Source organism: Rhizobium esperanzae, assembly GCF_002204185.1.
GTDB lineage: Bacteria > Pseudomonadota > Alphaproteobacteria > Rhizobiales > Rhizobiaceae > Rhizobium > Rhizobium esperanzae.
In genome coordinates, this window is record NZ_MXPU01000006.1 from 225,610 (window position 1) to 338,638 (window position 113,029).

General features: G+C 61.8%; 106 protein-coding genes, 3 pseudogenes and 1 riboswitch (2 of these 110 running past the window's edge). Of the genes and pseudogenes, 34 read left to right on the forward strand and 75 right to left on the reverse strand.

The window, feature by feature from the left end; genetic code table 11:
- The 13 genes from B5E41_RS11290 to thiC form a co-directional block, all read right to left on the reverse strand.
- Positions 1-129, reverse strand: the beginning of a protein-coding gene (locus B5E41_RS11290) for a cytochrome c oxidase assembly protein (RefSeq protein WP_088393573.1). The gene continues 765 nt to the left of window position 1, outside the view; 129 of the gene's 894 nt are visible here — the first part of the coding sequence; its start codon is at positions 127-129; its stop codon lies off the left edge, out of view.
- On the reverse strand, positions 126-728 hold the full coding sequence (locus B5E41_RS11295) for a cytochrome c oxidase subunit 3 (RefSeq protein WP_088393575.1): 603 nt from the start codon (positions 726-728) through the stop codon (positions 126-128). The genes B5E41_RS11290 and B5E41_RS11295 overlap by 4 nt, the downstream gene beginning before the upstream one ends.
- Positions 725-2,638 carry a cytochrome c oxidase subunit I gene (ctaD, locus tag B5E41_RS11300; RefSeq protein WP_088393577.1) on the reverse strand — a complete coding sequence of 638 codons (1,914 nt, stop codon included), beginning with the start codon at positions 2,636-2,638 and terminating at the stop codon, positions 725-727. Before ctaD ends, B5E41_RS11295 begins: the two co-directional genes overlap by 4 nt.
- Positions 2,635-3,615, reverse strand: coding sequence for a cytochrome c oxidase subunit II (coxB, locus tag B5E41_RS11305; RefSeq protein WP_088393579.1), 981 nt, complete (start codon positions 3,613-3,615; stop codon positions 2,635-2,637). The genes ctaD and coxB overlap by 4 nt, the downstream gene beginning before the upstream one ends.
- Positions 3,612-4,169 carry a c-type cytochrome gene (locus B5E41_RS11310; protein ID WP_088393796.1) on the reverse strand — a complete coding sequence of 186 codons (558 nt, stop codon included), beginning with the start codon at positions 4,167-4,169 and terminating at the stop codon, positions 3,612-3,614. Before B5E41_RS11310 ends, coxB begins: the two co-directional genes overlap by 4 nt.
- 206 nt (positions 4,170-4,375) lie before the next feature.
- Positions 4,376-6,763, reverse strand: a complete 2,388-nt coding sequence (locus B5E41_RS11315; RefSeq protein WP_088393581.1) for an FdhF/YdeP family oxidoreductase — start codon at positions 6,761-6,763, stop codon at positions 4,376-4,378.
- 173 nt (positions 6,764-6,936) lie between these two features.
- Complete coding sequence (locus B5E41_RS11320; RefSeq protein WP_088393583.1) at positions 6,937-7,188, reverse strand: hypothetical protein; 252 nt, start codon at positions 7,186-7,188, stop codon at positions 6,937-6,939.
- 664 nt (positions 7,189-7,852) lie between these two features.
- Positions 7,853-10,876, reverse strand: coding sequence for a D-2-hydroxyglutarate dehydrogenase YdiJ (ydiJ, locus tag B5E41_RS11330; protein ID WP_088393798.1), 3,024 nt, complete (start codon positions 10,874-10,876; stop codon positions 7,853-7,855).
- Positions 10,877-11,194: 318 nt separating this feature from the next.
- Positions 11,195-11,815 (reverse strand): thiamine phosphate synthase, encoded by a 621-nt coding sequence (locus B5E41_RS11335; RefSeq protein WP_088393585.1) that lies wholly within the window; start codon positions 11,813-11,815, stop codon positions 11,195-11,197.
- Positions 11,812-12,585, reverse strand: a complete 774-nt coding sequence (locus tag B5E41_RS11340; RefSeq protein WP_088393587.1) for a thiazole synthase — start codon at positions 12,583-12,585, stop codon at positions 11,812-11,814. Before B5E41_RS11340 ends, B5E41_RS11335 begins: the two co-directional genes overlap by 4 nt.
- 1 nt (position 12,586) lies before the next feature.
- A complete protein-coding gene (gene thiS / locus B5E41_RS11345) occupies positions 12,587-12,784 on the reverse strand; it encodes a sulfur carrier protein ThiS (RefSeq protein WP_088393589.1) in 198 nt (65 codons plus the stop codon).
- Positions 12,781-13,767 carry a glycine oxidase ThiO gene (gene thiO / locus B5E41_RS11350; RefSeq protein ID WP_176439376.1) on the reverse strand — a complete coding sequence of 329 codons (987 nt, stop codon included), beginning with the start codon at positions 13,765-13,767 and terminating at the stop codon, positions 12,781-12,783. Before thiO ends, thiS begins: the two co-directional genes overlap by 4 nt.
- A gap of 2 nt (positions 13,768-13,769) precedes the next feature.
- Positions 13,770-15,602 (reverse strand): phosphomethylpyrimidine synthase ThiC, encoded by a 1,833-nt coding sequence (thiC, locus tag B5E41_RS11355; RefSeq protein ID WP_088393594.1) that lies wholly within the window; start codon positions 15,600-15,602, stop codon positions 13,770-13,772.
- Positions 15,603-15,697: 95 nt separating this feature from the next.
- Positions 15,698-15,829, reverse strand: a riboswitch (TPP riboswitch).
- A 292-nt stretch (positions 15,830-16,121) separates the two neighbouring features.
- Here thiC and B5E41_RS11360 point away from each other — a divergent pair.
- Both B5E41_RS11360 and B5E41_RS11365 read left to right on the forward strand, forming a co-directional pair.
- Positions 16,122-17,390, forward strand: a complete 1,269-nt coding sequence (locus B5E41_RS11360) for a metallophosphoesterase family protein (protein ID WP_088393596.1) — start codon at positions 16,122-16,124, stop codon at positions 17,388-17,390.
- Positions 17,390-20,863 (forward strand): AAA family ATPase, encoded by a 3,474-nt coding sequence (locus tag B5E41_RS11365; protein ID WP_088393598.1) that lies wholly within the window; start codon positions 17,390-17,392, stop codon positions 20,861-20,863. The genes B5E41_RS11360 and B5E41_RS11365 overlap by 1 nt, the downstream gene beginning before the upstream one ends.
- A 46-nt stretch (positions 20,864-20,909) precedes the next feature.
- On the opposite strand, the gene B5E41_RS11370 is transcribed toward B5E41_RS11365, so the two are convergent.
- Both B5E41_RS11370 and B5E41_RS11375 read right to left on the reverse strand, forming a co-directional pair.
- Positions 20,910-21,332, reverse strand: a complete 423-nt coding sequence (locus B5E41_RS11370; RefSeq protein ID WP_088393600.1) for a type II toxin-antitoxin system VapC family toxin — start codon at positions 21,330-21,332, stop codon at positions 20,910-20,912.
- Positions 21,329-21,583: a type II toxin-antitoxin system Phd/YefM family antitoxin gene (locus tag B5E41_RS11375; protein ID WP_088393602.1), complete on the reverse strand. Its 255-nt coding sequence runs from the start codon at positions 21,581-21,583 to the stop codon at positions 21,329-21,331. The genes B5E41_RS11370 and B5E41_RS11375 overlap by 4 nt, the downstream gene beginning before the upstream one ends.
- Before the next feature lie 260 nt (positions 21,584-21,843).
- Between B5E41_RS11375 and B5E41_RS11380 the strand changes: the two genes are divergently transcribed.
- Positions 21,844-22,758, forward strand: coding sequence for an acetamidase/formamidase family protein (locus B5E41_RS11380; RefSeq protein WP_088393604.1), 915 nt, complete (start codon positions 21,844-21,846; stop codon positions 22,756-22,758).
- A gap of 16 nt (positions 22,759-22,774) precedes the next feature.
- Here B5E41_RS11380 and B5E41_RS11385 read toward each other — a convergent pair whose 3' ends face one another.
- Both B5E41_RS11385 and B5E41_RS11390 read right to left on the reverse strand, forming a co-directional pair.
- Positions 22,775-23,677 (reverse strand): proline iminopeptidase-family hydrolase, encoded by a 903-nt coding sequence (locus tag B5E41_RS11385; protein ID WP_088393606.1) that lies wholly within the window; start codon positions 23,675-23,677, stop codon positions 22,775-22,777.
- 69 nt (positions 23,678-23,746) lie between these two features.
- Positions 23,747-24,535 carry a helix-turn-helix transcriptional regulator gene (locus tag B5E41_RS11390; protein ID WP_088393608.1) on the reverse strand — a complete coding sequence of 263 codons (789 nt, stop codon included), beginning with the start codon at positions 24,533-24,535 and terminating at the stop codon, positions 23,747-23,749.
- Positions 24,536-24,661: 126 nt separating this feature from the next.
- Between B5E41_RS11390 and B5E41_RS11395 the strand changes: the two genes are divergently transcribed.
- From B5E41_RS11395 to B5E41_RS11415, 5 genes are read left to right on the forward strand one after another with little or no spacing between them, the layout of a single operon-like run.
- Entirely contained in the window at positions 24,662-25,552 is an 891-nt protein-coding gene (locus B5E41_RS11395) for a proline iminopeptidase-family hydrolase (RefSeq protein WP_088393610.1), read from the forward strand.
- A 51-nt stretch (positions 25,553-25,603) separates the two neighbouring features.
- Positions 25,604-26,542, forward strand: coding sequence for an ABC transporter permease (locus tag B5E41_RS11400; RefSeq protein WP_088393612.1), 939 nt, complete (start codon positions 25,604-25,606; stop codon positions 26,540-26,542).
- On the forward strand, positions 26,539-27,390 hold the full coding sequence (locus B5E41_RS11405) for an ABC transporter permease (RefSeq protein WP_088393614.1): 852 nt from the start codon (positions 26,539-26,541) through the stop codon (positions 27,388-27,390). The genes B5E41_RS11400 and B5E41_RS11405 overlap by 4 nt, the downstream gene beginning before the upstream one ends.
- The gene (locus B5E41_RS11410; RefSeq protein ID WP_088393616.1) at positions 27,387-29,096 is read left to right on the forward strand and encodes a dipeptide ABC transporter ATP-binding protein; all 1,710 of its coding nucleotides are present in this window, start codon (positions 27,387-27,389) and stop codon (positions 29,094-29,096) included. Before B5E41_RS11405 ends, B5E41_RS11410 begins: the two co-directional genes overlap by 4 nt.
- 19 nt (positions 29,097-29,115) lie before the next feature.
- Positions 29,116-30,630 carry an ABC transporter substrate-binding protein gene (locus tag B5E41_RS11415; RefSeq protein WP_088393618.1) on the forward strand — a complete coding sequence of 505 codons (1,515 nt, stop codon included), beginning with the start codon at positions 29,116-29,118 and terminating at the stop codon, positions 30,628-30,630.
- An 84-nt stretch (positions 30,631-30,714) separates the two neighbouring features.
- Here B5E41_RS11415 and yghU read toward each other — a convergent pair whose 3' ends face one another.
- Together yghU and B5E41_RS11425 are read right to left on the reverse strand one after the other, a co-directional pair.
- Positions 30,715-31,590 (reverse strand): glutathione-dependent disulfide-bond oxidoreductase, encoded by an 876-nt coding sequence (yghU, locus tag B5E41_RS11420; protein WP_088393620.1) that lies wholly within the window; start codon positions 31,588-31,590, stop codon positions 30,715-30,717.
- A gap of 155 nt (positions 31,591-31,745) precedes the next feature.
- On the reverse strand, positions 31,746-31,922 hold the full coding sequence (locus B5E41_RS11425) for a hypothetical protein (protein WP_245303082.1): 177 nt from the start codon (positions 31,920-31,922) through the stop codon (positions 31,746-31,748).
- On the opposite strand from B5E41_RS11425, the pseudogene B5E41_RS11430 reads away from it, so the two are divergent.
- A pseudogene (locus B5E41_RS11430) lies at positions 31,894-32,080 on the forward strand (phosphoenolpyruvate hydrolase family protein); the annotation flags it as partial. The gene B5E41_RS11425 and the pseudogene B5E41_RS11430 overlap by 29 nt on opposite strands.
- A gap of 66 nt (positions 32,081-32,146) precedes the next feature.
- On the opposite strand, the gene B5E41_RS11435 reads toward B5E41_RS11430, so the two are convergent.
- The gene (locus tag B5E41_RS11435) at positions 32,147-33,007 is read right to left on the reverse strand and encodes an NAD(P)-dependent oxidoreductase (protein ID WP_088393622.1); all 861 of its coding nucleotides are present in this window, start codon (positions 33,005-33,007) and stop codon (positions 32,147-32,149) included.
- 207 nt (positions 33,008-33,214) lie between these two features.
- Here B5E41_RS11435 and B5E41_RS11440 point away from each other — a divergent pair, with 207 nt between their 5' ends.
- From B5E41_RS11440 to B5E41_RS11450, 3 genes are all read left to right on the forward strand, one after another.
- Entirely contained in the window at positions 33,215-33,682 is a 468-nt protein-coding gene (locus B5E41_RS11440; protein ID WP_088393624.1) for a universal stress protein, read from the forward strand.
- Positions 33,683-33,812: 130 nt separating this feature from the next.
- Entirely contained in the window at positions 33,813-34,727 is a 915-nt protein-coding gene (locus B5E41_RS11445; protein WP_088393626.1) for a DnaJ C-terminal domain-containing protein, read from the forward strand.
- Positions 34,728-34,729: 2 nt separating this feature from the next.
- Positions 34,730-35,053: a chaperone modulator CbpM gene (locus B5E41_RS11450; RefSeq protein WP_088393628.1), complete on the forward strand. Its 324-nt coding sequence runs from the start codon at positions 34,730-34,732 to the stop codon at positions 35,051-35,053.
- A gap of 18 nt (positions 35,054-35,071) precedes the next feature.
- On the opposite strand, the gene B5E41_RS11455 is transcribed toward B5E41_RS11450, so the two are convergent.
- Genes B5E41_RS11455 through B5E41_RS11465 form a run of 3 tightly spaced genes read right to left on the reverse strand, consistent with a single transcriptional unit; the run spans position 35,072 to position 37,244 of the window.
- Positions 35,072-36,001 carry a phosphatidate cytidylyltransferase gene (locus B5E41_RS11455; RefSeq protein WP_088393630.1) on the reverse strand — a complete coding sequence of 310 codons (930 nt, stop codon included), beginning with the start codon at positions 35,999-36,001 and terminating at the stop codon, positions 35,072-35,074.
- Positions 35,998-36,618, reverse strand: a complete 621-nt coding sequence (locus tag B5E41_RS11460) for a lysophospholipid acyltransferase family protein (RefSeq protein WP_088393632.1) — start codon at positions 36,616-36,618, stop codon at positions 35,998-36,000. Before B5E41_RS11460 ends, B5E41_RS11455 begins: the two co-directional genes overlap by 4 nt.
- Complete coding sequence (locus B5E41_RS11465; protein WP_088393634.1) at positions 36,615-37,244, reverse strand: CDP-alcohol phosphatidyltransferase family protein; 630 nt, start codon at positions 37,242-37,244, stop codon at positions 36,615-36,617. Before B5E41_RS11465 ends, B5E41_RS11460 begins: the two co-directional genes overlap by 4 nt.
- 179 nt (positions 37,245-37,423) lie before the next feature.
- On the opposite strand from B5E41_RS11465, the gene B5E41_RS11470 reads away from it, so the two are divergent.
- Genes B5E41_RS11470 through B5E41_RS11495 form a run of 6 tightly spaced genes read left to right on the forward strand, consistent with a single transcriptional unit; the run spans position 37,424 to position 44,655 of the window.
- Positions 37,424-38,410: a BMP family protein gene (locus tag B5E41_RS11470; RefSeq protein WP_088393636.1), complete on the forward strand. Its 987-nt coding sequence runs from the start codon at positions 37,424-37,426 to the stop codon at positions 38,408-38,410.
- Positions 38,411-38,418: 8 nt separating this feature from the next.
- Positions 38,419-39,831, forward strand: a complete 1,413-nt coding sequence (locus B5E41_RS11475) for an amidase (RefSeq protein WP_088393639.1) — start codon at positions 38,419-38,421, stop codon at positions 39,829-39,831.
- The gene (locus B5E41_RS11480) at positions 39,828-41,360 is read left to right on the forward strand and encodes an ABC transporter ATP-binding protein (protein WP_088393800.1); all 1,533 of its coding nucleotides are present in this window, start codon (positions 39,828-39,830) and stop codon (positions 41,358-41,360) included. Before B5E41_RS11475 ends, B5E41_RS11480 begins: the two co-directional genes overlap by 4 nt.
- Positions 41,350-42,399, forward strand: a complete 1,050-nt coding sequence (locus tag B5E41_RS11485; protein WP_088393641.1) for an ABC transporter permease — start codon at positions 41,350-41,352, stop codon at positions 42,397-42,399. The genes B5E41_RS11480 and B5E41_RS11485 overlap by 11 nt, the downstream gene beginning before the upstream one ends.
- Positions 42,396-43,340, forward strand: a complete 945-nt coding sequence (locus tag B5E41_RS11490; RefSeq protein ID WP_088393643.1) for an ABC transporter permease — start codon at positions 42,396-42,398, stop codon at positions 43,338-43,340. The genes B5E41_RS11485 and B5E41_RS11490 overlap by 4 nt, the downstream gene beginning before the upstream one ends.
- A 25-nt stretch (positions 43,341-43,365) precedes the next feature.
- Positions 43,366-44,655, forward strand: coding sequence for an amidohydrolase family protein (locus B5E41_RS11495; RefSeq protein WP_088393645.1), 1,290 nt, complete (start codon positions 43,366-43,368; stop codon positions 44,653-44,655).
- Here the strand turns inward: B5E41_RS11495 and B5E41_RS11500 are convergent.
- From B5E41_RS11500 to B5E41_RS11540, 9 genes and pseudogenes are all read right to left on the reverse strand, one after another.
- On the reverse strand, positions 44,649-45,440 hold the full coding sequence (locus B5E41_RS11500; protein WP_088393647.1) for a class I SAM-dependent methyltransferase: 792 nt from the start codon (positions 45,438-45,440) through the stop codon (positions 44,649-44,651). The two genes, B5E41_RS11495 and B5E41_RS11500, sit on opposite strands and share 7 nt — an antisense overlap.
- A gap of 81 nt (positions 45,441-45,521) precedes the next feature.
- Positions 45,522-46,031, reverse strand: a complete 510-nt coding sequence (gene msrA, locus B5E41_RS11505; RefSeq protein WP_088393649.1) for a peptide-methionine (S)-S-oxide reductase MsrA — start codon at positions 46,029-46,031, stop codon at positions 45,522-45,524.
- 81 nt (positions 46,032-46,112) lie between these two features.
- Entirely contained in the window at positions 46,113-46,946 is an 834-nt protein-coding gene (locus B5E41_RS11510; RefSeq protein ID WP_088393651.1) for an inositol monophosphatase family protein, read from the reverse strand.
- 104 nt (positions 46,947-47,050) lie between these two features.
- A complete protein-coding gene (locus B5E41_RS11515) occupies positions 47,051-48,127 on the reverse strand; it encodes an ABC transporter ATP-binding protein (RefSeq protein WP_088393653.1) in 1,077 nt (358 codons plus the stop codon).
- A 61-nt stretch (positions 48,128-48,188) separates the two neighbouring features.
- Positions 48,189-49,075, reverse strand: a pseudogene (locus B5E41_RS11520) (carbohydrate ABC transporter permease).
- A gap of 3 nt (positions 49,076-49,078) precedes the next feature.
- Positions 49,079-49,987 carry a carbohydrate ABC transporter permease gene (locus B5E41_RS11525; RefSeq protein WP_064806570.1) on the reverse strand — a complete coding sequence of 303 codons (909 nt, stop codon included), beginning with the start codon at positions 49,985-49,987 and terminating at the stop codon, positions 49,079-49,081.
- Between the two features lie 66 nt (positions 49,988-50,053).
- Complete coding sequence (locus tag B5E41_RS11530; protein ID WP_088393655.1) at positions 50,054-51,316, reverse strand: ABC transporter substrate-binding protein; 1,263 nt, start codon at positions 51,314-51,316, stop codon at positions 50,054-50,056.
- 104 nt (positions 51,317-51,420) lie between these two features.
- Positions 51,421-52,320: a sugar phosphate isomerase/epimerase family protein gene (locus B5E41_RS11535; protein WP_064806574.1), complete on the reverse strand. Its 900-nt coding sequence runs from the start codon at positions 52,318-52,320 to the stop codon at positions 51,421-51,423.
- Between the two features lie 11 nt (positions 52,321-52,331).
- Entirely contained in the window at positions 52,332-53,366 is a 1,035-nt protein-coding gene (locus tag B5E41_RS11540) for a Gfo/Idh/MocA family protein (RefSeq protein ID WP_088393657.1), read from the reverse strand.
- Positions 53,367-53,501: 135 nt separating this feature from the next.
- Between B5E41_RS11540 and B5E41_RS11545 the strand changes: the two genes are divergently transcribed.
- Positions 53,502-54,545, forward strand: coding sequence for a substrate-binding domain-containing protein (locus B5E41_RS11545; RefSeq protein ID WP_088393659.1), 1,044 nt, complete (start codon positions 53,502-53,504; stop codon positions 54,543-54,545).
- A 179-nt stretch (positions 54,546-54,724) separates the two neighbouring features.
- Positions 54,725-55,594 carry a glycerophosphodiester phosphodiesterase gene (locus B5E41_RS11550; RefSeq protein WP_088393661.1) on the forward strand — a complete coding sequence of 290 codons (870 nt, stop codon included), beginning with the start codon at positions 54,725-54,727 and terminating at the stop codon, positions 55,592-55,594.
- A gap of 23 nt (positions 55,595-55,617) precedes the next feature.
- Here the strand turns inward: B5E41_RS11550 and B5E41_RS11555 are convergent, their stop codons facing one another.
- The 7 genes from B5E41_RS11555 to B5E41_RS11585 all read right to left on the reverse strand — a co-directional run bounded on the left by B5E41_RS11555 (position 55,618) and on the right by B5E41_RS11585 (position 62,808).
- The gene (locus B5E41_RS11555) at positions 55,618-56,427 is read right to left on the reverse strand and encodes an inositol monophosphatase family protein (RefSeq protein ID WP_088393663.1); all 810 of its coding nucleotides are present in this window, start codon (positions 56,425-56,427) and stop codon (positions 55,618-55,620) included.
- Positions 56,427-57,431, reverse strand: a complete 1,005-nt coding sequence (locus tag B5E41_RS11560) for a LacI family DNA-binding transcriptional regulator (protein ID WP_085861109.1) — start codon at positions 57,429-57,431, stop codon at positions 56,427-56,429. The genes B5E41_RS11555 and B5E41_RS11560 overlap by 1 nt, the downstream gene beginning before the upstream one ends.
- Positions 57,424-58,194 carry a glycerophosphodiester phosphodiesterase gene (locus B5E41_RS11565; RefSeq protein ID WP_088393665.1) on the reverse strand — a complete coding sequence of 257 codons (771 nt, stop codon included), beginning with the start codon at positions 58,192-58,194 and terminating at the stop codon, positions 57,424-57,426. The genes B5E41_RS11560 and B5E41_RS11565 overlap by 8 nt, the downstream gene beginning before the upstream one ends.
- A complete protein-coding gene (locus B5E41_RS11570) occupies positions 58,194-59,249 on the reverse strand; it encodes an ABC transporter ATP-binding protein (protein ID WP_088393667.1) in 1,056 nt (351 codons plus the stop codon). The genes B5E41_RS11565 and B5E41_RS11570 overlap by 1 nt, the downstream gene beginning before the upstream one ends.
- The gene (locus B5E41_RS11575) at positions 59,249-60,091 is read right to left on the reverse strand and encodes a carbohydrate ABC transporter permease (protein WP_088393669.1); all 843 of its coding nucleotides are present in this window, start codon (positions 60,089-60,091) and stop codon (positions 59,249-59,251) included. Before B5E41_RS11575 ends, B5E41_RS11570 begins: the two co-directional genes overlap by 1 nt.
- Positions 60,092-60,093: 2 nt before the next feature.
- Positions 60,094-61,395, reverse strand: a complete 1,302-nt coding sequence (locus B5E41_RS11580) for a carbohydrate ABC transporter permease (protein WP_088393671.1) — start codon at positions 61,393-61,395, stop codon at positions 60,094-60,096.
- A 66-nt stretch (positions 61,396-61,461) separates the two neighbouring features.
- A complete protein-coding gene (locus tag B5E41_RS11585; protein WP_088393672.1) occupies positions 61,462-62,808 on the reverse strand; it encodes an extracellular solute-binding protein in 1,347 nt (448 codons plus the stop codon).
- A 249-nt stretch (positions 62,809-63,057) separates the two neighbouring features.
- On the opposite strand from B5E41_RS11585, the gene B5E41_RS11590 reads away from it, so the two are divergent.
- Both B5E41_RS11590 and B5E41_RS11595 read left to right on the forward strand, forming a co-directional pair.
- Entirely contained in the window at positions 63,058-63,516 is a 459-nt protein-coding gene (locus B5E41_RS11590) for a YbaK/EbsC family protein (RefSeq protein ID WP_088393674.1), read from the forward strand.
- A gap of 84 nt (positions 63,517-63,600) precedes the next feature.
- Positions 63,601-64,614, forward strand: a complete 1,014-nt coding sequence (locus B5E41_RS11595; RefSeq protein WP_088393676.1) for a Tim44 domain-containing protein — start codon at positions 63,601-63,603, stop codon at positions 64,612-64,614.
- Between the two features lie 55 nt (positions 64,615-64,669).
- Here B5E41_RS11595 and B5E41_RS11600 read toward each other — a convergent pair whose 3' ends face one another.
- Entirely contained in the window at positions 64,670-65,701 is a 1,032-nt protein-coding gene (locus tag B5E41_RS11600; protein WP_088393678.1) for a hydroxyacid dehydrogenase, read from the reverse strand.
- Between the two features lie 298 nt (positions 65,702-65,999).
- Between B5E41_RS11600 and B5E41_RS11605 the strand changes: the two genes are divergently transcribed.
- Entirely contained in the window at positions 66,000-66,599 is a 600-nt protein-coding gene (locus B5E41_RS11605; RefSeq protein ID WP_088393680.1) for a HupE/UreJ family protein, read from the forward strand.
- A 146-nt stretch (positions 66,600-66,745) separates the two neighbouring features.
- On the opposite strand, the gene B5E41_RS11610 is transcribed toward B5E41_RS11605, so the two are convergent.
- The 5 genes from B5E41_RS11610 to B5E41_RS11630 all read right to left on the reverse strand — a co-directional run bounded on the left by B5E41_RS11610 (position 66,746) and on the right by B5E41_RS11630 (position 72,932).
- A complete protein-coding gene (locus B5E41_RS11610; RefSeq protein WP_088393682.1) occupies positions 66,746-68,749 on the reverse strand; it encodes an aldo/keto reductase in 2,004 nt (667 codons plus the stop codon).
- A 35-nt stretch (positions 68,750-68,784) separates the two neighbouring features.
- Positions 68,785-69,867, reverse strand: coding sequence for an ABC transporter ATP-binding protein (locus B5E41_RS11615; protein ID WP_088393684.1), 1,083 nt, complete (start codon positions 69,865-69,867; stop codon positions 68,785-68,787).
- A gap of 13 nt (positions 69,868-69,880) precedes the next feature.
- The gene (locus B5E41_RS11620) at positions 69,881-70,717 is read right to left on the reverse strand and encodes a carbohydrate ABC transporter permease (protein WP_088393686.1); all 837 of its coding nucleotides are present in this window, start codon (positions 70,715-70,717) and stop codon (positions 69,881-69,883) included.
- Positions 70,714-71,574 carry a carbohydrate ABC transporter permease gene (locus B5E41_RS11625; RefSeq protein ID WP_088393688.1) on the reverse strand — a complete coding sequence of 287 codons (861 nt, stop codon included), beginning with the start codon at positions 71,572-71,574 and terminating at the stop codon, positions 70,714-70,716. The genes B5E41_RS11620 and B5E41_RS11625 overlap by 4 nt, the downstream gene beginning before the upstream one ends.
- 83 nt (positions 71,575-71,657) lie before the next feature.
- Positions 71,658-72,932 (reverse strand): extracellular solute-binding protein, encoded by a 1,275-nt coding sequence (locus B5E41_RS11630; protein ID WP_088393690.1) that lies wholly within the window; start codon positions 72,930-72,932, stop codon positions 71,658-71,660.
- 86 nt (positions 72,933-73,018) lie between these two features.
- Here B5E41_RS11630 and B5E41_RS11635 point away from each other — a divergent pair, with 86 nt between their 5' ends.
- Positions 73,019-73,939, forward strand: coding sequence for a helix-turn-helix domain-containing protein (locus tag B5E41_RS11635; RefSeq protein WP_088393692.1), 921 nt, complete (start codon positions 73,019-73,021; stop codon positions 73,937-73,939).
- 41 nt (positions 73,940-73,980) lie between these two features.
- On the opposite strand, the gene B5E41_RS11640 is transcribed toward B5E41_RS11635, so the two are convergent.
- A complete protein-coding gene (locus tag B5E41_RS11640; protein WP_088393694.1) occupies positions 73,981-74,376 on the reverse strand; it encodes a VOC family protein in 396 nt (131 codons plus the stop codon).
- 133 nt (positions 74,377-74,509) lie between these two features.
- On the opposite strand from B5E41_RS11640, the gene B5E41_RS11645 reads away from it, so the two are divergent.
- Positions 74,510-75,019: a GNAT family N-acetyltransferase gene (locus B5E41_RS11645; RefSeq protein ID WP_088393696.1), complete on the forward strand. Its 510-nt coding sequence runs from the start codon at positions 74,510-74,512 to the stop codon at positions 75,017-75,019.
- A 20-nt stretch (positions 75,020-75,039) separates the two neighbouring features.
- Here the strand turns inward: B5E41_RS11645 and B5E41_RS11650 are convergent, their stop codons facing one another.
- On the reverse strand, positions 75,040-76,134 hold the full coding sequence (locus B5E41_RS11650) for a Gfo/Idh/MocA family protein (RefSeq protein WP_088393698.1): 1,095 nt from the start codon (positions 76,132-76,134) through the stop codon (positions 75,040-75,042).
- Between the two features lie 10 nt (positions 76,135-76,144).
- Complete coding sequence (locus B5E41_RS11655; RefSeq protein ID WP_088393700.1) at positions 76,145-77,155, reverse strand: Gfo/Idh/MocA family protein; 1,011 nt, start codon at positions 77,153-77,155, stop codon at positions 76,145-76,147.
- A gap of 368 nt (positions 77,156-77,523) precedes the next feature.
- Between B5E41_RS11655 and B5E41_RS11660 the strand changes: the two genes are divergently transcribed.
- Entirely contained in the window at positions 77,524-78,684 is a 1,161-nt protein-coding gene (locus B5E41_RS11660; protein WP_088393702.1) for a fumarylacetoacetate hydrolase family protein, read from the forward strand.
- Positions 78,685-78,725: 41 nt separating this feature from the next.
- Here the strand turns inward: B5E41_RS11660 and scpA are convergent, their stop codons facing one another.
- From scpA to B5E41_RS31255, 6 genes are all read right to left on the reverse strand, one after another.
- Positions 78,726-80,864 carry a methylmalonyl-CoA mutase gene (gene scpA / locus B5E41_RS11665; RefSeq protein ID WP_088393802.1) on the reverse strand — a complete coding sequence of 713 codons (2,139 nt, stop codon included), beginning with the start codon at positions 80,862-80,864 and terminating at the stop codon, positions 78,726-78,728.
- Between the two features lie 116 nt (positions 80,865-80,980).
- On the reverse strand, positions 80,981-81,634 hold the full coding sequence (locus B5E41_RS11670) for a methionine ABC transporter permease (RefSeq protein WP_088393704.1): 654 nt from the start codon (positions 81,632-81,634) through the stop codon (positions 80,981-80,983).
- Positions 81,615-82,700 (reverse strand): methionine ABC transporter ATP-binding protein, encoded by a 1,086-nt coding sequence (locus B5E41_RS11675; protein WP_088393706.1) that lies wholly within the window; start codon positions 82,698-82,700, stop codon positions 81,615-81,617. The genes B5E41_RS11670 and B5E41_RS11675 overlap by 20 nt, the downstream gene beginning before the upstream one ends.
- 88 nt (positions 82,701-82,788) lie before the next feature.
- Complete coding sequence (locus B5E41_RS11680) at positions 82,789-83,628, reverse strand: MetQ/NlpA family lipoprotein (protein ID WP_088393708.1); 840 nt, start codon at positions 83,626-83,628, stop codon at positions 82,789-82,791.
- 309 nt (positions 83,629-83,937) lie between these two features.
- Complete coding sequence (locus B5E41_RS11685; protein WP_088393710.1) at positions 83,938-85,140, reverse strand: MFS transporter; 1,203 nt, start codon at positions 85,138-85,140, stop codon at positions 83,938-83,940.
- Positions 85,140-85,361 carry a hypothetical protein gene (locus B5E41_RS31255; RefSeq protein WP_141098763.1) on the reverse strand — a complete coding sequence of 74 codons (222 nt, stop codon included), beginning with the start codon at positions 85,359-85,361 and terminating at the stop codon, positions 85,140-85,142. The genes B5E41_RS11685 and B5E41_RS31255 overlap by 1 nt, the downstream gene beginning before the upstream one ends.
- A 120-nt stretch (positions 85,362-85,481) precedes the next feature.
- Between B5E41_RS31255 and B5E41_RS11690 the strand changes: the two genes are divergently transcribed.
- The gene (locus tag B5E41_RS11690; RefSeq protein ID WP_088393712.1) at positions 85,482-85,934 is read left to right on the forward strand and encodes a helix-turn-helix domain-containing protein; all 453 of its coding nucleotides are present in this window, start codon (positions 85,482-85,484) and stop codon (positions 85,932-85,934) included.
- Positions 85,935-86,146: 212 nt separating this feature from the next.
- Positions 86,147-86,272: pseudogene (locus B5E41_RS32665) on the forward strand (plasmid partitioning protein RepB); the annotation flags it as partial.
- Positions 86,273-86,709: 437 nt separating this feature from the next.
- Here B5E41_RS32665 and B5E41_RS11695 read toward each other — a convergent pair.
- From B5E41_RS11695 to B5E41_RS11740, 10 genes are all read right to left on the reverse strand, one after another.
- Positions 86,710-87,465: an amino acid ABC transporter ATP-binding protein gene (locus tag B5E41_RS11695; protein ID WP_064812520.1), complete on the reverse strand. Its 756-nt coding sequence runs from the start codon at positions 87,463-87,465 to the stop codon at positions 86,710-86,712.
- Positions 87,443-88,102 carry an amino acid ABC transporter permease gene (locus tag B5E41_RS11700; RefSeq protein ID WP_088393714.1) on the reverse strand — a complete coding sequence of 220 codons (660 nt, stop codon included), beginning with the start codon at positions 88,100-88,102 and terminating at the stop codon, positions 87,443-87,445. The genes B5E41_RS11695 and B5E41_RS11700 overlap by 23 nt, the downstream gene beginning before the upstream one ends.
- The gene (locus B5E41_RS11705; protein ID WP_088393716.1) at positions 88,099-88,770 is read right to left on the reverse strand and encodes an amino acid ABC transporter permease; all 672 of its coding nucleotides are present in this window, start codon (positions 88,768-88,770) and stop codon (positions 88,099-88,101) included. Before B5E41_RS11705 ends, B5E41_RS11700 begins: the two co-directional genes overlap by 4 nt.
- A gap of 75 nt (positions 88,771-88,845) precedes the next feature.
- Positions 88,846-89,631: a transporter substrate-binding domain-containing protein gene (locus tag B5E41_RS11710; protein ID WP_088393718.1), complete on the reverse strand. Its 786-nt coding sequence runs from the start codon at positions 89,629-89,631 to the stop codon at positions 88,846-88,848.
- Between the two features lie 4 nt (positions 89,632-89,635).
- Positions 89,636-90,385, reverse strand: a complete 750-nt coding sequence (locus tag B5E41_RS11715; RefSeq protein ID WP_088393720.1) for a GntR family transcriptional regulator — start codon at positions 90,383-90,385, stop codon at positions 89,636-89,638.
- 226 nt (positions 90,386-90,611) lie between these two features.
- A complete protein-coding gene (locus B5E41_RS11720) occupies positions 90,612-91,382 on the reverse strand; it encodes an amino acid ABC transporter ATP-binding protein (protein ID WP_064812525.1) in 771 nt (256 codons plus the stop codon).
- Positions 91,383-91,393: 11 nt separating this feature from the next.
- Positions 91,394-92,053, reverse strand: coding sequence for an amino acid ABC transporter permease (locus B5E41_RS11725; RefSeq protein ID WP_088393722.1), 660 nt, complete (start codon positions 92,051-92,053; stop codon positions 91,394-91,396).
- Between the two features lie 4 nt (positions 92,054-92,057).
- Positions 92,058-92,720 carry an amino acid ABC transporter permease gene (locus tag B5E41_RS11730; protein ID WP_088393724.1) on the reverse strand — a complete coding sequence of 221 codons (663 nt, stop codon included), beginning with the start codon at positions 92,718-92,720 and terminating at the stop codon, positions 92,058-92,060.
- A 166-nt stretch (positions 92,721-92,886) separates the two neighbouring features.
- The gene (locus B5E41_RS11735; RefSeq protein WP_064812528.1) at positions 92,887-93,726 is read right to left on the reverse strand and encodes a transporter substrate-binding protein; all 840 of its coding nucleotides are present in this window, start codon (positions 93,724-93,726) and stop codon (positions 92,887-92,889) included.
- 731 nt (positions 93,727-94,457) lie between these two features.
- Positions 94,458-95,105 carry a TetR/AcrR family transcriptional regulator gene (locus B5E41_RS11740; RefSeq protein ID WP_064813181.1) on the reverse strand — a complete coding sequence of 216 codons (648 nt, stop codon included), beginning with the start codon at positions 95,103-95,105 and terminating at the stop codon, positions 94,458-94,460.
- 599 nt (positions 95,106-95,704) lie between these two features.
- On the opposite strand from B5E41_RS11740, the gene B5E41_RS11745 reads away from it, so the two are divergent.
- Positions 95,705-97,522: a methyl-accepting chemotaxis protein gene (locus tag B5E41_RS11745; RefSeq protein WP_088393726.1), complete on the forward strand. Its 1,818-nt coding sequence runs from the start codon at positions 95,705-95,707 to the stop codon at positions 97,520-97,522.
- Positions 97,523-97,562: 40 nt separating this feature from the next.
- Here B5E41_RS11745 and doeB read toward each other — a convergent pair whose 3' ends face one another.
- From doeB to ehuR, 10 genes are all read right to left on the reverse strand, one after another.
- A complete protein-coding gene (doeB, locus tag B5E41_RS11750) occupies positions 97,563-98,570 on the reverse strand; it encodes a N(2)-acetyl-L-2,4-diaminobutanoate deacetylase DoeB (protein ID WP_088393728.1) in 1,008 nt (335 codons plus the stop codon).
- Positions 98,571-98,577: 7 nt separating this feature from the next.
- Positions 98,578-99,759 (reverse strand): ectoine hydrolase DoeA, encoded by a 1,182-nt coding sequence (doeA, locus tag B5E41_RS11755; RefSeq protein ID WP_088393730.1) that lies wholly within the window; start codon positions 99,757-99,759, stop codon positions 98,578-98,580.
- A 32-nt stretch (positions 99,760-99,791) separates the two neighbouring features.
- Positions 99,792-100,784, reverse strand: coding sequence for an ectoine utilization protein EutC (gene eutC / locus B5E41_RS11760; protein WP_088393732.1), 993 nt, complete (start codon positions 100,782-100,784; stop codon positions 99,792-99,794).
- The gene (eutB, locus tag B5E41_RS11765) at positions 100,781-101,782 is read right to left on the reverse strand and encodes a hydroxyectoine utilization dehydratase EutB (RefSeq protein WP_088393734.1); all 1,002 of its coding nucleotides are present in this window, start codon (positions 101,780-101,782) and stop codon (positions 100,781-100,783) included. The genes eutC and eutB overlap by 4 nt, the downstream gene beginning before the upstream one ends.
- Positions 101,783-101,786: 4 nt before the next feature.
- On the reverse strand, positions 101,787-102,566 hold the full coding sequence (eutA, locus tag B5E41_RS11770) for an ectoine utilization protein EutA (RefSeq protein ID WP_088393736.1): 780 nt from the start codon (positions 102,564-102,566) through the stop codon (positions 101,787-101,789).
- Between the two features lies 1 nt (position 102,567).
- On the reverse strand, positions 102,568-103,227 hold the full coding sequence (gene ehuD, locus B5E41_RS11775) for an ectoine/hydroxyectoine ABC transporter permease subunit EhuD (RefSeq protein WP_064807445.1): 660 nt from the start codon (positions 103,225-103,227) through the stop codon (positions 102,568-102,570).
- A 4-nt stretch (positions 103,228-103,231) separates the two neighbouring features.
- The gene (gene ehuC / locus B5E41_RS11780; protein ID WP_088393804.1) at positions 103,232-103,891 is read right to left on the reverse strand and encodes an ectoine/hydroxyectoine ABC transporter permease subunit EhuC; all 660 of its coding nucleotides are present in this window, start codon (positions 103,889-103,891) and stop codon (positions 103,232-103,234) included.
- A gap of 74 nt (positions 103,892-103,965) precedes the next feature.
- Positions 103,966-104,814 (reverse strand): ectoine/hydroxyectoine ABC transporter substrate-binding protein EhuB, encoded by an 849-nt coding sequence (gene ehuB / locus B5E41_RS11785; protein ID WP_020919733.1) that lies wholly within the window; start codon positions 104,812-104,814, stop codon positions 103,966-103,968.
- Positions 104,815-104,872: 58 nt separating this feature from the next.
- Complete coding sequence (gene ehuA, locus B5E41_RS11790) at positions 104,873-105,658, reverse strand: ectoine/hydroxyectoine ABC transporter ATP-binding protein EhuA (RefSeq protein WP_088393738.1); 786 nt, start codon at positions 105,656-105,658, stop codon at positions 104,873-104,875.
- A gap of 122 nt (positions 105,659-105,780) precedes the next feature.
- On the reverse strand, positions 105,781-107,166 hold the full coding sequence (gene ehuR, locus B5E41_RS11795; protein WP_088393806.1) for a MocR-like ectoine utilization transcription factor EhuR: 1,386 nt from the start codon (positions 107,164-107,166) through the stop codon (positions 105,781-105,783).
- Between the two features lie 101 nt (positions 107,167-107,267).
- Between ehuR and B5E41_RS11800 the strand changes: the two genes are divergently transcribed.
- The 5 genes from B5E41_RS11800 to B5E41_RS11820 all read left to right on the forward strand — a co-directional run bounded on the left by B5E41_RS11800 (position 107,268) and on the right by B5E41_RS11820 (position 112,331).
- Entirely contained in the window at positions 107,268-107,768 is a 501-nt protein-coding gene (locus B5E41_RS11800; protein ID WP_088393740.1) for an Lrp/AsnC family transcriptional regulator, read from the forward strand.
- Positions 107,769-107,888: 120 nt separating this feature from the next.
- Complete coding sequence (locus B5E41_RS11805) at positions 107,889-109,385, forward strand: NAD-dependent succinate-semialdehyde dehydrogenase (RefSeq protein ID WP_088393808.1); 1,497 nt, start codon at positions 107,889-107,891, stop codon at positions 109,383-109,385.
- 28 nt (positions 109,386-109,413) lie between these two features.
- A complete protein-coding gene (locus B5E41_RS11810; RefSeq protein WP_088393742.1) occupies positions 109,414-110,793 on the forward strand; it encodes an aspartate aminotransferase family protein in 1,380 nt (459 codons plus the stop codon).
- A 13-nt stretch (positions 110,794-110,806) separates the two neighbouring features.
- Positions 110,807-111,880, forward strand: a complete 1,074-nt coding sequence (locus B5E41_RS11815) for an alcohol dehydrogenase family protein (RefSeq protein WP_088393744.1) — start codon at positions 110,807-110,809, stop codon at positions 111,878-111,880.
- Positions 111,881-111,938: 58 nt separating this feature from the next.
- The gene (locus tag B5E41_RS11820; protein WP_088393746.1) at positions 111,939-112,331 is read left to right on the forward strand and encodes a DUF4112 domain-containing protein; all 393 of its coding nucleotides are present in this window, start codon (positions 111,939-111,941) and stop codon (positions 112,329-112,331) included.
- Positions 112,332-112,378: 47 nt separating this feature from the next.
- Here B5E41_RS11820 and B5E41_RS11825 read toward each other — a convergent pair whose 3' ends face one another.
- Positions 112,379-113,029: the 3' portion of a Gfo/Idh/MocA family protein gene (locus B5E41_RS11825; protein ID WP_011428513.1), read on the reverse strand. The gene runs 387 nt beyond the window's last position; only the last 651 of its 1,038 coding nucleotides appear in the window; the start codon falls outside the window, past its right edge; its stop codon occupies positions 112,379-112,381.

Consider the following 113,029-nt stretch of genomic DNA (forward strand, 5'->3'; position numbering starts at 1 on the left):
GCAGACTGCGAGCGGCGCAATTATCCAGGGATCGGCCGTCCAAGGCAGGGAATTCGGATGGGCATGATCTTCATGTGCCAATCCCGGTGTCGCCATGAGAAGAAAGGCGATTGTCGTTGCTGTTCTCATAGCCGCGGCACCCAATAGATGCATCCGTAGAGGGGAAGCCAGGCGAGAACGACAAAGTTCCAGTAGAGCGCGTTGTCTTCAACATCGCCGTAGCGCCGCGCATTGTCGCCATGCTTCGAAAACATCAAACAGGCGAGAACGACGGTATCGACGAGGTCGGTGATGATGTGGGTCGCGTGCAGGCCGAGCATCGTCCAGACGATCGATCCGTAGGCATCGTCGTCCCAGCCTATGTGAAGGGCAGGAAATTCATAGGCGCGGGGTATGAGGGGCGCCGCTCCGAGAAGCGCCATGACGATCAGTCCCGCGCGCAACTTGCGGAGATCCCTCTGCTTCGCCCACCGCGCGACGAGCATATTCGGCACGATGCTGAGGAGAAGCAGCAAAGTCAGGATCGTGCCGGGAAGGAGATCCGGGGCAGGGGCTTCGATCGGCCAACGCGGCGCCAGGCTCATGAGATAGAAGTAGACGACGATCGCCAGCGCGAATCCCATGCCTTCGATCAGCATGAAGGCGCTGGTTCCCCAGAACGTCAGGCTCGCGCTGCCCAGGCCGTGCAGGGGAAGCTTCGACAGATCGGTGACCACGCGCTCCTTCATGACTCGTCCTCCGGCGTTTGCTTGGGCCAGAACCATCCTGTCAGGGTGATGGCCACCGGAACGGCTCCCCAGACGACCGCCCACGGGCTGAAGATCGAGCCGATCAGCATGATGCTGGTGGCAATGGCCGCCAGAAATGGCCAGATGGAATCGGCTGGCGAGGCCTCCCGCGCCTCCGGCTCGCCTGATGTGACGCTGCTGACGATCAGTTCCCGCCGATCGAGCCGAAGTCCCGTCGCCACCGGCAACGTCTCGCCCGACATCCAGAGCGGCTCGCGCGTTTCGACCACGGGAATATGCCGAAAATTATAAGGGGGAGGGGGCGAGGGTATGGCCCACTCCAGTGTTGACGCATTCCAGGGATTGGGGCTGGCGGGTGGGCCATGGCGGAAGCTGCGCAGGGCATCGATGAAGAAGACCAGGAAGCCGGCGGCGAGAATGAAGGCGCTGAGGCTGACGAACAGGTTCAGACCGGCCCAGGGCAGCTCGGGCGGATAGGTGTAGATGCGCCGCGGCATGCCTTGGAGGCCCAGGATGTGCATCGGAAAGAAAGTCAGGTGGAAGCCCGTGAAGATCAGGCCGAAGGCCCACCGGCCGAACCTTTCGCTCATCATCCGGCCGGTCATCTTCGGGAACCAGTAATAGATCGCGCCGATCAGTGGGAAGACGGAGCCGCCGATCAGCACATAGTGAAAATGGGCGACGACGAAATAGGTGTCGTGGACCTGGGTATCGAGCGGCACCGACGCCACCATGACGCCGGTCAGGCCGCCGATGACGAAGGTGATGAGAAAGCCGATGACGAAAAGCAGCGGTGTCTTGAACACCGGACGGCCATCCCACAGCGTTGCCAGCCAGCAAAAGATCTGGGTTCCGGCGGGAATGGCGATTGCCATGCTCGAGGCGGTGAAAAAGCTGCTTCCCAGCCGCGGCAGGCCGGCCACGAACATGTGGTGCACCCACAGGCCGAAGGAGAGAATTCCGGTGGCGATCATCGCCAGCACCAGCGGCATATAGCCGAAGACAGGACGCCGCGTGAAGGTGGAGATTATGGCGGAGACGATGCCGACCGCCGGCAGGAAGATGATGTAGACCTCGGGATGACCGAAGAACCAGAACAGGTGCTGCCAGAGAAGGACATCGCCCCCTTCTGCTGGATTATAGAACTGGGTGCCGACCAGCCGGTCGAGAATGAGCGACGAGCTGGCGAACATGATCGCCGGCATGGCCAGGATGACGAGAAAGGCGGTGACCAGCATCGACCAGACGAAGACGGGGATCCGGTCGAGCGACATGCCGGGCGCCCGCAGTTTGAAGACCGTCACGACAATTTCGGCGGCAACGGCAAGGGCGGAGACCTCGGTGAAGGTGATCATCTGCGCCCAGAGGTCTGCCCGTTTCCCCGCGCCATATTGCGGGCCGGCGAGAGGCACGTAGGAAAACCAGCCGACATCGGGGGCGGTATCGAGGGCGAGAGAGATCCAGAGCAGCAGCCCGCCCGCGAGGTAGATCCAATAGGAGAAGGCATTCAGCCTGGGAAAGGCGATATTGCGGGTTCCGACCATCATAGGAACGAGATAGACCGCCATCGCCTCCATGACCGGCACCGCAAACAGGAACATCATGTTGCTTCCGTGCACGGTGAAGATCTGATTGTACCGGTCGGCGCTGATGAAGCGGGCCTCGGGGAAGGCGAGCTGGATGCGCATCACCAGCGCCAGCACGCCGCCGAGGATGAGAAAGACAAAGGCTGTCGCGATATAGCGCCGACCGATGATCTTGTGATCGACCGTGGAGAGCGCTGCCAGCAATCCGGAAGGCGTCGACCATGTGCGCCTGAGGAAAGCTTCCGCTTCTTCACTGCCGGCAGCCAGATCGGCGGGGGAAGGGGTTCTGCCGCCGCCGGTCATCGCAGACCACTCATGTAGGCGCTCACTTGCCGCAGCTCTTCGCCGGTGAGGGGGACCAACGGCATGTTGTTGCCGGGCTTCAGTGTTTGCGGGTCGGCAATCCATGCCGCAACCGATCCCCGCGTATTCTCCAGCCGCCCCGCGGCAATCATGCTGCGGCTGCCGACATGGGTGAGGTCAGGTCCGGAGGTGCCCGATGCCTCGGTGCCGCGGATGGCGTGACAGGCGGCACAAGGTTTGCTCATGAAGACCAGCTTTCCCGACGCGGCAACACCATCGGCCGGCGCGGCTGCCGTCTTTCTCTGAGACTCCAGCCATCTGGCATAGTCCTCCGGCTCCTCGGCGATCACCAACAGCGCCATGTGGCTGTGCTGCAGGCCGCAGAATTCGGCGCATTGGCCACGATAGATGCCGGCTTTGCTGGCATGCAGCGTCAGCCGGTTGTCGCGGCCGGGGACCAGATCCTGCTTTCCCGTCAGGTTGGGCACCCAGAAGGAATGAATGACATCAGTCGCTTCCAGTCGCAGCCGGACATCGGTTCCCACCGGGATATGCAGCTCGTTGGCGGTCTGGAATGTCCTGGCGGGATCCGCATCGAGATAGGTAAACTGCCACCACCACTGCTGCCCGCGAACGGCGATGGTCGGCGGATTGTCCCGGCCGCGGTCGACGCCATTGGTTGCGTAAAAGCTGGTGATCGTCAGGAAGCTTACGACCAGGAAGGTCATAACGATCGCGCCGCTAACGACCCTGCCCATGGACCGCTCGGTCTGTGGTTCGCCGGGGGCCTGGGTTTTCCTGCGAACCAGCGCCCATGCCATGACGCTTATGACAAGCACGAAGACGACGCCGCAGACGGCGACGAACAGGAGTATCAGGCTCTTGAGTTCCGAAGCGGCAGGTCCGTCCGCATTCAGCGCCGATTGCGTCCCAGCGCAGCCTGACAGAAATAGGGTGCATGCCGCGGCGATCTTCAAGGCCGGACACCTCGATCGGCGCGGACGCCCACCGGCCCTTCCTCGAAAAGAGTTGCGGCGGGCGCGCGGTTCTCGGCCGGTCTCGTATGCTTGTCGTCGTTGCGGCTCGGCGCGGTATAGGGGGCGGAATAGGCGCCGATCGTCCTGACATAACCGGCGAGCTGCCAGATCTGGTCGCTCGTCATTTTGTTCGCGAAGGCAGGCATGCCGTGAGGCCGTCCGTCGCGTATGGATGCCACGACCGATACCATTTCCGAGCCATAAAACCACCAGCCGTCAAGAAACGAAGGGCCGGTCCCGCCTCGTCCGTCTCCATGGCAAGTAGGGCAGCCGAACCAGGAATAAAGGCGCTTGCCCTGGCTCAGATCATAAGCGGTCGTCTCATAGGGCTTGCCAAGCACGAAATAGACGTCGGGTGGTGTGCCGCCGATCCTGTCCGGCATCAGCCGGAACTGATCGAGAGATGATGTGAGCGGCGGATCGGTGCGATACTGCCTTGGATGTCTTGCCCAGGCGATCGCGGCTCCGATCACGAACATACAGAGCAGCACCATCGAGACCAACCAGATACTGTTCTTCTTGACGGCGCTGTCGGCAAGCAAAGGGAACCGATCGGGACCAGACGCGACGGCGGGATGGGCGCGACGCAAGCGTAGACGGTTTGCCCAGGCGATGGCGGCCCAGACGACTGCCATCGTGAGAAGCGATACTGCCGCCGACCAAGGGACGTGCTTGCTTTCGCGCATTGCCGGGACCTAGATCAGGACCGCGACGACAGGGCCGAGAGACTGAGCCGCACCGGCAACATCTTGTAAGAGGGGGTCTTGGCCTTGGCGTCGTGATGCGACAGCGGAAAGAGCGGGTTCGCCTCAGGGTAATAGGCCGCACAGCACCCGGCCGGAATTGGGTGCCGAGCAACCTTGAAGCCGGTGACGCGGCGCGTTGTGGCAACGTCGATGGCAGTCGTCAGATCGACGAAATCGCCTTCTTTGAAGCCCAGTCTGCCAATATCCTTTTCGTTCATGAAGACCACCTTTCGCGTTCCCTTCACACCGCGATAGCGATCGCTGTAACCGTAGATAGTCGTGTTGAACTGGTCGTTGGATCGGAGCGTGGCGAGGTTGAGAACCTCAGTGGCGCCCGGACCGATGTCGAGTTCGGGGAAGAGGCGCGGCGGCGTGATGAAATTGGCTTTCTGGTTGGGCGTCGTCCATTTGCGTTCCCTGGCCGGCACCGGTCTCGGAATGCCGCCCGGCTGAAACATGCGTTTGTTGAAATCCCTGAATGTCTCGGGATAGGTCGCTTCGATCGCATCGCGGATCTTCGAATAATCGCCGACCCATTCGTCCCAGGGGACTCGGCCATTCGCCAGCGTCGCCTTGGCAATGCCGGCGATGATGGCGGGCTCCGACAGAAGCTCCTCGCTCGCGGGCTTCGCCTTCCCACGCGAGCCATGGAAATGAGCCACAGAACTTTCGATGGAAACTGCTTGCGGACCGCTTGCCTGTTCATCGATCTCGATACGGCCGAGACAGGGAAGGAGATAGGCGATTTCGCCATGGATGACGTGGCTGCGATTGAGCTTCGTCGCGATCTGTACGGTCAGGCGGAGTTTGCGCCAGGCGGCCTCCATCGCTTCCGTTTCCGGGACGGCGCGCAAGAAATTGCCACCGAGGCTGACGAAGGCCTTGGCTTCGCCCTCCATGATCGCCTTGCAGGTGTCGACGGTCGAGCGTCCTTCCCATTGTGGCGGTTCGAACCGGTAGAGTTCCTTCAGCTTATCGAGCGGCACGAGGTCCGGCTTTTCCGTTATCCCGACCGTGCGCTGGCCCTGCACGTTCGAGTGGCCACGCACGGCGCAGATATTGGCGCCGGGCTTGCCGATATTGCCGCGCAACAGCGCGAGGTTGGCGACCATATGAACGTTCTGGACACCCATCACATGCTGGGTGAGACCCATGCCGTAGATCATCAGCACCGCCTCCGAATGGGCGTAGGTGCGGGCTGCCTGAATCATCTGTTCGCGGGTCAAGCCGGAAACACGTTCCAGCTCGGCCCAGTCATATCGGCGGGCGGCTTCGGCGAATTCCTCGAAACCCGACGTATGCGTGTTGATGAAATCGTGGTCGAGAACATGCTTTTTGTCGGCGGCGGCAATGGAAGCGGCGAACGCCACCGCCGCGGCATTATCCGGTTTATGGGGCACGGCATCGGAGCCTGAAACCTTGCTCATGCCCATTGCCTTCATGGCATCGTCGGCTTCGATCAAGGCTTTGCAGACCCCGAAGAGGGCCGCGATGTCGCCTCCGTTCTTCACCTGGTAATATTCCGACGAAATCGGCGTCGACCGACCGGTCAGCATCTGGCTCGGCATTTGCGGGTTGATGAAACGTTCAAGGCCCGGTTCGCGCAACAAGTTGAAGGTGACGATTTTCACGCCACGGTCGACGGCGTCCTGAAGGTCATGCAGCATTCGTGGGGAGGAGGTGGCGACGTTCTGCGCCATATAGAAAATGCAATCGCAGTTCTGGAAATCGGACAGGATTGCCGTGCCGACGGAGGCTCCGATGCTTTCCGGCAGACCGACCGAGGAGCTTTCGTGACACATGTTGGAAGAATCGGGCAAGTTGTTGCTGCCGAAGATGCGGGCAAAAAGCTGATACATGTAGGAGGTCTCGAGGGAGGCGCGCCCGGAGGTGTAGAAATCGACCTCACGCGGAGGAATTGACCGCAGCGCCTCGCCGATTTCTGCGAATGCATTGTTCCAGTCTACCGGCTCGTATTTGTCGGTCGAGCGGTTCCACCGCATCGGGTGGGTCAGGCGACCTTGTTCTTCGAGATCGTGATCGCTCCACTGCTCCAGCTCATGCAATGTATGGGCGGCGAAGAAGGCGCGGTCGGCGCGGCGGGAAGTGACCTCCCAGGCGGTCGCCTTTGCGCCGCTTTCGCAAAATTCCATCGCATGCGGTTTTGCAGGCTTGGCCCAGGCACAACTGACGCACATGTAACCGTCTGGTTTGTTGTGATGGGAAAGCAGCGACGGCCCCGATCGGGGGACGTGTTCGCGGAGAAGAATTTCTCCAAGAGATCTCGCCGCCGCCCAGCCGCCAGCCGCAGGCGTGCTCGGATGTTTCGATCGCGCTGACATTTTTGCCTCCCGATATTGTCGTCGGGGGATCCCCGGCAGATATTTTGCGATCCGAACTCTTCGAGAAACAAACTGTTCCAGGCGAGTCGGCAAAGTGACGAGCGGGGCTGTCGACAGCCGGTGACGGGAGACGATTGGCAATAAACTGAGCTTCTCAGCCGCGTCGCATATGCTCAGAGCGGCGTCGGAGCGTCGGCCGCCACCTCGGCATAGAGCTGACCGCACATCGTCAGCGATCGCCGCATCGCAGCGACGCGATCTTCGGCGTCATTGGATGAATAGGCCCAGATGTCGGTCGCCCAGCTCTTGCCATCCATCTCGTACTGCAGGGCAAATCTATAGAGCCGTCGCTCATCTGCATCGGTGCTGACGAAAGCGCGATCGGGATCATCGTGACGCTGGCGCGGAAAACTTACAACATTCACAACCTGCTCCTCGGGTTCACCTCATCGCCAGGCTCGAAAGCCCGCTTCTCCTTTGGACTAACCTGATCGCCCGGATTTCGTTCCCTGAGCTCTGAGCGACGAATAATGTGTGGGATTTTTTCAGTTCCGAGAGCTTGCGTGCCGAAAACTGGCTGCTCGCGTGAGCGCCAAAGGGCGGCCCGGCGCGTCGCAATTGGAAACGGAATGTACCCCGGCTACAGGCGAATCTGGCGTAAACTGAATTATGGAACTTGCTTCTGTGGTGGGCTGTTCGCAATAGCAGCTGTGGCCGCGCGCGAAAGGAACCATCGCCGCATGCTCCTTGTTGATCCTCTTCAGATATCCCTCATAGGCGCGTAACGACTGACGGTGCTTGAGCACCAGTTCGAAGTTGATGCTCTCCATCACGCTTCCAGAAAACTCGGGAAATGCGGGTTGCGCCTCGGGCGCGCGCCGGGTTGCGGCGAGCGCTGCGACCTGAATTTCGACACCCGCAGTTCGAGGATCTGCATGGCGGAACGGATGTCTTCGACCCGGCTGATCTCGAAATTCAGGGTCCTGGCATTCTTTTCGCTGACGAAAACGCCGGCCCCTGGCGGGACGTCACCCTGCCGCCGACCTTCAGCGACGTCAGCGTCTCGCCACCCGCCTTGCGCCCGGGTTTTCAGCTTAACAGATCCCGGATGACTTCCAGAGGATGGGGGATCGTCCTGCGGTCTATTTCCTTGACCTGCGACCGGCAGGAATAGCCGGTCGCCATGACGACGGTCCCGTCCTCGCCGGCGGCGATCTGTTCTGCCCAGCTCATCGCATAGAGCGTTTCGGAAATCGCTCTGTTGCGGGCTTCGTGGCCAAACGTTCCCGCCATGCCGCAGCAACCCGCATCAGCCACCTGCAGGTCAATGCCGAGGGTGCCGAAGACCGCTTTCCACTGCGCAACCGCTGAGGGCATATTGGTGCGTTCGGTACAGTGCGGCAGAAGCCGGACCGTCGCCACGGCCTGCCGCCTGACCGCCTCCGCCAGGTCCTTGCCGTTTGCAGCCAGCCATTCCTGCGGCAGCAGCACGGTTGCGTGGGATAGTCCTTTCGGCAAGGTCATGTACTCGCTCCGATAGGCGAGGGTCATGGATGGGTCCAGGCCGACAAGCGGCACGCCGATTGTCGCCAAACGATTCAGGGAGCGCGAGGTCGCGACGGCCGCCTTTTCGAAACGGTCGAGGTAGCCGTGGACATGCAGCGCTTTTCCGTTGGTGAGCGGCGGCGCGATGAACGGCGACAGGCCGAGCTTGCGGGCGACCTCGACGGCGGCGACGACCACTTTGGGATCGAAATGCGCAGTGAAGGCGTCGGGAATGAAGACGACGGTGCGGCCGCGCGCCTCGGGAGACATCTTCATGATCTGCTCCGCGTCGGCGGTCGGAACCCCGAGGCCGGCCAGCGGCGACGCCGGCGGCATCTTCGGCAGCGCGGTCAAGCCGACGAGCTTCATCGCCGCGCGGCCGGCAGCCGTTCCGGCAAGGAGATTGTAGAGAGGACGCATCCGCGCCATCAGCGGCAGAGTGGCCTCAATGCCGGCCACCAGCGGATCTTTCAGCGGCCTGAGGTAGCGGCCGTAATAGAGGTTCAGGAACTTCGAGCGGAACGCGGGGACGCTGACCTTGACAGGGCATTGACCGGCGCAGGCCTTGCAGGCGAGGCACGTATCCATAGCTGCCCGCACTTCGTGCGAAAAATCGGTCCGATTGGCCGGGTTCAGCGAGTTGAACGCCCGCCTGACAAGCCCGATCACCTTGTTCGAATTGCGGAGCCGAACCGCTTCCTCACGGGGATCGACACCCTGCTCGACGAGCAGCCGCAGCCATTCCCGCATCAGGGCGGCGCGCCCCTTCGGCGAGTACACACGGTTGCGGGTTGCCTTGTAGGACGGGCACATCGGGCTGGTCTCGTCGAAATCGAAACAGGCGCCGTTCCCGTTGCAATAGGCCGCATTGTCGAAGGCTGCGCGGATCTCGTTGCCGATGATGCGGTCGACGCTTCCCCGCAAGGGAACCTCGTCGATCTTCATCAGCGCGCCATCGTCGGGCGCGGCGATCTTGCCCGGATTGAGGCGGTTCTCTGGATCGAACGCCTTCTTGATCTGCTGAAGGCAGGGATAGAGATCGCCGAAGAATTCCGGCACATATTCTGATCGCACACCCTTGCCGTGCTCTCCCCAGAGAACGCCGCCATGCTTGCGGGTAAGCGCCACCACCGCGTCGGTGATTTCCCGGATGAGCGGCACATGGTCGTCCCGCGTCAGGTCGAGGGCCGGCCGCACATGAAGCACGCCCGCATCCACATGCCCGAACATGCCGTAGGAGACGCCGGCAGCATCGAGAAGAGCGCGGAATTCTCCGATATAGGCGGCGAGATTGTCAGGAGGGACGGCGGTGTCCTCGACGAAAGCCACCGGGCGCACCGGGCCTTCGACATTGCCGAGAAGCCCGACGGCGCGCTTGCGCATCGCCCATATCGCCTCGACGTCCGCTTTCTCCCGGGCGATCGTAAGGCCGATATTGCGGACGACATCGGCGCCGGCCAGCGCCGACGTCACCGCCATGAGCTTCTGTTCCAACTCGACCGGGTCGTCGGCCAGCACCTCGGCGATATTGATGCCGTTGGCGGGACCGCGCTGGTCATCCGGGAAAAACCGCGCGATGCCGCTCCACACGATGTCGCCCTTGGCAAGGCCAAGCACCTTCTCGTCGATCGTTTCCACCGAGGCGACGTTCAGCGCGGTCAGCGACCTTGCGTCTTCGAGAGCGGTGTTGAAGTCGTCGTAGCGGATATTGACCAGCGCTGCATATTTGGGGATCGGCAGAAGGTTGAGCTCGATCTCGGCGATCATCGCCAGCGTGCCTTCCGAGCCGCAGATGATCGCATTGAGATCGAAGCGTCCGTCGTCACGACGGATATGCGCAAGGTCGTAGCCGGTCATGTAGCGGTTGAGGCGCGGAAAGATTTCCTCGATGCGCGCGCGCTCGTCGCGCGCGATCCTGTCGACCGTCCGATGGATCTCCCCGACGCGATCATCGCGAGACTTGACCTTGGCAAGAGACACGTCGTCGAGGGGACGCGACCACCAGTCCGTCGCATCGGTCAGGACCATCCTGAGGCCGAGCACATGGTTGCTCGTCTTGCCGTAGAGGCAGGAGCCCTGGCCGCAGGCATCGGTCGAGACCATGCCGCCGATCGTCGCCCGATTGGAGGTCGAAAGTTCCGGAGCGAAGAACAGGCCATGATCCTCAAGGGCGCGGTTGAGCTGGTCCTTGACGACGCCGGCTTCGACGCGGGCGACCCGCCGCACCGGATCGATCTCCAGGATCCGGTTCATGTGCCGTGAGCAGTCGACGACGAGGCCGTCCGTCAGCGACTGGCCATTGGTGCCGGTGCCGCCGCCGCGCGCGACGACGCGCAGGCCGCGGAACGGATCTTCGGAGAGGACCCGCATCAAGGCCTTCATGTCCTCGATATCCTGGGGAAAGAGGATCCCTGCCGGCTCGACTTGGTAGATCGAGTTGTCCGTCGAAAGCACGGTGCGCGAGGCGGCGCTGGTCTCGATGTCGCCGGCAAAGCCTGCCTCGAGCAGTCGCTCGAAGAAGCCGGCTCCGAGAAGTGAAGATTCTCTGGTCTTGATACGGGGGATCATTTTATCGCTGCTGAAAACGCCCGAGCTTATAAAACTTTTGAAGCAACTGAAATAGAGGTGCGCAGGTACCGCAGCCATTTTCGCCATGGCTGAATGCTGAACCGACAGGCTGGCAAGATTGAAAATTGCTCTTCTCTTGGAGGGAGTAGAACCTGAGACTCGCCATTCGACGTCTGGCTGTTGAACAGATCCGAACCGGCGTTCCTCTCACAAGTGAACTACGCAATCGAAAAGTCGAATTTCCGGTGTAGTTGATCATGTAACAATACCCTGCCCGGCAGCATCAAAGGTTTCCGCGCTGTCGGCAAGATCAACCCTTCATACCTTATTCGTGGGCCGCCACGGCGCGGTCGCGGCAAGCCACTGTCGCGTGCGGGCCTCGGGATCCGCGTTGCGGGTGATATCGGTGACCACGGCAGCACTATCGGCGCCTTTTTCCAGCACCAGCTGCGCGCGTTCGGCGGTGATCCCGCCAATGGCGACGAGCGGTATCGCGCCGACGCGCCGCCGCCAGTCCGAAAGACGTTCAATACCTTGCGGCGCCCATTTCATCTGTTTGAGAATCGTCGGCCAGACCGGTCCGAGTGCAACGTAATCCGGCTCGGCCGCCAGCGCCGTCTCCAGCTCCGATATGTCGTGCGTCGAAAGGCCGAGCTTCAGACCAGCACGACGAATGGCATTCATGTCGGCGGCCATCAGGTCTTCCTGCCCGAGATGAATGAAATCGCATCCTTCATCGATCGCCAGCTTCCAATGGTCGTTGACGACCAATTGGCAACCTGCTGCCGCACAGGCAGTCTTCGAACGCCGGATCTCCTCGCGAAGCACGGAGTCCGGACAATCCTTGATGCGCAGCTGGACGAGTTTGACGCCGAGCGGCACGAGACGCTCGACCCAGTCGGCGCTGTCGACGATGAGATAGAAGGGATCGAGCTTCATGAAAAGACGGCCTTTCCGATGATGGGAGTGGAAGGAACGGCCATGTCGCGCGGCTCCAACGGCACGGCGCCATGCGCAATGCGGCCGGCATCGATGGCAAGTGCGAAGGCCTCGGCCATGGCGGCAGGGTCACCTGCGCCGGCAACGGCAGTGTTGAGAAGAACGGCATCATAACCGTACTCCATGACGGCGGCGGCATGCGACGGGCGGCCGATGCCGGCATCGACGATGAGCGGCACATCCGGAAAATGTGCTCGGAATGCCCGCAGCGCCATCGGGTTCACCGGTCCCATGGCGGAGCCGATCGGCGCGCACCAGGGCATCAGGACGCGGCAGCCGGCATCCAGCAGCTTTTCGGCGACGACAAGATCGTCGGTCGTATAGGGGAAGACCTGGAAGCCCTCCCCGGTCAGGATGCGTGCCGCTTCGACAAGGCCGAAGACATCGGGCTGCAGCGTATCGTGATGGCCGATCACTTCGAGCTTGATCCAGTCGGTGCGGAAAACGTCGCGCGCCATCTTCGCTGTCAGCACAGCCTCCTGCACGCTGTGGCAGCCGGCCGTATTTGGCAGCACGCGCACGCCGAGCTCGCGGATCAGCTCGAAGAAGGCGCCGCCCGCCTTGCCGCCGGCGGCCTCGCGCCGCAGCGAGACGGTGACAATTTCCGCCTTCGAGCGTCTCACGGCTTCTGCCAGGACGGCGGGCGACGGGTAGCGGGCGGTGCCGAGCAGCAGCCGGGAATGGACCTCGACGTCGTAGAGTTTCAGCATGTCAGCCTCCCTGCATGGGTGAGAGAATTTCAATGCGGTCGCGCTCGCCGAGCACGAAATCGGCGCGATCCTCGCGGTGCACCAGTTCGCCGTTCACCGCGGTTGCGAGCCACCCGCCTTCGTAGTCCAAAGCGAGAAGCAGATCTGCGAGCGTCGCGGCCGCGACCTCCTGTTCCTCGCCATTGATGATGAAGGTCATGACGCCCTCCTTTCCTGAGGTCCTTGTTCTGTGAGAAGACGCCGCGCGACCTCTGCGGCCATGGCCGGCGCCAGCAGAAAGCCGTGGCGGTAGAGGCCGTTGACATGGAGGGTGCGTCCCTCCTGCGTCACGCGCGGCAGATTGTCGGGATGAGCGGGCCGCACGCCTGCGCCGGTTTCCGTCACCCGTGCCTCGCCGAAGGCAGGATGCAAGGCGTAGGCGGCGTTCAGCAATTCCATCAGAGAACGCGCGGTAATCGGGCCGGCATCGTCGCTTTCGATCATCGTCGCTCCGACCATGAAGCGCCTTTTTTCGCGCGGCACGATATAGATCGGGTGGCGCGGATGCAGCAGGCGGACGGGGCGGGAGAGACTGAGCTCGCCTGTTTCGATGCAGAGCATCTCGCCTCGAACACCGCGCAATCCAGGCAGCCGGCCGATCTGGGCGGCACCGGTGCAGTCGATTACCCGGTCATAATGGGCAAGATCAGCTTCGCCCGTGACGCCGAGCATGAGACGCATGCGGGCGTCCTCCAACCCTGCGGCCAGGGCGGCGAGCGCCTGCCGTGGATCGAGATGCGCTTCCTGCCGGAAGAACAGCGCCCTGCGGAAGCGGCCGGCGAGATCCGGTTCGAGGGCTGCGATTGCCGCCTCGTCCAGCCATTCCCATCCGCTTGTCCGACGGGAAAAGCGGTCGAGTTCGCCGGTATCGCGCCCGCCCGCCACGACAAGCGTTCCCCGGCGATGGACATGGCCCGGCAGTGCCGCTTCCCACCAATCGGCGGCCAGCCGGCCGAGCGTCAGCACCGGCTCCTCCGCACTTTCCCGTTCGCACCACGGCGCCAGCATGCCGCCGGCAAAGCCGGATGCGCCGGCGCCGGCCTTGTCGGCCTGCTCCGCAAGGGTGACGTGGAAGCCGTGGCGATAGAGCTGCCAGGCCACGGTGAGGCCGGCAACGCCGGCCCCTTTGACGAGAACACGCATGGTCATTCTCCGGCGGGCGTTTTCGCGACCTCTGCGACCGGCATGTAGAGATCGCCGCCATCGCGGTACTTGGCCGCCATGGCTTCCAACCCCTCTTTCTGAGCTTCGGCGCGAATGTCGTGGGAAATTCGCATGGAGCAGAATTTCGGGCCGCACATCGAACAGAAGTGCGCCACCTTGTGCGCCTCCTTCGGCAGGGTCTCGTCGTGGAAGGAACGGGCCGTATCCGGGTCGAGGGAGAGGTTGAACTGATCCTCCCAGCGGAATTCGAAGCGCGCGCGCGACAGCGCGTCGTCGCGGATGCGGGCGGCCGGATGGCCCTTGGCAAGATCGGCGGCATGGGCGGCGATCTTGTAGGTGATGACGCCGGTTTTGACGTCGCTGCGGTCGGGCAGCCCCAGATGCTCCTTCGGCGTGACATAGCAGAGCATGGCCGTGCCGAACCAGCCGATCATGGCTGCGCCGATGCCGGAGGTGATGTGGTCATAGCCCGGTGCGATGTCGGTCGTCAGCGGTCCGAGCGTATAGAAGGGCGCTTCGCCGCAGACCTCGAGCTGCTTGTCCATATTCTCTTTGATCTTGTGCATCGGCACGTGGCCGGGACCTTCGATCATCACCTGGCAATCCTTCGCCCAGGCAATCTTGGTCAATTCGCCAAGCGTTTCGAGTTCGGCAAATTGCGCTGCGTCATTGGCATCCGCAATCGAACCCGGACGCAAACCGTCGCCGAGCGAGAAGGACACGTCGTAGGCACGGCAGATGTCGCAGATTTCCTCGAAATGCTGGTAGAGGAAACTCTCCTTGTGGTGATGCAGACACCACTTGGCCATGATCGAGCCGCCGCGTGAGACGATGCCGGTGACGCGATTGACGGTGAGCGGGATATAGGCAAGCCGTACGCCGGCATGGATGGTGAAATAGTCGACGCCCTGCTCGGCCTGTTCGATCAGCGTATCCCGATAGACTTCCCACGTCAGATCCTCAGCAATGCCGTTCACCTTCTCGAGCGCCTGGTAAAGCGGCACCGTTCCGATCGGAACCGGCGAATTGCGAATAATCCATTCCCGGATGTTGTGAATGTTGCGACCGGTGGAAAGGTCCATGACCGTATCGGCGCCCCAGCGGATCGCCCAGACCATCTTCTCCACTTCCTCCGCCATCGACGAGGTGACCGCCGAATTGCCGATATTGGCGTTGATCTTCACAAGGAAGTTCCTGCCGATGATCATCGGTTCGGATTCCGGATGATTGATATTGGCGGGGATGATCGCCCTACCCTCGGCAACTTCGCGCCGCACGAATTCGGGCGTCACGAAATCCGGAACATGCGCGCCGAAGCTCTCGCCGTCGCGCGCGAGCGCCTCCTTCGCGGCCTGCCGGCCGAGATTTTCACGAATTGCGATGAACTCCATTTCCGGCGTGACGATGCCTGCCCGCGCATAGGCGAGCTGGGTGACGGAACGGCCGGCCTTTGCTTTCAGCGGCGTGTTGCGAACGGGAAATTCCGGCGTCAGCCGCTCGCCGGTGGCAAAACCATTGTCTTCAGGTTTGACGATGCGGCCGTCATAGGATTCGACATCACCGCGGTCCTTGATCCAGGTCTCGCGCAAACGTGGCAGCCCGGCGTCAATGGAGATCACATGGGCCGGATCGGTATAAGGGCCGGAGGAATCATAGACTGTAACCGGCGGCTCGCCGGAGGTCGGGTGAAGGCTGATTTCGCGCATCGGCACGCGCAGGTCCGGATAGAGGGTTCCGGGTTTTACGATCTTGGTCGAGGCCGGAAGCGAGCCGGTGGTGACGACGGGAGTAAGCTGGGGGGCAACAATATTCATGGATGAGGCTCCAAGGTTTGACGTTTGGAGACCCAGTTCCAGTGTTGGAATGATGAAAAGACGCCTTGCGCGACAAAGCGAAAATCCGCCCAACAGCCGCAGCGTCCGCACCGTCCCTACGCCAGTATGAACTGGATCAGGTTCAACGGGTCACTGCGCCACAACAGGCAAAGCCGTATTGTTCAGCAGAATCTCAGCCCCTTGCCGGGACACCCCTGGTGAATGGTCGCCATCAAAGACTGGAGCGGCGCTTGTGTCAAGAAGCCCTTTACGTTCCAAGGCAGTGGCTGTCGCTGCTAGTCGCCGATCAGCTTGGGCAGCAGGGTGCGCCGGCGGCCGTACCGGCGCCAGTCGAGCAACATTGATTGTGGATGGGCCTGCTTTACCGGCCCATTTCGCTCGCGCCCCTTGGACGCGTGCTCCATATTCTCTCGCTCACGGCCAGGTGACAGCGACCGCGCGTTCATCGGTCCGACGGCACCGGCTCCTCATCCTGTCGCAACGCGATTTTCTGCATTCATGGCTTATCGTTTCGTCCACACTGCCGATCTCCATCTCGACTCTCCGCTTCGGTCGCTGGCGCTTCGCAACGCCGAGCTGGCCGATCTCGTAAGTGACGCCAGCCGGCAGGCGCTGATCGCGATCGTCGACCTTTGCCTCGAAGAGCAGGTCGATGCGCTGGTCATCGCCGGCGATCTCTATGACGGCGAACAGACGTCGATGAAGACGGCGCGCTTCCTGGCAAGCCAGCTGGAACGGCTGCACCGGGCGGAGATCTGCGTCTTCAAGATCCGCGGCAATCACGATGCGATGTCGAAGATCGCCAGGGAGCTGGTGATGCCCGATACGGTAAAGGTATTCGGCGGCCACGCCGAGACCGTGGAAGCGACGAAGGGCAGCCTTTCGATCGCCATCCACGGCCTGAGCTTCGCCAAGCCGCAAGCGCCGGACCCGCTTCTGCCGAAATTCAAGCCACCGGTAGCGGATGCCGTCAATATCGGCATCATGCATACGAGCCTCGCCGGATCGGCCGGACATGATGTCTATGCGCCCTGCAGCGTGCTCGACCTGCATGCCTCGGGTTTCGATTACTGGGCGCTCGGCCATCTCCACCAGCGCAGCCATTATCCCGGCACGGCGACGGTCATCATGCCCGGCATGCCGCAGGGCCGCGACATCAATGAAGCGGGGGTCAAGACCGTGTCGCTGGTGACCGTGGCGGACGACCGGACCGTGACGGTCGAGGAGCGGCGCACCAGCATTGCGCAGTTCGAGCGCGTCAATGTCGACCTCACGGATGTCGATGATTGGCGTGAGGCGGCCATGATGGTCGAGACGGCGCTGATGGCGCAGCGCGACCGCACGGCTTCGCCGCATCTTGTCGCACGCCTCAGGCTTTCCGGCCGCACGCCGCTCTCCTGGCAGCTGCGGCGCGATGTTGACCTCATGCAGGCGGAAGCCGAGCGGCGCGGTGGCCTGATCGGCCGCACCTGGATCGAGAAGCTGGAATTGGCAGTCGAGGTGCCGTCGACGCTGGCAGGCGAATCCGCCGCCGATCCCATCGTCGAACTCGGCGCGCTGATGCGCGAGGAGGTCATCGCGCACACTGGGTTTCGCAATGAAGTCAGGGAGATGGTTCGGGACCTGCTCGCCGACCTGCCGCCCGAGAGCCGGGCGTTCGCCGGGCATGATGAGGCCGGTTTCGAACGCTTCATCGACAGTCTTCTCGCCGACGGCGCCGAAGATATCGCCGCCCGGATGCAGGCTGCGGACCGGGGGGAAAGCTGATGCGCCTGCGCCGTCTCGATCTCGTCCGCTATGGCAAGTTCACCGACCACTCGATCGACTTCGGCGCGGTCCGACCGGGTTCGCCCGATCTGCATATCGTCTATGGCCTCAACGAAGCGGGCAAGTCGACCACCTTCGCCGCCTATCTCGATCTGCTCTACGGCATAGGCGAGCGCAGCGGCTACAATTTCCTGCACCCCTACAACACGATGAAGGTCGGTGCGCGGCTGGAATTCGGTGGCGCGGAGCACGAGCTGGCGCGGCTCAAATTGCGGACCGGCAGCCTCGTCGATGATCGGGGACAGGCTGTGAACGAGGCGCTGCTCGCGGGCGCGCTCGGCGGCGTCGGCCGCGAGGCCTATCGCACTATGTTCTCGCTCGACGACCAGTCGCTCAAGGAAGGCGGCAACGCCATCCTCCAAAGCAAGGGCGAGCTCGGCGAGCTGCTGTTCTCGGCAAGCTCGGGTCTTGCCGGCCTGAGCCGTTCGCTGGTGACGGCCGTCGATGAAGCCAATGGGATCTACAGGAAGCGGTCGTCGAGCACGAAGCTCGCGGAACTCAAACGCTCGCTCGAAGCGCTGAAGGCCGAGCGCAATGCCATCGACACGCTGGCCTCGGCCTATGCGGGCCTGAAATCGACCCATGAGCAGGCCGAGCGCGCCTATAGCACGACCACACGGGAACTGGTCGAGACCAAGTCGCGGCATCAGGAGCTGACGCGCCTTCTCGGCGCCTTGCCTGCGGCGCTGGAGCTCCGGCGGCTGATCGTAGATATAGCCGGCATGGCCGATCTGCCGCGGCCGCCCTCCGAATGGTATGCGCTCCTGCCGCAGCTTTCCCGCGACGAGACGCGGCTGCAGGCGCTTGTCGAGGCCGCCGACCGCACGCTCCGCCAGCTTGCCGATCAGATCGAGGCGATCACCATCGACGAAAAGGGGCTGGCAGTCGCTGCGCATATGGACCTGCTGGATCAGGGGCGGGCGCGCTGTCTCGCGGCGGAGAGCGATCTGCCGAAACGCCGGTTAGCGCTTGCCGAACAGGAAGGCATGTTGGTTCGATTGCTGGCCGATCTCGAACAACCCGGCCATACGGCGCCCGAGGCACTGCTGCTGCCCGCTTCGCTGATCGGCGTCGTCCGCGATCTCATCGAACGGCGCTCCGGCGTCGAGGCCAAACTGGCCGCGGCGGGCCGCGAACTGGTGCGAGCACAAGAGAATCTCGAAAGGCTGAACAAGGAAGGCGGCTCGCAAGATGCGGCCGGCCACCTCGATCCCACGCGTCTCGGCCGCATCGAGATCGCCTTGAACCGGCTGACGGGGTCTGATCTCTCGATGCGGCTGACCATGGAGGAACGCACACTTGTCCAGGCGAAGCGAATACAGGAGAAGCAATTCGCACAGCTTGCACCTTGGACCGGTGATGCCGTCGCCCTAGAACGCACGGCTGCGGCTGAGCCTCGGCAGATCGAGGTTTGGCGCGGCCAGGCGACCTCTATCGACAAGCGGATCGAGGATCATCAGGCACGGCTGCGGGATCTCGGTACGGAACAGGCGCTGACCAAAGCCCGGATCTTGGCCGTCGCCACTGGCGGTTCGATAGACGATGGGCAAGCCGCGCGGCTGCGCGATGAACGCGATGCCGCCTGGCAGGTGCATCTCGCCAATCTGAATGCCGCCACAGCTCAGACATTCGAGGAGCGGATGCGACAAGACGACATGTTGTCCGCGGGCCGGCTGTCCCGCGCTCAGGAACTGGCCGAACTGCGCCAACTCCGCCAGACGGAAGCGGCAACGACAGCGGCGATCGAACGGCAAAGGGAACTGCTTGCCGAAGCGCGCGCCGAACATGAGGCGCTCTGCGAGCGCCTCGGCGGTCTGCTGCCGGGTGCAATTGAATATGGTGCCGAAGCCGCGGCGCGCATTGCCGCACTCGAGACATGGAGCGCCAAGCGAGCCGCGGCGCTTTCCGCCTGGGACGATCTGCAACGGGCCGAAGACGCGGTGGACGCGCTTCGCCTCGAACTGGAGGGGCACGTCGCGACGCTTGCGGCGAGCCTTGCGGATGCCGGTCATGATGGCGTCGACCAATTATCGGTCGCCGAGCTGATGCAGACTGCGAACAATATGCTTGCCACCGGGAAAGCGGAACAGGCGGCGCGGCAGGCGCATGAGAAGGCGCTCGACGATCTCAATCGCGATTTCAGGGAACGCGAGCGCGACCGGCAGGAGGCGGAAGCCGCCATGGCGGCCTGGGAGCGGGAATGGGCGGAGGCGCTGTCGCGAACTTGGTTTGCCGACAAGGCCGGTTCGATGGCCGCCGTCCGCGCAATGCTGAATGCGCTCGCTACACTGCCCTCCATCCTGAAGGAGAGGGATGACCTCGCAAGTCGTGTTGCCGCGATGGAGCGCGACCAGCAGCAATTCCGCGAGCATATTGCCGGTCTTCTTATAGACTGCGGCCTCAGCCAGCCGGCGGTGGATACGCTCGCCTCCGCAAACGCGCTCGTGGAACGTCATGAGGCGGCGCGGCATGCGGCGCAGCTTCGGGCAGACCGGCAGGCAGATCTCGAAAAGCAATTGGAAAAAAGGCGTGCGCTGGAGGAGGAACTGGCCGTTCACAATGCCCGCAAGGACGAGTTGACCGGCTATTTCGCCGCAGACTCGCTTGCTTCGGTCGAAGCATTCCTGAACCAGTCCCGAGAGCGGGACCGGCTGGAAGAGCGGGCGGCCACCTTACGCCACCAGATCACCGGGGCATTGCGTGCTGCGAGTTTTTCCGAGGCGGAACAGCGCCTCGACGGTGTCGACGCCGCTGCGGTCGAGCGCGACGCCATGGAGCTTGGTGCCCGGATCGAGGATCTTACCGAGCGTGCGAAGCTTCTCTATTCCGACGTTTCGCTGGCGCGGCAGAAGCTCGAGGCCGTCGGCGGAGACGACGCCGTGGCCCGGATCGAGGCCAAGCGCCGAACCATTTTCCTTGAAATCGAGGAACTGGCCGTGCGGCACCTGACGCTGCGCGCCGGCACGCTCGCGGCCGAACAGGCGCTGCATATCTATCGGGAAAAACATCGCAGTTCGATGATGAACCGCGCGTCGGAGGCCTTTCGCCTGATCACAGGCGGCAATTATTCCGGCCTGACGACCCAGCCCGACCGGGACAAGGAGATATTGATCGGCGTGTCGCGCGACGGTGGTTCGAAGCTTGCTGATGCGATGTCGACCGGCACTCAGTTCCAGCTCTACCTCGCGCTTCGGCTGGCGGGTTACGAGGAATTCGCAGCGTTTCGCCGGCCCGTACCCTTCGTCGCCGACGACATCATGGAGAGCTTCGACAATCCCCGCTCCGAAGAGGTTTTCCGCCTGCTCGGCGAAATGGCAAAGGTCGGACAGGTTATCTACCTAACCCACCATTGGCATCTCTGCGAGATCGCGCGAGACGTTGTTCCGAACGTGACCATACATCAACTGCCGTGACAGGTCGCAAAGAAACGCCGCGCCACTTCTGGTTTCGGCAGGAAGATCAATCTTGCCACGGATCCAGCACGATAACGCCTGCGCCTTCGAAATCCCGGACATTGCGGGTAACGACGGTCAGGCCGTGAACCAGGGCAGTCGCGGCAATCAAGGCATCGGCTTCATTGCGCCGGTCTGGAACATGCAGATGCGCGCAGCGCGTCGCGACCGCATCGTCGATCGGCAGGATACGGTCGGCGAATGCCGGTCGAACCTGATTTTCCAGCCACGCACGCAGACGAGCGCCCTGCGCTGCGTCGCGGCGCTGCACGCCGAGTATTCCACGTTCCAATTCCAGGATCGTCATGGCGGAGATACATAGCCCTGTTGCATCTTGCGCTCCAGCCCATGCGACCACATTGGCATCGGCCTTGCCGTCTCCGACCTTGCGCAGCTCGGAAACAACATTGGTATCCAGCAGATATTTCAAGATAGATCGACTCCTCGGGGGGCGATCTCAACACGAGACGGGTCGAAGTCGATATCCGAAAGGCCAGGCATTGAGAGAGCATCGACGAGACTGCGGGGCTTGCCGGTTAGCCGCTCGAATTCGTCATAGGTCATCAACACGTGGGATGGCTTCCCACGATCCGTGATGATGACCGGACCATATTGCGCCGCCTTCTTTGCCCTGCTCACGTCGTGATTGAGTTCGCGGCTGGAAAGATGTGTCACGCTCATAATCCACCTCCGACGTAGGTACTTACCTACATATAGCATCCGGAGAATGAAAGGCAAGATCGGCCATAACGCTCCTGAGCGGATCAGCCGACCGTCTCGCGGCAGGAGACGTCGGGGCACGATCGCGAAATCGACGCAGGGCTACACGAGCGATGCAGGGATATTGGCTTCCCAGATCATCTCTGATCTAGTCTCGACTCTCAGCCTGGCAGCCCAGCCGTGGCCTGATGATATATGAAAAAAGCAAGAGCCGTATTCTCATGACCACTCACCGCTTCATTCCGACAACCTTTCACAATGTCATCGGCTCTCTTCCGCCCGCCTTGCATATCGCTGACGGCGATACTGTCGTCACGGAGACGCTCGACGCCATTGGCTATGACAAGGACGGCATCCGGCGCACATCCGGTCCCAACCCGATGAACGGCCCGATCTTCGTAGAGGGCGCGGAGCCCGGAGATGCGCTGAAGGTCGAGATCATCAGCATGATTCCGACGAGGGACACTGGATTTACGCGCAGCATCGTCGCGGCCAATGTCATCGATCCTGAAACGGTTCGCGACCTGCCGCCGCGCGATATTGCGATATGGGAGATCGACCGCGAAGCATTGACGGTCCGATTGTCCGAGCCGGTCTCCGGTCTCGATAATTTCGTTCTGCCTCTTGCGCCGATGATCGGCTGTTTCGGCGTTGCGCCCAGCCTTGGCCAGGCAATCTCGACGGCGACCAGCGGCGAATATGGCGGCAACATGGATTATCGCCTGTTTGGTCCGGGCACGACCGTACGATTGCCCGTATCGGCGCCGGGCGCCCTTTTCTTTTTGGGCGACTGCCATGCCGTGCAAGGAGATGGCGAGATCGTCGGCACCGGCGTCGAGACCACCTTCGAAGTGACGGTGCGACTGACGGTGGAAAAGAAGGCTGGCCTCATCTGGCCGCGCGGCGAAACCGTCGAAGACATCTTCACCATCGGCAATGCCCGGCCGCTCGATCAGGCGCTTCAGCATGCCACCAGTGAAATGCTGAACTGGCTCGCGTCGGACTACGGCCTGGACAAGACGGCGGCAAGCCATTTGCTGGGTCAGGTGGTGCGTTACGATGTCGGCAACGTCTTCGATCCGGCCTATACGATCGCCTGCCGGGTTGCCAAGAAATGGCTGGTTCGCCGATCGTGACGGACCGGGTTATGGGTCAGTCGTAGCGCGACAGGAAGCCGGAAACCGTCGTAAGGCAAAGCTGCTTTTCCTCGACATGCGGCATGTGGCTGGAATGTTCGAAGAGCACCCACTCGCAGCTGGGCACGCGTTCGAGATAGGGCCTCACGACCAGCGGCGTCGCCTCGTCGTACCTGCCGGAGATCAGCAGCGTCGGCGCTTCGATGCGGTCGAGCCTGTCTTCGATCGTCCAGTCCTTAATCGTTCCGATGACGTGGAATTCCGTCGGGCCGTTCATGTTGCGATAGACTGTGTTGTCTTCGTCCATGATCGCGAAGGTGCGTGCGACTTCGGGCGGCCATGGCGCCACGCGGCAGACATGGCGATCGTAGAACACGCGGGAGGCGACGATATAATCCGGATGGGTGAGGCTTCCCGCCTCTTCATGCTTTAGCAGCGTGTCCTGGACCTCTTTCGGCAGTTCCAGGCGAAGCCTATTGGCTTCGGTAACCCAGGTGTGCATGTTGGCCGGCGAGTTGGCGATGACAAGCGCCTTCAGACCTCGCGGCCGGCGCACAGCATGTTCGGCGCCGAGCATGCCGCCCCAGGATTGGCCCAGGAAGGCGTAACGATGCTGGATGCCGAGATGGGCGAGCAGAGCGTCCAGCTCTTCGAGGAAGAGACCGACCGTCCAAAAGTCCGGGCCCTCGTCGGGAAGGCGGGTGGAATTGCCGTTGCCGAGCTGGTCGTAATGGATGACTGCGCGGCCATCGAGAGCGGCGATGTCCCCGAAGGAATCGACATAGTCATGAGTGCAGCCGGGTCCTCCGTGAGCAACGACGAGAGGCAACTTGTCGCTGTCGAGTGAACCGGTGACGCGGTACCAGGTCCGGTAATCGCGAAAGGGCAGATAGGCTTCACTTGTTGCGACTTCGTCCACCGACTTCTCCAATCCTCCAAGGTATGGGAACCATAACGCGGCGGCGACGGCGACGGCAGCTATCACAAGTTATAGGGTGGGCAGGTCCTGAGTCGGCCGGTCTTCAAGCAGGCGGTAATGGGTGGCGCGCACCACAGCCTGCGTTCGATTGCGGGCGCCGAGCTTCTTTGCTGCGGCATTGAGATGCATGACCACGGTGGGTACGGAACGGTCGATGATGCGGGAGATTTCCTTGGCCGAATAGCCCTCCGCAGAATGGCGCAAACACTCGCGCTCCCGTTCTGTCAGGCGGATGCCGATGCTTTTGGCCTTCCTGTCGAAAAGTGCATAGGCCGCCTCGTGGAAGACATGCGCGAGCAGGTTGAAGTCGGCAATATAGCGCAGCGCATGTCGTTCGAAATCGCTGTTCCGGCCGAAACGGATACCGGTGACGGTCGCGTAGTCTCCGCGCGGCATATGCACCGGAACAGTGACGCCGGTCGACATGTCGCGTTCACTCAAATAGCGCATGACCGGTGCAGTGTCCTCGCTGATAAAACGCCTGATCAGCGTATCGGCGTCGGGATCATAGTTCCAGAAAAACGGTGCGGAGGTGCGCAGCGCCACCTGTTGGACCGGATCGATGCGGAAATAACCGCGATCGAACCAATAGTCGTGCATGTCATCGGCGATGTTCCTGAGCTTCAGCAGCGACGGTACCATGATCACGCCATCAATATCATAGGGTACCGGCGTATAATCATAGATGAGGGCCTCGAAGCCCAGCTGCTTCATGGCCTCGAAAGCCTGGTCGATCCGGCCCTCCAGCGTTTCATGCGCCGTAAACTGCCGTCTGATCATTCCGATGTCATCAAGCATGGGCGTCCCCGGTTCGGCAAGCGCCCTACCCTATCACTTCTTATAGCTGGCACGGAGCGCTATTTCCGGTAAAAATTTAACCATGCCCAAATAATGAGCAAGGGATATTTTCTGCTGGAGCAATCAATGTGGCGTGAATTGCAGCCGGACGCGCGATTTGAGGTCGGTGTGGATGGCTATCGCGTCGTCGCCTATAGTTTCGGGTCCGGCGACGAGACGGTTTTCTGCCTGAATGGCGGCCCGGGCCTGCCGTGCGACTATTTGCGCGAGGCGCACTCCTGTTTCGTCGAAAAGGGTTATCGTGTCATCGCTTTCGACCAGCTCGGCACCGGCGCTTCCGACCGGCCGGACGATCCCTCGCTCTGGACGATCGGCCGTTATGTCGAAGAGACGGAAACGGTGCGCAAGGCGCTCGGGCTCGGCAAGGTCCACATGCTCGGCCATTCCTGGGGCGGGTGGCTCGCGATCGAATATGCGCTGACTTACGCTCAGAACCTCAAGACCCTGATTCTCGAGGATACCGTCGCCGACATGCCGCATTTGATTTCGGAACTGGAACGGCTGCGCGCCGCACTCGGTCCCGAAACCGTCTCGATGATGCAGAAGCACGAGGCGCAGGGCACCTACAATCATCCCGAATATCTCGCCGCCGTCACCATCCTCAACTACCGCCATGTCTGCCGTCTGCCGGAATGGCCGGCGCCGGTCCGCCGCTCTCTCGACGACTGGAACATGGCGCCCTATGAGACGATGCAGGGGCCGAACGAGTTTCTCTATATCGGCAACCTCAAGGACTGGAACCGCATTGCCGATCTGCCGCGGCTGACGCTGCCTGTGCTGATCACTGCGGGAGAACATGACGAGCTGACACCGGCCTGCGCGCTGAGGATGAAGCTGGCGCTGCAGAATGCCGAGCTCAAGGTGTTTGCCAATGCCAGCCATATGCCATTCTATGAGAACCCGCAGGATTACTATCCGGCGCTTCTCGATTTTCTGGCCCGGCACGAGGCAGGCTGATGCAAGAGGGAGCGGACCGGAGCCGACGAAGTCAAAGGGGCGATCGCCGTCATGCATCGCTATAAATTCGTTCTGACGCGACCGTTGCAGTTCCTGCCCGTCATTTTCGGCATCAGTGTCATCACCTTCATCCTCGTTCGGTTGATCCCCGGCGATCCCGCACGCAACATCCTCGGCACGCGTGCGACGCCGGAGGCACTTGCCAACATCCGCGCCCAGTACGGCCTCGACCAGCCGATGTGGCTGCAATATGTCTATTTCCTGAAGAACCTCGCCAATGGCGAGATGGGCAAATCGATCCTCTACAAGATCGACGTGCTGAAGCTGATCGTCACCCGCATCGAGCCGACGCTTGCGCTCGTCGCCTCCAGCGTCGTGCTGTCGGTTCTGATCGCAGTGCCGCTGGCGGCGATCGCCGCGCGCAATGCCGGTCGTGCGCCGGACCATGCGGTGCGCATCGTCTCGACCTTCGGCATCGGCTTTCCGCCTTTCTGGCTGGGACTGATGCTGATCATCCTGTTCAGCGTCGAGCTCGGCATGCTGCCGGTTTCGGGCTACGGCGCGACCATCGGCGACAAGCTTTCCCATCTTGTGCTGCCGAGCCTGACGGTGGCGCTGTCGCTCTCGACCGTTTTGACGCGAAGCCTGCGGGCGGCGATGATCGAAGCGCTGAAATCGGACGTCGCGACGGCGGCGCGCGCTCGCGGCATGCCGGAAGGCATCGTCTTCTGGCGGCATGTGCTGCCGAATTCGCTGGTGCCGACGATCAACCTGCTTGCGGTCAATATTGGCTGGTTGATCGGCGGCACGGTGGTGGTCGAGAGCGTCTTTGCGCTGCCCGGCATGGGGCAACTGCTTGTCAGGGCGATCTTTTCGCGCGACTACATGGTGGTTCAGGGCGTCGCCATGGTCTTTGCCTGCGCCACCGTGCTCATCAATTTCCTCGCCGACATCGTCACTGTCGCCGTCGATCCGAGGGTGAAGTTATGAGCGTCGAGGCAATCGTGCCTGCATCGCCCGGTTGGCGCCGGTTTTTCCGCCGGCGGCTGATGCTTGCCGTCGGTGCCGGCCTGTTGCTGTTTTTCGTCCTGCTGGCAGTCGGCGCGCCCGTCATCGCACCCTATGACCCGATCATGCAGAATGCCGAAGTGCGGCTGCAGGCGCCGTCATTGCTTCACCCGTTCGGCACCGACAATTTCGGCCGAGATATCCTGTCTCGCGTCATCTGGGCCGCGCGCATCGATCTGCAGATGGCGCTGATCGGCGTCATCTTCCCCTTTCTGATCGGCACGACCGTCGGCACGGTCGCCGGCTTCTTCGGCGGCGTTGTCGACGCGCTGTTCATGCGTCTCGTCGATATCATCCTCGCCTTCCCCTTTCTCGTGCTGATGCTGTCGATCATCGCGATTCTCGGCCCTGGTCTCGGCAGCTTCTACATATCGATGGCGCTGGTCGGCTGGGTGTCCTATGCGCGGCTGATCCGGGCGCAGATGCTGGTGCTGAAAAGCAGCGACTACGCCGTTGCCGCCGTCAGCCTCGGCTTCAGCCGCCCGCGGATCATGTTCCGGCACCTGCTGCCGAACGCGATCGCCGGATCGATCGTCTTTTCCATGTCCGATGCGACGCTGGTGCTGCTCAGCGGCGCCGCTGTCAGCTATCTCGGTCTCGGCGTCCAGCCGCCGATCGCCGAATGGGGCGTCATGGTCGCGGAAGGGCAGAGCTTCATCACAACGGCCTGGTGGATCACCCTGTTCCCCGGCCTTTCCATCGTGTGCCTAGCCTTCGGTTTCAGTATGCTTGGCGATGCGCTGGGCGAATTGCTGGGGGTGCACGAATGAGCGGCCCGCTGCTCTCCGTCCGCGATCTGACGGTCAGGGCGCACGCCGAACCCGGTCCACGCACGCTGCTCGACGCCGTCTCGCTCGACCTCGGCAAAGGCGAGGTCCTCGGCCTCGTCGGCGAGAGCGGCTCGGGCAAGAGCCTGTTCTGCCGCTCCCTGGTGCGGCTGCTCCCCTCCTCGCTGTTGAAAATCGAAAGCGGATCGGTGCTGCTCGAAGGACGCGACCTCATGCGGGTCGACGACGGCGAGATGCTGAAGGTGCGCGGCGGCGAGATCGGCATGATCTTCCAGAACCCGACCAGCCATCTCGACCCGGTGATGCGGGTCGGCGAGCAGATCGCCGAGGGCATCTGCTATCACCAGGGGCTCGGCGCCCGCGAGGCCCGCGCCGCCGCGACTGATATCCTGGCGCAGGTCGGCTTCCCCGATCCGAAGCGTCAGTACGACAGCTATCCGCACGAATTTTCCGGCGGCATGCGGCAGCGGGCGATGATCGGCGTGGCTCTCTCCTGCAATCCGAAGATCCTGATTGCCGACGAGCCGACGACGGCGCTCGATGTAACCATCCAGGCACAGATCCTGCGGCTGTTGATCGATATTCGCGACCGGCGCGGACTGTCGATAATTCTCATTACCCATGATCTTGGCATCGTCGCCCAGACTTGCGACCGCATTGCCGTGATGCGCGGCGGCAAGCTGATTGAAGCGGGGCCGAAGCGGGCGATCCTCGCACGGCCGCAGCATCCCTATACAGTCAGCCTGATCGACAGCCACCCTTCGATGTCAGGCGAGACTCCCAACTCGTCGCCCGAGGTGGCGGTCGCCGGCCAGCAGGCAGGACCATTGCTTGAAATCGACGATCTTCATGTGCAGTTCAGAGCCGGCGGCGGCCTGCTGAAGGGCGGCGCCAAGATGGTCAGTGCGGTTTCCGGCGTCAGCCTGCAGATCATGGCCGGGGAGACGGTCGGCATCGTCGGTGAATCCGGCAGCGGCAAGAGCACGCTTGCCCGCGCCGTGCTTGGCCTTACGTCCCTTTCCTCCGGTCATGTCACTTTCGACGGCGTCGATCTGGCGCTGCAGAAGGGCGCGGGCCTGGCAAAACTCAGGCGCGAAACGGCGATGGTTTTCCAGGACCCCTATAACGCGCTCAATCCGCGATTGACGATCGGTCAGATGCTTGCCGAGGTGCTGAAGGTGCAGGGCAAAGTGGCGAAGGCGGATATCCCGGCGCGGATCGACGCTCTGCTCGATCTCGTCGGCCTCGAACGCGAATTCGCCGACCGCAAACCGCGCAGCATGAGCGGCGGCCAGTGCCAGCGCGCCGGCATCGCCCGGGCGCTCGCCGTCGACCCGAAAATGATCATTGCCGATGAATGCGTCGCCGCTCTCGACGTCACCATTCAGGCGCAGATCATCGAGCTCTTCCGCGAGCTCACCGCGAAGATGAACCTGACGCTGATCTTCATTGCCCATGATCTCGCGATCGTCCGCAATCTTTGCGAACGCGTGGTCGTCATGTATCGCGGCGAGATCGTCGAGGAAGGCCGCTGCGAAGAGGTGTTCGCGCGGCCTAGGCATGCCTATACGGCGGCGCTGATCGCCGCCATTCCCGACATCGATCCCGACAAGCCGCTGCTGCAGGGCGCCGGCGGCAAGGAGGATCTGCAATCGATACCGATCCAGCCCATCAAACGCATGCCATAACAACGAAGGGAACGAACTCATGACAAACAGGTGGAAATCAATCGGGCTCGCAGCCTTGCTCGCCGGCCTGACGCTCAGCGCAAGCTATGCCGAGGCCGCCGGTGTGCTCACCATCGGCCGCCGCGAGGATTCGACGACGTTCGATCCGATCAAAACTGCCCAGAACATCGACAATTGGGTATTCTCTAACGTCTACGACGTGCTGATCCGCGTCGACAAGACAGGCACGAAGCTGGAGCCCGGTCTTGCCGAAAGCTGGACGGCCTCGGATGACGGCCTGACCTACACGTTCAAGATTCGCGACACGAAATTTTCCGACGGTTCGCCGCTGACGGCAGAAGACGCGGCCTACAGCCTGCTGCGGATTCGCGACGACCCTGCTTCGCTCTGGAGCGATTCCTACAAGGTGATCGAAACGGCGATCGCGACCGACGCGCATACGCTGACGATCAAGCTCAAGAACCCGTCTGCGCCCTTTCTCTCGACCCTTGCGCTGCCCAATGCTTCGGTCATCTCCAAAAAGGGCATAGAATCGCTGGGTGCCGAGGCCTACGGCGAGAAGCCGATCGCATCCGGCGCCTTCGTGATTGACGAATGGCGGCGCGGCGACCGGGTGATCCTGAAGAAGAACCCCAACTTCTGGCAGGCCGACCGTGTCAAGCTCGATGGCGTCGAATGGATCTCCGTTCCTGACGACAACACCCGGATGCTGAACGTTCAGGCCGGTGAGTTGGATGCGGCGATTTTTGTTCCCTTCTCCCGCGTCGAAGAGCTGAAAAAGGATCCCAATCTCAATGTCGACATCGATGCTTCGACGCGAGAGGACCATCTGCTGATCAATCACGGGCATGGTGCGCTCGGCAAGAAGGAAGTCCGTCAGGCGCTCGATATGGCCATCGACAAGAAGGCGATTGTTGATGCCGTGACCTTCGGCCAGGGAACTGTCGCCAATTCCTACATTCCCAAGGGAGCTCTCTTTCATTTCGCCGACAATCTGCAGCGGCCCTACGATCCCGCGAAGGCCAAGGAGATGCTGGCGGCGGCCGGAGCGTCCGATCTGACGCTGAATTACCTCGTGCGCGCGGGCGACGAAGTCGACGAACAGACGGCGGTCCTGGTCCAGCAGCAGTTGCAGAAGGCTGGCATAACCGCCAACCTGCAGAAGATCGATCCGAGCCAGGAATGGGACATGACCGTTGCCGGCGATTACGACATCTCGGTCAACTACTGGACCAACGACATTCTCGATCCGGACCAGAAGACCACCTTCGTTCTCGGCCATGATTCCAATAACAACTATCTGACCAACTATAAGAACGAGGCGGTGAAGGAACTGGTCGCCAAGGCGCGTCTCGAACTCGATCCGAAGAAGCGCGAAGAGATGTATGTCGATCTGCAGAAGATGGCGAAGGAAGACGTCAACTGGATCGACCTCTATTACAGCCCGTATATCAACGTCTCGCGCAAGAATATCGACAACTTCCACCAGAACCCGCTCGGCCGTTTCTTCCTGGAAGATACGGTCAAGAACTGAGGTCCGGCAGTTCGCAAGCGCTCCGCCGCCGTGAAGGCGGCGGAGCCTGATTTATTGCTGCGACACGTAGCTGATGCGGCTTGCTTACTCGGCAGCCGCCAGCTTGTCCTGCGTCCTGGTCTCGAAGTCGCTGGCGTCGTGGCGCTCGTGCAATTGCGTCGAGGGTTCGCCGGAGAGACGGTTGACCATCCGGCCGCGTTGAACCGCCGGCCGGCTGTGGATAGCGTCGGCCCAGCGCAGCACGTTCTTATAGTCCTCGACCTGCAGGAACTCGGCCGCTCCGTAGGTCCAGCCCTTGACCAGTCCGCCATACCAGGGCCAGACGGCAATATCGGCGATCGTATATTGGCTGCCTGCCAGATACTCGCTTTCGGCAAGGCGGCGATCGAGCACGTCGAGCTGACGCTTCACTTCCATGGCGAAGCGATCGATCGCATATTCGATCTTAACAGGCGCATAGGCGTAGAAATGGCCGAAGCCGCCGCCGAGATAGGGTGCACTTCCCATCTGCCAGAACAGCCAGGACAGGCATTCGGCGCGTTCGGCCGGCTCGGTCGGCAGGAAGGCGCCGAATTTTTCGGCGAGATAGGTGAGAATGGCGCCGGACTCGAAGACGCGGATCGGCTTCGGGCCGCTGCGGTCCATCAGCGCCGGGATCTTGGAATTGGGATTGACGGCGACAAAGCCGCTGCCGAACTGGTCGCCCTCGCCGATCCTGATCAGCCAGGCGTCGTACTCCGCGCCGCTATGGCCAAGGGCCAGCAGTTCCTCGAGCATGATCGTGACCTTCTGGCCGTTTGGCGTTCCGAGCGAATAAAGCTGCAGCGGGTGGCGGCCGATCGGAAGCTCCTTCTCATGTGTCGGTCCTGCTATCGGCCGGTTGATGTTGGCGAATTGGCCGCCATTCGCCTTGTTCCAAGTCCAGACCTTCGGGGGGATATAGTCGGAGGTACCGCTCATCTTTCAAACTCCTGGCATCGATCAGACAGAGCGCGACGCCGGTTGGGTCGCCGCATTTTTCCTGACATAGCAGAGGCGGTGAGGTTTTGTCACAGCTATCGGGGCGGCTTCACGCAATCGTCAGAGCCTTGGCAAAGTCGAGCAAAACGGCCGGTTCAGGCTGTGCCCTCGCCTTCATGATTGACCGCCGTCCGCGTGCCGGAGGAGAACATGATCAGGGCGAAGGGCGGTTCGGTGCCGAGCGCGCGCCCGGTGACGGATATTGCGGGGAATGCGGATAGCATCGCCAGCTTCGAGCCGATAAAGGGCGCGAGGTCCGTGCGCGACGACATTATCGTGCTCTGCCATGGCGGGCCCGATCGCCATGCCTGCGGATGCGGCCTATGTGCCTGCCCGCTGCAAGGACAGCTTTTATAGCGCCAGTTCGATGGAACGTCTGCCGACCGAGGTCGCGATCCGGGCGCAGGTCGAGGACTTCGCGAAAATATAAGCACGCTCGGAACGGCCGCACGCCAGCTACCGGCGCCTCTGGTAGGGCACCGGCGAAGAGGGGGAACTATGGCATGACCATCGCGCCGGTATCGGAGGGTGTTTGGATCTCGTCCAACTGCCTGACGAGTGTGCGGCTGCCTTCCACGTCCGCTGCCAGCCTGGAGAAAAGATCAGCCATGCCCTGAAAAATAGTTGCCGCCGGATCGTCCTCTCCGAGGAAATCGGCGATCTCCCGCATTTCGGCAACCCATCGATAGGCCTTCGGATACATGTCGGGAATGGATTTCGACAGCTTCCTGTCGACATCGGGAAGGCTTTCGGCGAGTTCGGCCTTCAGGCTTTCGGCCGCGCCCGAGCGGGAAGCGGCAAGCAGCATCGCAGCGCCGAGACCGATAAAACCCTTGTTGATGCCGGCATAACACATCTTCAGCGCTGAAGCGGCGCCGAGCGATCCATCGAGCCTGCGGACCTGCAAGCCGCAATCTTCGAGCAGTCTGCTTCGCTCGGCCGCATCGCCACTGATATAGATGGTCGGCCCTGATTTGCCGGCAACCGGAGGTCCGCCGATGATGGCGCCGTCCAGCACCGTCATCCCGCTGCCGTCGAATCGGGCCGCAAGCGCCTGCATCGTCTTGGGTGCAATCGCATTGAGGTCGATGAAGGGTGGCGCCGGCGTCTTAGCCGATATGTCCGCAACCAGTTCGGCGACCTTCATTGCCTCAGCCGGCGGAACGATCGACAGGATCAGCTCGGCCTCGGTCAGCTCCTCGCGGCCAACCGGCACCATGCCGGCTGTCTTGGCTCGCACGATCGTCTGCTCGCTTCGGCCCTCGAGGCAAGTCAGCACCGTAGCGCCATGCTCGATCAACCGTTTGGCGACTGCGCTTCCCATTGCGCCCGCTCCGATAATAGCAAAGTTCGGCATCTGAAACCTCGATGTTGTGACGGCACCGCATGAGAGCTACCGCCGATGGGACGGTCGTCAACTGCGACAATGCGGCTGAATTCTCGTCTTGAGGCGGGCGATAGTTGCCATATGCCGGCGGCAGTCCGGCTTGACTTTAGTCAAAGCAGGCGCTGTCGATAGCGCTATGATCAGGGAAATGACTCGCATTCGAGGATATTGATTTCAATGTATCGCACGATCATCTGCTGCATCGGCATGGGCTCGAGACAGACCGCCAAGCGTCTGCTGCACCGGGCTGCGGCGCTGGTGGACGAAGGCGGAACGATCGTCGTCATGCACGTCCTCGAAAATATCCCGCGCCACCACCTGACCGAGATCCCCGAGGAATTCGAGACGGCTGCCATTATCGACGCCGAACGCAAACTTGCGTCGCTGTGCAAGGAGCTGGACATCCGGGCGATGATCGAGGTTCGCATCGGCGTTGCCGCCTCGCTGCTGGTGTCGACCGCCAGGGAGAGGTCGGCCGATCTCATCCTGCTGTCATCCCACGTGCCCGATATCACCGACTATGTCTTCTCCTCGATCGTCGAGAAGGTCGTGCGCCATGCAGAGTGCTCGGTTCTCATCGACCGGCGCCGCGACCATGCCGGTGAAGACTCTGCGGCTCAAACAGAAGACGTCGCTTCGCTCTGATCCTGCGAGCTCCGCTGATCATGCACGACTGGTTTCTTGAGGTTTGACCACCCCCTCCCCTGCGGCGGCCCGGCAACCTATATCAATCCCAACCCAACCAGCAGTATTCACTGCCCGACCGGAGATATGCATGAGCCAGGATCCCTATGAGCTTCTGGGCGTGAAGCGGGATGCGACGCAGAAGGATATTCAGAGCGCCTTCCGCAAGCTCGCCAAGAAACTTCACCCCGACCTCAACCCCGGCGACAAACACGCCGAGGAAAGGTTCAAGGAAATTTCGACAGCCTACGAGATTTTGAGCGATGAGGAAAAGCGCGGCCGCTTCGACCGCGGCGAGATCGATATGTCGGGCGCCGAGCGGGCCCAGCGCAACTATTATCGCGAATATGCCTCGGCAAGCGGTCCCAACGATCCCTATCACAACAGCGCCGGCTTCGCCGATTTCGGCGATGCCGATGACATCTTTGCGAGCTTCTTTTCACGCCGCACCGGCGGTGGCCGGTCGCGCAGCCAGGGTCAGGATCGGCGGTTCTCCATGGAGGTCGATTTCCTCGAGGCCGTCAACGGCGCCAAAACCGAGGTCAAGTTTCCCAATGGCCCCGCGCTCGAGGTGCAGATCCCGCCGGGAACCCGCGACGGCCAGACCTTGCGGCTGCGCGGCAAGGGTGAGCCGGGCATCGGGGGCGGGCCAGCGGGCGATGCGCTGATCGAAATCCGCGTGCGGCCGCATCGCTTCTTCACGCGTGACGGCGACGACATCCGCCTGGAGCTGCCGATTTCGCTCAGCGAAGCGGTGCTCGGCGGCAAGGTTCGCGCACCGACGCCGTCCGGACCTGTCAGTCTGACGCTGCCGCCGCATTCCAACACCGGCAAAGTGCTGCGTCTCAAAGGCAAGGGTGTTCCCAAACGCGGCGGCGGGCACGGTGACGTCTATGTCTCGCTGAAGATCGTATTGCCCGATCGCCCCGACAACCGGCTCACGTCTCTGGTGGAGGAATGGGCGGCCGCACATCCATACGATCCGAGGAAGAACATGGAGGCCTGATCATGGATGATCTCGAATTCCGTCTTTGCTTGAAAATCGATGTCGTCCAGCTCGATTTCTGGGTCGAACAGGGCTGGCTGATCCCGGAGACGTCGAGTGGGCAGCGACGGTTTCGCGACGCCGACGTCGCCCGCGCGAGGCTCATTCTGGACCTGATGGGTGATATGGGCGTCAACGAAGCCGGCGTCGATATTGTCATGGAACTGGTGGACGAGTTGCACGGTCTGCGCGGAACAATGGATAAGTTGATGACCGCCATCGGCAGGCAGGAGCGCGATGTTCGGCGCCGGCTGTTCGAGAGCCTGGAGGATCTCGATCGGTCTTAACACGACCGCGCGTCGCGCCTATGTCGTGAACCAATAGCGGACGATGTGGAAGAACAACGGTGCTGAGAATGTGATGGAATCCAGGCGGTCGAGCACGCCGCCATGGCCCTCGATCACATAGCCCCAGTCCTTGGCATTGAGATCGCGTTTGATCGCCGAGAGCACGAAGCCGCCGAAGAAGCCCGCGACAACGATGACCGTGCTCACGGCCGCCGCCTGCAGCGGCGAGAACGGCGTCAGACGATAGAGCAACGTTCCCAGAAGGATGGCAGAGGCGCCGCCGCCGATGAGGCCTTCGAGCGTTTTCGACGGGCTGATGTTCGGCGAGAAGCGATGTTTTCCCAGAAGCTTGCCCCAGACATACTGGAAGACATCGCTGAGCTGGACGACGATAACCAGATAGACGAGAAGAGGCGCCGAGGGTGTGCCGGTCTGCAGCATGAGGAGCGCGGGGGCATGGCTGATCGAATAGACCGTCAGCATCAAGCCCCATTGCACTCTTGCGGTGCGCGCCAGGAATTCGCTGACGTCCCCCGTCAGGGTCGCCACCGCCGGCAGGATCAGGAAGGCATAGACGGGGATGAAGATCGAAAAGAGGCCATACCACGCCGTTCCGAGCAACACGTAGTGAAGCGGCAGGACCACGAAGAAGGACAGGAAGAGCGCCTGGTGATCGCCGCGCCGTGAGGGTGTCAACGTCCAGAACTCGCGAAGCGCCATGAAGGATAGGAATGCGAACAGAATGACCGTCGCCGTATCGCCGAGCAGGATCGCGCCGCCGAAGACCCCGACCATGATCCACCAGGAGCGGATACGGGCATTGAGGTTGTGGACGGTGGCGACGGAGCCGGGCTCGGTTGCGCGCCGTTGAAGGATGAAGCCGATGGCCGACGCGACGGCGAGCAGGCCGAGGATCGCGGCCAGCACGATGGAGAAAAAGCTGGTCATGCGGCGGGGCCTCCGTCGGCGAGCTCGATGACCGCAGCGCGGGCGCGGACTAGGAACGCACCCTTTTCCTCGCCCGGTTCGACGCGCAGCGGCTTGCCGAACCGCGCCGTGCAGGTGATCGGGACGATCAGCATGCTTCCCTTCGGCAGGATGCGCTGAAGGTTGTCGAGATGAATCGGCACGAGGTCGACATCGGGAAAACGGCAAGCAAGGCGATAGATGCCGCTGCGGAACGGAGCGATCTCGTCACTGGAGCTTCTCGTTCCTTCCGGAAAGATCAGGACCGAACGCCCCTCCTCGAGCAGGCGCTCGACCGGCGCCAGCGGATTGCTGTCGGGCAGAGGCTTGCGGTCTATCAGGACAGCACGCAGGCCTTTTTCCGCGATGAAACGGAGAAAGGCGTTGGTTCCCCAATAATCGCGGGCCGCGACCGGATGGGTCAGCCGGCGCACCTGCCACGGCAGGGCGGCCATGACGGCGACGGTATCGACATGGCTGTTGTGATTGGCGAAATAAATGCGGCGGGTCGGATCGGGGGTGCAGCCCCGCCATTCGCTTCGGGCGCCGACCACAATACGGACGAACAGCACGAGAAGACGACGGATGAGCGCGATCATAGTCTCTCCAGTGAGCGGGCAAGTCTCGTCATACGTGTAATGCAGGTGACGAGGCTGCCGGCCGCGATGATGGCGGAGGCGATGAGCAGCGACCAACGGCTGGGCGATATCAGCATCTCCAAGCTCTGGGTGAGGAGGCCCGTCGTCAACACCGCCATGCGGCGTTGCTTGGCCATGATGCCGCTGAAATCCTGAGGCAGACCGACCGCTCCTCCGAAGACCCTGATATAGGCGGTGAGTGCGGCGAGCAACGCCGACAGCCAGCCGATGGAGGGAATGCCGCAGGCATAACCGGCGGCGACAAGCAGCAGGCTGTCGGCGACCCGGTCAGGGAATTCGTTGTAGATCGGCCCGCTCTTGGTTTTTTTGCCGCCTTCGATGGCGACCATCCCGTCCAGCAAGTTGCAAACGAGCCGCAGTTGCACCGAGATTGCCGCGCCGATCATGGCGATCGGATGTGTCGAGAACAGGATGAGTGCCGCACCGAGGCCGGCAAAGACGATCGAGAAAAGCGAAATGCTGTTCGGTGTCACGCCACTGCGCGCCAGCCATGCGCTCAAGCCAATCGCCCAGGACGACGACCGGCTCGCGATCGGTCGCCGCGTGGCGTCCTCTTCTTCACCCATCCTCATTTCCCCCGACCCCATATTCTAATGCATATCCTGCCAATGTCGTTGCGCCAAGCCCTCGTTCCTTCTGCCGGTCGCGGCGGCCATCAGCCTGATTTTTAAGCTGGTTCTCTGCTTGACACCTTTTTGGGCGCTACTATGATTTTTGAACCAGATGGTAAAAAGGGGAACAATCAATGACCAAGGACATGCTGATTTCACGCCGGGCAGTGATCGCGTCGGGCATTGCGCTTGGCGTCAGTGGCTTCGCGCCGCTCGCAAGGGCGGCTGCGCCCCTGAAAGTTGCCGGCATCCATGCCTCACCGGTTGAAAATGCCTGGAACTCCTGTCTGCACAAGGCCCTCCAGGACGCGGCCAAGGACGGCGTCATCGAATATGTCTTCTCCGAAGGCGTCTCCGGCACAGATTATCCCCGCGCCATGCGCGAATATGCCGAACAGGGCAACAAGCTGATTATCGGCGAGGCCTATGCAGTGGAGAAGGAGGCCCGGCAAGTCGCGGCCGATTACCCGGATACCGCTTTCGTATTGGGTTCGAGCGGCGAGCAGGCCGGCGACAATTTCGGTGTCTTCGGCACCTGGAACCACGACGGCGCCTATCTGGCCGGCATGCTTGCGGGCAAGATGACCAAGTCGAACGTCGTCGGTTCGGTCGGCGCCATCCCGATCCCCGAGGTCAACATGCTGATCAACGCCTTTGCCGCGGGCGTCAAGGCCGTCAACCCCGACGCCAAACACCTGGTCTCGTTCATCGGCACCTTCTTCGATCCGCCGAAGGCCCGCGAGGCCGGTCTTGCCCAAATCGACGCCGGCGCCGACATCCTGTTCGGCGAGCGCATCGGCACGGCCGATGCCGCCAAGGAACGCGGCATCAAGTCGATCGGCTCGCTGATCGATTACACGCCGCGTTATCCCGATACGGTGTTTGCCAATGCCATGTGGTATTTCCGCCCGATCCTCAATGCCGCGATTGCCGACGTCGCTGCCGGCAAACCGGTCGGTAGGAACTACACGTCCTACGGCCTGATGAAGGAAGGCGGCAGCGATATCGTCTTCGTCAAGGGTGTTGCGCCTGCCGAGGCGGAGGCGGCGATGGAAGCCAAGCGGGCGGAGATCAAGGCCGGCACCTTCGAGGTTCCGAAGATGATGGAAGAGCCGAAGTAGTTCGGCTGATGCTGGGCGACGCGACGGAATTGGCGGCAGCGATCAGGCATGGCAGCTTGAGCGCTGCAGAAGCGATGCAGATCTCCCTCGAGGCCGCCGCGCGGCATCAGCCGCTCGGCGCGATCGCCTATCTCGACGGCGCCTTGGGCCTCGCCGCGGCGCAGGCCTGCGACCGGGAGCGGCAGCGCGCGCCCGAGTATTTTTTGGCGCGGCCCTTTGCCGGCGTGCCGACCTTGGCGAAGGATCTTGGCGGTCCCTTCCGCGGACTGCCGGTAACGGCCGGTTCCCGTCTTTTCGAGAGAAGGGGCGGCGAAGCCGATTCCGATCTCGCTTCGCGGTTCCGCGATGCCGGCTTCTGTCTATTCGGCCTGACAACGAGCCCCGAATTCGGCCTTTCGCTTGCCAGCGAACCGGCGATCGGACCTGTCTGTCGCAACCCGCTCGATCCCACGCGCACCGCCGGCGGCTCGTCTGGCGGTGCGGCGGCAGCGGTTGCCGCCGGGATCATTGCGATTGCCCATGCCACCGACGCCGGCGGCTCGATCCGCGTGCCTGCCGCCTGCTGCGGCTTGGTCGGGATGAAGCCGACCCGCGGCGCCATCCCTGGTGGGCCATCTTTCGGCAATCATCTTGCCGGCATTGCCAGCGAACTTGCGGTCTGCCGCTCGGTGCGGGATACGGCGCTGATTTTCGACCGGCTGAGCGGCAATGCACGCGGTCCCGTCCCGGATCCCTCTCCCACCAATTTGAACACCGGCCGTCTGCGGATCGGCTTGTTGACCGATACCGGGCAGGCCTACCCCACTGAAGGCAATCGCCTAGCAGCTGTCGAGGAAGCGGCGCGTGTGCTCGAGAGGGACGGGCACGTCATCGTTCCGTTGGCCTGGGCGGACTTCGAATGGAGCGTCGCCGCCAGCGGCCGTGCCTTTGCCGATATCGTTTCCGTCAACCTCGCCGCGCTCATCGAGGCGGCAGCCGTCGAGGAAAGCAGGGCCGAGCCCCTGACGCGGGCTTTCGTGATGCGCGGACGAGCGCTTGCGGCGACCGAACTTTGGAAAACGCTGAACGATGCGGTCCTGGTGAGCCACGCCGTCTGGGCGCTGTTCGACAAGGTCGACTGCATCCTGATGCCGATGCTCGCCTCGGCGCCTCTTGCGATCGGCTCCTTTCCGTCCGATCATGCCGACACCGATTTGCATCTGGAGCGAATGACCGCGTTTGCGCCGCTTGCCTGCCTTGCCAATATTTCGGGTTTTCCTGCTTTGACGCTGCCTTTCGGAGAGGATGAGCACGCTATGCCGCTGCCGGTGCAGCTCATGATGCTGATGGGTGACGAGCCGCGGCTTCTGTCGCTGGCGGCGCGCCTGGAGGCCGAGGGGCGATGGCAGCAGCGTTTTCCGGTGGCGGGGTTGCCGTCATGACCGGGCCTGTTCTGGAAATTGTCGGCGTCAGCAAACGCTTCGGCGCCAATCTTGCCAATGACGATATTTCCATGACGCTCGCCAAAGGCGAGGTCGTCGCCCTGCTCGGCGAGAACGGCGCGGGCAAGACCACGCTGATGAGCATCCTTTTCGGCCACTACGTGCCGGATGCCGGCCGAATTCTGATCGAGGGCGCCGAGGTGCCGCAGGGCAAGCCGCGCGCGGCGATCCGCGCCGGCGTCGGCATGGTGCATCAGCATTTCTCGCTCGCGCCCAATCTGACCGTTCTCGAAAATGTCATGACCGGCACGGAAGGCCTTTGGTCCTGGCGATCGGCAACATCGGCGGCGCGGAAGAAACTCCTGGCGATTTCGGAGCGCTTCGGCCTGCAAGTTGATCCGGATGCCCGTCTTGGCGACCTTTCGGTCGGCGAGCAGCAACGGGTTGAAATCCTCAAGGCGCTCTACAATGATGCCCGCATCCTGATCCTCGACGAGCCGACGGCGGTGCTGACCAACATCGAAGCCGAGCGGCTGTTTGCGACCCTGAAGGAAATGACCCGCCAGGGCCTATCGCTGATCTTCATCTCGCATAAGCTCGACGAAGTGATGGCGGCGGCCGATCGCATCGTGGTGCTGCGCGCAGGCAAGATGGTCGCCGAGCGCCGGGCGTCGGAGACCAGCAAGGCGGAACTCGCCGAGCTGATGGTCGGACACCGCGTGATGCGGCCCGTGCGCGAACCGTCGGTGCCCGGCGCCGTTGCACTCGAGGCCTCAGGCGTGACCGTACGAACCGGCGGCATCGATCGTCTGAAATCGATCAGCTTCCGGCTGCATCAGGGTGAGATCCTCGGCATTATCGGCGTCTCAGGCAACGGCCAGGCGGCACTGGCGCATCTTCTTTCCGGCACGCTGGCGCGCAGCAGCGGCGACCTCAGCCTGTTCGGCGAAGTGGTCGGCAATCTTGGCGTCGCCGATGTCGTCGAAGCTGGTATCGGGCGCATTCCCGAGGACCGCAACCACGAGGGCGTGATCGGAGAAATGGCGATTTGGGAAAACGCCGCGCTGGAGCGTATCGCCTCGCCGGCCTTCTCGCGCCGCGGTCTCGTCAACCGCAAGGCCGGCATGGCTTTCGCCAGGGAGATCATCGACGGCTTCGACGTTCGCGGCGGCGGCCCGGCCATTCGCACCCGGCTGCTTTCCGGCGGCAACGTGCAGAAGCTTATTCTCGGGCGCAGTCTCTATCGGCGACCGCGCATCCTGATCGCGGCGCAGCCTGCGCGCGGCCTCGACGAAGGCGCCGTTGCCGCCGTGTATGCGCGTCTGCTCGAAGCCCGCCGGCAGGGGACCGCCGTGCTGCTGATCTCGGAGGATCTTGACGAGGTGATCGCGCTCGCAGATCGCATACAGGCGATCGTTGGCGGCCGTCTGTCGCCGCCCATCGACGCCGACGGCGCCGATGCCCGCAAGCTGGGGCTGATGATGGCCGGCGAATGGCAAGAGACCCGCGAGGCCGGTCATGCGATTTGAGCGCCGCGAGCACCGCCCGCTTTACCTGCTGATCGTGACGCCGGTCCTCGCCGTGATCGCGGCGCTTGCACTGGCGGGCATCTTAATCTCGATCGCCGGCGCACCTGTTCTCGATGCCTATTGGCGCATCCTGACCGGCGCCTTCGGCTCGCGGCTTTCGGCGACCGAAACGCTGACGCGGGCGACGCCGCTGATGCTGACCGGACTTGCCGCCGCCGTCGCTTTCCGGGCGCGGCTGTGGAATATCGGCGCCGAGGGCCAGTTCTATCTCGGCGCAATCGCCGTTGCGGCGGCAAGCGCGAAACTGCTGGGCAATCTTCCCGCACCCATTCTCATTCCGCTGCTGCTGCTGATCGGCGCCATCGCCGGCATGGTGCTGATCCTGGTTCCGCTGTGGCTCCGGCTGAGCTTTTCCGTCGATGAGGTCGTCACCAGCCTGCTCCTGAATTTCATCGCCGTGCTATTCGTCTCGATGCTCATAGACGGCGTTCTCAAGGATCCACTCGCCTTCGGCTGGCCGCAGTCGCAATCCGTCAGCGACCACGCCATGCTGCCGAAGCTGATCGCCCGCTCGCGCCTGCATATCGGTTTTGCGATCGCGATCGCCCTGGCGGTCCTCGTCCACTTCGTCCAGTCCCGCACCGTATTTGGCATGCAGTCACGCGCCGCCGGCCTTAACCCTGCCGGTGCGGTTTTTGCTGGTGTGCCGCTCGGAAGAACACTGGTGAAGGTTGCCTGTCTCTCCGGTGGGCTTGCAGGGCTTGCGGGAGCAATTGAAGTGATGGGCGTCAAGGGTTACGTGACGACCGACCTATCGCCCGGCTTCGGCTACGCCGGTATCGTCGTCGCCATGCTCGCCAACCTCAATCCGCTCGGCGTCGTTTTCGCCGCCATTTTCACGGCCACGATGTTCGTCGGCGCCGACGGCATGAGCCGGGGTCTCGGTATCCCGACCTATATTGCCGACGTCACCGTGGCGCTCTCGCTGCTGACGATGCTGATAGCATTGTTCTTCACCCAATACAGGATAAGACGATGACGCAGTTGTTCGATATCATCGCCTCCACCGGCCTTTGGGCGGCAATCCTGCGGATCGCCACACCGCTGATCTTCGGCACGCTCGGAGCCCTGCTCTCCGAACGGGCCGGCGTGCTCAATCTCGGCATCGAAGGCATCATGACCTTCGGCGCGATGATCGGTTGGCTGTCCGTCTATCATGGTGCCGATCTCTGGACAGGCCTGCTGATCGCGGCGGTCGCCGGCGGCATGTTCGGCCTGCTGCACGCGTCGCTGACGGTGACGCTCGGCCTGTCCCAGCACGTCTCCGGCCTCGGCGTCACGCTCTTTGCCTCCAGCTTCAGCTATTATGTCTTCCGGCTGATCGTGCCGCTTGCCAATACGCCGCCCACCATTGTGCCGTTCCAGCCGATCGCCATTCCCGGTCTCTCGACGCTGCCTTTCATCGGCCCGGCCTTCTTTACGCAGACGGTGCCGACCTATCTTGCGATCGTGATTGCTCTGCTGATGGCCTACATCATCTTCCGAACTCCTGTGGGGCTCGCGATCCGCATGACCGGTGAAAATCCGCATGCAGCCGAAGCCCAGGGAGTCAATCCGATGAAGGTGCGATACGGTGCAGTCATCATCGGCAGCGCGCTGATGGGAATGGGCGGCGCGTTCCTGACATTGTCGGCGTTCAACAGCTTCTTTCCGACCATGGTACAGGGGCGGGGCTGGATCTGCATTGCGCTTGTCGTGTTCGCCTCCTGGCGGCCGGGCCGCGCGCTGTTCGGCGCCCTGCTCTTCGCCTTCTTCGATGCCTTCCAGCTTCGGCTGCAAACGGCGTTAAGCGGACTTGTACCCTATCAGCTCTTCCTGATGACGCCCTATATCCTTTCCATTGCCGCTCTTGCCATCATGGCCCGCCGCGCCCGCGTCCCGCAGGCGTTGATGCAGCCCTATCGCCGCGGCGAGCGGTGAAGGCGCCCTTTCAAACGAGGTTCCGATGTTTGATCTGATCGTCAGAAACGCAAATCTCCCCGATGGCCGAAGCGGAATCGATATCGGTATCGAGGGCGGCAGGATCGTCGCCGTCGAGCGCAATCTGCAGGCGCAGGCGGCAGAGGAAATCGACGCAACGGGCAGGCTGGTGAGCCCGCCCTTCGTCGATCCGCATTTCCATATGGACGCCACTCTGTCGCTCGGGCTGCCGCGGATGAACGTCTCCGGCACATTGCTCGAGGGCATCGCGCTCTGGGGGGAGTTGCGCCCGATCGTGACGAAGGAGGAATTGGTCGACCGCGCGCTGCGCTATTGCGATCTGGCGGTTACGCAAGGCCTGCTTTTCATCCGCAGCCATGTCGATACGAGTGATCCCAGACTGGTGACCGTCGAGGCGATGATCGAAGCCCGCGAAAGGGTCGCGCCCTATATCGATCTGCAACTGGTTGCCTTCCCGCAGGACGGTTATTACCGTTCCCCGGGCGCGATCGATGCGCTCAACCGGGCTCTCGACATGGGAGTCGACATCGTCGGCGGCATTCCGCACTTCGAACGGACGATGGGCGACGGAACGGCTTCGGTCGAGGCGCTCTGCCGCATCGCCGCCGATCGAGGTCTGCCGGTCGACATGCACTGCGACGAGACAGACGATCCGCTGTCGCGCCATATCGAAACGCTGGCAGCCGAAACCATCCGCTTCGGCCTGCAGGGACGTGTCGCCGGCTCGCATCTGACCTCGATGCATTCTATGGACAATTATTATGTTTCCAAGCTCATCCCGCTGATGGCCGAGGCGGAGATCAATGTGATCCCTAATCCGCTGATCAACATCATGCTGCAGGGCCGGCACGATACCTATCCGAAACGCCGCGGCATGACCCGCGTGCGTGAGCTGATGGATGCCGGGCTCAACGTCTCCTTCGGGCACGATTGCGTCATGGACCCGTGGTATTCGATGGGATCCGGCGACATGCTGGAGGTTGGCCACATGGCGATCCATGTCGCGCAGATGGCCGGGATCGAGGACAAGAAAAAGATCTTTGATGCCCTGACCGTCAACTCGGCGAGGACGATGGGCCTTGAAGGCTACGGTCTCGAAAAAGGATGCAATGCCGATCTGGTCATCCTCCAGGCGCGCGACCCGCTGGAGGCGCTGCGGCTGAAGCCGAACCGGCTGGCGGTGATCCGCCGCGGCAAGGTCGTCGCCCGCTCGGCGCCGCGCATCGGCGAGCTTTTCCTGGACGGTCGCCCGGCCCGGATCGACGGTGGCTTGGATTACGCACCCTGCTATTGAGACGTATCGACGCCTTCTCGGCGAGCTGTGATGATCCAGGCGCGGGAGTCGAAGAACACCCCCTCCGGCGTCATATGCGCCCCCAGCAAATCGCGCAGTCGCTGCAGCGCTTTGCCGGGCGGTTCACCGGTATGCGCAAGCGCGTCCTTCACAAGATAAAGGCCGGCGAGCGCATCAGACGCCGCATTGACATCTGGTCCATAGAAGACCGGCTCTCGCACGTCGATAAAGTCAATCGAGGCAAAGCCTGCTGCGCGCATAAGGTTGGTCGCAACAGCGGGATCACTGAGCGAAAAGGGATCGGGAGTATCCGTAGAAACCGCAATCGGGGCCGCCAAGGCTCGGCGGATGGCGCCGGACCACTCGTTGCGCTCCGCGCTTTGCCACACCATCCACACAAGGCGCGCGCCCGGACGCATAGCCCGACCGATGTTGGCAAAGGCGGCTGCCGGATCGGCAAAAAACATCACGCCGAACCGGCTGATGCAGAGGTCGAAACTGGCAGCCGGAAAGGCGTGGAATTGTGCGTCTGCCTGCTCGAACACCACATTTCGCAAACCCTCCGCAGCGCTCCGTCGCCTTGCGATCTGGAGCATCTCTACGGAAATATCCACACCGACCGCTTCTCCTTGAGACGCGGCGCGGGCGGCTTCACGCGTCGTCTGCCCCGCACCGCAGCCGATATCGAGCACCCGGTCATCCGCGCCGACATCGGCAGCATCCCGAAGGTGCCGGTTATGGCGCGCCAATTCTGCATCGTAAAAATCGGCACGATCAAACGCCATGACACTGACTCTGCTTCGCGTGAGCTTCGATCATCGGTTTGATGAGAATGCCGGAGTTGCTCCCGGCATCCATGAGCGGTATTAGGCGATCTTCTGGCGGGTCGGCAGTTTCCAGCCGGGCCGGACGAAGTGGCAGGTATAGCCGTTTGGGATCCGCTCCAGATAATCCTGGTGCTCGGGCTCGGCCTCCCAGAAATCGCTCACCGGCACGACTTCGGTGACGACCTTGCCGGGCCACAGGCCGGATGCGTCGACATCGGCGATCGTATCCCTGGCGACGCGCTCCTGCTCCGGGCTGACGTAGAAGATCGCCGAGCGATAGCTCGTTCCGACGTCGTTGCCCTGGCGGTTGCGCGTGGTCGGATCGTGGATCTGGAAGAAGAATTCGAGGATTTCGCGGTAGCTGATCCGGGCGGGGTCGAAGATGATCTCGATCGCCTCGGCATGGGTCCCGTGGTTGCGGTAAGTGGCATTCGGCACATCGCCGCCGGTATAGCCGACGCGGGTCGAAATCACGCCCTTGTAGCGGCGGATGAGGTCCTGCATGCCCCAGAAGCAACCGCCGGCGAGCACTGCACGTTCTTCGGTCATTGGAGGGTCTCCTTGTTTGCCATGAGATAGTGTCTCACGTCGCCGATTTCCATAAGATGGAAATCCGCCGGCCGCGGCGGCTTATGTCCTACTCTGGAAACCCTCCCTGAGCCAGGGATGCAGCGCCCTGCTGGCGGCTAGGATGTCTCCAGCGCCGTCGACTGTCGCGCCGGAAAAACGCGTGACGATGCCGCCGGCCTCTTCGACCATCAGCGCCGAAGCGCCGAAATCATGGATCGACAGCCCGTCCTCGAAGAAGCCGTCCAGCCGGCCGCAGGCGACATAGGCGATCGACAGCGCCGCCGAGCCCAGGCGGCGCACGCCCGCCGTATTGGCCATCAGGCGTTTGATGGCATCGAAATAGGTCTCTTCCGCCACCGCCTTCACCTGGCCAGGAATGGGCAGCCCGGCACCGATCAGCACGTTTTCGATGTCGCCGACAGCGGCGCAGCGGATGCGCTCGCCATTGAGATAAGCGCCACCGCCGATCTCGGCGCTGAAGAGCTCGTCCTGCATGGCGTCGTAGACGACGCCGGAGACCAGCCTAGCGCCTTCTGCGATTGCGATCGTCATGCCGAAATGCGGGAGGCCCCAGGCGTAATTGGTGGTGCCGTCGATCGGGTCGATGTAGATGATTGGTGTCTCCGGCCCCGCCGTGCGGTTGCCGACCGCTTCCTCGCCTTGGATGGCATAACCAGGGAAGGCCTTGATCATTTCCTCGACGATGATCCGCTCGACGGCGACATCGATCTCGGTCTGGTAATCACGCGGCGCTTTGGCAAGCATTTCCCTCGATGTCCGTCGCCGCAGGGAAGCCCGTGCCGTCTCGCCCGCCTTCAGCACCGCTTCGGCAAGAATGACGAGGCGGGGCGACGCGTTCGGGGAAAGACGCGCTGATATCGGAGAGGATGCCATGAGGAAGTTCCCGAAGCTGCAGATATGAACGAAGAATCGTGCGGAGCCACTCCCTTCGCAGAGACCGATGATGATTTTATGAAGCTGCCCGCGCCTGACGCGGCTTATAACAGGCGCTCGGTCGATGCGTCAAAGAGATGGACCTGGGCCGGGTCGACCGAAAGTCCGATCATCTCTCCTGGTCTGACCTTGTCGCGCCGCGTTTCGACGATCGTCAGTTCCGGCTGCGTCGCCGCGACGATGAAGGTCGAGGAGCCCGTCGATTCGACGAAGGCGATCGGCACGTCGAAGCTGCCCTGCCCAGGCGCGACGACCTCGATATGCTCCGGCCGGATGCCGGCGACGATTTGGCGCCCCGGTTCGACGGCGCGTGCCAGCGCAAGCTTGTGCTTCACCGCGCCAAAATCCAGGATCAGGCTTTTTCCGTCCTCCGCGGCGATGGCGGGAATGAAGTTCATTGCCGGCGAGCCGATGAAGCCGGCGACAAACCGGTTCGCCGGCCGGTCGTAGAGATCAAGCGGCGCGCCCTGCTGTTCGATGATGCCGTCGCGCATGACAACCACATGGTCGGCCATGGTCATCGCTTCGACCTGGTCATGCGTGACATAGACGAAGGTGGCGTTCAGCCGGTCATGCAGGGCGCGGATTTCCTTGCGCATCGAGACACGCAACGCGGCGTCAAGGTTGGAAAGCGGCTCGTCGAACAGGAAGGCCTGGGGGTTGCGGATAATGGCGCGGCCCATGGCGACTCGCTGCCGTTGGCCCCCGGAAAGCTGGCGCGGATAGCGGTCGAGCAGGCGGGAAAGGCCGGTGATAACAGCGACTTCCTCGGCTTTCTTTTTTGCTTCGGCCTTGGGGACGCCGTGCATTTTCAGTGAATAGGTCAGGTTCTGTTCCACCGTCATATGTGGATAGAGGGCGTAACTCTGAAAAACCATGGCGATATCGCGTGCCCGCGGCGGCACGTCGTTCATCACCTCGCCGGCAATCTTCAGCGTGCCGCCGGTAATTTTTTCCAGCCCGGCAAGCGAACGGAGCAACGTGGACTTGCCGCATCCCGACGGACCGACCAGCGCCACGAACGTGCCCTTGGGAATTGAAAGGTTGACGTTCTTAAGCGCGTGAAAGGCGCCGTAGTGCTTCTCGACGCCCAAGAGCTCGATTTGGATGTCCTGGCTCATACTGAAAACCTTGCTGGTCCCCAACCGGGACCGATGGAATGGTCAAGGGTGAAAAACGTCGTCATTTGACTGCTCCAGCGGCAATGCCGCGCGTTAGCGTGCGCTGGAAGATCAAGAAGAAGATTACGGTCGGTATTATACCCAGGAAAGCCGCCGAGGCCTGCAGCACCGGGTCCGACATGTTCTGACCGCGGGTGAGGCCCATGGCGACCGAGACCGTCTGGTTGTTGTTGGACACCAGCATGACGAGCGGGATCAGGAATTCGTTCCAAGTCCAGATGAAAAAGAAGGTTCCCAGGACCATGAGCGTCGGCCTCAGCATCGGGACGACGACGAACCACAGCGTTTTCCAGTGGGTCGAGCCATCCATCTCCGCCGCTTCGAGGATTTCCTTGGGAAAGGTACTCAGCACGGTCGAGAGCAGGTAAGTCCCGAAAGCACTTTGCAGGACCGCGAAAATGATGATCACGGAAAGCTGCGTATCGTAGAGGCCGCTCGCTTTCGCCATGTAGTAAAGCGGGTAAATGATGGACTCCTGCGGAACCATAATGCCGAGAAGAAAGACCACCAAAATCACGCGCGAACCCGGCACCTTGCCGACCCCAATCGCATAGGCGTTGAACAGGCTTATCAGTACCCCCAGCACCGACACAGCGAGACTGATCACCACGCTGTTGAGCAGCTTGCGGCTGAAATCAGACACCGTCCAGAATTTCTCGATCGCCGTGAGATCGATCGACCGAGGAATCGAAAGCGGCCCGCCGACTGCATATTCGGCACTCGCCTTGACGGCGTTGAGCAGAGCAAGGAAAAGGGAAAGAGCGTAAGGGCGAGGAGTAGAATAAGGATGGCCAGCACCACCCACCGCATGGAATCGCGTCGCGCGCGATCGGTTGCCGCCGTCGTCTTTGCCTTGGTCGTGCCATCGCTGAGAACTGAGTAAGCCATGATCTACTCCTTCGACTCCTGCTGGCTCTGGAAGCGTAGGAAAATCACAGCCAAAGCGATCGTCAGAGTCGTTTGAACGACCGCGATGGCTGCGGCATAGCCGACGCGTTGCGTTGTGAAGAAGTGGTAGTAAGTCAGATAGGATGGCACCAGAGTGGAGTTGTCGGGGCCGCCGGCGGTGATGACAAAAATTGGCGCAAAGACTTTAAGCGCTGCGATCAGCGTGGTCAGCACGACGACGAAAATCTCCGGCGCCAGAAGCGGAATGGTGATCGTCACCAGCCGGCTCCACCAGTTTGCCCCATCGAGCTCCGCAGCCTCGTAGAGAGAAGGGTCGATGCGTGAAAGACCGGCCATGAAAACCACCAGACAATAGCCGACCTGTATCCAGACAATGACGAGCGAGACGGCAGCAAGCGCGTATGTCGCATCGCCGATCCAGTTCTGGGCGAGATTATCCAGGCCGATGGACTTTAGCGTGATGTTGATGACGCCGACGGGATTGAGAATCCAACCCCAGAGCACGCCCGCGACCGTTACGGGCAGAATCTGCGGTAAGTAAAAACCGGCCCTGAAGAAGCTCGAGACCCATTCCCCGAATTGATCCCTGACGTAGTCGAACAGCAGAGCGGCCAGCACCAGGCCGATGCACACCGGTATCACGGTCATCGAGACGATGAACAGCAGCGTGTGATACATCGATCCCCAGAATTGATCGTCTGTAAGCAGGCGATGATAGTTCTGCAGGCCCACCGGTCGCGGCGTGCCAACGCCTTTCCATGCCGTGAAGCTCAGCCCGAGATTAGCAAGCTGCGGTATGAGCACGATGAGAATGAAGCCGATCGTTCCCGGGATGAGGTAGAGGCTATAGCTTCGTGAACCGTCGCTCGATCGCTGGCTGGATATGGCCATATCATTCTTCCTTCCGGCTCCCAAAATGGGCTGCGCCAGAGGCGCAACCCAACGTCCAAGGTCGCGCTACTGATTTTCCTGCGCGTCGTCGTAAACCTGCTTGATCTCTTCGACGAACTGTTCAGCAGTCAGACTGCCCTGGAAGAGACCGGTGTCTTTCTGATTGAGCACGTCGTAGTAGCCGGGGACCGGCCAGTCAGGGTAGAAACCGAGACCGCTTTTGTCAGAGATCTGCTGGAAAACTGCTGCGGCGTTCTTGCCGATGGGGTTGGTGATGGCGGAAAGGTCAGCGGCGATCGGAACGCCGCCGGCATTGCCGAGTTCGGCCTGGTATTTCGGCGACAAAGTTAGGCTGATCCACTCGGCGGCGAGATCGGGATTCTTGCTGCCCTTGGGAACGACCCAGAGATTGCCTGTCGAGCCGACCGAATATTTAGGCGTCGGAATTACGAACTGACCCCACTTGAAGTCCTTGATGGTCGAGGCGAAGGTGCCGAGATTCCACGTGCCCGAGACGTACATCGGTGCCTTGCCGGAGGTAAAGAGCAGAGCTGCATCCGGGTCCTTCATGCCGGTGGAGTTCTTGCTGATGTAGCCCTTGCTGACCCAGTCGACCAAAGTCTGCGCCGCATAAAGGTAGGGCGCTCCGTCGAGAGGCGCCTTCAAACCTTGATAATTCTGGATCCAGGCGTCATCGGCCTTGGTGTAGGCGAGAGAGGCAAGCAAGTGCTGGCCACTGGTGTCGATGGCGCCGAGCGCAAGAGGTGTGAGACCCTTCTGCTTGAAAGCTTCCATGTCAGACACCCACTCTTCGAGCGTCGTCGGCGGCTTGAGGCCTGCCTTTTCGAACATGTCGATATTGTAGAAGCACGAAACATATTCGCCGAAGACCGAGACGCCCCAAACAGGGCCGGAGCCATAGATGCCCTTTTCGTCATAACGGCTTAGGACAAAATCGCCTTCGTTAAGGATCTTGTCCCAGCCTTCCTTCTTCACATAGGCATCCAGATTGGTCAGCAATCCCTGGCTTGCAACCAAGCCAGCGGTCGCATTGCCCTTATTGTACTCGAGCACGTCGGGGGCCTGATCGGAATTGAGGATCATGCCGCCTGAGGCCTGCAACTGCTGAAAGGTCTTCTGCTCAAAGCTGACGTCGATGTCCGGATGTTTCGCCTTGAACTCCTCGAGCGCCTTCTTCCAGACAATGCCCTGAGCCGTGGTCGGCTCCTCGAACCACCATATCTTGAAGGTCTTCTGCTCGGCATGGCCGATCGATGTCATCAGCATCGCCGTGCCGAGTGCTAGCGCAAGTGTTGCAATCCTTTTCATGCTTTCCTCCCAAAAAAGCGGCTGCGCCGCGAAAAGACCAGTTAGTCAGTCATGGCGCCCCGCCCCGGCCTCCCAGCCCAACGGCGCGCCACTTAGGCGGTTGATCAGGGATCAACAATGAAATCTCCGCCCCGGCATTTCTTTAGATAGTTGAGCCCGTGAACCTGGCCAGTCATCTCAAGTTCGTCGCGATAGACCGGGTCGTGCCAGCCTTCGATGTCGATCGAGCCCGACCAGCCGGCAAGGCGCAGCTCGGAAATGATGTCGGTCCAGTTGCTGTCGCCGAAACCCGGCGTGCGCATGAAGACGAACTTCTCCTTGCCGAAGATGCCGTGCTCCTTGATGACCTCCCAGCGGATGGTCGCGTCCTTGCCGTGGACGTGGAAGAACTTATGTGCCCATTTGCGGATCTGCGGCATGGGATCGATCAGATAGACCATCTGATGGCAGGGTTCCCATTCGAGCCCGATATGATCGTCCGGCGTCTCGTTGAAGATCAGTTCCCACGCGTCGGGATTGTGAGCGATGTTCCAGTCGCCGCTCGCCCAGTTGCCATCCATGGCGCAATTCTCGAAGGCAATCTTGATGCCCTTGTCGGCAGCGCGCCTGGCCAGCTCGCTCCAGATCTGCTTATAGCGCGGCAGGCTGTCGGTCAGCGGCTTGCCGCGGACGCGGCCGGTGAAGCCGGCAACGCAGGTGGCGCCGAAATGATGCGCATTGTCGATGCAATCCTTCCAGCCCTGCAGCGTTTCGAGATCGATGTCAGTCTCTTCGAGCGGGTTGCCGAACATGCCGAGCGTCGAAATGGTGATATCGCGGTCGCCGATCGCGTCGAGGCAGCGCTTGCCGAGCTCGGCGAGGTTCTGCCCCTTGGTCGTTTGCCAGAAGAAAGGTTCGAAGCTTTCGAAGCCGAGGTCGGCGATCTGACCGATACGCGCGGCGGCATCGCCCTTGTTGCCGCTGACCATGGTGCCGATGCGAATGGATTTTGCAGGGTTGCTCACGTCACTTCATCCTATGCTGAAATTTCGATGCGACGGCCGGTCTTGGCGCTTTCGATCGCGCCGAAGACCATGGCGAGGCTTCTGATATTGTCCGAATTGACAGTTTCGGGCTGTTTGCCGGTGCGGATCGCCGCGATGAAATCGGCGATGACGCTGGCATGGCCGTGAGTCTCCTCGTCATGCCCCGGACCGGGAACGTTTACGGAAGCAAAGCCGCGCAGAAGGCCTTGCTCTTGTCCGGCGACGGCGGCCTTGAAGCTCTCCTCACCATCCCAGGTCAGCATTCCCTTCGAGCCGACGAGACGCCACTGGCTTTCCCAGCTGGTGCGCTCGCCTTCGGCGCACCAGGAGCCGCGATAGGTGAAGACGATATCGTCGGAAAATTCGAAAATGGCATTGGCCGAGGCGCCGTGCCGGTACCAGGAACCCTTCGGGTTGCGCTCGACGCAATAGACGGCGACCGGCTTTTTATCCGCAACGTAGCGGGCGGCATCGAAGGTGTGGATCGCCATGTCGAGAAGCAGGACATTGTCCATCTCTTCGCGGAAGCCGCCGAAATGCGGGGCGAGGAAGAAGTCGCAGTGAATGCCGGTGAGCTCGCCGATCGCACCGCTGTCGACGAAACGGCGCAGGCGCCTGACCCCCGATATGAAGCGACGGTTCTGGATGACGGCATGGATGCGGCCGGTCTCTGCGGCAAGGTCGATCAGCGCAGCGCCTTCGGCCAGCGAGGCCGCCATCGGCTTTTCGCTGAGCACGTGGCATCCGGCCTTGAGCGCGGTCGAAACGACATCGTATCGGGCAGCTGGAATGACGATGTCGAAAACGAGATCGGCCTTCGTGGTTTCGATGACTTCGGACAGGGCAGAGCCGATGACGGCGCCTTCCAGACCGAACTCGGCGGCGAGCTTTTCCGCCGTCTCCCGATTCAGATCGACGAGGCCGACGATGGCGATAGACTCGGCGAGATCGGGGTTGGACGCGATGGCGCGCAACCAACCTTTGGACATAGCTCCGCACCCGCACAGAATGGCACTGAATTTCACGATTTCCTCCGGGGGATGGCGCCAACTCTCCTCGTGACACGCATCCCGTAAACGTTTACGAATGTAGGCGGAAACGTTTTGGGATGTCAATAGAGGCGAAATACGAAAGTGCGAACCGAAGGAAAATCGCCAGCCATGAAAGGGATTCGCCAGCTTGCCGAGCATCTGGATATCTCGATCGGCACGGTCTCCCGTGCGCTGAACGGCAAGCCCGATGTGAACGAGGAAACCCGCCGACGCGTGCTGGCGGCGGCCGAGGAGTTCGGCTATGTCGCCAATCAATCGGGTCGAAGTCTTCGGCAAGGTGAGACGAAGGTCATCGGCCTGATGATCGAATCGAGCCAGGAAGCGGTCGAAAATGCCGACAACTTTTTCCTCGGCGTCACCAGCGGCCTGCAGCATGTCTTTGCGCGCCACAAGCTCGACCTCTTGATGCTTCCCTGCCCGGCCGACGAAGACCCGTGCGAATATCTGAAGCGCATGGTGGCGCGGCGTGTCGTCGATGCGATGATCATCTCCAATACGCAGCGCGTGGACCGGCGCGTCGATCTTCTCTCGCGCGCAAAGATCCCCTTCGCCGCCGTCGGCCGCAGCCTTTCGGCAGGCAATTTCCCCTGGGTCGATCTCGATTTCGAAGGCGTCGCCGAACGCGCTGTCGAACGGCTGGTCGCGCGCGGCCATCGCCGGATCGCGATCACCGCGCCTTCGAGCGAAGTCAACCTCGGCTACGTCTTTGTCGAGAGCTATCGCCGCACGATCGAACGGCACGGCATTCCCTTCGACCCGTCGCTCGTCATCCGTGTCAAGTCGAGCGAACAGGGCGGCTATCAGGCAGCACATGAATTGCTGCAGCTTGGACATCGGCCGACCGCGGTCATCCTGATCTACGAGCTGATGGCGATCGGCCTTTACCGCCGGCTGATGGAAGCGGGCATCCGGATTGGCCGCGACCTTGCAGTCATCGGCTTCCGCGATGCCCCGCGCGCACGCTTCCTGCAGCCCTCGCTCAGCTGCTTCCGCATGTCGCTCTACGATCTCGGCATTGCCCTCGGTCAGACGCTTCTCGCCAACATGCCGGCCTATCGCGCGTTCTATCCGGACGGCGGCCGCAACATCGTCTGGCCGCTGGAACTGGCACCGGGGCAAAGCGATGCCTTTGAGGTCGAGGCCCAGGCCTGAGCGCTGCGGCGGCGACGGTCGCCGTGCGCCACGATCGGCCGCCGCCGCGCTCGCGGCAGCCGTTCCCCTCTCGTGATCGAACGGTAGTGAAGGGGGAGGCCGGCATCTCGTCGTAAGGTCATATTCGGCCCTTGATAATCGCTGCCTGGCAAGGCAGGAGAGTGACATCGCGGAGGTAGATGCAGATGACGAGATTGGCGGATTCGCAGGGCCTGGAGATTTCGCATGAGGGGCATCGCACCCGTCTGAAATGGCACCGGCTGCGCAAGCGGTTCGCCGATCCCCTGTTTTCCGCCGAGGTGATGGCGGAGGGTTTTGCAGCAGGCGCCTCGATGGAACTCGATCTGCGCGTGCGCGCCGACGGCGGCTTCGTCGTGCTGCACGACAGGGAGCTCGAAGGTGAAACGACGGGCCGTGGACCAATCGCTGCGAGGAACGTTGCCGACCTTCGCGATGTCAGGATGAAGGACGGCGCCCGGCCGCTGATCCTCAGCGAGGATCTCGCCGATATGATGCAGGCAACGCATCCGGCCGCATTGCTGCAATTCGACATGAAGGACGATTACGACGCTGTCGGCACCCGCGGCATCGAGCATCTTGCCAGGCATTTCCGCCATATCGCCGCCTCGGTGATCGTCAGCGGCGGCAGTCTCGACCTCATTGTGGCAGTTAAGGAAAAGCTTCCGCATCTGCTGCGCGGCATCGATCCGACCGAGAAACTTTACGATATCCGGGAGGCCAGCGGCTGGAGCGCGGCGGAAATGGAACTGCGCGCCGACCTGCGCGGTCCGACCGAACCCGACACGATCTATCTCCATTGGCAGCTGATCCTTGATGCCGCCGAGGATGGCCTCGACCTCATCGGGCTTTGCCGGGACGAAGGCAAACGCGTCGACGCGTGGACCTTCACGCTGAAGGATCCGGTGGCCGGTTTCAGCGATGCGGAATGGCGGAGCTTCTCGACATTGATGGCGCTGAAACCGGATCAGATCACCACGGACGAGGCACCGGCGACCGAACGCGCCTGGGCGCGCCGCATAGCGGCTTGATCGGCGAAAGGACGCACGGCGCTCTAAAGTCCCTCGATATCGAGAATGAAGGCAAATTCGCCGGCAAGCCCCGGCGCGTAGGCGATGACAGGCCCGCCTTGCGCAAGCAGCCTGCCGACCGGCGGCATCGCGACCATCGCGCCGGCCTCTTCGGCGATCAGCGCACCGGCGAGCATATCCCAGGCATTGAGGTGGCGTTCGTAACAGAGATCAGCAGCACCCTCGGCAACGCGGAGAAGGTCGATGGCGGCTGCGCCCAAGCGCCGATAATCCATGCCGCGCTCATGGAGTCGCTTGGACAGCGCGAGATACTCATCGAAGCTCGTTTTGCGCGAATGGCCGAGAATGATGAGCGCATTGGCCGGATCGACAGTCGTCGCCGCATGGATCGGCAGTCCATCCTTGAAGGCGCCGCCGCCGCGCACCGCGTGAAAGACTTTGTCCTCGGCAGCGTCGTAAACGACGCCGATCTCGATCTTGTCGCCGACGACAAAGGCGATCGAAACGCCCCAGTGGCGGAAGCCCCTGATGTAGTTGGTCGTGCCGTCGATCGGATCGACGACCCAGGTGCCGGCCCCTTCCGATTGCCCGCCGCTCTCCTCGCCCATGAAGGTATCGTCCGGAAAGCGCGAGATGAGCCCGTGGCGGATCGCCTGCTCGGCCCTCCTGTCGGCGATGGTGACGAAGTCCTGCAATCCTTTGTTTTGAACGGCAAGAGTGCCGGGATCCGACTCGCACCGAAACCTGGCCGTCTCCCGTCCGACCTCGAGCGCAACGGTAATCGCGGCCTCCGCCCGTGCGCGGACGGCAGCGGCGTCGAATGCGGCATTCATCAGGCAGTCCTTCTTTTTATCAATGTCACCGGTGTGAACTCGACACGCGCCGTCAGCTCCGGTTCGGCCATCCGGCTGATCAACAGGTCGACGGTCTGTTCTGCCTGGAGGTCGCAGGGTTGGCGGATGGTCGTCAGGTCGTAGGCGGTCCAAGCGGCCTGGGGAATGTCGTCATGGCCGATAATAGGGAGCGGCGGCGCCTCATCGCGGCCCCTGCCCTGCATGATGCGGTCGATGACGCCGCAGGCCATGTAGTCATTGGCGCAGAACAGCCCGTCGATGCCGGATGCGGCCAGGTCGGTCGCCGCGTCATAACCGCTCCGGTAGTCGTTGATTCTGACCTGCAGGAACTGCGCCTCGATGCCAAGCTGCTTGCAGTGGGCGATGAAGGCCTCGCTGCGACGTCGCGCGGTATAAGATCTGGCCGGGGCAGCCATCACGGCGGGCTTTCGCACGCCGCTGTCGATCAGGCGGCTGGCTGCCAGATGCCCGGCCATGCGGTCGTCGGAGATGATACGGTCGACCAGGGGAATGTCGTTGCCCTTGTTGATCAGTACGATCGGTACGCCTTCGGCTGCGCATTGTTCGCAGATTTCGGTCGGCGGCGCGTCCGATGTGACGATGACGCCTGACACGGCGTAATGCAGCAATTGGCCGATGACTGTCGAGGTATCCGCCTCCTGCGAGGTCGGCAACAGGATCGGGCGGAAGTTACGGGCGAGCAGCGCCCGAGAGAGATGCTCGATCTGCAGCGTGCGGAACGGGTTGTCGAAACCGGCGGCGACGAGACCGACGAGATCGGAGCGTTTGTTGGTGAGGCTTCGGGCAAGATAGTTCACCCGATAGCCGAGTTCCTTGGCCGCCTGATAGACCTTCTCGCGCGTTTTCGGTGAGACGCTGGCATCCGGGGTGAAGGCGCGCGACACGGCAGCGCGCGAGACGCCTGCCACCCTCGCCACGTCGAAAGAGGTTGCCTTGCGCGGCCCCTTGTCCTTGTCAGCCAAGTGCTTTCTCCTTGATCGGAGGCGGCCGCATCAGATCGGGCAAATCGGTGCAGATGCCGAGAACCGGGAGTGTCATCAGGTCATCGAGAATGGTCCGCCGCTCCTCGTGCCAGAGCACGATCTCGCGGCCGGCCTCCAAGGCGCGAGCCATCAGCCCCCTGGTCACCAGATCCTGCGGGCGCTCCCCTGCCCTCTCCCAGCAGAGATGGAGAATATCGGCGCCGGCCTCATCACCGAGCGCATGCGGATCGTCGCCGATGCGGATCAGCACCGAGAGCGGAAAATCGCAGGCCGCGTACCTGAGTTCGCGCACCTGCGCGGTATCGAACGAGCCAAGGCAGGCAAAGCGCTGGTTCATTTCGACAAGGTGCCGCCAGCAGCGGATGCCGGTCCCCGGCGCCTTGAGTTCGACATAGAGGCCGGTTCCGGTCTCTCGGGCGAGAGCGGCGACCTGTGAAAAGCTCGGCACGTCGACGCCGTCAAGGTCGGCAAGCTCAGCCGCCGTCATTTCCGAGATGCGCCGGTCGATGCCGTAGACCCGCTCCAGATGGTCGTCATGGGAGACGACCACCACGCCGTCACCGGTCAACTGCGTGTCGAGCTCCCACATCTCCGCGCCGAGTTCGGCCGCGCGGCGGAAAGCGGCGAGGGTGTTTTCGCGTTCGTGGCCGCTGGCGCCGCGATGGCCGATGCAGAAGGGAAGCCGGCCCTTGGCCGTCGGCCAGCCATAACGTTCGAAGAAGGCTGAAAAATCGCGGGTCATCAGAGCCTCGTTCCGTTCTCGTCGAAGACGAACACGCCGCGGCTGTCGATCCCCCAGGCGACATCGTCGCCGACGTGAATATCGTTGCGCGCTGGCTGGATCGAGCGCAGCAGCGGCCCGCCGGCAATCCGCACGTCGTAAAGGTTTTCTCGCCCCTGCGTTTCGGCAAAGGTGATCTTGCCGGAGACGGTGACGTCGCCCGCCGGGGTGAAATGCTCCGGCCGCACGCCGAGCATCAGCTTGGTGCCCTCGGCGGCGCCGACGGCGTTCGGCAACGGGACCCGGATCTCACTTTCCGGGATTGTGAAGGCGCCCTTGTCCATGACGCCGCGCAGGAAGGTGATCGGTGGATTGCCGAGGAAGCCGGCAACGAAGGCGGTCTTTGGATCGTTGTACATCTCGGCCGGCGTGGCGATCTGGACGATCTCGCCTTCCTTCATGATAGCGATGCGGTCGCACATGCTCATTGCCTCCACCTGGTCATGGGTAACGAGGATGGCGGTTATGCCGGTCTCGCGCTGCAGGCGGCGGATTTCCGAGCGCATTTCGAGGCGCAGCTTGGCGTCGAGATTGGCGAGCGGTTCGTCGAGCAGCAGCACGTCCGGCCTGCGGATGAGCGCTCGCGCCAACGCCACGCGCTGCTGCTGGCCGCCGGAAAGCTCGGCCGGCCGGCGGCCCATCAGATTGCCGATGTGGACCAGGCCTGCGATGCGATCGACCTCTTTGCGGATCTCGGCGGCAGGCGCGCGCTTGACCTTCAGAGGAAATCCAATGTTCTCGGCAACGGTCATGTGCGGGTAGAGCGCATAGGACTGGAAGACGACACCGACATTGCGGGCCTGGCTCGGGAGATCCGTGACGTCCCGATCGCCGAAGAGGATGCGCCCGCCGGTCGGCCTGTGAATGCCGCAGACTGCAAACAGGGTCGTCGACTTGCCGCAGCCGGAGGGGCCAAGGAGCGCCAGCATCTCGCCGCCGGCGACCTCGAGGCGCATGTTCTCGATGACCTTGGTGGAGCCGAAGCTCTTCGAGAAATTGTCGAGGAGGATGCGCATCAGCCTTTGCTCCCGCCGCCGTAGATGTTCATGAGGTATTTGTTGAAGAGCGCGTAAGCGATCAGCACCGGAATGAGGTAGAAGAGGCCGACCGCCTTGAACATGTTGAAATCGTAATTGTTGTCGTCGGCAAGGAAGCCGGCGAGATAGACCGACAGCACCTGCACCTGATTGCCCGGCGCCAGCACCTGCGGCAGGATGAACTCGCCCCAGCCGGACAGGAAGGAGAACAAGCCAAGCGCCATGATGCCGGGCTTGACCTGCGGCAGCACCAGGCTGCGCCAGACCCTGAAACGCGACGCGCCATCAACGACGCCGGCCATTTCGATTTCCCAGGGCACGGTATCGTAGAAGCCCTTCATCAGCCAGATGCCGAGCGGCAGGTCGATCGCCGCCTTCACCAGGACGACGCCGATCAGCGAGTTATAGAGGCCGACCATCTGCAGCACGATGAAGATGGCGATGATCAGCGTTACCGACGGGAAGGCGTGCAGCACCATGACGCCGGCAAGGAAGAAGCCGCGTGCCGGCACGTTCAGCCGAGACAGCACATAACCGGCCATTGAAGAGACGATCAGCACCAGACTGGTGGTGCAGGCCGAAAACAGCAGCGTATTCAGGGTCACGTGCCAGATGTTCGCCTTGCCCGCCGTTGTCTGCCACAGGAAACGCCAATGGTGGAGCGTCAAGCCGGAGGGCAGCAAGGCGTCCGGCGGCTTCACCGTGACGGTGTCGAGGAAGAGATAGACATACATCAAGAGCAGCGGCAGGCTGACGATGGTCAGCGCCGTCAGGACAGGCCAGCTGCGATAATTTGCCGAGGGCTGCGCGCGTTCGACCATGGTCAATCCTCGATCAAGGGCTTGGCGACAAGCGTGCCATAGTTGAAAACGCGCAGATAAAGCAGCGACAGCACCACGCCGATGACGACCAGCACCAGCGCCATGGCGGCACCCAGCCCGTATTCGAGATTGCCGGCATAGTTTCTGAGAGCGGTGTGGTAGGCGGAGAGCGCCCAGACCTCGGTCGCGTTGCCCGGCCCGCCATTGGTGGCGAGCAGGATTTCATTGAAGGAGGCGAGCAGCGACAGTGTCTGATAGCAGGTGACGAAGAGGATCGGCCAGCGCATCTGGGGCAGGATGATGTAGCGGATCTGCTGCCAGCGTGAGGCGCCGTCGACCTCGCTCGCATAGAACTGGCTCTTCGGGATGGCCTTCATCGCCGACGAGAACACCAGCATGCCCATGGAGGCGCCGATGAAGCCGTTGATCAGCACGACGAAGAACCAGGCATTATAGGCGGTATCGAGCAGGTAGTTCTTCGGGGGGTAGCCGAACTTGCCCATCAGGATCGAAATGAAGCCGCTGTCCCAGGCGAGCCACTTCCACAGCATGACGTAGATGACGACGGGCGTGATGCGCGGCAGGAGCCAGATGCCGCGAAAGATCGAGGCCGGCGTCGGAGGCATGTAATGCGTCCAGATGGCAAGCAGCAGCGCATAACCGACGTTGAAGAGCATCAATACCAGCGCGACATAGAGCACGGTATTGAAAAGCACACGCGCCATGTCGGGCGAGCTGGCCATGCGTGAGAAATTGTCGGTCGTCCAGGTCCAGCCGGTATAGGTGGTCTTGGCGACGGTTTCCTTCTGCTCCGGCGTCAGCTTGAAACCCAGACCGTCCAGCGACGAAAACAGCTGTTCCTTGCTGTCGAAGCGCGTGTTGAGGACGGAGCGGTTGAACTGTTCGGAGATCTGCTTGACCTCGCGCGTCGAAGGTCGTTCGGCAAGGTCCTTGATCATGCGTTCGACGTCGCGCCGCGTCGCAAAGACCTCGCCGGCGTGTTTGGCGCGCAACTCCGCCGCGATCGCAGGCGCAAGGCCGAGGCCCTCCACCCCCTTGAGGCCGGCTTCGTCGATCGTGTAGCGCGGCTCGGCCATCTCGGCGGCGATCTCCGGCATTGCCGATTTCAGCGTGATCAGCGAATTGGGTGCGATCTGATAGACGCCCCCTGAAATACCGGTCGCCGTGGTCATGTTGGTCATGGAGAAGACCGCTGTCAGAACGACCGGCATCAGGAAAAAGAGCACGATCATGACCGCCGCAGGCGCGATCATCACCAGTCCGAGCGTTCTGGACGATTTCATGGGAAGCCTCCTCGAAGGGATCGATCGGGCGGCGGGATTGCCGCCGCCCGGAGGGACGCTTCGATCTTAGCGGATGACGATCTTGTCGCCGAGCGTGCTTTTCAGCTCGCTTTCGGCATCGCCGATGGCGGCGTCGACGGTCTTGGCGCTGGTCCAGGAAGCTTCGAGGTTCTTCCACATGATGTTCCAATAGGTGCCGAAATCGGAATTGTTCGGCATCGCATTGGCATGCGGCAGCAGGCGTTCGGTGGCTTCGCGGGTCCACCGGTCAGCCGAGTAAAAATCCACTTCCGACTCCGCCTCGGAGATGCCGAGATGGGCTGACTTGACCGCATGCAACGCGTTGATGCGCGGCTCCGAGGCGATCGTGATCAGCTTGGCGGCGATATCGGTGTCCTCCTTGTCATGGCCTGCGGTCAGCAGGTAGACGAGCGGATGCGTCAGCGTGTTGGCCTTGCCGCCTTCGCCGGCCGGGATCAGCGTGAAGATCACGTTGCCGAAGAAATCCTTGAGGCCTTCCTGGTTGACGAGGCGGGCATAGTGCCAGGTGCCGCCGTCCCAGATGCCGGCCTTGCCAGTGGCGACTTCCTTCCACCACTGGTCGCCCGGCATGCCGATGTGGTTCTTCTTGGTGACGCCTGATTTGACGGCATCGGCGAAGAACTGGTAGGTGCGGGCCATCGCCGCCTTGTCGAAGACAAGCTTGCCGCCTTCTTCCATCGTGCCGCCGAAGCTGGTGTAGAACTGCCAGTAATCCGGGCCGTTGCTGGTGCGCGGATAAAAGCCGTAGCCGGGCTGGACGAGGCCCTTGTCCTGCATCTTCTTGGCGTCTTCGAGCAGGTTCTTCATCGTATACTTGCCATCCTGCACGTTCTGCGGCAGGGCGTCGAGATCGGCGTCGCTGTAGCCGATCGCCTTCATATACGGCTTCCAGAAGAACATCGGCCGGGATTCGGCATCCTGAGGGATGCCGTAGACGGTGCCGTTGTAGGAGGCGATCTTCAGAAGATTTTCATAGATGCCATTGAGCGGCCAGGAATCGAGGTCGACATAATCTTCGATCGGAACGATCAGGCCGGATTGCGACCAGGGTGCGATGTCCTCATGGCCGCTGACGACGATGTTCGGAGCGGTCTTGGCTTCTGCGGCAAGGGTTAGCGCCTGTTTGAAGTCTTCCCAAGCGCTATAGGGCTTCTTTTCGACGGTGATTTTCAGGTCTTCGCCCTTGAGGGCGGCTTCGCGCTGCAGCTGCTGGGCCGCGATCTCGATGGCGTCGAGACGATAGACGTCGTTCGGGCCGGTGCCGCCGGCCCAGACGCTGATTGTAACGTCCTTGGCGAGTGCGAATACGGAGGTCGAGGCCAGGATGGCAGCCGCGATCGTAAGGGATTTCAATGTCGGCAAAATGGTCATCTTCTTCATCTCCCCAGAAGAGCAGTGTGAGGCCTCTTTGACGGGTCATCACTGGTGTTGACGACCGCTGCGAGAGCCCGCGAAAACGTGACAAGTCCCGCTCTATGGGCTGAACGTAACGGCCGAATGACAAAATTGAGCACGTGTGCAAAATTATTATGACGATGTCCGCGGCACTTGCAAGCGGCGGTGTTCGGCGGGCATCTTTTATGCTTCAAATTGCGCCTTTCCTGGTCTAGCATCGCACCTATGAGCCTTGAATCCGTCCGCGCCTTCCTCGGCACCCACGCACCCGACATCGAAATCATCGAAACCGCCGAGAGCTCCTCGACGGTGGCGCTTGCCGCCGAAGCCCATGGCGTCGAGCCCGCCCAGATCGCCAAGACGATCTGCCTGCGCGTCGGCGAGCAGATGATGCTGGTCGTTGCCGGCGGTACGGCACGGCTCGACAATCGCAAATTCAAGGACACTTTCGGTGCCAAGGGGCGCATGCTCGATGCCGAAGAGGTCGTGGCGGTCACCAGCCATCCTGTCGGCGGTGTCTGCCCGTTCGGCCTGCCCTCGCCGCTGCCGATCTATTGCGATATTTCGCTGAAACGTTTCGACGAAGTGGTGCCGGCGGCCGGTTCGACCAATTCGGCCGTGCGCATCGCCACCGGACGGCTTGCCGAGCTGACCGGCGCCAGCTGGGTCGATGTTTGCCAGTAAAGCGGCCGAAGAACTTCAAACGCCGGAAAGAGTACCTATATTCTATCCCGACATGCCGTGATTGCGCATGACAGGGAGACCAGAATGCCGAGTGCCGTTTCGCGTTTTGCCAGGGTCGCAGCCATTGCCGTACTGACGAGCGCTACCGTTTTTGCCACGATCAGCGATGCCGATGCGCGCCGCGCCGGCGGCTTCGGCGGCTTCGGAAGCCGTGGCACCCGTACTTTCAGCGCGCCTCCGGTTACCCGCACAGCGCCTGCCCCGGCTGCCCCCATTGAACGCTCGATGACGCCGCGCCCGCAGACGACCGCACCCTATAATACCCAGCAGCCCGGCTACGCCCAGCAGCGCCCCGGCTTCTTCAACGGCTTCGGCCGTTCGATGATCGGCGGCCTGATCGCCGGCGGTCTTCTCGGCATGCTGCTCGGCCACGGTTTCGGCGGCGGCTTCGGCTTCCTCGGCATGTTGCTGCAGATCGCTCTGATCGGCGGCGCCATCATGCTTGCCATGCGCTATTTCGCCAACCGACGCCAGCCTTCTTACGGCGTCGGCGGTCAGAGCCGGTCCTACGGCCAGTCCTTCAACATGTCGCCCACGAACAATTCGTCGTTCCAGATCCCGGCGATCGGCTCGGGCGCCGGTTACGGCGGACAGTCGCGCGGCAATCGCCCGAGCGACGAGATCGGGCTGGCCCAGGCTGATCTCGACCAGTTCGAGGAGTTGCTGACGAGCGTGCAGACCGCTTACGGCGCCGAAGACTGCGGTGCGTTGCGCCGGCTGACGACGCCCGAGGCAATGTCCTACCTTGCCGAGGAACTGGGAGAAAACGCAACCAACGGCGTGCGCAACCGCGTCTCCGACGTCAAGCTGCTGCAGGGCGATATTGCCGAGGCCTGGCGCGAGAACGGCCAGGAATATGCGACGCTTGCTATGCGTTATTCCTCGATCGATGCCATGGTCGAACGCGACAGCGGTCGAGTCGTTTCCGGCGACGACCGCCGTCCGACCGAAAGCACCGAGATCTGGACCTTCGTGCGCAAGCCGGGCGCGGATTGGAAGCTCGCTGCGATCCAGGGCACCGGCCAGCGCGCCGCCTAAAGAAAACCAGCCTCAATAGATGCCGCCCAAGCTGTCGATCAGCTTGGACGGCATTCTAATTCACCGCCACCGGTTTGGAACGCATCCGGGAGACGGTCTCGCGTTCGGCCCGCTTGCAGCGCATCGGCGGCAGGCCGCGATCCATCAGGTCCATGTCTTCCAACACCATATCGCCCATCTTCTTGAAGGCGCTGTCGAGCGCTCCGGCTCGGTGCGCCGAGCGGATGAAACCGTTCAGGCTGCGTATCGGATGATCGGGCGGCAGCGGCTCCTCGGGGTAGACGTCGCTTGCCGCGACGATATGGCCTGACGAAACGGTTGCCATCAGCGCATCGAAATCGACGACGTCGGCGCGGCTGAGCAGGATGAAGGCCGCGCCCCTGCGCATGCTGGCGAAGGCGTCGGCACCGAGAAATCTCCTGTTTTCACTGGTGACGGCTGCGACAACAAAGACGAAATCGCTCTTCGTCAGCACATCTTCCAGGCTTGCCGGCTCGACGCCGTTTTCCTCGAGGATCGAGCGGGGCAGCCAGGGATCGAACACCCTGATGTGCGCCCGGAATCCGGAGAGCACGCGGCGCAGCGCCTTGCCGAGATCGCCGAAGCCGATGATGCCGATCTCGGAACCGGCGATCAGCCGCGCGCTCGCATTGCCCTCCCCACCCCAGAGTTCGCTACCCTTGCGAAACGCGACATCGGCATCGACGATGCCGCGCGCCAGGGCCAACGCGAAGCCAAGGCCGATTTCGGCCACCGGTTCGGCAAAGACCTGTCCTGTCGTCACGACGTGAATGCCGCGCTGGAAGAGCACCTCATAAGGCATATTGTTCAAGAGATTGCTTTCGACATTCAGGATCGAGCGCAGGGCCGGCATTCTGCTCAATGTTTCCGCCGAGAGCGGCGGCTGACCGATGATATAGCGGGCTCTGCCGAGGACCTCGTCACCAAGCCCGGCGATATTCTCCGGATCGGCCTCGACGACCTCGTATTTCGCATGCAGTTCGGCGCGTGCCTTATCGCTGAAGATCAGATCGAGCGTGCGCGGCTCGGGCGCGCTGATCGCCAGCGGTCGTTCGGCATTTGTCATCGGCGTCTCCTACGTTGCGGGCGGCTTGCGTTTCCTCGGCTGGAGAATTGATAACCTCCGGCCGCGGCTGTTTCCAGTTGGCGGGCGAGAAATTGGCGAGCGAACCTCTGATCGGTGCTGATCATGAGTGGGGCCGACGCAACTGAAAGCGGCATTTGCCTATCAGATAAGCAATTGAATTCTCTCGCTATTCGTGGTTTCTCTGTTGACGGCTCGAACTGCCTGAATTAGCTTGATGCATCCAACCTGGGCGTCTCGACGCGGCAGGAAATCGAGACATTGCAAAGGAAACGAACCCATGAAGTCAGTACTTAAAAGCTGTCTGATTGCCCTGGCTGCCGCAGCGCTACCGGCTGTCGCTTCCGCCCATCCTGCCGTCGGCGGCGCTGCCGGCTTCAGCCATGGCTTTGATCATCCGATGTCCGGCCTCGATCATGTCCTTGCCATGGTGATGGTCGGTGTGGTTGCTTTCCAGCTCGGCGGCCGCGCCATCTGGCTCTTGCCGCTGACATTCGTCCTGATGATGGCGTTTGGCGGTGCTCTCGGCGTTGCCGGCGTTGAACTTCCCTTCGTTGAGACAGGCATTGCACTTTCCGTCGTCGTTCTGGGGGGCATGATTGCACTCGATGTCAGGGCGCCGCTCGCCGCGGCGCTCGGCATGGCCGGGCTCTTCGCCATCTTTCATGGCCATGCACACGGCGCTGAAATGCCGGAGGATGCTGCCGGCGTCGCCTATGCTGCCGGCTTCATGATGGCTACCGGACTGCTGCATGGCGCCGGCCTCGCTCTTGGCCACGTCATCGGCCGCGCCGGCGAACGGCAGGGCATTTTCGTCACGCGGGCTGCGGGCGGCGCTGCCGCCATCTCTGGACTGGGCATTCTGGCCGGTTTGATCTGATCTGTACGGAATCTCTGGAAACGGTGATGCGCAGCTTAGCATGAGCTGATGGGCGACGCAGTCGGGAAGAAAGCGTCCGAAATGCGCAAGTAGCTAGTAAAATATAGAAAGGGCGCGGTGCGAAGCCGCGCCCCTCCCGTCATTCATCAGCCTTCCAGCCACTTCACCTGATCGGGTGTCAGCTTGATGTCGAGGGCCGAGAGGCTGTCCTCCAATTCGGCGATGGTGCGCGGCCCGATCAATGGAATGACCGGGAAAGGTTGGGCGATCACGTGGGCGAGCGCGATATGGATCGGGTTGCGGCCGAGCTTGTTGGCAAGCTCGATGGCGCGGTCGCGGCGTCCGAAATTGCGCTCGGAATACCACACGCGAACAATCTCCTCGTCGTCCTTCTTGTCGCGGCCGGCGCGGTCGGTGAAGAAGCCGCGGCCCTGGCTGGACCAGGCGAAGTTCGGGATCTGCTTCTGGTTCAGCCACGTCTTCCAGTCGTCATCGGAGGCGGCGACGCAGCCGGCCCAGATCGGATCCAGCATTTCCGCGAGCGAGAAGTTGTTGGAGAGAGCTGCCGGCGCCGCCTTGCCGGTTCTTTCGGCATAAGCGATCGCTTCGTCGAAACGCGCCCGGGTCCAGTTGGAACCGCCGAAGATGCCGCGGATGCGGCCGCGTTTGACTTCTGCATCCATGGCATCGACGAATTCGCCGACGGGCACGTCGGTATTGTCGCGATGCATGAAATAGATGTCGACATAGTCCGTCTTCAGCCGGGCGAGCGACTGGTCGAGCTGCTTGGCGATCATGTCGGGATAGCAGAGCGGCGAATGCGCGCCCTTGCCGATCAGCACGATCTCCTCGCGCGGGACCTTGCGGCTCGTGTGCCAGTCCCCGAAGATCGCCTCCGTTTTGCCGGCGCCATAGACAAAGGCCGTATCGAAGGCGTTGCCGCCGGCCTCGTAGAAGGCGTCGAGCGTCAGTGAAGCGGCGGCGAAGTTCGGGAAGAACTCGAAGCCGAGGGTCACGACTGAGGCCGGCTTGGAGATGCCCGGAATCTGTCGCTGCGGAATGCTGTTGCCGCGCGTGACCGCGCCGCCCCATATATTGGACGTGCGTCTGGCGGCTTTCTCGACGCCATATTCAAGACCAACCGAGGCGCGCCACTGGTCGAGCACGCGCAGATTTGCGATTGAATCCGCCCAGCTCATGCCGGGGGAACTGAACTCGGTTCTGCCGGCCCGGATCGCATCGCCCGCCGCGTCCGCCTCGAAGGAATAGAGCCAGCGCTCTTCCTTGACCTCGATCGTCTCCTGCTTGCCGCCCTTGAAGACCTCGATCTTGCCGACACCGCCCTTGTGGCCGGAGGCGAACCAGAAGTCGGCCACTTCGATCCGGCCCTCGGAGCCGATGATGCGCAGCACATTGTCCTGCTGGGCCATGATCGAGCAGGAGACTTCGGCGATGATCTCGTTCGGGAACTTGAGCACGGCCGACGCCCATTCGTCGACGCCGCTCTCTCCGAGATGGGCGACGCCCGACACCTTTTCCGGTTCGAGGAAGGCCTTGCCCTCTGCGGCGCCGGCAATCAATCGCGCCATCGACACTGGATAGCCGCCGACATCGAGAATGCCGCCGCCGGCGGTATCATTGGCGAAAAGCCGATGCTCCGGCTTATAGCTGCCCATGTTGAAGCCGAAGCTCGAGCGGATGATGCGGATTGTGCCGATAACGCCGCTCTTGATGAGCTCGATCAGCTTTTCCGTCTGCGGATGCACCCGGTACATGAAAGCTTCGCCGGCAAAGACGCTGGCTTTCTTGGCTTCATAGTAAACGGCTTCGGCATCATAGGCTGAAAGCGCGATCGGCTTTTCCACCAGGATGTGCTTGCCGGCGCGTGCGGCCTTGATCGCCCATTCGGCATGGCCGGTATGGGGCACGGAAATATAGACCGCATCGACCTCGGGGTCGGAAAGCAGCGCTTCGTAACCATTGACGATGCGGGCGCCGGGGAAGTTTTCGGCAAGTCCAGGCTTGGAAGGATTGCGGGTGGCAATCGCGACCAGTTTGCCGGTGCGGGAGTGGGCAACGCCATCGGCAAAGGTGCGAGCGATGGTGCCGGGGCCGATGATGCCCCAGCGGATCGGTTGATCGGAAGTCATGGAATCCTCTTTCGTCTTTCTGCCTTGGGATTGGTTCAGCGGAGCCGTTTGCCGGCGCCGTCGAAAAGGAATGTGCGGTTGGCGGGAAGGCCGACCGTCAGCGTCTCGCGATTGCCTGATGTGCGCGATTCCGGCCGCTCGATGATCAACTGTTCGTCGCCGACGGCGGCATAGATGTAGCTGGTGTTGCCGAGGTGTTCGGCGACATCGATGGCAACGGTGAGATCGGTATCGCCAGCACCTGCATCGACGAAATGTTCGGGCCGGATGCCGAGGGTCACTTTCGCGCCGATTTCGATTGTATCGGCGACGGGCAGCGGCAGGCGCGTCTCCGGATTGCTCTCCAGCGCGATCACCGCCCTGCCCGGCTGCGCCTCGACGGTCACAGCTTTCAAGAAATTCATCTTCGGCGAGCCGACGAAGCCGGCGACGAACTGGTTGGCCGGGTCGTCATAGAGGTCGAGCGGTGCGCCGATCTGCTCGATGTTGCCAGCGCGCAGCACGACGATACGGTCGGCGAGCGTCATCGCTTCCGTCTGATCGTGCGTGACGTAGATCATTGTCGTGCCGAGCTGTTTGTGCAGCCTTGAGATCTCGACGCGCATCTGTACGCGCAGCTCGGCGTCGAGGTTCGAAAGCGGTTCATCGAACAGGAAGACCTCGGGCTCGCGCACGATGGCGCGGCCGATCGCGACACGCTGGCGCTGACCGCCGGAAAGCTGCTTCGGCCGCCGTTTCATCAGTTCGGTGATCTGCAGGATATCGGCGACATGGCGCACCCGCCGCTCGGTATCGTCCTTCGGATTGCCGTTCATGCGCAGGCCGAAGCTCAAGTTTTCCTCGACGGTCAGGTGCGGATAGAGCGCATAGGACTGAAAGACCATGGCGATACCGCGGTCGGCCGGCTCGACGTCGTTGACGACCCGGCCGCCGATCCGAAGCTCGCCTGACGTGATGTCCTCGAGGCCGGCAATCATCCGCAGCAGCGTGGACTTGCCACAGCCGGAGGGGCCGACGAAGACGACGAATTCGCCGTCCTTCACCTCCAGATTGGCCCCATGGATGATCTCAAAGCCGCCGAAGCGCTTGACGATGTTGCTAAGTGAAAGCTCTGCCATTCGGCTTCCCCGATTACTTGATTGCGCCGGCCGCGATGCCGGCGATGAAATGGCGCTGGAGCGCCACGAAGACGACGAGGATCGGCGCCGTCAGCAGCACCGCGCCGGCCATGATGCCACCCCACGAAACCTTGGTGAGGCCGATCAGCGTTCCCAATGCCACCGGCGCCGTCATCATCCCCGGTCTGGAATTGATGAGCAGCGGCCAGAGGTAATTGTTCCACGAATGCAGGAAGAGAATGATCGCCAATGCCGCCATGGTCGGGCGCGCCAGAGGCAGGGCGATGCGCAGGAAGATCTGCCATTCCTTGACGCCTTCGACGCGGGCTGCGTCGAAGAGCTCGCCCGGCATCATCGAGAAGGACTGCCGCATGAATAAGACGCCGAGCGAATTGAAGAGCGGCGGCACGATCAGAGCCACCCAGGTGTTTGCCAGCTTGAACTCGCGCGCCACCATGATGAACTGCGGGATGACGACCACGGAGAAAGGCAGCGTGATAGTACCGAGGATGATAGCGATGACGATGGAGCGGCCGACAAAACGGTAACGTGCCAGCGCCCAGCCGGCCATCGACGTCAGCATCACCGAGAGCACGGTATAGATAAGCGCCACGCCGATGGAGATCACCATTGCGCCGATGAAATCGGTGTCGGCCTGCAGATTTTTAAAATTCTCGACGAAGTTGGTCGATGGCCACAGCACGATCTCGGGATTGAAGATGCCGTTGTCGGGCATGGTCGAGAAGACGAACATCATCCACAGCGGAAACAGCCAGATCAGCGCCAGCGGCGCCAGCGCGGCGTGCAGCGCGATCTGACGGATGAGAAGGGATTGCGACTTGGATCTCATTTCGGGTCCCTCCCGATCCAGAGATTGAAAAAGGAGATCACCACGGCCAGAGCCGCCATCGTATAGGCGATCGCCGAGGCATAGCCGAAGTTCAGCGAGGTGAAACCCTGGCGGTAGAGGAAGAGGCCGAGTGTCTCCGTGCCGCCGCCCGGACCACCGCGATTGGTGATGAGGAAGGGTTCGGTAAAGAGCTGCATGGTGCCGATCACCGAGAGCACGACACAGAAGAGGATGATCGGTTTCAAGAGCGGCAGGGTGATGTGGAAGAACTGCTGTGTCTTGCCCACCCGATCGAGCGTCGCGGCCTCGTAGACATCGTCGGGGATGGCCTGCAGGCCGGCCAGGATGATGATGGCGTTATAACCGGCCCAGCGCCATGTGACGGCGAGGATGATCACTGCCATCGCGGCATTGGCGTTGTCGAACCAGGAGATCGGGCTGAATCCGACCGCTGAAATCATCTTGTTGATGATACCGAAATCGAGGCTGAACATCAGCCGGAACACGGCCGCGTAGGCGACTTCGCCGACGACGACGGGGGCAAAGAAGGCGAAACGAAAAAGCGGGCGCGCTTTCAGAAGCGGCGAATTGAGCAGCACGGCCATGACGGTCGCCAGCGCGATCATCACAGGCACCTGGATCACCAAGATAATCAGTGTGTTATAGAGAGCGTTATAGAAGGCGGGGTCGTAGAAGAGCCTGCCCCAATTGGCCTGGAAGCTGTATTTCCACGGATTGACGCGCGTGTTCTGAAAGGAAATCAGGAACGAGTCGATGATCGGCCAGACCCAGAAGGTGGCGAAAACAAGCAAATAGGGGGCGAGGAACGCATAGGCGCTCCGGGTTCTGAACGGCATCGAGCCTCCTCCTCACGAACGAATGACGGGCCGCGCTGCAAGCGGGTGAAATGCCGGGCGCGGGAAGCGCCCGGCATCGTCATTCATTGCGCGATCGGAAGTCCGGTTGCGGAAGCGATCTGCTTGGCGGCATCGTCGAGAGCCGCTTTCGCATCGGGGTAGCCGCCGGCGAAGAATTTCGCCTGCGTTGCCTTGAAGATGCCTTCGGCATCACTTTGGAAGGCGGTGCCGCGGCTCGGCACGATCTTGGGCAGGGTTGCCAGAATATCGGCCCAGACCTTCTGACCGCCCCAATAGGGCTGGGGCTCGTTGACGAAGGGATCCTTCTCGGCGGAAAGCAGCGACGGCACCAGACCGAATTCCTTCAGCATGGTGACTTGACCTTCATTCGTCCCAAGGGCGTAGTTGACGAATTTCCAGGCGGCTTCCTTGTTCGCCGAGGTTGCCGAAATGGCGAGCGACGAGCCGCCGAGGTTGGCGGCGTGCGGACCGTCGGCCGTCAGGCTCGGCATTCTGTAGACGCCCCACTTGCCCTTGAGATCAGGGGAGGTCGAGCGCACCGTGCCTTCATACCAGCCGCCATAGAGCTGGCTTGCGGCCTTGCCGGCGGTGTTGGCCTGGATCTTCTCGTCCCAGTTCGCTGCCGTCAGCGTGCCGGCATCCTTCATCTCCTTCACCTTTTGCAGCGCGGCGACGCAGGCCGGCTGGTTGATGGTGATGTTCTGGCCGTCGGTCGAGAAATAGCCGCAGCCCTGCTCGTTGGCGATCATGCGGAACCATTCGCTGTCGCCGTTGAAATCGGCCTGTGCCATGACGACGCCGGGATTGGCGGCGGAAATCTTCTTGCCGGCGGCGATGAAATCGTCCCAGGTGCTGATCGTGCTCGGATCGACGCCGGCCTTTTCGTACATGTCGCGGCGGTAGAAGACGGCGACTGGGCCGGAATCCCACGGCATGGCATAGGCGACGTCGCCGACTTCAAGTTCGGTGCGCTTGAAGTCGGGGAACTTCGCCTGGATATCGGCCGTGTAGCCGAGCTCCTTCAGATTGGCGAAGCAATCGGGGAAGCGGCTCCAGAAGATTTCAGCCTCGAAATTCTCGATGCTGACAATGTCGGGCAAGCCGTCGCCGCCGGCAGCGCAGGCCGCGAGCGTCTTGTCGAAGACCTGGCTGTTGCCAAGATCTTCGACGGTGACCTTGATATCGGGGAACTGTTTGTTGAAGCCGGGAAGCGTGGACTTCAACGCCGATGCGGCGACATTCCAGCTCCAGATGGTGAGATTGGCCGACTCAGCGAAGGCGGAGCCGGAAGCAAGCAGTGCAAGAGCTGCGGTCGCAGCGAGAAGTTTGAAGCGCATTGAAAATCCTCCCTTTTCAATTGCCGATCTTTCACGAACGCGGTTAGACTATCCGCAAGGGAGCGGCTGTCTCCTAAAAAGGGAATATGGATTTGGCGGAAAGTAAGGTCGGCACGCGGGCAATCTATCAGCCCGGCGCAAGCAGCATTGAGGGTTCGCCGACGGCACTGCAGATGTTTCACGCGCACCCGCCTATCATGGCTATGCCGCACTGGCACGCGCAGGTCGAGATCAACTATGTCATGCGCGGAAGTGTGCATTACCGCATGAACGATCACGCGTTTCGGCTGAACGCCGGTGATATGTGCCTCTTTTGGGGTGGGCAGCCGCATCAGATGGACGAATCGTCAGATGATTCGCTTTATGCCGGTGCCCACCTGCCGCTCGTTTATTTCTTCCGGCTGCGCCTGCCGATCAGCATTTCCAGCCGTCTTATGAAAGGTGAGACGTTGCTGACCTCGGCAACGGACGCTGCTGATAACGAAAACTTCGCTCGCTGGTTTCGCTATGCCAATTCCGGTGATTCCGCCAAGGCCCAGCACGCCGTGGACGAATTGCTGCTGCGCATCGAGCGTATCGCATTCGAACCCTATTCGATGACGACATCGAAGACGACTGCCAGCCTGGATGGCGATCAGCTGCATCCCAACTCCTCGCGAAGTGTCGCGCGCATGTGCGATTTCATCGCCGCCAATTTCCTGCAGGACATCGATTCGGTCGATATCGCCCGCGCCGCCGATCTGCATCCGAAATATGCCATGAATCTTTTCAAGCGATCGACCGGCATGACGCTCAGCAAATATGTGACGCTGCTCAGGCTGTCTCGCGCGCAGGCGATGCTGATGAGCGAAGGCGCCAACGTTTTGCAGGTGGCAATGGACAGCGGCTTCGGCTCGATCAGCGCCTTCAACAAATCCTTTCGCCACATCGCCGGGATGTCGCCGTCCGATTTCCGCCGCGACATCCGGCTGGTGACGACGATGCCCGCCGGCGCCTTCCGCAATTAACGCATGTTCCGCCTCATCGCCTGTCATATGCGGCTGAGGACTTATCTTTTTTCAGCGAGCTCAATCTGGATGCCATCGGGATCGCGCACGAAGGCGACCTTGTGCAGGACCTCGGCGTTGATTGCCAGGCGCGGCCTTTCCTTGACCTCGACGCCGGCCTTTTGCAGACGGGTGAAGGTCTCCTGGACATCTTCGAACAGGAAGGTCAGGTGGCGCAGACCGGCCGTGCCCTCGGGCACATCGACCGCCCTTGCCGCGCCTCCCGCCGGTGCGAAAATTTCCAGCATACCGCCGCCGGCGTCGAGAAAGGCGATCTCGGCACCATCGGCCATCCTCTTGCGCAGATGCAGGCGCAGGCCGACCAGACCGCAGTAGAAATCGACGGACCGGTCCATGTCACTGACCGTCATGCCGACATGTTCGAAGGATTTCAGCATGGGTGCTTTTCTCAGTTCGGATTGCAAAAGGATTTCATAGAAGTCTTTCAGCGTTGACGGCAGCAGACGTGGCGGCCGCTTGTGCACTGTGGGCGTCGCCGCTACGGTGAGGTCAAAACGGGGTCAGAACCATATGCACATTCGAAAGGCAGTATCCGCCGATGCGGAGGAGCTGTGCAGTCTCCTGAACGAAATCATTCTGGCCGGGGGGACAACCGCGCTCGAGACGCCGTTGACAGCTGCGGAATTCGCGGATTGGTTCATCGACGGCGAATTCCCCCTCATCTGTCATGTTGCAGTGCATGATCGGTCGCTTGCCGGCTTCCAGTCATTGAGCCTCTATGGCGATCCGCCGAAAGGTCATGCCGATATCGCAACATTTGCCCGCGTAAACCCGAAGATACCAGGCGTGGGCCGTGCCCTTTTTCCGGCGACGCTGGCAGCGGCCGAGGAACTCGGGCTTGAATTTATCAATGCGACCATTCGGGCCGATAATGTCGGCGGTCTTGCCTATTACACAAAGATGGGCTTCGAGCCCTATGACCGGCTTATTCAGATTCCGCTTTTGGACGGAACGCCCGTCGATCGGATCAAGAAGCGTTTCAGAGTAGATGCCGAGCGCCGACCGGCATCCTCCGTTTGACCCTTCGGGGTCGGAATCGTTCAGAGGCCGCCAGCCCTGCGCTGTTCTTCCGGAAGCCATGAGCGATAGAGCGGATGATCGGCGGCAATCGGCATCGGCGTCGGCTGGCCGGTGCGCTGAGAGAAATAGGCGGCCGTCACCAACTCCAGCGAATTGCGGGCGTCCTGCAATGTCACCGGCGGATCCGTGTCTTCGACGATCGCCCGATGGAACAGCTCGAACTGGCGGGTATAACCATCCTCGCCCGGCACATAGGCGGCGAGCGCGGCATCGATCCGCACCTGGTGCTCTTCGGTTCCGGCGGTAAAGACCCAGGGATCGCGGCCCATCGTATAGGGTTCGAGGATGCTTTCGGCGACCAGATCGCTAAAGCAGAAGCGTAGCCGCGAGATTTCTTTGCGCGAGCCGAGCGTCATCGACAGCGTCGCCAGCGAGCCATTCTGCATTCTCACTGAGAGGGCGGCAGTATCCTCGACCTCGATCGGATTGACCAGCGTCGCGCCATAGGAAAACACTTCGGCGCAAGGGCCGTGCACATAGTTCAGCATATCATGGGCATGAATCGCGTGGCCGAGAAGGCCGCCGCCGAGTTCGCTCGCCCATTTGCCGCGCCACGGCACGGCGTAATAATCCGGGCCGCGCCACCAATGGGTCTCGATCGTCGTCAGGAAGGGCTTGCCGGCGAGGCCCTGCTCGATCAGCAGTTTCAGCTTCTGCAGGCCGGAGCCGTAGCGATACTGAAAGATCGGCATCAGCTTTCGGCCGGGGAAGCGAGCGAGGATGCGGCCCATCTCGTCGACTTCGGCAATCGAGCCAAACAGAGGCTTTTCACAAATCACGTGCTTGCCGGATTCGATGCCTTTGCGGCAGAGCTCGAAATGCGAGCTCGGCGGCGTCGAAATGTCGATGATGTCGAGATCGTCCCGGGCAAACAGCGAATCCGCATCCTGCGTATATTCGCCGATGCCGAATTCCTCGCACAGCGCCTTGCCACGATCCTCATCAAGCGAGCAGAGTACGGGAACCTCAAAGAGATCCTTGTTCCAGCCGAAGCCGGTCAGATGCCGCGCGGCAATGCCTGCGCCGATGACGCCGACGCGCAATTTCCTGGTCATGCTATCCTCCTCAACGAGCGCCGATGCGCGCGGCTTTCGTCTGGGCTTCGAGCGAAAGGCGGCAGACTTCGAACACGTGATCCTGGGTCATCGCCGTCTGCGTGCGATTGCCGACATCGGCGGTGAAAGCATCGAAATAATCGAGCTTTTCGCCGCTGCAATCGATGTGGGTCATCTCCTTGCCGTTGACGAGGAAGAGGTGATCCTTGCCCGGCCGGCCGGCGATATCGATATATTTGCGCAGCTCTATATAACCCTCGGTGCCGAGGATGGTGAGGCGGCCGTCGCCCCAGGTGGGCAGCGCCTCCGGCGTGAACCAGTCGACACGGACATAACCCGCCGCCTTGTCGGAGCGCAGCAGCACCTCGCCGAAATCCTGGAAGGCGGGTTTATCGGGCATGCCGAAATTACCGATCGAGCTGGCGATGACTTCGCCTGAGGTCGAGCCGGTATAGAACAGGAACTGATCGACCTGATGCGAGGCGATGTCGACTATGATGCCGCCGAAATATTCCGGGTCGAAGAACCAGTCCGGCCGGGTCGGCAACTGCAACCGGTGCGGTCCGACGCCGAGCGTCTGGATCACCTTGCCGATCGCGCCTTCCTTTACCAGCTTGCCGGCCTTGACGGCGGAGCGTACGCAATGGCGCTCCGAAAAGCAGATCGAAAAGATCTTGCCGGTCTCTGCCACGGTGCGCTTGACCTCTTCGAGCTGGGCGAAGGTCGTCACGCCAGGCTTGTCGGTCATCACGTCCTTGCCCGCTTTCATCGCGCGAATGGCGAGCCCGGCGCGGTCGCGCGGAATGGCGGAAATGCAGATGACGTCGATCGTCGAATCGTCGAACAGCTTCTCGCGATCGATCTGCGGTGCATTGGGATAGGTCTTCTCGAACGTCTCACGCAATGCCGGCACCGAGGTCCGAGGGCAGTAGCCGACGAACTCGCCGCCTGCGGCGAGCAGTCCCTTCACATGATCGAACGTATGCCCATGGTCGATTCCGACGACGGCAAATCTCAACATTGCTGCAATATCCTCCCGGGATTTTCTGAGCACCGGCTGCCGCCGGCATCCTCCATGTCGGCCAAAACAGATAACGAAAGCAAGCTCCTGTCAAGGCAAGCCAGGAGGCGAAATCGCCGGTCTTCGTATTTAACTATCTGTAAAATAAAGATTATTATGTATCTAAATAGTTATTTGTGACCTTCATTCGAATTGATGCAGGCAGCAGAGCCGCTTTTCAACCCGATCCGGCAAAAGTGTTTTTCCCCCGCCTATCTTGCTCCGTTCGGCCGAATATGATCGATTCCGGCCGCCGCCGGCTGGAGGGCGGCAATGATCTCGTAATTCTTTCAAGAGCGCTTCCCGCTTGCCCGTGACGGAGGATCACCATGTATCATCCCCTTCTCGATGCCGCCGCTTCCGGCGGAATTTTTGTCGGCCGCGTCTGGAATCCCGAAGTTGTCGGCCCGAGCATCGTGACGCTTCGTGAGGGGATGCTCATCGACATCACCTCGCACGAGGCGCCGACGCTGAGCGCCCTCTGCGAGAGGCAGGATGCTGCGGACTTCGTCCGAGCTGCAAGTGGCCAGGCGATCGGTTCTCTGGGGGAGATTGCCGCCAACAGCACCGGAAAACCGGATGCCGGACGGCCCTACCTCCTCGCGCCCGCCGACCTGCAGGCGGTCAAGGCCTGCGGCGTCACCTTTGCCCAGTCGATGATCGAACGCGTCATCGAGGAGAAAGCGGCAGGCAATCCCGATCGCGCCGCTTCGATCCGCGAGCGCGTCAGCGCGCTGATCGGCGGCAGTCTCACCAATCTCAAGGCCGGTTCGCCGGAGGCCGCCAAGGTCAAGCAGGCGCTGATCGACGAGGGCATGTGGTCGCAGTATCTCGAAGTCGGCATCGGCCCCGATGCCGAGGTCTTCACCAAGGCGCCGGTGCTCTCTTCCGTCGGCTGGGGTGCCGATGTCGGCCTGCATCCGATCTCTACCTGGAACAATCCGGAGCCGGAAATCGTGCTCGCGGTCAACAGCCGCGGCGAGATCAAGGGCGCGACGCTCGGCAATGATGTCAACCTTCGCGATGTCGAAGGCCGCTCGGCACTCTTGCTCGGCAAGGCCAAGGACAACAATGCCTCCTGCTCGATCGGTCCGTTCGTCCGGCTGTTCGATGCCGGTTATGGGCTGGACGAGGTGCGCAGGGCCGAACTCGACCTAAAGGTAACCGGGCAGGACGGCTTCGTGCTGCGTGGCAAGAGTTCGATGTCGCAGATCAGCCGCGACCCGACCGATCTCGTCAAACAGACGCTTGGCCCCCACCATCAATACCCCGATGGTTTCATGCTCTTTCTCGGCACGCTGTTTGCGCCGACGCAGGATCGCGACGCGCCAAAGCAAGGCTTCACGCACAAGATCGGCGATGTCGTCGAGATTTCCTCGGCCGGGCTCGGCACGCTCGTCAATACCGTGCGCCTCTCCACCGAATGCCCGCCCTGGACGTTCGGCATATCGGCGCTGATGCGCAACCTTGCGACGCGTGGGTTACTCTAAGCAGCAAAAGTGCGCAGCGGTTTTGTGTCCGGCATTATGACCTATTGGTTTCGCCGTTTGCCCTCTAGCAGGTCGAGAACGGAGTTTGCCGCTTCCAGAACGTTCGTGCCCGGGCCGAACACGGCCGCAACGCCGTGTTCATGGAGGAATTCATAGTCCTGCCGTGGAATGACGCCGCCGCAGACGACGATGATATCGTCACCGCCCTTTTCCCTGAGCCTCTCGACCAATTGCGGCAGCAGCGTCCTGTGGCCTGCGGCGAGGGACGAGACGCCGACGACATTGACCTTTCGATCAAGCGCCAACTCGACAGCCTCGTCAGGCGTCTGAAACAGCGGACCGGCGAGCACGTCGAAGCCGATATCGCCGAAGGCCGAGGCGATCACCTTGGCGCCACGGTCATGACCGTCCTGACCCAGCTTGGCGACCATGATTTTCGGCCGGTATCCCATCGCTTCCGTCACCCCGGCCATACGCTCCCTCAGGACGGCAAGTTCCGGCTCGTTGTCATAGGCTTCGCCATAGACGCCCTTGATGACATCAGGTGTCGCGGCATGATCACCAAAGGCAGCGCGCATCGCATCCGATATCTCGCCGACTGTGGCACGGGCCCGCGCCGCCTCGATGGCGGCGGCCAGCAGATTGCCTTTGCCGCTGCGTGCGGTTTCCGCCAAGGCGGCCAGCGTTTCGCGCACGGCGCTGCTGTCGCGCCGCCGCTTCGTCTCCTCGATGCGGCGGATCTGCGCGGTGCGCACCGCGCTGTTGTCGATCTCCAAAATGTCGATCGGCTGTTCGTTGTCGAGCCTGTAGCGATTGACCCCGACAATGACCTCCTCGCCCTTGTCGACGGCGGCCTGGCGTCGCGCCGCCGCTTCTTCGATCAGCCGCTTCGGCAAACCGTCGTTGACAGCCTTCGTCATGCCGCCGAGCGCTTCCACCTCCTCGATCAGCGCCCAGGCGTTGTCGGCAAGTTCCTTCGTCAGGCTCTCGACATAATAGGAGCCGGCCAGCGGATCGACCACTTTGGTGACGCCGGTTTCATGCTGAAGGATCAGCTGGGTATTGCGGGCGATGCGGGCGGAGAACTCCGTCGGCAGCGCGATCGCCTCGTCGAAGGAATTGGTGTGCAGCGACTGCGTGCCGCCGAGCACGGCCGACATCGCCTCGAAAGCGGTGCGGATTATGTTGTTGTAGGGGTCCTGCTCCTGCAGCGAGACGCCGGAGGTTTGGCAATGGGTGCGCAGCATTAGCGAGGAGGCTTTCTTCGGCTGGAACTCTTCCATGATCCGGCTCCAGAGCAGCCGTGCGGCGCGCAGCTTTGCCGCCTCCATGAAGAAGTTCATGCCGATCGCGAAGAAGAAGGAGAGCCTTCCCGCGAAATCATCGACGTTGAGACCCTTGGCGATCGCCGCCCTGACATATTCGCGACCGTCGGCCAGCGTGAAGGCAAGCTCCTGCGTGAGCGTCGCGCCGGCCTCCTGCATGTGATAGCCGGAGATCGAGATCGAGTTGAATTTCGGCATCTCCCTGGCCGTATAGTCGATGATGTCGGCAACGATCCGCATTGAGGGTTCGGGCGGATAGATATAGGTGTTGCGGACCATGAACTCCTTAAGGATGTCGTTCTGGATGGTTCCTGATAGCTCGGCCCTCGGCACGCCCTGCTCTTCGCCGGCGACAATGAAGGAAGCGAGGATCGGAATGACGGCGCCATTCATGGTCATTGAAACCGACATATCCCCAAGCGGAATGCCGTCGAACAGGATTTTCATGTCCTCGACGCTGTCGATCGCGACGCCTGCCTTGCCGACATCGCCCTCGACGCGAGGGTGGTCGCTGTCATAACCGCGATGGGTGGCAAGATCGAAGGCGACCGACAGGCCCTTCTGGCCGGCAGCGAGATTGCGGCGATAAAAGGCGTTCGATTCCTCTGCCGTGGAGAAGCCGGCATACTGGCGGATCGTCCAGGGACGGCCGGCATACATCGTCGCGCGCGGTCCGCGGGTAAAGGGTGCAAAACCGGGCAGCGAGCCGAGATGCGCGGCGCCTTCGAGGTCCTCAGCGGTATAAAGCGGCTTGACAGCGATGCCTTCCGGCGTGTGCCAGGTCAGTGTCTCGGGTGAGGCCCGCAGTTCCTTCTGCGCAAGCTCCGCCCAATCCGACAGCGTCTTCTTCGTCATGCGTTCCTCCGGCTGCTTCATCGCCACCTTATCACTTCACAGGTGGATGATGCGATACAGCCTTAGGACAATTAACACAGCAAGGCATTCGCCCGCCGCAAGCCTCCGACTTTGACCTATCTGTGGTCGAGCTTTGTGACCAGCCGGTCGCCGAGCCACTGGATGCCGCAGACGAGGATGACGAGGACGGCGACCACTGCGATCATGACATTGGTTTCGAAGCGCTGATAGCCATAGCGAATGGCAAGGTCGCCGAGGCCGCCGGCGCCGATCGCGCCCGCCATGGCCGAGGCGCCGATCAGCGTCACCAGCGTGACGGTGAAGCCGGCGACGATGCCCGGCAGTGCTTCAGGCACCAGCACCTCGCGGATGATGGTCCAGCGATTGCCGCCCATGGCGCGTACGGCATCGATCAGCCCGCGGTCGACCTCGCGCAACGACACCTCGGCGATGCGCGCATAATAAGGTGTTGCGGCGATGGCGAGCGGCACAATGGCCGCCCCGGTGCCGAGCGCGGTGCCGACGATCAGCCTCGTCAGCGGGATCAGCGCCACCAGCAGGATGATGAATGGTACCGAGCGGAAGCCGTTGATGATGGCGCCGAGCATGCGGTTGATCCAGAGATTTTCGGCGATGCCGCCGCGCGCCGTGACGACGAGGGCAAGGCCGAGCGGCAGGCCGGCGACGAGCGAAATCACTCCCGAGGCGACGGTCATCAGGACCGTCTCCCAAAGCGAGCGAAGAAGCAGTTCAAGCATGATCGGTGTCATAACCAAGCACCTCCACCCGGGCGGACCGGGCCGTCAGGAATTGTTCGACCTTTCCGGCGAGCGCAGGCTCGTGCGCGGGAACGGCGACGAAGAACCGCGCCACCGGCTGGTTCTGGATATGGTCGATGCCGCCATGGACAAGGCGGAAGGAATGCGGCAGCGTCGCCGAGAGTTCCGCAAACAGCGCGCCCTGCGCTTGCGGCCCGGCAAGATCGACACTGAGGATCACTTCGCTGCCCGCCGTCGCCGACAGCCGGCCGAGAATATGATCGGGAAGTTGCGGGCGGATGCCGCCAAGCAAGCTCCTGGTGATGTCAGTCTGCGGATTGGCGAAGACCGACCAGACCTGGCCCTCCTCGACGATCCGCCCGGCATCGATGACCGCGACGCGATCGGCAATGCCGCGCACCACTTCCATCTCATGCGTGATCAGCAGAATGGTCAGTCCGAGCTTACGGTTGATATCCCTGAGCAGCGCCAGGATCGATCGTGTTGTCTCAGGGTCGAGGGCCGATGTCGCCTCGTCTGACAGCAGTAGTGCCGGGCGCGCCGCCAGCGCCCGGGCGATGCCGACGCGTTGTTTCTGGCCGCCGGAGAGCGATGAGGGATAGGCCTGCGCCTTGTCGGCGAGACCGACGAGCTCGAGCAGTTCCTGCGCCCGCTTCAGGCGCTCGGCCCTGGCAATACCCTCGATCTTCAGCGGCAGCGCAACATTGTCCTCGACCGTCTTGGCGGAAAGCAGATTGAAGTGCTGAAAGATCATGCCGATGCGGCGACGCAGCGGCTGCAGTTCCTGCTCTTGAAGCCCGGTAATATCGCGGCCCTCTATGCGGATCTCGCCGCTGTCGGCGCGCTCCAGCCCGTTCAGGCAGCGGATCAGCGTCGACTTGCCGGCGCCGCTGCGGCCGATGATGCCAAGGATCTCGCCCCTATTCACGCTCAGCGAAATACCGTCAAGTGCCGGCGTGGCCCCGAACCGACGCTTCACGTCGATAAGCCTCACCACCTCTTCGGCCGCCGCCTGCGGCCGCGGCTCGATCGCCGCCCTGGAAACAACGGAGTTCATGTACTTTTCCCTGCAAATACTGAAGGCGGCCCCGGCAGGAACGCCCGGGCCGCCTTTCGGCAGGCCTTAACTGCGGCCCAGTTTCGGATCAATAGGCGCTGAGACCCGTCCCCTTGTATACCTTGTCGAACTCGGCCTTGACGGTGTCGTTCTGGTAGGAAGATACCAGCGTCTTGACCCAGTCCGCATCCTTGTTCTCTTCCTTGACGGCGATGAAGTTGCGGTACGGGTTGTCGGCGATCGGCTCCTGCGCAATGCGCTCGGCCGGAGAAAGTCCGCTCTTCAGCGCCCAGTCGGTGTTGACGACGCCGGCATCCAGATCGTCGATCGAACGGCCGACGATGCCGGCATCGAGCTCCTTGATCTCGATCTTCTTCGGATTGTCGCTGACGTCGGCAACGGTCGCAAGAATGCCGGTGCCATCCTTCAGCTTGATCAGGCCTTCATTCTGGAGAACCCGCAGTGCCCGACCTTCGTTCGAGGGGTCGTTCGGTACGCCGATGACGGCGCCTTCGGGAATCTCGGCGACGGCCTTGTGCTTCTTGCTATAGAGGCCGATCGGCCAGACGCCGGTGTAGCCGACGGGGACGATGTGATAGCCGTGCTGCTGGATCTGATTGTCGAGATAGGGCTGGTGCTGGAAGGCATTCGCGTCGATTTCGCCGCGCTCCAGCGCTTCGTTCGGCTGCGTGTAATCGTTGAAGATGACGGTTTCGATCGTCAGGCCCTTCTTGGCCGCCTCGCTGGTCACCACCCTCCATACATCCTCATCCTCGCCGGCCATGATGCCGACCTTGATCGACTTGTCCTCCGCAAAGGAAGGTGCCGGTGCTGCGAAGGCAAAAAGCGCTGCCGCGGAAACAGCGACGGCCGCAAGAGCCGCGCGGCGCGAAAGGTGGAAGCGGTGAAGATTTTTGTTCTTGGTCATTTTATGTCCCGTCTGACTGGATGAGGCCGAACGCCTCGAGCAGGCCAATCATGGCAAATGGCTGGATCACGAGCGAAGCAAGAATGTCTGATGTAGGGGAAAGGCCGGAAAAACTCTTGCCCCGCCATCAATGCCGGCAGGATAAATTTCCATCAAATTTATGGATTAATTGCGGCTTTTGAGCATGTTCTAAAAAAGGAAACCGTCGCTTTAGGCCGTCGTTTCCTATCACGGCGGCCTAAGGCCGACGGAATTCTCCGACCGCTGCGAAAGGGATCGGACGAGACACCGTACTCGTGACGGATGGTCTCAGACCGGTTTGTGCTTCGGAATACGGGGCAGCAAGATCGTCAGCAGGCCGAGCAGCGGCAGGTAGGAGCAGATGCGGTAGACGAAGGCGATGCCGTGAGTGTCGGCGAAATCGCCGAGCAGCGCAGCTCCTAGCCCCCCTGCCCCGAATGCGAAGCCGAAAAAGACACCGGCAATCAGCCCGACGCGACCGGGCACCAGTTCCTGCGCGAAGACGACGATCGCGGAAAAGGCCGACGCGAAGACCAAGCCGATGACGATGCTGAGCACGCCTGTCCAGAAAAGATCGGCATAGGGCAGCAGCAACGCGAAGGGAATGACGCCGAGGATCGAAAACCAGATGACGAAACGGGCGCCGAAGCGATCACCGATCGGTCCGCCGAGGAAAGTGCCGACCGCGACCGAGCCAAGGAACAGGAACAGCATCAACTGCGCCTGCTGCACGCTGAGTTCGAACCTGTCGATGACATAGAAGGTGAAGTAGCTCGACACGCTCGCCATGTAGACATTCTTCGTCGCCGTCAGCAGCACCAGGATCAGCAGCGCCCAGACGACTCGGTTCTGCGGCAGCGGCAGAGTTCGGCTGACGGCCGGTTTGCTGGCGTTTCGACGCCTGTGGCTCATATACCAGCTGCCCACCCAGCTCAGCACGACCATGCCGATCATGGCGATGGCGGCGAACCAGGAGACGCTATGTTGCCCGAGCGGCAGCACGATGAAGGCAGCGAGCAGCGGACCGATCGCCTGGCCGGCATTGCCGCCGACCTGAAAAAAGGATTGCGCGAAACCGTGGCGGCCGCCGGAAGCAAGACGGGCAACACGCGAGGATTCCGGATGGAAGACCGCCGAGCCAAAGCCGATCAGGCTTGCCGCGACCAGCAGCAGCGCGAAACTGCCGGCATTGCCGAGCAGAATGAGACCGCAAAAGGTACTCGCCATGCCGACCGGCAGCGAATAGGGCATCGGCCAGCGATCGGTGACGATGCCGACGGCCGGCTGCAGCAGAGACGCCGTGACCTGGAACGTCATGGTCAGCAGGCCGATCTGGACAAAATTGAGATCGTAGTTTGCCTTGAACAGTGGATAGAGCGAGGCGAGCAGCGACTGCATGATGTCGTTCAGCATATGGCAGAAGCTGACAGCCACCAGAATGGACATTGTTGTCTTCTCGAAACGGGGCGCGCGCTCGGCAACGGTTGCCATCAATATCCCTCCTGAACAGGCACGATCAGTGCCGCGGCGTTTTCGATGGATTTTGGGCGATCGGGGCTGGCGAGACTATCGAGCGACGGTCGCTGAAAGATATTTACCGCAGGCCGGGCAATGATCACCAGCCCGGTTTGGCCTGGATCGGTACGGCTTTTGTTTGATTTGCCCATCCCCGACCGGCTCTTGCGTCGCTGGCCGTGGATGGGGGTTTTCATATCACAGTCAGCCGCGATCACCGCATGTATGCTATACTATATGAAAACAACCGTGGAAAACTGCTTACGGGGGTACTACAGCTGCGCCGATTGAAATCCGATCGAGGCTGAAAACACGCGATGAATGTGAAGACACCGAATGCCATAGACAGCTATGTCGGAGCGCGCATCAGAACACGCCGGCAGCTGCTTGGAATGAGCCAGGAGCGGCTTGCCGAGCAGATCGGCGTGACTTTTCAGCAGGTTCAGAAATACGAGAAAGGCATCAACCGCATTGGTGCGAGCCGTTTGCAGCGCATCGCCGAAGTGCTTCACACATCACCGAGCTTCTTCTTCGAGCAGAACGAATCCCAGCCATTGAGCCTGCAAGGATTGGCTCTGGCGGACAATGCCGACCCCGTCGCTGAATTCCTGCGGACGAAGGAGGGATTGGTGCTTAACCGCGCCTTTCTGAAGATTGCCGATCCCGATATTCGTGAAACGATCATCGCATTGGTGAAAGCGATGGCGCAGGCGGAAAGCGGTCCGGATTTGTCTTCGATAGCGAATATCACCCGTCCGCCCCTGGAGTAGCTGGCCAGGCGGGCAATTCTCCTGGAGCTCAGGCTCGAATGATCTGGCAAGTTACGGCTGATCGACCAGACCCGGGGCTTGCCGCCGCGCCGCGCTCAATGCACGCCCGACACTACGATTCGGATTATACTGCCATTGTTTCCAGCCGGTCTCGTCCGATTCGGCCTGTGAATGTGCGATTGCCGGACGGCCGGCGACACGCGCGGCCTGCGCAAGCATTCATCGCGCTGAAGGCGGAGAAGGCATCTGCCTTTGGCGCCTACATCGCCAGCAATCTGGATCGTCTCTACGAGGCGTTCGAGAAGACACAGGATTTGACGAAGAACGGAGATCAATAAGCAAAAGAAAAGGCCCCCGAACGTTGCCGTCGCGGAAGCCCTCTCTGATCTAGACACCCAGAGAATCACATTTCCGCGAATCATAGTCAAGAGTCTCTGGCACCGAATTTGGTGAGCCGTGATCTTTTGCCTTGAAGAAGGCGAAGAAAATGGAAAGCGGAAGTGTAACCGGCAGCACCGCTTCGCCACGGCGAAGCGACAAGTGCGTCCGGCGATTCCAAAGTCTTGCAGATTTGCCAGGAAAATCTGCGGGAGGGTTGGCTGAAACTGGCCGGCTGATCGACCGGCCGGCTTGGCCGTAGAGCTTGGCTACGACGCGCGCCGGCCGGTCGACCCTCCGACTCCGTTTGAGCCAACAGAATGCTTCAATCTAACCCGGAAAAGCTCTAAGAGGCCGCACCGCTTCGCCGTGGCGAGCGATAACGGCGAGCGGGATTCTAAAGTCTTGCAGATTTGCCGGGCAAATCTGCGTCGACACCGAGAAACTGCCTGAGCTCGGCAGTCTGCGGATTGGCGAAGACATCCTCTGGCCGGCCTGCTTCATGGACACGGCCCTGATGCATGAAGACGACGCGGCTGCAGACGTCGCGGGCAAACCGCATCTCGTGCGTGACCATCAGCAGCGTCATGCCCTCGGCGGCAAGTTCGCGCACGACGGCCAGAACTTCGGCGACCAGTTCCGGATCGAGCGCCGAGGTGATCTCATCGCAAAGAAGGGCGGTCGGCTGCATGGCGAGCGCGCGGGCGATGGCGACGCGCTGCTGTTGTCCGCCCGAGAGCTCGTCCGGATAGGCGTCGAACCGGTGACCCAGCCCCACACGTTCCAGCATCCTGCGGGCGGTGGCCTCGGCTTCGGCCTTGGGTGTCTTTTTGACCACCGTCTGCGACAGCATGACATTGCCGCCGGCAGTCAGATGCGGGAAGAGATTGAATTGCTGAAAGATCATGCCAACCTTGAGGCGCAGCGCCTTCAGATGGACTTCGTCATCGATGAGTTGCGCCCCCGCCACGGAGATGGAACCGCTGGTGATGGTCTCAAGACCATTGATGCAGCGAAGCAGGGTCGATTTGCCCGAACCGCTCTTGCCGATAATGGCAATGACCTCGCCAGGCTCGACATTCAGGTTGATGCCTTTCAGTACTTCGTTGGATCCGTAGCTCTTGCGGACGTCAGTGATTTCGATGAGCGACATTGAGTTTTCTCTCCAGGATCTGGCTGCTTTTCGACAAGGGCCAGCAAAGGGCGAAATAGATGAGCGCCACGAGCCCATAGACGGCGAAAGGCTGGAAGGTGGCGTTGGTGACCACGGTGCCGGCCTTCGACAATTCGACGAAGCCGATGATCGAGGTCAGCGCCGTGCCCTTGATGATCTGAACGGAGAAACCGACGGTCGGCGGTATGGCGATCCTCAGGGCCTGCGGAAGGATGACGTAACGCATCTGCTGCAGACGCCCCATGCCGAGACTGGCGGAAGCTTCCCATTGCCCCTTCGCAACCGCTTCGACGCAGCCTCGCCAGATCTCGGTGAGAAAGGCGGCGCTCCACAGGATCAGCGCCAATCCCGCGGCAAGCCAAGCCGGCACGTCTATTCCGAAAAGGCCGAGACCGAAAAAGGCGATGAAGAGCTGCATCAGCAGCGGCGTGCCCTGGAAGAGCTCGATATAATATTTTGCAAGTACCCTGGCGGGCTTGCGCCTGCTGATGCGCAGGAACAGCAGGCCCAGACCGACCAGACTGCCGCCGACGAACGAGACGAGCGAAAGAAGGATCGTCCAGCGGGTGGCGAGCAGCAGGTTGCGCAGGATGTCCCAAAGCGTGAACGTGATCATCGCACTGCCCTCCTCGGGAAGATGAACCAGCCGATCAGGCCCAGCACCTGCCGCAGCAGGATCGCCAGCGCGAGATAGATTGATGTCGAGACGATGTAGGCCTCGAAGGCGCGAAAGGTTCGCGATTGTATGAAATTCGCGGCGAAGGTCAGATCCTCGGCCGCGATCTGCGATACGACCGCCGAGCCGAGCATGACGATGACCACTTGCGACGACAGCGCCGGCCAGATGCGCTGCAGCGAAGGCACGAGCACGACATGGCGGAAAGTCTCAAAGCGCGTCATGGCGAGGCTCTCGCCCGCCTCAAACTGGCCTTTCGGCGTTGCCTGGATGCCGGCGCGGATAATCTCGCAGCTATAGGCGCCGAGGTTGACGACCATCGCAAGGTTGGCGGCTGTCAATTCGGAAAGGTGGAGGCCGAGCGAAGGCAGACCGAAAAAGATGAAGAAAAGCTGGATCAGGAACGGGGTGTTGCGGATCAGTTCCACATAGGCCGCAACGACCGGCTTCAGCCAGACCGGGCCGAGCGCCCGCACCCAGGCGCAGACGATGCCGAGCGAAATACCGAGCACACCGCCGATCGCGATAAGCTCCAGGGTGATCAGCACGCCCTTGATGATTTCGGGATAATATTCAAGCAGCCAGCCGAATTCGAAATGGTAGCTCAAGGAATGTCCCCTCTTGCGGTGACGGAGCGCATGTCATCCCGCGGCAACAGAAGACATGCGCGAGACCGGGTTTCCTTAGAGATCGGACGGCAGATTGGCGCCGAGCCACTTCTGCGATATGGCGTTCAAGCTGCCATCGGCTTTGGCAGCAGTGACAATGCCGTTCACCTTCTCCAGAAGCGCTGACTGTTCCTTGTTGAGGCCGATATAGCAGGGCGAGTTCTTGATCAGGAACTTCAGCTCAGGGCGCTTGGGAGGATTTTTGGCGAGGATCGCGGCCGCCACGACGTTGCCGGTGGCAATGATGTCGACCTGGCCGGACAGGAACGCCGAGATGGTGCCATTATTGTCCTCGTAACGCTTGATCGTCGTATCGGCCGGCGCGATCTTCGTCAGCTCGAGATCCTCCACGGCGCCGCGCGTGACGCCGATGCTCTTGCCCGCGAGATCTTCCGCCTTGGCGACCGAAAGATCGGCCGGCCCGAACACGCCGTTGAAGAAGGGCGCGTAGGCGACCGAGAAATCGATCACCTTTTCGCGCTCCGGATTCTTGCCGAGGCTCGATATCACGAGATCGACCTTATTCGTCTGCAGATAGGGGACGCGGTTGGCGCTCGTGACCGGCACGAGTTCGGCTTTGACGCCCAGCTTTTCAGCAATGAGATTGGCCATATCGATATCGTAGCCCATCGGCGCCATATCGGTGCCGACGCTGCCGAAAGGCGGGAAATCCTGCGGAACTGCGACGCGCAGCGTGCCGCGCGCCGTAATATCGGCGAGAGCATCGGCATGAGACGGCGAGTTGAAGCTGAAGGTCGCCGCGAGAGCCGCGATTGCGAAGAAGATCCGTCTTGTCAGCATGTGTTCATTGCTCCTTTGTTGTTGGGATTTTTGGATCTGACGGCTGGAAGGTGGAGGACGCGGTCCTGGGCGGAAGCGACAAGGACTTGCGCAGATCCGAAAGCGGATCCGGCCGCGCCGTGAGGTCGAGCCCCATTTCCACTTCGTCAAGATGTTCGACGGAGAGCTCTGCAGCTCTGACGAAATCACCTGTCTGCATCGCCTCGAAAATACGGCAGTGCCCCTCATGGGACTGGGCCGCATGAAATTCGGATTGATAGAGCATCGAAATGAGGATCGTCCTCGCGGTCAGGTCGCGCAGGATGTCGACGATGATCGTGTTCCCGCTCAATTCCGCGATGCGGATATGGAAATCGCCCATCAAATAAGTCAGCCGCTGGCGGTCGCCCGCCGCCATGGCATTCCTCTCCTCATTCAGATGGGCGTCGAGAGCCTTGCGTCCCTCCTCTGTCAGCAAGGCCATGCTGCGCAGCAATCCGGCCTCGACGACACGCCTTGCCTCATAGACGGCGATCGCATCCTCAGCGGAGGGCTCGACGACGAACCAGCCGCGCCGGGGGCTGACATGCACGATCCCGCGTGTCTCCAGACGCATCATCGCTTCACGGACGCGGGTTCGGGACACACCGAAGAGCGCCGCCAGCTGATTTTCGCCAAGACGCGTGCCCGGCCGAATCTTGGCAGAAAGGATCCCGGAGACGATCGTTACTTCAATGGATTTCTGCGTGGTCTCGGATGCCTGGCTCTCTTGCATACAAGACAGGAAGCAAAGCCTGTGCCAAAAACCCTGCGCTCAGACTTTTCTAACCGTCCCGGATTTTTGGTGGAAAATTTGCCTGCCGGGAATGCAGACTGAATGTAAATTGTGCAGGCGCTCCCCCTCCCCCGACATCGGTCCCGTGGCCGATGCCGCCGCTCAAGACCCCGCCCGACTTGAGGCGACGCCGGCGATCTGACGGGGCGAGCCGGCCATCGCCTTTTTAGTTGAAGCTCGAGGTCTTGAGAAATTCCGCCAATCGTTCGGTCTTCGGACGCACGAACATTTCCTTCGGATCGCCCTCCTCGCAGATGACCCCCTGGTTCATGAAGATCACGCGGGACGAAACCTCGTAGGCGAAACGCATCTCATGAGTGACGAGCAGCATGGTCATGCCGTCGGCAGCAAGCCCCTTGATGACCTGCAGCACTTCGCCCACCAGTTCCGGGTCGAGCGCGGAGGTCACCTCGTCGAACAGCATCAACCGCGGCGACATGGCGATCGCGCGGGCAATTGCGACACGCTGCTGCTGGCCGCCGGAGAGCTGACCGGGATAATGGTTGGCACGGGCGGCGAGGCCGACCCGGTCGAGCCATTTTTCAGCAATGATGCGGGCGTCGGGCTTCGTCATCTTCTTCACCTTGACGAGGCCGAGCATGACGTTTTCGGCCGCACTCATATGCGGAAAGAGATTGAACTGCTGAAAAGCCATGCCGGTCAGGGCGCGCTGGCGCGCGATCTCCTTCTCGCTCTTGCGCCGCCGGGTCGCGCCGTCGACGTGATAGCCGATCTCCTCGCCGTCGAGTCTGATCGTGCCGCCCTGGAATTCCTCGAGCATGTTGACGCAGCGCAGCAAGGTGGTCTTGCCCGAGCCGGAGGAGCCGATGATCGAGATGACCTCGCCCTCCTGCACGGCGCAATCGACGCCCTTGAGAACTTCGTGGATGCCGTAAGTCTTGCGCAGACCCTTGATGTCGAGAATGGTCTTGGCCATCGATAGGCTCCTCAGGACGGCAGGGCGGTCTTGCGCTCGACATATTTGCCGAAGTGCTCGATGCCGTAGTTGACGATGAAATAGAGACCGCCGGCCAGAAAATAGAACTGGAGGCTCATGAAATTGCGGGAAATGATCTCCTGCGTGCGCAGGAGAAGCTCCGCTACGCCGATGACGGAGAGCAGCGTCGAGGCCTTCACCATCTCGGCCGCCGTATTCACCCAGGCCGGCAGGCATTGGCGCATGGCCTGCGGCCACAGTACCGAAGTGAAAGTCTGGGTAAAGGTCAGGCCGATCGCCTTGGCGGCTTCGGTCTGACCTTTCGGGATCGCCTGAAGCGCTCCACGCACGATTTCGCCGACATGTGAAGAGCAGAAGACGGCAAGGGCGAGGACGCCGGCGGAGAAAGGTCCGAGATCGAGACCGACCGCGGCCGAGACATAATAGCTTGCCAGCACGAGCACGAGCACCGGCGTGCCGCGGATGATATCCGTATAGGCACGCACGAGGAGACGTAAGACGATGCCGCCGTAAACCAGCGCCAGGCCGACAAAAACGCCGAGAACGGAGCCGGCGAGAATGGCCAGCAGCGAGATCGACACGGTCATGGCCATGCCGTTCATGATGACATAGTGGGCTATCCAGAGTTGTTCGAGAAAGGTGTGAGACATCGGATTACCTCGGCAGGGCCAGACGGCGCTCGACGAGGCGCATCAAGGCAGCGATGAGGAAACAGGTCGCAACATAAAGGGCTGATGTAACCATCCATGTTTCGATGACGCGGAAGCTCTCGACATTGATCTTGCGGGCGGCAAAGGTCAGCTCGGGCACGGCGATGGCGGCGGCGAGCGAGGTGTCCTTGAAGAGCGAGATGATCGTCGAGGAGAGCGATGGCAGCACGTTGCGCAGCATCAGCGGAGCGATGATCGAGCTGCGGATCTGCATCCCGGTCAGGCCGATGGCGAGGCCGGCTTCGGTCAGTCCTCTCGGGATCGACAGCAGTCCGGCGCGGAACACCTCGGCCAGATAGGCGCCGGAATAGAGGGAAAGAACCAGCACGAAGCTTTTCATCTTGTCGAGGCGCAAGCCCATCTGCGGCAGCGCGAAGAAGGCGAAAAGCACCAGGACGAGAATAGGCAGGTTGCGAATGACCGTGACATAGACCCGCGCCGGCACGAGCGCGAAGCGGTTCCTCGACGTCAGCGCAAAGGCCACGACAAGACCGATTGCGGCCCCGATCAGGATCGAGATCACGGCAAGGCCGAGGCTGAGGGCAAGTCCGCTTAAGAGAAAGTCGAAATTGCGCCAGACGGCAGCGAAATTCAGTGTGTAACCCATACGGGTCCTTTCAGACCGGAGCATGCCGCCGAATCTACGAGCGACCCGGACGACGTCATGCTCCAACCATTCAATTCAGAAGCGGATTCGGATCTCAGCCCGACCTGGACCCAAGATCGTCCTGTTCCAGCGGAGCGGGAGCTCGCTCCCGCTTCCCGCATCGCGGTTACTTGAATTCGACGGGGAAGCCGATCTGCGGCGGCGCCAGATCCTTGCCGAACCAGGTCTTGAAGGATTTGGCATAGAAATCGAACTCGACACCGGTCATCGCTTCGTGAAGAGCGGTGTTGACGAAGTTCAGCCAGTCCTGATCACCGCGCTTGACGGCGCAGGCATAGGTCTGTGGGTTCCAGCCGTAGCCGGCGTCCTTGTAGCGGCCCGGGTTCTGCGTCATGTACCAGGCGAGCGACGACTGGTCCGTGGCGGCGGCATCGGCGCGCCCCGACTCCAGCGCCTGATAGATCAGGTCGACGGATTCGTACTGGTCGACGGTCGCCTCCGGCAATGCGGCGTGCACCATAGCTTCGGCATAGACGTTCTGGAGAACCGAGATGGTGACCGAGGAGCCGGCAGCCTTCAGCGCGGCGTAATCGGCATACTTTCCATCCGCCTTGAGCATCAGGCCGACGCCCTCACGATAATAGGGAATGGTGAAAGCGACCTGCTGGGCGCGTTCGCCCGTAACGGTCATGAACTGGCAGGTGATATCGACCTTATCGGTGGTGATGTTCGGAATGCGGGCGTCCGACGACTGGTTGACAAATTCGATCTTATCCGGATCGCCGAACAGAGCCTTGGCGACGATATGGCCCATGTCGACATCGAAGCCCTGAAGCTTGTCGTCCGCGCTCTTGAAATGCCAGGGCGCATTGGTGCTGCCCGTGCCGAGCACGAGATGGCCGCGGGCGAGCACTTCGTCGAGCTTGCTGCCGTCAGCCAGTGCAGGCGTGGAAATGAGCGCGGCGGCGGCCAGCGACATCGCGCAGGTGCGAAAGGAAATGGTCATGGCGTTCCCTTGTGATTAGTTCCTATTATTCCAATATAATGGACGCATGTCTGTTTTACTGGAATGATGTATCAAGTGCCATTGCGGATGAATTGTCAATGGGCTGTGACGAAAAACGCGCAGTATGAAGTCGCCGCACTGCGCGCTACTCGGCAGACACCGAAGCGAGATCAGGGCTGCTGAAGTGAATATTCGACCTGCACGCTCTGGGCCGGCAGGTGGCTTTCAAGTCCGCAGAGATTGCAATCCAGCATCGCAGACGGCGGAGCAGGACAACCTCTCGCCGACTTTCGGGTGCTCAAAATATCTCTGAACGACCCTGCACTCCGAGTTCAGCGAAAGCGGAGGCTGGTGAGTCTTCTTCAGCCCGCCACAAATGCAGTCGGCGCATTTCGCTGCTTTTTAGTTGCCACGGCGAGCAGCGTATCGGCGGAGAAGCCGCAATTCCGGACGCGCAACCGCGACGCACTTTTGCTGAAATTGCTCCGACACGGCAACGTAGCGCGAAAGCCTATCAGCGGCGGTTGAAGCTTCTGTTCTTTGGTGAAAAGAGGCGGGGCCAGGTGAATATGGCGAAATCGAATTAATGGAACCATATGGTTCTATCAATAATACAATCAGGAATTGGAAGTCGAAACCGGCCGGTGACGGCAGTCGAGGGGCAAGCGGCAGGCACTTAATCGAGAGATTGGCGGTGTAAAGAGCGAGAGTTGCTGCGCCGCTCTTCCACTCTAAGCGGCTCCGATGCCCGCGGCGAAGATCGCGATGCAGCGGTGAAGATGGGCAAGCATCAGGCTCCGGTCGGGCCAAGCCAGCACGCGGCCTTCCGGTGGGCCCATGCCGCCAAAGATCATATCCATCAGCATGCGGGCGCCGCTCTCCGGATCATCCAGCGACAGCCTGCCCTCCGCCCGGCGATCGGTGAGCCAGTCAGCGAGATGCTGCCGGCTGGCGAGTATGCCTTCGCGCTGGAGAATGTCGATAAGCTCGGGAAATTGCGCCGCTTCCCGAAAGACGAGCTGCAGGAAACCGGCGCGTTCCGCATCCAGTTCCTCGTCCATGTCGATCATGAATATACGTTCGAGGCTCTCGGCGATCGGGATATCTTCAGCGGATCTCGGCAGGTCGAGCATCAGGCGCCGGTGTGCGCCGACCACGGCTGCAAACAGCTCTTCCTTGCTCTGAAACAGCTTGTAGAGCGTCTGCTTGGAAACACCCGCCTCCGAGGCGACGACCGCGGTCGTGCTTCCGGCATAGCCATATTTTACGAAAACGCGGCGGGCGACTTCAACGATATGCGTCCGCTTGTCTTCGTCGCTGGAGACTTTCGGCCGCCCCCGCTTTCGCGGCTCATCTACGCGCTCGTCGGCAATATCCATGACGATCACACCGCTTTGCCGAAGCGCATGCCACCGATCCTGAAAAGCAGCCTGCTATATCTGAGGGATGATTTTTCCGGTTGCGGCATCAGCAATTCGATTCAGAGAACTAAATAATTCTGCAATGCGATGCGCCCCCACCCTCTAGCGATATAGCGCTTTTGTCGACCCTTCTGCCGCCGCGTCAGTCTCTTCCTACCTAAAGCAAGAGCCCGACATCCGCATCCCAGAACATCCTCTCCTGTAGTCTGATCTAAAAAAAAATCAACTGCGACCGGCCGGCTCGACGGAGACACGTCCAGCGGCGGCGACAAACTGACGGCCCAGTTTATGACGCTGGCGCGGGACCGTTTCGGCCAGTGGGGCTTCGCCAGCAGCTGCTTTTCCGCCACAGCCATTAAATGTAAATAGCAGATGATGGCTGACTAAACGGCTATATGACGATCACCGCAATTTTGGACGGTTACTCGACTCCGGACAGTTAGTCGACTTCGCGTCCGGATAAGAAGTTAACCATATTTCAGCGTTCTTGAGAAATAATGGCATACGTAGATCAGGCATCTCGAAGAAGAGAAGCCCAAAGTTATTTGGAGAGAGTCTTGGCATTTACCATTGCGCGCAGCCTGGTGGCGTTTGGCATCGCCGTTTCAGCCGGTCTTTTCATGTCGATTGGATTGCAGCAATCGGCGCTTCAAAGGCTGAAAGTCAATGGCCCGGTTTACGAGCAGGTGGTCTACGGCAAGGATCTCATCGCCGATATATTGCCGCCGCCTCTCTTTGTGGTCGAATCCTACATGCTGTCCTTCGAGGCGAGCAAATTCCCCGAACTCACCGAAACCAATCTGGGGAAGATCGCCAATCTGAAAGCCGCTTACGACGACCGTCGCGCCTATTGGAAAACCACCCGGCTGCCGCAGTCTTTGAAGGATGAGCTCGAAAACGATGTGCTCGCCAAGGGCGATGTATTCTGGCAGGTGATGAACCGCGAAATCATCCCCGCCTTGAACGCCAAGGACGAAAGTAAGGCGCATGGCGCGATCGAGCAGTTGCGCGTCGCCTTCCATGCGCATCAGGATGCTGTAGAGAAGCTCGTCGCCAATTCCGACGCTTTCCTGAAAGACGAAGAGAGCAATGCCGCTTCGGAAATCGTAACCTGGACAATCTATGCGGGCGCCGCGGGCTTCGGCTCCTTCGCCCTGTTGCTGGTCGGGCTCTATTTTCTGCGCCGTCGAGCCATTGTGCCGCTGGATGGCATGAAGGCCTATATGGGCAGCCTCGCCGAAGGCGATTTTTCGACCGAGGTTCCCTATTCCGACCGCTCCGACGAGATCGGCGCCATGTCCAAGGCTGTGGCGGTGTTCCGCCGCAATGCGCTGGAACGACAAGATGCCCAGAAGCGCGAGACGGCGCTTCGCGATCAGGAATTCCAGCGCGAACGCAGCCAGATGGCTGAAAAGGCCGCCGAGGACCAACGACGCGAAACGGTGATCGAGGAACTGACCTACGGCCTGGACCAGCTCTCGCTCGGCAATCTCGATTGCCGCATCACCGCAGCCTTCGCACCGGCCTACGAAACGTTGCGTGCCAAGTTCAACGACAGCCTGGATGCGCTTTGCGTTTCGATGGCGGAGGTCGCCCAGACCTCCAGGCAGGTCGGCAGCTCTTCCGCCGGCATCACAAATGCCGCCGACAGCCTCGCATTGCGTACCGAACAGCAGGCAGCGATGCTCGAAGAGGCTACGAGCGCGCTCGGCGAAATGAACGCCAAGGCCAAGGATGCTTCGAACCATGCCGGCAAGGCGACCGGCATGATGGCCGAGACGCGCAACAGCGCCGAACATTCGGCGGCCATCGTTCGCGATGCGATTGCCGCCATGGAACGGATCGAAGGTTCATCCGCCCAGATCGGCGAGATCGTCAACGTCATCGACGAGATCGCCTTCCAGACCAACCTTCTGGCGCTCAACGCCGGTGTGGAAGCCGCCCGCGCCGGCGAAGCGGGCAAAGGCTTCGCCGTTGTAGCGCAGGAAGTGCGTGAGCTCGCCCTCCGTTCGGCCAATGCCGCCAAGGAGATCAGATCTCTGATTTCCACGTCATCGTCTCAGGTTTCCACCGGCGTGGAGCTCGTCAACCGCACCGGCAAGGCGCTTATGGAAATCGAAGGCCAGGTCGAGCAAGTCGCCGGCCTGATCGCCCGCATCGTTTCGGTTTCCTCCGAACAGGCGGTGATGATCGGGGAAATCAATGCTTCCGTCAACGCGCTCGATGAGGTCACGCAGCGCAACGCCGCCATGGCCGCGGAAACGGTCTCAGCCTGCCGTGCGCTCGGCGGCCAGACGCAGACGCTGGAAGGGATTGTCGGTCGCTTCCAGACCGATGCGGCAGCTGCCGGGTCAAGAGCGCGGAAGGCAGCTTGATGTTGATTGGACGGTGACGTTCATCATGCGCCAGTCGTCGTCAGTTCGTCACGATCGCCACGACCCCAACGCAATCGCCTGATTTGACCAGCCCCGGGAAATGCCGCGCGCAGAGAATACCGTCCATGGCGGCACGGATCTCGCGCGGCGCCTCACCCGTCCTGCCCGTCGGGTAGATGCGAGCGATGACGGCATCCTTGGCGACCGCTTCACCGAGGTCGACCGCGGGTTCGATCAATCCGCCTTCTTCTGCGAAGGAGAAGCAGCGGCCATCCGGCATATCCAGCCACGTTGTCGGGCCCGTATGCACGGAGCCCGAGACGATACCGGCATGTCGCAGCACGTTCATGGTGCCGCGTTTGGCGATCGCCGCTGTTCTGGCCGTGGCGGTACCTCCACCGCCGAGCTCGGTGGTGATGAAGATCTTGCCCATCTCTTCGGCCGCCGTGTCGTACATGCCGACCGCATCGATCTCCAGCATCTTCATCGAATAGGGTGCGGCAAAGGCTGTCACGAAATCGAACGCCTGCGCCTCCTGTTGTTTGTTCGGCAGGATGTGCGCTGCGCAGAACGGCAGAAAATCGAGCGTCTTGCCGCCGGAGTGGAAGTCGAGCACGAGATCCGCCATCGGCAGAAGCACACGCTGGAAATAATCGGCGATCCTTTCGGTCACCGTGCCGTCCGGACGACCCGGGAAGCTGCGGTTCATGTTGCCTCTGTCGATCGGCGATGTCCGGGTTCCTGCAAGGAATGCCGGGTAATTCATTGCCGGCACGATGATGACAGCGCCGCTCACCTCCTCTGCCTGCAGCGAGCGGGCGAGATCAAACAGCGCAATCGGTCCCTCGTACTCGTCGCCATGATTGCCGCCGGTCAGGAGCGCCGTCGGTCCCTTGCCGTTCCTGACGACCGTTATCGGGATCATCACCGATCCCCAGGCAGAATCGTCGCGGCTGTAGGGCAGCCTGAGGAAACCGTGCTGGACGCCCTCGGCGGCGAAATCCACCGTCGCGTTGATCGGCGACGGCCGCAAGCGGGTCTCTGTCATGACAGCCTCAATCCTTGACCATCAGCTTGCGCGGCACGTTGGCGAGGCACTCGACACCGCTTTCGGTGATGAGAATGCTCTCCGTCGTCTCGAACCCCATGTCCTCGAGCCAGAGGCCAGTCATGAAATGGAAGGTCATGCCGGGCTTCAGCTCCGTCCGGTCGCCGGGCCGCAGGCTCATGGTGCGCTCGCCCCAGTCCGGCGGATAGGAAAGCCCGATCGGATAACCCGTGCGGTTGTCCTTGACGATCCCGTATTTCTTCAGCACCGCGAAGAAGGCATTGGCGATATCCTCGCAGCTATTGCCGGGTCTGGCGACCGCAAGACCGGCTTCCATGCCTTCCAACGTCGCTTTTTCGGCGTCGAGAAAGGCCTGCGTCGGCTTGCCGAGGAAGACGGTGCGCGACAGCGGCAGATGATAGCGGTTGTAGCAGCCGGCGATCTCAAAGAAGGTGCCCTCCCCCTTCTTCAACGGCCGGTCGTCCCAGGTCAGATGCGGTGCGGATGCTTCGACGCCGGACGGCAGCAGCGGCACGATGGCCGGATAGTCGCCGCCGATGCCGTCGACGCCGCGGGTGCCGGCGTCATAGATTTCCGCTACCAGATCGCACTTGCGCATGCCGACCTCGATCTTGTCGAAGATGCGGGCGTGCATGGCTTCCACAATCCGGGCGGCATTGCGCATGTACTTGATTTCGGTCTCGCTCTTGACCGCGCGTTGCCAGTTGACCAGCGCGGTCGCGTCGACGAAGCGCGCATTCGGCAGATGCCTCTGCAGCGCAGCGAAGGCGGCGGCGGAAAACCAGTAATTGTCCATCTCGACGCCGATCGTCAGCTTGGCGAAGCCGCGCTCCGTCAGGATGCCGGAGAGGTAATCCATTGGATGACGCTCGGTCGACTGCACGTAGTGATCGGGATAGCCGACGATATTGTCGTGCTTGACGTAGGCGGTGAGCTTGGCGCCATTGGCGTCCTGGCCGCGGCCGAACCAGATCGGCTCGCCCTGCGGCGGCACGATCACCGCCTGATGCACGTAGAAGGACCAACCGTCATAGCCGGTCAGCCAGGCCATGTTCGAGGGATCGCTGACAACAAGCAGGTCCACACCCTTCGCTTCCATGGCACGCCGTGTTTTTTCCAGCCGCGCGGCATATTCGCCGAGCGAAAACTTCAGATTGGGTTGGGTCATGTTTCTTCCCTTCTTTTCCGGCGCCGCGCCGGTCAGCTTTCGAACGTGGTCCCCGCCTTCATCCCGCCGGCGCGGGCGAAGGCGAGAGTGGCGATAGCGGTGTCCTGGATGCCGGTGCCGGTGAGGTCGGCAATGGTGATCTGCTCGCTGCTCGTTCTGCCCGGCATCCGGCCGGAAACGATCCGGCCGAGCTCGGCGAAATCGGCATCGGCCGCGACCAGACCGGCTTCGATTGCGTGATGCAGCTCGCCGAGGCGGCGCGTCTGTTTCAGACTGTCGGCGACATAAAGGCCGGCCCGAGCGATGGCCACGGGATCGATTTCGTTCTTGTGCTCCGCATCCGATCCCATGGCTGTCAGATGCTGCCCGGGTTCGAGCCACCCGGCTTCGACGATCGGTTTTTCCGCAGGCGTGGTGGTCACGATAATGTCGGCACCGGAGATTGCCTCTCTCGGATCCGACGTAGCGATGACGGGAAATCCAAGTTCTCCGCTCAATTCGGCCGCTGCCTTCTGCGCCTTGGCGGCATCACGGGCCCAGATCCTGGCCTCGGCGATGGGCCGCACCAGCGTCAGTGCTTCGAGCTGCAGCCGAGCTTGCATTCCGGCGCCGAAAATTGCGGCCACGCTGGAGTCTTGCCGTGACAGGTATTTCGCAGCGACGGCGCCGGCTGCCGCGGTGCGCACATCCGTGAGATAGCCGTTGTCCAGAAGCAGCGCCTGCACCAGACCTGTCCGGCTGGACAGCAGCACCATCATGCCATTGGTGCTCGGCAGACCGATCTTTGGATTGTCGAAGAAACCGGGGCTGATCTTGATGGCGAAACCTTCAATGCCCGGAACGTAGGCGGTCTTCACATCGACCTCACCCCGATATTCCGGAATGTCGAGCCGCAGAATCGGCGGCATGGCGACCACCTTCGTTGCAAGCGCCGCGAAAGCCTGCTCGATGCAGGCGACCGCATCGCGATCGAGCACCACGATCTTGCGCAATTCCGCTTCCGTCAGAATGATCATGCGGTTCATGGGCCATCCTCCGTGAATGCCGTACCCTCGCCATTGATCACCCGGCGGTGCTGTTCCATGTCGACATTCCGCCCTGAAAGGATCGCAACGACCGGGCCGCCGGAGCTGATCTTGCCCGCCAGCAGCGCTGCTATTCCGACCGCTCCCGCGCCCTCGACGATCTCGCGCTCACAGGCATAGGCATGACGCATGCCTGCGGCGATCTCCGCCTCCGTCAGCAGGACGACCTCGTCGAGAAGCGCCTGGCACATGGTGAAAGTCACGCGATTGTCGAGGCCGATGCCACCGCCGAGCGAATCCGCAAGGCTTCTCACTTCCTCGACCTGCACCGGCCGTCCGGCATCGAGGCTCGCTTTCATCGCGGCGCCGTGTTCCATCGTCAGGCCGATCACTCTCGTTTTCGGATTGACGCCCTTGATTGCAGCGGCAACGCCCGCAGCAAGGCCGCCACCCGAGAGCGGCACCAGAACCGTGGCTGTCTGCGGCAATGCATCGACGATCTCGAGCCCCAGCGTCCCCTGCCCGGCTACGACAGCCGGGTGGTCAAAAGGCGGGACCATCACCAACCCTTGCTCTCGCACCAGCCGGTCCACCTCCTCCTGCGCCTCGTCCTGTGATCGACCGACGATGCACACATCGGCGCCCAGACGGCGGATTTCTGAAACCTTGTTCGCCGGCACCAGCCGCGACATGCAGATCGTTGCGACCATGCCTTGTGCCTTCGCCGCATGGGCAAGCGCCCGGCCGTGATTTCCCGTCGAGGCGGCGACGACCCCGCGCACGCGTTCCGCCGGCGACAATGACGCTACCGCATTGGTCGCCCCGCGAAGTTTGAAGCTGCCCGTCGTCTGATGATGTTCGAGCTTCAGCCAGACCGGAACGCCCGCGATCTCGCCGAGCGATGCCGACGACACGATCGGCGTTTCCACAACACGGCCGGCGATCCGGTGCGCCGCCGCACGGATATCCTCCAAGGAAACTGGCAAGGGGGCCCTCATGCGCTCAGCCTTCCCCATAGGGCCTGGTCATCAGTTGACCGAGCTCGGGCCGCGGCTGACCGTCGCCGCAAAGCCGCAGGCATGCCCAGGCGGTGGCGAGATTGCTGGTCACCACCGGCTTGCCTGTCTCGGCTTCGATGCGGGCGGCAACCTGTGCGGCGCGCACGGCGGTGCAGGAAATGAACAGTGCATCGGATTGTGGCGCCAGCGCCTGGCGGGCAAAGGCGGCTATTTCATCCGGCGCAATCCGTGCCATCTCGCGGTCGTCGCTCAGACCGAGGCAGGTAAAGCGGTCGATCGCAAAACCATGACGGGTGAAATAATCCGCCATCGGCCGGCTGGTTTCGATCGTATAGGGTGTCAGCACGGAAATCCGCCTGGCGCCGAGCGCCTTCAGGGCTTCTACAGCAGCCGCCGTTGGCGTCACCACTGAAACGCCCGGCTTGGCCGCATGGATCGCTTCCTCGATCTTGCGGTCGCCGATCACGACCGAGGCGGCGGTGCAGGAATACATGACGGCATCCAGCGTCTCACCCGGCAGAATGAGCCCTGCGCCTTGGGTCAGCGACGGCTGCATCTTCAGGAGATTTTCTGCCGTCACGGGATTGGCGTAGTGGATGCGGCTGACATAGACGCCGATACGGTCGCTGGCGACCATGCGTCGGAAGTCGGCTTCCGTCGTGTGGTCGGTCGCCAGAATGACGAGGCCGATAAGTTTTTCCAGCGGCCGGTCGTCCAGCCGTGGCAGTCGGCCGGCGGGAATGATCTCGATCGATTTCGTCATGTCAGTCATCCATCCTGGCATAGCGCTCCTCGAGCCAGCGCAATCCGAGAACCGAAATCAGGCTGATGACGAGGAAGAAGACGCCGACGAGCGTCATGGGTTCAATATAGCGATAGTTGCTATTGGCGATGCTTTTGGCCTGGTTCATCAGTTCCAGCACGGTGATCGCCGATAGCAGTGGCGTTTCCTTGAACATGGCGATGAAATAATTGGCGAGCGCCGGGATCATTGGCGGGATCGCCTGCGGCAAGATCACGTGGATCCAGGCCTGGCGCGTCGTCAGATTGGTAGCCCTGGCCGCTTCCCATTGTCCGCGCGAAACGTTCTCGATGCCGGCGCGATAGACCTCGGCCGTATAGGTCGCATAATGAATGCCCATGCCGATGACGCCGGCGGTGAGCGGCGACAGCCGGATGCCGATATCCGGCAGGACGTAGAAGATGAAGTAGAGCTGCACCAGCAGCGGCGTACCGCGGATGAATTCCGCGACGAAGCCGACCGTTCCGGAAATGGCGGCGACCGGTGACCGCCGCGCGATGGCAAGCGCGAGGCCTGCGACCATGGCGACAGCAGCGCCGAGGATGGTCGCGAGAATGGTGATCTTGAACCCTTCGAGAAGGGTCGGCATGATCTGCCAGACGAAATCCCAATCCCATTCCATATGATCAGGTCCTCATGCCGTCGAGGCCGCGTGTCATCCGTCGCTCCAAGAGGCGCATCGCCGCCGAGATGGCGGAGGCCATGAGGAAATAGAGGATGAGGATCGTTGCGAAGGGCACCAGCGTATTGCCGGTCTGCGCCCGCACCACTTGCGCCTGAAAGGTCATGTCGGTCAGCGAGATCAGCGACACGACGGCCGTGCCCTTCAAAAGCTCGATCGCATTGTTGCAGAAGGTCGGCAGCATCAGCGGCAATGCCAGCGGCAGGATGACGTGGCGCATGCGCTGGTAGCGCGACAGATTGAGCGCGATACAGGCTTCCGATTGTTCGCGCCCGACGGCCTTGACGGCGCCACGCACCACCTCCGCGCCATAGGCGCCGACATTCAGACCGAGCGCCAGCACGCCCGCCTGCAGCGGCGTCAGCGTCAATCCCGCGAAGGGCAGGACGAAATAGACCCAGAAGAGTTGGACGAAGATCGAGGTACCGCGAAAGAATTCGATATAGGCGGTCGCCAGAGCCCGGAGGGCGAAGAAACGCGACAGGCGGCCGAGACCGGCCAGGAAGGCCATGACGAGCGCCAGCGCCGAGCCCATGATCGTCAGCTCGAGCGTCACCAGGGCCCCTTGAAGGATCAGTGTCAGATAGCCGGACCAGACCGACATCGGCAGCTCATTTCTCTGGAGATGGCGCGAAGGGCAACCGGCCATCGGGAGCATGGCCGGCTGCTTACATCAGGTTACTTGGCGGCAGCGCACAGCTTTTCGCGGCTCGTCGACATCGCCGCCTTGGCCGAGAAGCCGTAGGGTTCGATGATCTTGGCGAACTCGCCCGATTCCTTCAGCTTCTTCAGCTCGACGTCGAAGGCATCGCGAAGCGCAACGTCCTGCTTACGGAAGGCGGCGCCGTCGCAATAGACCGGCGCATTGACGACGGGGGCGACGGTTTCGAGGTTCGGATCGTTCGCCTTGGTCAACAGGTCGTGGATCGACAGGACCGGCAGCGAATAGACGTCGATGCGGCCGTCCTGCAGCATCTTGATGCCGCTCTGCCCGTCCGGAACGACGATGACGCGGTCACGCGGCACGCCGGCTTCCAGCGCCAGCTTCTCTTCCGTACCGCCGCCCGGCGCGCCGATCTTGGCGTTCGGGTTGTCGGCGATATCCTTGTAGCTGGTCAGCTTCAGCGGGTTGCCCTTCTTGAGAGCAAAGGCTTCAGCGTCGCACAGGATCGGTTCGGAATAGGCGACGGCATTGCAGCGTTCGGGCTTCATGAACAGGCCCGCCGTAATTGCGTCGTGTCGGCCGGCCTGCAGGCCGGGAATCATCGCGCCGTACTCGGAGATAGAGGCGACGACTTCCTTGACGCCCAGCTTTTCGAAGATCACGCGGGCCACGTCGGGGGCAGCGCCCGAAACCTTGCCGTCGGCTCCGACCGCCGTGAACGGCGGCTCGTTGGCGATGGCGATACGGGCGAAACCCTGTTCCTTCAGCTGTTCGAGCTTGTCATCGGCGGCGGATACCGGAGCGGCCGCCGTAACCAGAAGCACCGACAGGCTGACGGCACTCAAAAAATATCCTGCTTTCATCGTTCCCAACTCCTGTGGCTTTCTCTTGCGTTTTGTTGTTCGCGGGCAATGTCTGAGGTCAGACGCGGTGCCCTGCCGCGATGATCTTACGCAGGAATGTCTGCGTCCTTTCCTGCGTCGGATTGCGGAAGATGTCGCCCGGCCTGCCTTCCTCGACGATCCTGCCGCGATCGAAAAACAGCACGCGGTCGGCAAAGTCGTGGGCAAAACCCATTTCGTGGGTGACGAGCAGCATCGTCATGTCGGTCTCGGAGGCGAGTCGGCGCATGACGTTCAGCACCTCCTCGACCAGCTCCGGGTCGAGCGCCGAGGTCACCTCGTCGAACAGCATGATCTTCGGCGACAGCGCCAGCGCCCGGGCAATGGCGACACGCTGCTTCTGCCCGCCGGAAAGCTGCGCCGGGACGCTTTTCGCCTTGTCGGCAAGGCCGACCATATCGAGAAGCTCCATCGCCCGCTTCTCCGCTTGCGGCCGCTTGATCCCCTTGGTCAGCATCGGCGCCAGCGTCACATTGTCGAGGACGCATTTATGCGGGAACAGGTTGAAGTGCTGAAAGACCATGCCGATCTTCTCGCGCATGCGATGCAGATGCCGTTCATCGGCCGCCACCAGTCCGCTGCCGCCGGGCATGTGATAGAGCTGCTCGCCGTCGACCTCGATATGGCCGCCGCTGATCGTCTCCAGCGTCATCAGGATGCGCAGGATCGTCGTCTTGCCGGAGCCGGACGGCCCGATCAGCGCCAGTTTCTCGCCCGGCATGACATTCATCGACAGGCCGTCGAGCACGGTCAGCGGACCGTATCTCTTGACGATGTTGTCGATGCGGATGATGGGCGAAGGCATTCATGTCTCTCCTTGTTGAGACAAGCAATGACCTAACGATGACGGCGCTCGAAAATCATGTCAATTCGTAAAATAATATCATGACAATTATTCTGCGGCTGTCGGCAAATGAGGCGCCCGCCTCAAATCGCGAGCAGCAGCTCTTCCGGATTTCCCTGCGCCAATGAGGCAACGATCCCCAGTCCCGTCCGCAGTTCGCCTTCCGTCGTCGAGCCGAGCGAGATGCGCACCGCCGGCGTCCAGCCGTGATCGGCGGTGCGGAAGGATTTGCCCGGCGCGATCGCCACGCCGCGCAGCCTTGCCTGCGACACGAAACCATCCTCCGTATGGCTGCCGAAAAGCGGCAGCCAGACATGCAGGCTTTGCGGATGCCTTCGATAGGAAAGGCCCGCCAGCATCTCCGCTGCGATCGCATGGCGCCCGACAAGGGCGCGGCGCTGCCAGTTGACAAGTTCCATCGCCGTGCCGTCGCTGACCCAGCGGGTGGCGATTTCGGCCATCGCCGGCGTCGCCATCCAATTGGAGACGAGATGGCGGTTGGCAACTGCGGCGACATAGCGGTCGGGCGCAACGAGATAGCCGATCCTGAGGCCCGGAACGGTGATCTTCGTGAAGCTTGTGACATAGAGCGTCCGCTCCGGCGCGAAGGCGGCCATCGGCGGCGCGCGGTCCTCGACCATTGGCCCGAGAATGTCGTTTTCGATGATCGCTATGTCATGCTTGGCGGCAACGGCAGCGAGCGCCTGCCGGCGCTCTGCGCTCATCAGCGCCGCCATCGGATTGATCACCGACGGCTGCAGGAAGATCGCCCGAATCGGCCCCGTCCGGCAGGCCTCGTCCAGCGCTTCGGGAATCATGCCCTCCTCGTCGATCGCCAGCCCCTCGAGATGCAGGCCGAGATAGGTGGAGAGCGGCACCAGCGTATGATGGCTGATCGCCTCGGTCGCAATGGTCGAACCGGGCGGGGCGACGCTCATCAGCGCCACCGTCATGCCCGATGTCGCGCCATTCGTCAGACTGATGTTCAGCGGCGATGCGTCGAGGCCGCAGCGCGCCAGCCATTCCGTGGCAACGACGCGATGGCGGGGAAAGACCATGTTCGGCCGGAACGACAGGGCCGAGCTCGACGGCAGATTTTCGGAGAGCCAGCCAAAGGCCTGGCGCAGCCTTTCCAGATGAATCTGCTCGCAGACCGGCTTCAGGATAGAGAGATCGATCACCTCGCCCAGCCGTTCCGGCAGATAAGGTGGTTCCGGCTCGCGCGGCCGCGTCTGCACGAAGCTGCCGCGTCCGATCTCGCCCGATATCAGCCCCCGGCGGCTCAGTTCGTCATAGGCTCGGCTCACCGTCTGCACGGAAAGATGCAGATCATCCGCCAGCTTGCGATGCGGCGGCAATTGCATGCCGTCGGAGAGCTTGCCGTCGGTGATCGCATTAGCGATCTGCTCGGCAAGCGAGAGATAGGCAGGCCGGCGGAGTTGCGAGGGATCGGGGCGCCAATTTGTCATGATTTCAACACTGCTGAAAATCAGTTCAATTGACAATGCCAAAATGCGCATCCATTGTCTTTTCACCGCGTTTGAAATGATTTCTTTCTAAAGAAAGCGCCATGAAACTCGACGCCATCGATTTGCGAATCCTCGACGCCATCCAGCACGACGGACGCATTACCAAGCTGGCGCTGGCCGAAAAGGCAGGGCTGTCGCCTACGCCATGCTGGATGCGGCTGCGCAAGCTCGAAAAGGCGGGGATCATTACCGGCTACCACGCCCGCATCGCGCCGCGGCGCATAGCGCCGGTCGCCAGCGTGATGATGGAAGTGACGCTCGCCAATCATCGCCAGGCCGATTTCGAGCGCTTCGAGCGCGCCGTTGCCGCAACCCCCGAGATCGTCGCCTGCTGGTCGGTCGGCGGCGGCGTCGACTATATCCTGAAAATCATGGCGGCCGATATCGACGCTTATCAGCGGCTGGTCGACGGTCTTCTCGACCGCGAACTCGGCATCGACCGCTACTTCACCTACGTCGTCACCAAGACGGTGAAGGAGGACACAGTCCTTCCGGTCTCTTCCTTCTCCGCCTCCGGGAAGGAAGAACACAACGTCTCCTAGACAATCTGTCTAGCAGACGGCCGTCCTTTAGACCGTCTGTCTCTTTCCGCCTTCGGTAAAGGACAATCTCTCGTCGGCTCTTGTGGAAGACTTGCGTCAACCGCAAACGAGGAGATGGACATGACCGCCGTTTTTGCCCGCCCCGACTATCATGATGCGCTGTCACGGCTTGCCGACCGTCATCTCCTTCGCGATCTCGCCTATGTCGGCGGCCGGTGGATCGCGGGGGCGACAGGCAAAAGCTTCGCTGTTGCCGATCCGGCCTCTTCGGCAACGCTGGCCTGGGTTGCGAGCCTCGATGCGGAGGAGACGGCGATGGCGATCGATGCGGCGTCGCAGGCCTTTGCCGCTTGGCGCGCGATGCTGCCGCAGCACCGCGCGGCGATCCTGCGAAAATGGCACGCGTTGATGCTCGCCGCCAGGGAAGATCTGGCGTTGATCATGACGCTCGAACAGGGCAAGCCGCTTGCCGAAGCGCGTGGTGAGATCGACTACGCCGCCTCCTTCATCGAGTGGTATGCCGAAGAAGGCAAGCGGCTGAACGCCGAAAGCGTCACCAGCCATCTGGCCGGGGCGGAAACGATTGTCCGGCGGGAGCCGCTTGGGGTCGTCGGTGTCGTCACGCCCTGGAATTTCCCTTCCGCCATGCTCACCCGCAAAGCGGCCGCAGCGCTTGCCGCAGGCTGCACGGTCGTCGCCCACCCCTCCTCGGAAACGCCGATTTCTGCCCTTGCGCTTGCCGAGCTCGGTGAACGGGCCGGCATTCCCGCCGGCGTCTTCAACGTGGTCACCGGCCATGCTGCAACGATCGTCGGACGGATGTGCAGCGATAGCCGCCTGCGCGCCATGAGCTTCACGGGTTCGACCGAGGTTGGCCGCCTGATCGCCGCCCAGTGCGCGCCGACCATGAAGCGGCTGGTAATGGAACTCGGCGGACACGCGCCGCTGATTGTCTTCGACGATGCCGATGTCACGAAAGCCGTCGAGATCGCCGTCGGCGCGAAGTTTGCCACATCAGGTCAGGATTGCCTTGCCGCCAACCGCATTTTTGTCCAGCGACGCATTGCCGATGCCTTCGCCACCGCTTTTACCGCGCGTATCGGCGCGCTGAAGGTCGGCGCAGGCATCGAGGCCGAAAGCGAAATCGGGCCGCTGATGCATGAACGCGCCGTCCTCAAGGTCGAGGACCAGGTCGCCGATGCCTTGACGCGTGGCGCCCGGCTCGTTGCCGGGGGCAGCCGCCATAGGGCCGGCCCACTCTTCTATCAGCCGACGCTTTTGGTGGATGTGCCGGCGGATGCGCTGATCATGCGTGAGGAGACTTTCGGGCCTGTGGCAGCACTTACCACTTTCGATACGGAGGAAGAGGTCGTCGCCCGTGCCAACGATACCGAATATGGCCTGGTCGCCTATGTCGTCACCGAGAATGGCGCCCGCCAGATGCGCCTCGGCCGCGCGCTGGAATACGGCATGGTGGCGATCAATCGCGTGAAGATCACCGGCGGCCCCATCCCCTTCGGCGGCTGGAAACAGTCCGGCCTGGGCCGGGAAGGCTCCCGCCACGGGCTCGAGGCCTTCACCGAGCTCAAATATCTCTGCATCGACACCGCCGCCTGAGCACCCAACTTCAAGAAGAGGACAGGACATGTTCGACAAAAGCAACGAACTCACCGCCTGGGACCGCGATCACTTCTTCCACCCCTCAACCCATATGGGCATGCATGCGCGCGGCGAGACGCCGACGCGCGTCGTCGCCGGGGGCGAAGGTGTCTACATCACCGACACCAGCGGCCGCAAAAGCCTCGATGCCTTCGCCGGGCTTTATTGCGTCAACGTCGGCTACGGCCGCCAGGAGATCGCCGACGCCATCGCCGAACAGGCGAAGAACCTCGCCTACTACCACGCCTATGTCGGCCACGGCACGGAAGCGTCGATTACGCTTGCGAAATTGATCATCGACCGCGCACCCGCGGGCATGAGCCGCGTCTATTTCGGCCTTTCCGGCTCGGATGCCAACGAGACCAACATCAAGCTAATCTGGTATTACAACAACATTCTCGGCCGGCCGGAAAAGAAGAAGATCATCTCACGCTGGCGCGGCTATCACGGCTCCGGCGTCATGACCGGCAGCCTCACCGGTCTTGCGCTTTTTCACAATGCTTTCGACCTGCCGCGCGCGCCGATCCTCCACACCGAAGCGCCCTATTATTTCCGCCGGCCCGACCGGTCGATGAGCGAGGAGCAATTCTCGCAACATTGCGCCGACAGACTGGAGGAGATGATTGTCGCCGAGGGGCCCGACACCATTGCCGCCTTCATCGGCGAACCGATCCTCGGCACCGGCGGCATCGTCCCGCCGCCCAAGGGGTATTGGCAGAAGATCCAGACGGTGCTCGACAGATACGATATCCTGCTGGTCGCCGACGAGGTCGTCACCGGCTTCGGCCGTCTCGGCACGATGTTCGGCTCTGATCACTACGGCATGAAGCCGGACCTGATCACCATCGCCAAAGGCCTGACCTCGGCCTATGCTCCGCTTTCCGGCTCGATCGTTTCAACCAAAATGTGGCAGGTGCTGGTGCAGGGCTCCGATCAGCTCGGCGCAATCGGCCATGGCTGGACCTATTCCGCCCATCCGATCTGCGCTGCCGCAGGTATCGCCAATCTGGAATTAATCGACGAACTCGGCATCGTCGACAATGCCAGCACGACCGGCAGCTATTTCCGGTCGCAGTTGCAAGAGGCGGTTGGCGGCCATCGGAATGTCGGTGAAGTCCGCGGCGACGGTCTGATGGCCGCTGTCGAATTCGTCGAGGACAGGGACGACCGCCGGTTCTTCGATCCCGGCCGCAAGATCGGTCCGCAGGTCGCATCCGCCCTACTCGAACGTGGCGTCATCGGCCGCGCCATGCCGCAGGGCGATATTCTCGGCTTCGCTCCACCACTCTGCCTCACCCGCGAAGAAGCAGACGTCGTCGTCAAGGCGGCTGCGGACGCGATCGAAAGTGTTTTCAGAACCATCTGAGGAGAAGAGCCGCATGACGATCCCGGAAAAGATGGCGGCGGTGTTGCTCACCGGCCATGGCGGCCTGGAAAAGCTCGTCTACGACACGGACTTTCCTGTTCCGACACCGGCGGAGGGCGAGGTGCTGATCCGCGTTACCGCCTGCGGCATGAACAATACCGACGTCTGGGTGCGCGAAGGCGCCTACGGCACAGAGGATGATCCCTCCGCCGTCTCTACCTGGCGCAGGCAGGGCAATACGCTGACATTCCCGCGCATCCAGGGCACCGATACCGTCGGTCATATCGTCGGCGTCGGCGCCGGCGTTGATCCGAGACGCATCGGCGAACGCGTCATGGTCGACTTCTCGATCTATAATCGCGACGACGACAGTCTTGCCGACATCGATTACATGGGCCACGGGCGGGATGGCGGCTACGCCGACTATATGGTGCTGCCTGCCGAGAACGCCCATGTCGTCGCGACCGATCTGACCGATGTCGAGCTCGCCACCTTCTGCTGCGCCTATCTCACAGGCGAACGGATGCTGGAACGGGCCAGGCTTGTTGCCGGTGAGCGCGTTCTCGTCACCGGCGCCTCCGGCGGCGTCGGCTCGGCGATCATCCAGCTTGCACGCGCCCGCGGCGCTATTCCGATCGCCGTCGCCGGTCCCGGCAAGGAGGCGGCGATGCTCGAGATCGGCGCCGAAGCGGTCGTGACCCGCGGCAAGGGCGATCTTGCCGAAGCCGTGCATTCGGCAAGCCGCGGACAACCGATCGATGTCGTCGCCGATCTCGTTGGCGGGCCTCTGTTCAACGATCTCCTGAAGATCCTGCGCCCCGAGGGCCGCTATACGACGGCCGGGGCGATCGCCGGGCCCGTCGTCCAGCTCGACCTGAGGACCATGTATCTGAAGCAGCTTGAACTGCATGGATCTAGCCAGGGAAGCCGCGCCGACTTCCGCCGGCTGGTCGGCTATATCGAAAGCCGCAAGATCCGGCCTCTCGTCGGCGGTGTTTATCCGCTGTCGGAATTTCATCGCGCCCAGACCGATTTCATGGCGAAGAACTTCGTCGGCAAATTGGTCGTGGTTCCCGACCAGAGATAGTGCGCTTCCCCGATCACACCGCCGGCGAACCTTATCGGTTTAGCGGCGTTTCACGGCCATGGACAGCGGCAAAACGACATATCTCACCCCTGCCGAACTGGCGCGAATTCGCCGCGCTGCTAGCATAGCCCGTCTGATGGATACCGCCGTCCGATTGCCGGTCGTCGGCGTGCGGATCGGCGCGGACTCGGTCCTCGGCCTTATCCCCGCTGTCGGCGACATTGCCGGATCCCTGATCGGTCTTTTCATCATCGACGAGGCAAGGCGGCTCGGCCTTCCCGCCCACAAACTCGCCCGCATGGCGGTTAATCTCGGCGTCGACGCCGCCTGCGGCACGGTTCCGCTGATCGGAGATCTCTTCGACGTCTATTTCAAGTCTCACCGCCGCAATGTCGGCATCATCCTTGACCACTTCGGGGTGAGCGAGGACGAGCTGAACCGGCGAATCTGATGCCGAGCAATCTGCAGAAGCCGCCCATGAACCGCAGCGATCTTTGCCTAAAGATCGGTCAAAGCGCCCGCCGTCTTCACGGCGTGATCAAGGACGAACTGCAGCTTGGCGGCGTGGCCGAAGCCCGGCTCATCCGGCTGCCCCTTTTGCACGGCGTTTGCAAATCGCTGGAAATTCGTGAGGACCGGTTTGACCTCAATCGTGCGCCAGATCGCCTTGTCGGCATCTGCGCCTTCACAGGTCCTGAGGGTGGAGCCTTCAGGCGTGTGCACCACCTCCAGCGCACCCTTGTCTCCATGCAGGCGCAGGCGCAGTTCGTTCAGATGACCGGTTGCCCAGCGCGTCGCATGAATGACGCCGGCGGCACCGTTTTCGAGTTCGGCCATCATCAGGAAACTGTCGTTTGCGTCGAGGTCATACTCGCCGATGCGGTTACCGGGGCTCTTGTCGAACACCTTGAGGTGCGATGCCGCCGCCTTGACGTCGCTTCCGGCGGCAAAAACCGCGAAATCGAGGATGTGAATACCGACATCGCCCAGCACGCCGTTGGAGCCGTGCTTCGTCGACAGCCGCCAGAGCCATTGCGATTCCTTGGTCCAGTCGCCCCAGGCCTTCGAGACCAGCCAGCTCTGCAGATAGGACGCTTCGAAGTGACGGATGGCGCCGAGGCGCCCGTCCAGCACCATTTTGCGCGCTGC

Bases quoted from the DNA above. Each gene is read 5' to 3' on its own strand.
- B5E41_RS11295 (WP_088393575.1), bottom strand. From the start codon at position 728: ATGAAGGAGCGCGTGGTCACCGATCTGTCGAAGCTTCCCCTGCACGGC.
- ctaD (WP_088393577.1), bottom strand. From the start codon at position 2,638: ATGACCGGCGGCGGCAGAACCCCTTCCCCCGCCGATCTGGCTGCCGGC.
- B5E41_RS11310 (WP_088393796.1), bottom strand. From the start codon at position 4,169: ATGGTGCTGCTCTGTATGTTCGTGATCGGAGCCGCGATCGCCTGGGCA.
- B5E41_RS11315 (WP_088393581.1), bottom strand. From the start codon at position 6,763: ATGTCAGCGCGATCGAAACATCCGAGCACGCCTGCGGCTGGCGGCTGG.
- ydiJ (WP_088393798.1), bottom strand. From the start codon at position 10,876: ATGATCCCCCGTATCAAGACCAGAGAATCTTCACTTCTCGGAGCCGGC.
- B5E41_RS11335 (WP_088393585.1), bottom strand. From the start codon at position 11,815: ATGAAGCTCGATCCCTTCTATCTCATCGTCGACAGCGCCGACTGGGTC.
- B5E41_RS11340 (WP_088393587.1), bottom strand. From the start codon at position 12,585: ATGCTGAAACTCTACGACGTCGAGGTCCATTCCCGGCTGCTGCTCGGC.
- thiS (WP_088393589.1), bottom strand. From the start codon at position 12,784: ATGACCTTCATCATCAATGGCGAGGAACAGGAGGTCGCGGCCGCGACG.
- thiO (WP_176439376.1), bottom strand. From the start codon at position 13,767: ATGCGTGTTCTCGTCAAAGGGGCCGGCGTTGCCGGCCTCACCGTGGCC.
- thiC (WP_088393594.1), bottom strand. From the start codon at position 15,602: ATGAATATTGTTGCCCCCCAGCTTACTCCCGTCGTCACCACCGGCTCG.
- B5E41_RS11360 (WP_088393596.1), top strand. From the start codon at position 16,122: ATGGCTTATCGTTTCGTCCACACTGCCGATCTCCATCTCGACTCTCCG.
- B5E41_RS11365 (WP_088393598.1), top strand. From the start codon at position 17,390: ATGCGCCTGCGCCGTCTCGATCTCGTCCGCTATGGCAAGTTCACCGAC.
- B5E41_RS11375 (WP_088393602.1), bottom strand. From the start codon at position 21,583: ATGAGCGTGACACATCTTTCCAGCCGCGAACTCAATCACGACGTGAGC.
- B5E41_RS11380 (WP_088393604.1), top strand. From the start codon at position 21,844: ATGACCACTCACCGCTTCATTCCGACAACCTTTCACAATGTCATCGGC.
- B5E41_RS11390 (WP_088393608.1), bottom strand. From the start codon at position 24,535: ATGCTTGATGACATCGGAATGATCAGACGGCAGTTTACGGCGCATGAA.
- B5E41_RS11395 (WP_088393610.1), top strand. From the start codon at position 24,662: ATGTGGCGTGAATTGCAGCCGGACGCGCGATTTGAGGTCGGTGTGGAT.
- B5E41_RS11400 (WP_088393612.1), top strand. From the start codon at position 25,604: ATGCATCGCTATAAATTCGTTCTGACGCGACCGTTGCAGTTCCTGCCC.
- B5E41_RS11405 (WP_088393614.1), top strand. From the start codon at position 26,539: ATGAGCGTCGAGGCAATCGTGCCTGCATCGCCCGGTTGGCGCCGGTTT.
- B5E41_RS11410 (WP_088393616.1), top strand. From the start codon at position 27,387: ATGAGCGGCCCGCTGCTCTCCGTCCGCGATCTGACGGTCAGGGCGCAC.
- B5E41_RS11415 (WP_088393618.1), top strand. From the start codon at position 29,116: ATGACAAACAGGTGGAAATCAATCGGGCTCGCAGCCTTGCTCGCCGGC.
- yghU (WP_088393620.1), bottom strand. From the start codon at position 31,590: ATGAGCGGTACCTCCGACTATATCCCCCCGAAGGTCTGGACTTGGAAC.
- B5E41_RS11425 (WP_245303082.1), bottom strand. From the start codon at position 31,922: ATGTCGTCGCGCACGGACCTCGCGCCCTTTATCGGCTCGAAGCTGGCG.
- B5E41_RS11435 (WP_088393622.1), bottom strand. From the start codon at position 33,007: ATGCCGAACTTTGCTATTATCGGAGCGGGCGCAATGGGAAGCGCAGTC.
- B5E41_RS11440 (WP_088393624.1), top strand. From the start codon at position 33,215: ATGTATCGCACGATCATCTGCTGCATCGGCATGGGCTCGAGACAGACC.
- B5E41_RS11445 (WP_088393626.1), top strand. From the start codon at position 33,813: ATGAGCCAGGATCCCTATGAGCTTCTGGGCGTGAAGCGGGATGCGACG.
- B5E41_RS11450 (WP_088393628.1), top strand. From the start codon at position 34,730: ATGGATGATCTCGAATTCCGTCTTTGCTTGAAAATCGATGTCGTCCAG.
- B5E41_RS11455 (WP_088393630.1), bottom strand. From the start codon at position 36,001: ATGACCAGCTTTTTCTCCATCGTGCTGGCCGCGATCCTCGGCCTGCTC.
- B5E41_RS11460 (WP_088393632.1), bottom strand. From the start codon at position 36,618: ATGATCGCGCTCATCCGTCGTCTTCTCGTGCTGTTCGTCCGTATTGTG.
- B5E41_RS11465 (WP_088393634.1), bottom strand. From the start codon at position 37,244: ATGGGTGAAGAAGAGGACGCCACGCGGCGACCGATCGCGAGCCGGTCG.
- B5E41_RS11470 (WP_088393636.1), top strand. From the start codon at position 37,424: ATGACCAAGGACATGCTGATTTCACGCCGGGCAGTGATCGCGTCGGGC.
- B5E41_RS11475 (WP_088393639.1), top strand. From the start codon at position 38,419: ATGCTGGGCGACGCGACGGAATTGGCGGCAGCGATCAGGCATGGCAGC.
- B5E41_RS11480 (WP_088393800.1), top strand. From the start codon at position 39,828: ATGACCGGGCCTGTTCTGGAAATTGTCGGCGTCAGCAAACGCTTCGGC.
- B5E41_RS11485 (WP_088393641.1), top strand. From the start codon at position 41,350: ATGCGATTTGAGCGCCGCGAGCACCGCCCGCTTTACCTGCTGATCGTG.
- B5E41_RS11490 (WP_088393643.1), top strand. From the start codon at position 42,396: ATGACGCAGTTGTTCGATATCATCGCCTCCACCGGCCTTTGGGCGGCA.
- B5E41_RS11495 (WP_088393645.1), top strand. From the start codon at position 43,366: ATGTTTGATCTGATCGTCAGAAACGCAAATCTCCCCGATGGCCGAAGC.
- B5E41_RS11500 (WP_088393647.1), bottom strand. From the start codon at position 45,440: ATGGCGTTTGATCGTGCCGATTTTTACGATGCAGAATTGGCGCGCCAT.
- msrA (WP_088393649.1), bottom strand. From the start codon at position 46,031: ATGACCGAAGAACGTGCAGTGCTCGCCGGCGGTTGCTTCTGGGGCATG.
- B5E41_RS11510 (WP_088393651.1), bottom strand. From the start codon at position 46,946: ATGGCATCCTCTCCGATATCAGCGCGTCTTTCCCCGAACGCGTCGCCC.
- B5E41_RS11515 (WP_088393653.1), bottom strand. From the start codon at position 48,127: ATGAGCCAGGACATCCAAATCGAGCTCTTGGGCGTCGAGAAGCACTAC.
- B5E41_RS11525 (WP_064806570.1), bottom strand. From the start codon at position 49,987: ATGGCCATATCCAGCCAGCGATCGAGCGACGGTTCACGAAGCTATAGC.
- B5E41_RS11530 (WP_088393655.1), bottom strand. From the start codon at position 51,316: ATGAAAAGGATTGCAACACTTGCGCTAGCACTCGGCACGGCGATGCTG.
- B5E41_RS11545 (WP_088393659.1), top strand. From the start codon at position 53,502: ATGAAAGGGATTCGCCAGCTTGCCGAGCATCTGGATATCTCGATCGGC.
- B5E41_RS11550 (WP_088393661.1), top strand. From the start codon at position 54,725: ATGCAGATGACGAGATTGGCGGATTCGCAGGGCCTGGAGATTTCGCAT.
- B5E41_RS11555 (WP_088393663.1), bottom strand. From the start codon at position 56,427: ATGAATGCCGCATTCGACGCCGCTGCCGTCCGCGCACGGGCGGAGGCC.
- B5E41_RS11565 (WP_088393665.1), bottom strand. From the start codon at position 58,194: ATGACCCGCGATTTTTCAGCCTTCTTCGAACGTTATGGCTGGCCGACG.
- B5E41_RS11570 (WP_088393667.1), bottom strand. From the start codon at position 59,249: ATGCGCATCCTCCTCGACAATTTCTCGAAGAGCTTCGGCTCCACCAAG.
- B5E41_RS11575 (WP_088393669.1), bottom strand. From the start codon at position 60,091: ATGGTCGAACGCGCGCAGCCCTCGGCAAATTATCGCAGCTGGCCTGTC.
- B5E41_RS11580 (WP_088393671.1), bottom strand. From the start codon at position 61,395: ATGAAATCGTCCAGAACGCTCGGACTGGTGATGATCGCGCCTGCGGCG.
- B5E41_RS11585 (WP_088393672.1), bottom strand. From the start codon at position 62,808: ATGACCATTTTGCCGACATTGAAATCCCTTACGATCGCGGCTGCCATC.
- B5E41_RS11590 (WP_088393674.1), top strand. From the start codon at position 63,058: ATGAGCCTTGAATCCGTCCGCGCCTTCCTCGGCACCCACGCACCCGAC.
- B5E41_RS11595 (WP_088393676.1), top strand. From the start codon at position 63,601: ATGCCGAGTGCCGTTTCGCGTTTTGCCAGGGTCGCAGCCATTGCCGTA.
- B5E41_RS11600 (WP_088393678.1), bottom strand. From the start codon at position 65,701: ATGACAAATGCCGAACGACCGCTGGCGATCAGCGCGCCCGAGCCGCGC.
- B5E41_RS11605 (WP_088393680.1), top strand. From the start codon at position 66,000: ATGAAGTCAGTACTTAAAAGCTGTCTGATTGCCCTGGCTGCCGCAGCG.
- B5E41_RS11610 (WP_088393682.1), bottom strand. From the start codon at position 68,749: ATGACTTCCGATCAACCGATCCGCTGGGGCATCATCGGCCCCGGCACC.
- B5E41_RS11615 (WP_088393684.1), bottom strand. From the start codon at position 69,867: ATGGCAGAGCTTTCACTTAGCAACATCGTCAAGCGCTTCGGCGGCTTT.
- B5E41_RS11620 (WP_088393686.1), bottom strand. From the start codon at position 70,717: ATGAGATCCAAGTCGCAATCCCTTCTCATCCGTCAGATCGCGCTGCAC.
- B5E41_RS11625 (WP_088393688.1), bottom strand. From the start codon at position 71,574: ATGCCGTTCAGAACCCGGAGCGCCTATGCGTTCCTCGCCCCCTATTTG.
- B5E41_RS11630 (WP_088393690.1), bottom strand. From the start codon at position 72,932: ATGCGCTTCAAACTTCTCGCTGCGACCGCAGCTCTTGCACTGCTTGCT.
- B5E41_RS11635 (WP_088393692.1), top strand. From the start codon at position 73,019: ATGGATTTGGCGGAAAGTAAGGTCGGCACGCGGGCAATCTATCAGCCC.
- B5E41_RS11640 (WP_088393694.1), bottom strand. From the start codon at position 74,376: ATGCTGAAATCCTTCGAACATGTCGGCATGACGGTCAGTGACATGGAC.
- B5E41_RS11645 (WP_088393696.1), top strand. From the start codon at position 74,510: ATGCACATTCGAAAGGCAGTATCCGCCGATGCGGAGGAGCTGTGCAGT.
- B5E41_RS11650 (WP_088393698.1), bottom strand. From the start codon at position 76,134: ATGACCAGGAAATTGCGCGTCGGCGTCATCGGCGCAGGCATTGCCGCG.
- B5E41_RS11655 (WP_088393700.1), bottom strand. From the start codon at position 77,155: ATGTTGAGATTTGCCGTCGTCGGAATCGACCATGGGCATACGTTCGAT.
- B5E41_RS11660 (WP_088393702.1), top strand. From the start codon at position 77,524: ATGTATCATCCCCTTCTCGATGCCGCCGCTTCCGGCGGAATTTTTGTC.
- scpA (WP_088393802.1), bottom strand. From the start codon at position 80,864: ATGACGAAGAAGACGCTGTCGGATTGGGCGGAGCTTGCGCAGAAGGAA.
- B5E41_RS11670 (WP_088393704.1), bottom strand. From the start codon at position 81,634: ATGACACCGATCATGCTTGAACTGCTTCTTCGCTCGCTTTGGGAGACG.
- B5E41_RS11675 (WP_088393706.1), bottom strand. From the start codon at position 82,700: ATGAACTCCGTTGTTTCCAGGGCGGCGATCGAGCCGCGGCCGCAGGCG.
- B5E41_RS11680 (WP_088393708.1), bottom strand. From the start codon at position 83,628: ATGACCAAGAACAAAAATCTTCACCGCTTCCACCTTTCGCGCCGCGCG.
- B5E41_RS11685 (WP_088393710.1), bottom strand. From the start codon at position 85,140: ATGGCAACCGTTGCCGAGCGCGCGCCCCGTTTCGAGAAGACAACAATG.
- B5E41_RS31255 (WP_141098763.1), bottom strand. From the start codon at position 85,361: ATGAAAACCCCCATCCACGGCCAGCGACGCAAGAGCCGGTCGGGGATG.
- B5E41_RS11690 (WP_088393712.1), top strand. From the start codon at position 85,482: ATGAATGTGAAGACACCGAATGCCATAGACAGCTATGTCGGAGCGCGC.
- B5E41_RS11695 (WP_064812520.1), bottom strand. From the start codon at position 87,465: ATGTCGCTCATCGAAATCACTGACGTCCGCAAGAGCTACGGATCCAAC.
- B5E41_RS11700 (WP_088393714.1), bottom strand. From the start codon at position 88,102: ATGATCACGTTCACGCTTTGGGACATCCTGCGCAACCTGCTGCTCGCC.
- B5E41_RS11710 (WP_088393718.1), bottom strand. From the start codon at position 89,631: ATGCTGACAAGACGGATCTTCTTCGCAATCGCGGCTCTCGCGGCGACC.
- B5E41_RS11715 (WP_088393720.1), bottom strand. From the start codon at position 90,385: ATGCAAGAGAGCCAGGCATCCGAGACCACGCAGAAATCCATTGAAGTA.
- B5E41_RS11720 (WP_064812525.1), bottom strand. From the start codon at position 91,382: ATGGCCAAGACCATTCTCGACATCAAGGGTCTGCGCAAGACTTACGGC.
- B5E41_RS11725 (WP_088393722.1), bottom strand. From the start codon at position 92,053: ATGTCTCACACCTTTCTCGAACAACTCTGGATAGCCCACTATGTCATC.
- B5E41_RS11730 (WP_088393724.1), bottom strand. From the start codon at position 92,720: ATGGGTTACACACTGAATTTCGCTGCCGTCTGGCGCAATTTCGACTTT.
- B5E41_RS11735 (WP_064812528.1), bottom strand. From the start codon at position 93,726: ATGACCATTTCCTTTCGCACCTGCGCGATGTCGCTGGCCGCCGCCGCG.
- B5E41_RS11740 (WP_064813181.1), bottom strand. From the start codon at position 95,105: ATGGATATTGCCGACGAGCGCGTAGATGAGCCGCGAAAGCGGGGGCGG.
- doeB (WP_088393728.1), bottom strand. From the start codon at position 98,570: ATGACAGAGACCCGCTTGCGGCCGTCGCCGATCAACGCGACGGTGGAT.
- doeA (WP_088393730.1), bottom strand. From the start codon at position 99,759: ATGACCCAACCCAATCTGAAGTTTTCGCTCGGCGAATATGCCGCGCGG.
- eutC (WP_088393732.1), bottom strand. From the start codon at position 100,784: ATGAACCGCATGATCATTCTGACGGAAGCGGAATTGCGCAAGATCGTG.
- eutB (WP_088393734.1), bottom strand. From the start codon at position 101,782: ATGAGGGCCCCCTTGCCAGTTTCCTTGGAGGATATCCGTGCGGCGGCG.
- eutA (WP_088393736.1), bottom strand. From the start codon at position 102,566: ATGACGAAATCGATCGAGATCATTCCCGCCGGCCGACTGCCACGGCTG.
- ehuD (WP_064807445.1), bottom strand. From the start codon at position 103,227: ATGGAATGGGATTGGGATTTCGTCTGGCAGATCATGCCGACCCTTCTC.
- ehuC (WP_088393804.1), bottom strand. From the start codon at position 103,891: ATGTCGGTCTGGTCCGGCTATCTGACACTGATCCTTCAAGGGGCCCTG.
- ehuB (WP_020919733.1), bottom strand. From the start codon at position 104,814: ATGAAAGCAGGATATTTTTTGAGTGCCGTCAGCCTGTCGGTGCTTCTG.
- ehuA (WP_088393738.1), bottom strand. From the start codon at position 105,658: ATGCCTTCGCCCATCATCCGCATCGACAACATCGTCAAGAGATACGGT.
- ehuR (WP_088393806.1), bottom strand. From the start codon at position 107,166: ATGACAAATTGGCGCCCCGATCCCTCGCAACTCCGCCGGCCTGCCTAT.
- B5E41_RS11800 (WP_088393740.1), top strand. From the start codon at position 107,268: ATGAAACTCGACGCCATCGATTTGCGAATCCTCGACGCCATCCAGCAC.
- B5E41_RS11805 (WP_088393808.1), top strand. From the start codon at position 107,889: ATGACCGCCGTTTTTGCCCGCCCCGACTATCATGATGCGCTGTCACGG.
- B5E41_RS11810 (WP_088393742.1), top strand. From the start codon at position 109,414: ATGTTCGACAAAAGCAACGAACTCACCGCCTGGGACCGCGATCACTTC.
- B5E41_RS11815 (WP_088393744.1), top strand. From the start codon at position 110,807: ATGACGATCCCGGAAAAGATGGCGGCGGTGTTGCTCACCGGCCATGGC.
- B5E41_RS11820 (WP_088393746.1), top strand. From the start codon at position 111,939: ATGGACAGCGGCAAAACGACATATCTCACCCCTGCCGAACTGGCGCGA.